Origin of the sequence: Rhizobium laguerreae, from assembly GCF_002008165.1 — a bacterium.
Lineage (GTDB): Bacteria > Pseudomonadota > Alphaproteobacteria > Rhizobiales > Rhizobiaceae > Rhizobium > Rhizobium laguerreae.
The window spans coordinates 497918-611106 of record NZ_MRDM01000002.1 but is presented as its reverse complement, the minus strand read 5'-3'; the positions used below and the strand labels follow the sequence as shown (position 1 = coordinate 611106).

At 60.9% G+C, this 113189-nt stretch carries 107 protein-coding genes, 4 tRNA genes and 1 pseudogene (2 of these 112 running past the window's edge); 46 read left to right on the top strand and 66 right to left on the bottom strand.

The window, feature by feature from the left end; translation table 11 throughout:
- The 12 genes from nuoG to BS630_RS03250 all read right to left on the bottom strand — a co-directional run.
- On the bottom strand, positions 1-1846 hold the 5' portion of the coding sequence (gene nuoG, locus BS630_RS03305) for an NADH-quinone oxidoreductase subunit NuoG (RefSeq protein WP_077976231.1). Its footprint begins 236 nt before the window's first position; 1846 of the gene's 2082 nt are visible here — the first part of the coding sequence; the start codon lies at positions 1844-1846; its stop codon lies beyond the left edge, outside the window.
- Between the two features lie 218 nt (positions 1847-2064).
- Entirely contained in the window at positions 2065-2781 is a 717-nt protein-coding gene (locus tag BS630_RS03300; RefSeq protein ID WP_077976230.1) for an NADH-quinone oxidoreductase subunit E, read from the bottom strand.
- 2 nt (positions 2782-2783) lie between these two features.
- Positions 2784-4088: an NADH-quinone oxidoreductase subunit NuoF gene (gene nuoF / locus BS630_RS03295; RefSeq protein WP_003547378.1), complete on the bottom strand. Its 1305-nt coding sequence runs from the start codon at positions 4086-4088 to the stop codon at positions 2784-2786.
- Positions 4089-4098: 10 nt separating this feature from the next.
- On the bottom strand, positions 4099-5265 hold the full coding sequence (locus tag BS630_RS03290; RefSeq protein ID WP_077976229.1) for an NADH-quinone oxidoreductase subunit E: 1167 nt from the start codon (positions 5263-5265) through the stop codon (positions 4099-4101).
- A 16-nt stretch (positions 5266-5281) separates the two neighbouring features.
- Positions 5282-5554, bottom strand: a complete 273-nt coding sequence (locus BS630_RS03285) for a hypothetical protein (RefSeq protein WP_025394095.1) — start codon at positions 5552-5554, stop codon at positions 5282-5284.
- Positions 5554-6744, bottom strand: coding sequence for an NADH-quinone oxidoreductase subunit D (locus BS630_RS03280; protein ID WP_018484018.1), 1191 nt, complete (start codon positions 6742-6744; stop codon positions 5554-5556). The genes BS630_RS03285 and BS630_RS03280 overlap by 1 nt, the downstream gene beginning before the upstream one ends.
- Positions 6745-6805: 61 nt before the next feature.
- Positions 6806-7189 (bottom strand): four helix bundle protein, encoded by a 384-nt coding sequence (locus BS630_RS03275; protein ID WP_077976228.1) that lies wholly within the window; start codon positions 7187-7189, stop codon positions 6806-6808.
- Positions 7190-7229: 40 nt separating this feature from the next.
- A complete protein-coding gene (locus BS630_RS03270; RefSeq protein ID WP_003558447.1) occupies positions 7230-7832 on the bottom strand; it encodes an NADH-quinone oxidoreductase subunit C in 603 nt (200 codons plus the stop codon).
- Between the two features lie 18 nt (positions 7833-7850).
- A complete protein-coding gene (locus BS630_RS03265) occupies positions 7851-8435 on the bottom strand; it encodes a NuoB/complex I 20 kDa subunit family protein (RefSeq protein WP_003578567.1) in 585 nt (194 codons plus the stop codon).
- Positions 8426-8791, bottom strand: a complete 366-nt coding sequence (locus BS630_RS03260) for an NADH-quinone oxidoreductase subunit A (protein WP_010055493.1) — start codon at positions 8789-8791, stop codon at positions 8426-8428. The genes BS630_RS03265 and BS630_RS03260 overlap by 10 nt, the downstream gene beginning before the upstream one ends.
- A 246-nt stretch (positions 8792-9037) precedes the next feature.
- Positions 9038-9114 (bottom strand) — tRNA-Asp (locus BS630_RS03255).
- Positions 9115-9197: 83 nt separating this feature from the next.
- Positions 9198-9274: transfer RNA gene (locus tag BS630_RS03250), tRNA-Asp, on the bottom strand.
- 403 nt (positions 9275-9677) lie between these two features.
- On the opposite strand from BS630_RS03250, the gene BS630_RS03245 reads away from it, so the two are divergent.
- Positions 9678-9753 (top strand) — tRNA-Val (locus BS630_RS03245).
- A 101-nt stretch (positions 9754-9854) separates the two neighbouring features.
- Positions 9855-10253, top strand: coding sequence for a hypothetical protein (locus BS630_RS03240; RefSeq protein ID WP_025394093.1), 399 nt, complete (start codon positions 9855-9857; stop codon positions 10251-10253).
- 60 nt (positions 10254-10313) lie between these two features.
- Here BS630_RS03240 and BS630_RS03235 read toward each other — a convergent pair whose 3' ends face one another.
- Entirely contained in the window at positions 10314-10862 is a 549-nt protein-coding gene (locus BS630_RS03235; RefSeq protein ID WP_077976227.1) for a glutathione peroxidase, read from the bottom strand.
- Positions 10863-10995: 133 nt separating this feature from the next.
- Entirely contained in the window at positions 10996-11349 is a 354-nt protein-coding gene (locus tag BS630_RS03230) for a hypothetical protein (RefSeq protein ID WP_025394091.1), read from the bottom strand.
- A 164-nt stretch (positions 11350-11513) separates the two neighbouring features.
- On the opposite strand from BS630_RS03230, the gene BS630_RS03225 reads away from it, so the two are divergent.
- On the top strand, positions 11514-12119 hold the full coding sequence (locus tag BS630_RS03225) for a class I SAM-dependent methyltransferase (protein ID WP_077976226.1): 606 nt from the start codon (positions 11514-11516) through the stop codon (positions 12117-12119).
- Here the strand turns inward: BS630_RS03225 and BS630_RS03220 are convergent, their stop codons facing one another.
- The gene (locus BS630_RS03220; RefSeq protein ID WP_025394089.1) at positions 12120-12521 is read right to left on the bottom strand and encodes a (R)-mandelonitrile lyase; all 402 of its coding nucleotides are present in this window, start codon (positions 12519-12521) and stop codon (positions 12120-12122) included.
- A gap of 147 nt (positions 12522-12668) precedes the next feature.
- Between BS630_RS03220 and BS630_RS03215 the strand changes: the two genes are divergently transcribed.
- The gene (locus BS630_RS03215; protein WP_077976225.1) at positions 12669-13655 is read left to right on the top strand and encodes an aldo/keto reductase; all 987 of its coding nucleotides are present in this window, start codon (positions 12669-12671) and stop codon (positions 13653-13655) included.
- An 89-nt stretch (positions 13656-13744) separates the two neighbouring features.
- Here the strand turns inward: BS630_RS03215 and BS630_RS03210 are convergent, their stop codons facing one another.
- The 6 genes and pseudogenes from BS630_RS03210 to clpP form a co-directional block, all read right to left on the bottom strand.
- Complete coding sequence (locus BS630_RS03210) at positions 13745-15946, bottom strand: esterase-like activity of phytase family protein (protein ID WP_183594467.1); 2202 nt, start codon at positions 15944-15946, stop codon at positions 13745-13747.
- A gap of 94 nt (positions 15947-16040) precedes the next feature.
- Positions 16041-16365 (bottom strand): annotated as a pseudogene (locus BS630_RS03205) (EamA family transporter); the annotation flags it as partial.
- An 85-nt stretch (positions 16366-16450) separates the two neighbouring features.
- Entirely contained in the window at positions 16451-16726 is a 276-nt protein-coding gene (hupB, locus tag BS630_RS03200; RefSeq protein WP_003547346.1) for a DNA-binding protein HupB, read from the bottom strand.
- Between the two features lie 206 nt (positions 16727-16932).
- Positions 16933-19350 (bottom strand): endopeptidase La, encoded by a 2418-nt coding sequence (lon, locus tag BS630_RS03195; protein WP_017959927.1) that lies wholly within the window; start codon positions 19348-19350, stop codon positions 16933-16935.
- Between the two features lie 402 nt (positions 19351-19752).
- Positions 19753-21030, bottom strand: a complete 1278-nt coding sequence (gene clpX / locus BS630_RS03190) for an ATP-dependent Clp protease ATP-binding subunit ClpX (RefSeq protein WP_003547337.1) — start codon at positions 21028-21030, stop codon at positions 19753-19755.
- 296 nt (positions 21031-21326) lie between these two features.
- Positions 21327-21962: an ATP-dependent Clp endopeptidase proteolytic subunit ClpP gene (clpP, locus tag BS630_RS03185; protein WP_017959926.1), complete on the bottom strand. Its 636-nt coding sequence runs from the start codon at positions 21960-21962 to the stop codon at positions 21327-21329.
- A gap of 274 nt (positions 21963-22236) precedes the next feature.
- Here clpP and BS630_RS03180 point away from each other — a divergent pair, with 274 nt between their 5' ends.
- Entirely contained in the window at positions 22237-23652 is a 1416-nt protein-coding gene (locus BS630_RS03180; protein WP_183594465.1) for a sensor domain-containing diguanylate cyclase, read from the top strand.
- Positions 23653-23713: 61 nt separating this feature from the next.
- Positions 23714-24958 (top strand): cytochrome P450, encoded by a 1245-nt coding sequence (locus BS630_RS03175; protein ID WP_077976224.1) that lies wholly within the window; start codon positions 23714-23716, stop codon positions 24956-24958.
- Positions 24959-25074: 116 nt separating this feature from the next.
- On the opposite strand, the gene BS630_RS03170 is transcribed toward BS630_RS03175, so the two are convergent.
- From BS630_RS03170 to BS630_RS03155, 4 genes are all read right to left on the bottom strand, one after another.
- Positions 25075-27204, bottom strand: coding sequence for a putative bifunctional diguanylate cyclase/phosphodiesterase (locus BS630_RS03170; RefSeq protein ID WP_077976223.1), 2130 nt, complete (start codon positions 27202-27204; stop codon positions 25075-25077).
- Between the two features lie 261 nt (positions 27205-27465).
- The gene (locus tag BS630_RS03165; protein ID WP_025394081.1) at positions 27466-27810 is read right to left on the bottom strand and encodes a cupin domain-containing protein; all 345 of its coding nucleotides are present in this window, start codon (positions 27808-27810) and stop codon (positions 27466-27468) included.
- 23 nt (positions 27811-27833) lie between these two features.
- The gene (locus BS630_RS03160) at positions 27834-29117 is read right to left on the bottom strand and encodes an O-acetylhomoserine aminocarboxypropyltransferase (RefSeq protein ID WP_077976222.1); all 1284 of its coding nucleotides are present in this window, start codon (positions 29115-29117) and stop codon (positions 27834-27836) included.
- Positions 29118-29234: 117 nt separating this feature from the next.
- Entirely contained in the window at positions 29235-29663 is a 429-nt protein-coding gene (locus tag BS630_RS03155) for a CoA-binding protein (protein WP_077976221.1), read from the bottom strand.
- Positions 29664-29801: 138 nt separating this feature from the next.
- On the opposite strand from BS630_RS03155, the gene BS630_RS03150 reads away from it, so the two are divergent.
- Both BS630_RS03150 and BS630_RS03140 read left to right on the top strand, forming a co-directional pair.
- Complete coding sequence (locus BS630_RS03150) at positions 29802-30125, top strand: hypothetical protein (protein WP_077976220.1); 324 nt, start codon at positions 29802-29804, stop codon at positions 30123-30125.
- Positions 30126-30601: 476 nt separating this feature from the next.
- Complete coding sequence (locus BS630_RS03140) at positions 30602-31438, top strand: EamA family transporter (RefSeq protein ID WP_077976218.1); 837 nt, start codon at positions 30602-30604, stop codon at positions 31436-31438.
- Here BS630_RS03140 and BS630_RS03135 read toward each other — a convergent pair whose 3' ends face one another.
- A complete protein-coding gene (locus tag BS630_RS03135) occupies positions 31439-32269 on the bottom strand; it encodes an enoyl-CoA hydratase (RefSeq protein ID WP_077976217.1) in 831 nt (276 codons plus the stop codon).
- Positions 32270-32364: 95 nt separating this feature from the next.
- The gene (locus BS630_RS03130) at positions 32365-32595 is read right to left on the bottom strand and encodes a DUF1127 domain-containing protein (protein ID WP_018483578.1); all 231 of its coding nucleotides are present in this window, start codon (positions 32593-32595) and stop codon (positions 32365-32367) included.
- 73 nt (positions 32596-32668) lie between these two features.
- On the opposite strand from BS630_RS03130, the gene BS630_RS03125 reads away from it, so the two are divergent.
- The 7 genes from BS630_RS03125 to BS630_RS03090 all read left to right on the top strand — a co-directional run bounded on the left by BS630_RS03125 (position 32669) and on the right by BS630_RS03090 (position 39459).
- On the top strand, positions 32669-33562 hold the full coding sequence (locus BS630_RS03125) for a LysR family transcriptional regulator (RefSeq protein ID WP_183594463.1): 894 nt from the start codon (positions 32669-32671) through the stop codon (positions 33560-33562).
- A gap of 315 nt (positions 33563-33877) precedes the next feature.
- Positions 33878-34342, top strand: a complete 465-nt coding sequence (gene rplM, locus BS630_RS03120) for a 50S ribosomal protein L13 (RefSeq protein WP_003558420.1) — start codon at positions 33878-33880, stop codon at positions 34340-34342.
- A gap of 1 nt (position 34343) precedes the next feature.
- On the top strand, positions 34344-34811 hold the full coding sequence (gene rpsI, locus BS630_RS03115) for a 30S ribosomal protein S9 (RefSeq protein WP_003558419.1): 468 nt from the start codon (positions 34344-34346) through the stop codon (positions 34809-34811).
- 307 nt (positions 34812-35118) lie between these two features.
- Complete coding sequence (gene cml / locus BS630_RS03110) at positions 35119-36306, top strand: CmlA/FloR family chloramphenicol efflux MFS transporter (protein WP_077976216.1); 1188 nt, start codon at positions 35119-35121, stop codon at positions 36304-36306.
- 223 nt (positions 36307-36529) lie between these two features.
- A complete protein-coding gene (gene speB, locus BS630_RS03100; protein ID WP_018494132.1) occupies positions 36530-37492 on the top strand; it encodes an agmatinase in 963 nt (320 codons plus the stop codon).
- A 60-nt stretch (positions 37493-37552) separates the two neighbouring features.
- Complete coding sequence (gene argC, locus BS630_RS03095; RefSeq protein ID WP_072638825.1) at positions 37553-38485, top strand: N-acetyl-gamma-glutamyl-phosphate reductase; 933 nt, start codon at positions 37553-37555, stop codon at positions 38483-38485.
- A 182-nt stretch (positions 38486-38667) separates the two neighbouring features.
- Positions 38668-39459 carry a sulfite exporter TauE/SafE family protein gene (locus BS630_RS03090; RefSeq protein WP_077976293.1) on the top strand — a complete coding sequence of 264 codons (792 nt, stop codon included), beginning with the start codon at positions 38668-38670 and terminating at the stop codon, positions 39457-39459.
- Between the two features lie 25 nt (positions 39460-39484).
- On the opposite strand, the gene BS630_RS03085 is transcribed toward BS630_RS03090, so the two are convergent.
- On the bottom strand, positions 39485-40588 hold the full coding sequence (locus tag BS630_RS03085; RefSeq protein WP_017990999.1) for a COX15/CtaA family protein: 1104 nt from the start codon (positions 40586-40588) through the stop codon (positions 39485-39487).
- 116 nt (positions 40589-40704) lie between these two features.
- On the opposite strand from BS630_RS03085, the gene BS630_RS03080 reads away from it, so the two are divergent.
- Both BS630_RS03080 and BS630_RS03075 read left to right on the top strand, forming a co-directional pair.
- Entirely contained in the window at positions 40705-40914 is a 210-nt protein-coding gene (locus tag BS630_RS03080) for a DUF2842 domain-containing protein (protein ID WP_003547289.1), read from the top strand.
- Between the two features lie 221 nt (positions 40915-41135).
- A complete protein-coding gene (locus BS630_RS03075; protein WP_077976214.1) occupies positions 41136-42377 on the top strand; it encodes a GNAT family N-acetyltransferase in 1242 nt (413 codons plus the stop codon).
- An 11-nt stretch (positions 42378-42388) separates the two neighbouring features.
- Here BS630_RS03075 and BS630_RS03070 read toward each other — a convergent pair whose 3' ends face one another.
- A complete protein-coding gene (locus tag BS630_RS03070) occupies positions 42389-44566 on the bottom strand; it encodes a GumC family protein (RefSeq protein ID WP_077976213.1) in 2178 nt (725 codons plus the stop codon).
- A gap of 189 nt (positions 44567-44755) precedes the next feature.
- Between BS630_RS03070 and BS630_RS03065 the strand changes: the two genes are divergently transcribed.
- From BS630_RS03065 to BS630_RS03050, 4 genes are read left to right on the top strand one after another with little or no spacing between them, the layout of a single operon-like run.
- On the top strand, positions 44756-45331 hold the full coding sequence (locus BS630_RS03065; RefSeq protein ID WP_020049461.1) for a polysaccharide biosynthesis/export family protein: 576 nt from the start codon (positions 44756-44758) through the stop codon (positions 45329-45331).
- A gap of 3 nt (positions 45332-45334) precedes the next feature.
- Entirely contained in the window at positions 45335-46504 is a 1170-nt protein-coding gene (locus tag BS630_RS03060) for a glycosyltransferase (RefSeq protein WP_077976212.1), read from the top strand.
- 55 nt (positions 46505-46559) lie between these two features.
- Complete coding sequence (locus BS630_RS03055) at positions 46560-48122, top strand: undecaprenyl-phosphate glucose phosphotransferase (protein WP_025394065.1); 1563 nt, start codon at positions 46560-46562, stop codon at positions 48120-48122.
- Positions 48119-49363 (top strand): O-antigen ligase family protein, encoded by a 1245-nt coding sequence (locus tag BS630_RS03050; protein ID WP_077976211.1) that lies wholly within the window; start codon positions 48119-48121, stop codon positions 49361-49363. Before BS630_RS03055 ends, BS630_RS03050 begins: the two co-directional genes overlap by 4 nt.
- A gap of 25 nt (positions 49364-49388) precedes the next feature.
- Here BS630_RS03050 and BS630_RS03045 read toward each other — a convergent pair whose 3' ends face one another.
- The 3 genes from BS630_RS03045 to BS630_RS03035 form a co-directional block, all read right to left on the bottom strand.
- Complete coding sequence (locus BS630_RS03045) at positions 49389-50222, bottom strand: carbohydrate ABC transporter permease (protein ID WP_003547275.1); 834 nt, start codon at positions 50220-50222, stop codon at positions 49389-49391.
- Positions 50222-51115, bottom strand: a complete 894-nt coding sequence (locus BS630_RS03040) for a carbohydrate ABC transporter permease (RefSeq protein ID WP_077976210.1) — start codon at positions 51113-51115, stop codon at positions 50222-50224. The genes BS630_RS03045 and BS630_RS03040 overlap by 1 nt, the downstream gene beginning before the upstream one ends.
- 125 nt (positions 51116-51240) lie before the next feature.
- Positions 51241-52578: an extracellular solute-binding protein gene (locus BS630_RS03035; RefSeq protein WP_077976209.1), complete on the bottom strand. Its 1338-nt coding sequence runs from the start codon at positions 52576-52578 to the stop codon at positions 51241-51243.
- Between the two features lie 177 nt (positions 52579-52755).
- Here BS630_RS03035 and BS630_RS03030 point away from each other — a divergent pair, with 177 nt between their 5' ends.
- From BS630_RS03030 to BS630_RS37240, 4 genes are all read left to right on the top strand, one after another.
- Positions 52756-53370 (top strand): GNAT family N-acetyltransferase, encoded by a 615-nt coding sequence (locus tag BS630_RS03030; protein ID WP_077976208.1) that lies wholly within the window; start codon positions 52756-52758, stop codon positions 53368-53370.
- A 552-nt stretch (positions 53371-53922) separates the two neighbouring features.
- Entirely contained in the window at positions 53923-55104 is a 1182-nt protein-coding gene (locus BS630_RS03025) for an ROK family transcriptional regulator (RefSeq protein ID WP_077976207.1), read from the top strand.
- Between the two features lie 73 nt (positions 55105-55177).
- Positions 55178-55471 (top strand): helix-turn-helix domain-containing protein, encoded by a 294-nt coding sequence (locus BS630_RS03020; RefSeq protein WP_003558384.1) that lies wholly within the window; start codon positions 55178-55180, stop codon positions 55469-55471.
- 75 nt (positions 55472-55546) lie between these two features.
- Entirely contained in the window at positions 55547-55696 is a 150-nt protein-coding gene (locus BS630_RS37240; RefSeq protein ID WP_165504243.1) for a hypothetical protein, read from the top strand.
- 3 nt (positions 55697-55699) lie between these two features.
- Here BS630_RS37240 and BS630_RS03015 read toward each other — a convergent pair whose 3' ends face one another.
- Positions 55700-55912: a hypothetical protein gene (locus BS630_RS03015; RefSeq protein WP_029872887.1), complete on the bottom strand. Its 213-nt coding sequence runs from the start codon at positions 55910-55912 to the stop codon at positions 55700-55702.
- 197 nt (positions 55913-56109) lie between these two features.
- On the opposite strand from BS630_RS03015, the gene BS630_RS03010 reads away from it, so the two are divergent.
- Positions 56110-56343 carry a DUF982 domain-containing protein gene (locus BS630_RS03010; RefSeq protein WP_077976206.1) on the top strand — a complete coding sequence of 78 codons (234 nt, stop codon included), beginning with the start codon at positions 56110-56112 and terminating at the stop codon, positions 56341-56343.
- A gap of 5 nt (positions 56344-56348) precedes the next feature.
- On the opposite strand, the gene BS630_RS03005 is transcribed toward BS630_RS03010, so the two are convergent.
- Positions 56349-56570, bottom strand: a complete 222-nt coding sequence (locus BS630_RS03005; RefSeq protein ID WP_077976205.1) for a hypothetical protein — start codon at positions 56568-56570, stop codon at positions 56349-56351.
- A gap of 540 nt (positions 56571-57110) precedes the next feature.
- On the opposite strand from BS630_RS03005, the gene BS630_RS03000 reads away from it, so the two are divergent.
- On the top strand, positions 57111-57743 hold the full coding sequence (locus BS630_RS03000; protein WP_077976204.1) for a class I SAM-dependent methyltransferase: 633 nt from the start codon (positions 57111-57113) through the stop codon (positions 57741-57743).
- A 179-nt stretch (positions 57744-57922) separates the two neighbouring features.
- Here BS630_RS03000 and BS630_RS02995 read toward each other — a convergent pair.
- The 7 genes from BS630_RS02995 to bcsN form a co-directional block, all read right to left on the bottom strand.
- Positions 57923-57999: transfer RNA gene (locus tag BS630_RS02995), tRNA-Pro, on the bottom strand.
- 98 nt (positions 58000-58097) lie between these two features.
- The gene (locus BS630_RS02990; RefSeq protein ID WP_077976203.1) at positions 58098-58766 is read right to left on the bottom strand and encodes an HAD family hydrolase; all 669 of its coding nucleotides are present in this window, start codon (positions 58764-58766) and stop codon (positions 58098-58100) included.
- Between the two features lie 76 nt (positions 58767-58842).
- Positions 58843-61218, bottom strand: a complete 2376-nt coding sequence (locus BS630_RS02985) for a cellulose synthase (protein ID WP_077976202.1) — start codon at positions 61216-61218, stop codon at positions 58843-58845.
- Positions 61215-62261, bottom strand: coding sequence for a family 8 glycosyl hydrolase (locus tag BS630_RS02980; protein WP_077976201.1), 1047 nt, complete (start codon positions 62259-62261; stop codon positions 61215-61217). Before BS630_RS02980 ends, BS630_RS02985 begins: the two co-directional genes overlap by 4 nt.
- Positions 62258-64651 carry a cellulose biosynthesis cyclic di-GMP-binding regulatory protein BcsB gene (locus BS630_RS02975; RefSeq protein WP_077976200.1) on the bottom strand — a complete coding sequence of 798 codons (2394 nt, stop codon included), beginning with the start codon at positions 64649-64651 and terminating at the stop codon, positions 62258-62260. The genes BS630_RS02980 and BS630_RS02975 overlap by 4 nt, the downstream gene beginning before the upstream one ends.
- The gene (gene bcsA, locus BS630_RS02970) at positions 64648-66840 is read right to left on the bottom strand and encodes a UDP-forming cellulose synthase catalytic subunit (RefSeq protein WP_077976292.1); all 2193 of its coding nucleotides are present in this window, start codon (positions 66838-66840) and stop codon (positions 64648-64650) included. Before bcsA ends, BS630_RS02975 begins: the two co-directional genes overlap by 4 nt.
- Positions 66841-66897: 57 nt before the next feature.
- Positions 66898-67875: a cellulose biosynthesis protein BcsN gene (bcsN, locus tag BS630_RS02965; protein ID WP_077976199.1), complete on the bottom strand. Its 978-nt coding sequence runs from the start codon at positions 67873-67875 to the stop codon at positions 66898-66900.
- Positions 67876-68194: 319 nt separating this feature from the next.
- Here bcsN and BS630_RS02960 point away from each other — a divergent pair, with 319 nt between their 5' ends.
- Entirely contained in the window at positions 68195-68509 is a 315-nt protein-coding gene (locus BS630_RS02960; RefSeq protein WP_020049431.1) for a DUF1236 domain-containing protein, read from the top strand.
- Positions 68510-68549: 40 nt separating this feature from the next.
- Here the strand turns inward: BS630_RS02960 and BS630_RS02955 are convergent, their stop codons facing one another.
- On the bottom strand, positions 68550-70196 hold the full coding sequence (locus BS630_RS02955; protein WP_077976198.1) for a response regulator: 1647 nt from the start codon (positions 70194-70196) through the stop codon (positions 68550-68552).
- A gap of 374 nt (positions 70197-70570) precedes the next feature.
- Between BS630_RS02955 and BS630_RS02950 the strand changes: the two genes are divergently transcribed.
- Positions 70571-70918, top strand: coding sequence for a response regulator (locus tag BS630_RS02950; protein ID WP_017959885.1), 348 nt, complete (start codon positions 70571-70573; stop codon positions 70916-70918).
- Positions 70919-70927: 9 nt separating this feature from the next.
- On the opposite strand, the gene BS630_RS02945 is transcribed toward BS630_RS02950, so the two are convergent.
- The 6 genes from BS630_RS02945 to BS630_RS02920 form a co-directional block, all read right to left on the bottom strand.
- Entirely contained in the window at positions 70928-71467 is a 540-nt protein-coding gene (locus BS630_RS02945; protein ID WP_077976197.1) for a MerR family transcriptional regulator, read from the bottom strand.
- A 151-nt stretch (positions 71468-71618) separates the two neighbouring features.
- Positions 71619-71957 (bottom strand): integration host factor subunit alpha, encoded by a 339-nt coding sequence (locus BS630_RS02940; RefSeq protein WP_003547228.1) that lies wholly within the window; start codon positions 71955-71957, stop codon positions 71619-71621.
- Positions 71958-72061: 104 nt separating this feature from the next.
- A complete protein-coding gene (locus BS630_RS02935) occupies positions 72062-73033 on the bottom strand; it encodes a beta-ketoacyl-ACP synthase III (protein WP_077976291.1) in 972 nt (323 codons plus the stop codon).
- A gap of 20 nt (positions 73034-73053) precedes the next feature.
- The gene (gene plsX / locus BS630_RS02930) at positions 73054-74100 is read right to left on the bottom strand and encodes a phosphate acyltransferase PlsX (protein WP_011651316.1); all 1047 of its coding nucleotides are present in this window, start codon (positions 74098-74100) and stop codon (positions 73054-73056) included.
- Between the two features lie 98 nt (positions 74101-74198).
- On the bottom strand, positions 74199-74753 hold the full coding sequence (locus tag BS630_RS02925; protein WP_077976196.1) for a YceD family protein: 555 nt from the start codon (positions 74751-74753) through the stop codon (positions 74199-74201).
- An 11-nt stretch (positions 74754-74764) separates the two neighbouring features.
- Positions 74765-75421: a ubiquinol-cytochrome C chaperone family protein gene (locus tag BS630_RS02920; RefSeq protein ID WP_077976195.1), complete on the bottom strand. Its 657-nt coding sequence runs from the start codon at positions 75419-75421 to the stop codon at positions 74765-74767.
- Between the two features lie 138 nt (positions 75422-75559).
- On the opposite strand from BS630_RS02920, the gene BS630_RS02915 reads away from it, so the two are divergent.
- Positions 75560-76093, top strand: coding sequence for an outer membrane protein assembly factor BamE (locus BS630_RS02915; RefSeq protein WP_012756899.1), 534 nt, complete (start codon positions 75560-75562; stop codon positions 76091-76093).
- Positions 76094-76191: 98 nt separating this feature from the next.
- On the opposite strand, the gene BS630_RS02910 is transcribed toward BS630_RS02915, so the two are convergent.
- The 3 genes from BS630_RS02910 to ribH form a co-directional block, all read right to left on the bottom strand.
- Positions 76192-78330 carry a sodium-translocating pyrophosphatase gene (locus tag BS630_RS02910; protein ID WP_077976194.1) on the bottom strand — a complete coding sequence of 713 codons (2139 nt, stop codon included), beginning with the start codon at positions 78328-78330 and terminating at the stop codon, positions 76192-76194.
- A 198-nt stretch (positions 78331-78528) separates the two neighbouring features.
- Positions 78529-79011 (bottom strand): transcription antitermination factor NusB, encoded by a 483-nt coding sequence (nusB, locus tag BS630_RS02905; RefSeq protein ID WP_020049422.1) that lies wholly within the window; start codon positions 79009-79011, stop codon positions 78529-78531.
- Positions 79012-79014: 3 nt separating this feature from the next.
- The gene (ribH, locus tag BS630_RS02900) at positions 79015-79470 is read right to left on the bottom strand and encodes a 6,7-dimethyl-8-ribityllumazine synthase (protein ID WP_020049421.1); all 456 of its coding nucleotides are present in this window, start codon (positions 79468-79470) and stop codon (positions 79015-79017) included.
- Positions 79471-79817: 347 nt separating this feature from the next.
- Between ribH and BS630_RS02895 the strand changes: the two genes are divergently transcribed.
- From BS630_RS02895 to BS630_RS02885, 3 genes are all read left to right on the top strand, one after another.
- Positions 79818-80177, top strand: a complete 360-nt coding sequence (locus BS630_RS02895; RefSeq protein WP_020049420.1) for a hypothetical protein — start codon at positions 79818-79820, stop codon at positions 80175-80177.
- Between the two features lie 210 nt (positions 80178-80387).
- Positions 80388-80891: a cupin domain-containing protein gene (locus BS630_RS02890; RefSeq protein ID WP_077976193.1), complete on the top strand. Its 504-nt coding sequence runs from the start codon at positions 80388-80390 to the stop codon at positions 80889-80891.
- Between the two features lie 28 nt (positions 80892-80919).
- Positions 80920-81435 (top strand): GNAT family N-acetyltransferase, encoded by a 516-nt coding sequence (locus BS630_RS02885; protein WP_077976192.1) that lies wholly within the window; start codon positions 80920-80922, stop codon positions 81433-81435.
- A gap of 30 nt (positions 81436-81465) precedes the next feature.
- Here the strand turns inward: BS630_RS02885 and BS630_RS02880 are convergent, their stop codons facing one another.
- The 7 genes from BS630_RS02880 to BS630_RS02850 all read right to left on the bottom strand — a co-directional run bounded on the left by BS630_RS02880 (position 81466) and on the right by BS630_RS02850 (position 88254).
- Entirely contained in the window at positions 81466-82077 is a 612-nt protein-coding gene (locus BS630_RS02880; RefSeq protein ID WP_077976191.1) for a riboflavin synthase, read from the bottom strand.
- Positions 82077-83420, bottom strand: coding sequence for a bifunctional diaminohydroxyphosphoribosylaminopyrimidine deaminase/5-amino-6-(5-phosphoribosylamino)uracil reductase RibD (gene ribD / locus BS630_RS02875; RefSeq protein ID WP_077976190.1), 1344 nt, complete (start codon positions 83418-83420; stop codon positions 82077-82079). Before ribD ends, BS630_RS02880 begins: the two co-directional genes overlap by 1 nt.
- Before the next feature lie 3 nt (positions 83421-83423).
- Positions 83424-83900, bottom strand: a complete 477-nt coding sequence (gene nrdR / locus BS630_RS02870; protein ID WP_003547190.1) for a transcriptional regulator NrdR — start codon at positions 83898-83900, stop codon at positions 83424-83426.
- 9 nt (positions 83901-83909) lie between these two features.
- Positions 83910-85208, bottom strand: a complete 1299-nt coding sequence (glyA, locus tag BS630_RS02865) for a serine hydroxymethyltransferase (RefSeq protein WP_077976189.1) — start codon at positions 85206-85208, stop codon at positions 83910-83912.
- A 217-nt stretch (positions 85209-85425) separates the two neighbouring features.
- Positions 85426-86727: a L,D-transpeptidase family protein gene (locus tag BS630_RS02860; RefSeq protein WP_077976188.1), complete on the bottom strand. Its 1302-nt coding sequence runs from the start codon at positions 86725-86727 to the stop codon at positions 85426-85428.
- A 445-nt stretch (positions 86728-87172) separates the two neighbouring features.
- The gene (gene ldtR / locus BS630_RS02855; protein ID WP_003547156.1) at positions 87173-87688 is read right to left on the bottom strand and encodes a transcriptional regulator LdtR; all 516 of its coding nucleotides are present in this window, start codon (positions 87686-87688) and stop codon (positions 87173-87175) included.
- Positions 87689-87816: 128 nt separating this feature from the next.
- Positions 87817-88254, bottom strand: a complete 438-nt coding sequence (locus BS630_RS02850) for a DUF6163 family protein (protein WP_025394019.1) — start codon at positions 88252-88254, stop codon at positions 87817-87819.
- Between the two features lie 233 nt (positions 88255-88487).
- Between BS630_RS02850 and hemB the strand changes: the two genes are divergently transcribed.
- The 6 genes from hemB to BS630_RS02820 all read left to right on the top strand — a co-directional run bounded on the left by hemB (position 88488) and on the right by BS630_RS02820 (position 92623).
- Positions 88488-89501, top strand: coding sequence for a porphobilinogen synthase (gene hemB, locus BS630_RS02845; RefSeq protein WP_077976187.1), 1014 nt, complete (start codon positions 88488-88490; stop codon positions 89499-89501).
- Positions 89502-89626: 125 nt separating this feature from the next.
- Positions 89627-90085 (top strand): RDD family protein, encoded by a 459-nt coding sequence (locus tag BS630_RS02840; protein ID WP_077976186.1) that lies wholly within the window; start codon positions 89627-89629, stop codon positions 90083-90085.
- 199 nt (positions 90086-90284) lie between these two features.
- Entirely contained in the window at positions 90285-91061 is a 777-nt protein-coding gene (locus BS630_RS02835) for an arginyltransferase (protein ID WP_077976185.1), read from the top strand.
- Positions 91062-91949 carry a DMT family transporter gene (locus BS630_RS02830; RefSeq protein WP_077976184.1) on the top strand — a complete coding sequence of 296 codons (888 nt, stop codon included), beginning with the start codon at positions 91062-91064 and terminating at the stop codon, positions 91947-91949. It abuts the gene before it with no gap.
- A 57-nt stretch (positions 91950-92006) separates the two neighbouring features.
- Complete coding sequence (locus tag BS630_RS02825; RefSeq protein ID WP_020049404.1) at positions 92007-92228, top strand: AbrB/MazE/SpoVT family DNA-binding domain-containing protein; 222 nt, start codon at positions 92007-92009, stop codon at positions 92226-92228.
- Positions 92228-92623, top strand: coding sequence for a type II toxin-antitoxin system death-on-curing family toxin (locus BS630_RS02820; protein WP_077976183.1), 396 nt, complete (start codon positions 92228-92230; stop codon positions 92621-92623). The genes BS630_RS02825 and BS630_RS02820 overlap by 1 nt, the downstream gene beginning before the upstream one ends.
- Here the strand turns inward: BS630_RS02820 and BS630_RS02815 are convergent.
- Positions 92607-93065, bottom strand: a complete 459-nt coding sequence (locus BS630_RS02815; protein WP_077976182.1) for an SRPBCC family protein — start codon at positions 93063-93065, stop codon at positions 92607-92609. The two genes, BS630_RS02820 and BS630_RS02815, sit on opposite strands and share 17 nt — an antisense overlap.
- A 158-nt stretch (positions 93066-93223) precedes the next feature.
- A complete protein-coding gene (gene parC / locus BS630_RS02810; RefSeq protein WP_077976181.1) occupies positions 93224-95479 on the bottom strand; it encodes a DNA topoisomerase IV subunit A in 2256 nt (751 codons plus the stop codon).
- A gap of 235 nt (positions 95480-95714) precedes the next feature.
- On the opposite strand from parC, the gene BS630_RS02805 reads away from it, so the two are divergent.
- The gene (locus BS630_RS02805; RefSeq protein ID WP_077976180.1) at positions 95715-96902 is read left to right on the top strand and encodes a hypothetical protein; all 1188 of its coding nucleotides are present in this window, start codon (positions 95715-95717) and stop codon (positions 96900-96902) included.
- 59 nt (positions 96903-96961) lie between these two features.
- Here BS630_RS02805 and BS630_RS02800 read toward each other — a convergent pair whose 3' ends face one another.
- On the bottom strand, positions 96962-97603 hold the full coding sequence (locus BS630_RS02800) for a TetR/AcrR family transcriptional regulator (protein ID WP_077976179.1): 642 nt from the start codon (positions 97601-97603) through the stop codon (positions 96962-96964).
- A 66-nt stretch (positions 97604-97669) separates the two neighbouring features.
- On the opposite strand from BS630_RS02800, the gene BS630_RS02795 reads away from it, so the two are divergent.
- Positions 97670-98836, top strand: a complete 1167-nt coding sequence (locus tag BS630_RS02795) for a serine hydrolase domain-containing protein (protein WP_077976178.1) — start codon at positions 97670-97672, stop codon at positions 98834-98836.
- A 63-nt stretch (positions 98837-98899) separates the two neighbouring features.
- On the opposite strand, the gene aspS is transcribed toward BS630_RS02795, so the two are convergent.
- Positions 98900-100690 carry an aspartate--tRNA ligase gene (gene aspS, locus BS630_RS02790; RefSeq protein ID WP_077976290.1) on the bottom strand — a complete coding sequence of 597 codons (1791 nt, stop codon included), beginning with the start codon at positions 100688-100690 and terminating at the stop codon, positions 98900-98902.
- Between the two features lie 254 nt (positions 100691-100944).
- On the opposite strand from aspS, the gene BS630_RS02780 reads away from it, so the two are divergent.
- From BS630_RS02780 to BS630_RS02765, 4 genes are all read left to right on the top strand, one after another.
- On the top strand, positions 100945-102336 hold the full coding sequence (locus tag BS630_RS02780; protein WP_077976177.1) for a multicopper oxidase family protein: 1392 nt from the start codon (positions 100945-100947) through the stop codon (positions 102334-102336).
- A gap of 152 nt (positions 102337-102488) precedes the next feature.
- Positions 102489-103634 carry a ribonuclease D gene (gene rnd, locus BS630_RS02775; RefSeq protein WP_027665291.1) on the top strand — a complete coding sequence of 382 codons (1146 nt, stop codon included), beginning with the start codon at positions 102489-102491 and terminating at the stop codon, positions 103632-103634.
- Positions 103635-103784: 150 nt separating this feature from the next.
- Positions 103785-104846: an adenylate/guanylate cyclase domain-containing protein gene (locus BS630_RS02770; protein ID WP_077976176.1), complete on the top strand. Its 1062-nt coding sequence runs from the start codon at positions 103785-103787 to the stop codon at positions 104844-104846.
- 106 nt (positions 104847-104952) lie between these two features.
- Entirely contained in the window at positions 104953-106311 is a 1359-nt protein-coding gene (locus BS630_RS02765) for an esterase-like activity of phytase family protein (protein WP_077976175.1), read from the top strand.
- Positions 106312-106583: 272 nt separating this feature from the next.
- Here the strand turns inward: BS630_RS02765 and ppx are convergent, their stop codons facing one another.
- The 4 genes from ppx to BS630_RS02745 all read right to left on the bottom strand — a co-directional run bounded on the left by ppx (position 106584) and on the right by BS630_RS02745 (position 112215).
- Positions 106584-108101 (bottom strand): exopolyphosphatase, encoded by a 1518-nt coding sequence (ppx, locus tag BS630_RS02760; protein ID WP_077976174.1) that lies wholly within the window; start codon positions 108099-108101, stop codon positions 106584-106586.
- A gap of 12 nt (positions 108102-108113) precedes the next feature.
- Complete coding sequence (locus BS630_RS02755) at positions 108114-110318, bottom strand: RNA degradosome polyphosphate kinase (RefSeq protein WP_077976173.1); 2205 nt, start codon at positions 110316-110318, stop codon at positions 108114-108116.
- Between the two features lie 66 nt (positions 110319-110384).
- On the bottom strand, positions 110385-111098 hold the full coding sequence (gene hdaA / locus BS630_RS02750; protein ID WP_077976172.1) for a DnaA regulatory inactivator HdaA: 714 nt from the start codon (positions 111096-111098) through the stop codon (positions 110385-110387).
- Positions 111091-112215, bottom strand: a complete 1125-nt coding sequence (locus tag BS630_RS02745) for an AI-2E family transporter (RefSeq protein WP_017959846.1) — start codon at positions 112213-112215, stop codon at positions 111091-111093. The genes hdaA and BS630_RS02745 overlap by 8 nt, the downstream gene beginning before the upstream one ends.
- Positions 112216-112460: 245 nt before the next feature.
- On the opposite strand from BS630_RS02745, the gene purM reads away from it, so the two are divergent.
- Positions 112461-113189, top strand: the 5' portion of a protein-coding gene (purM, locus tag BS630_RS02740; protein ID WP_077976171.1) for a phosphoribosylformylglycinamidine cyclo-ligase. The gene runs 345 nt beyond the window's last position; 729 of the gene's 1074 nt are visible here — the first part of the coding sequence; the start codon lies at positions 112461-112463; its stop codon lies off the right edge, out of view.

Genomic DNA, 113189 nt, shown 5'->3' with positions numbered 1-113189 from the left:
CGCTGAGCGAATCGAAGGGAAGCTTCTTGCCGAGCACGTCGGAAAGGGCGCGGATGATCGCCCAGTCCTCGCGGGCATCACCCGGCGCAAAACCTGCACGGTTGCCCATCTGGACGCGGCCTTCGGTGTTGACCCAGGTGCCGGACTTTTCGGTATAGGCTGCGGCTGGCAGGATGACGTCGGCATGGTGTGCGCCGTTATCGCCATGCGAGCCGATATAGACGGTGAGCTTGGCCTTCTTGGCGGTGAAGTCGAGTTCGTCTGCACCGAGCAGGAAGAGCACGTCCATCGCCGTCAGCATCTCGGCTGCGTTGACGCCCTTGGCGCCCGGCACGAAGCCGAGGTCGAGGCCGCCGACACGCGCGGCAGCGGTGTGGAGGACGGCAAAGCCGTTCCAGCCTTCGACGACCGCGCCGACGGAACCGGCAAGCTTGGCGGCACTGGCGAGAACGCCGGCGCCGTCGGTGCGCGAGAGCGCCCCCTGGCCGATGATGATCATCGGCTTGGCGGCATTCTTCAGCACGTCCGCGAAGGCGTGGGTGCCGTCGACCAGATCCTTCAGCGTGTCGGGACCGCCGCCGAGGTAATCATAGCTGTAGCGCAGTTCAGCACGCTCGCCGATCACGCCGATCGGGAACTTGCCGCGGCGCCAGCGCTTGCGGATGCGGGCGTTGAGGATGGCAGCCTCGAAGCGCGGATTGGCGCCGATGATCAGCAGCGCGTCGGCCTGGTCGATGCCCGAGATCGTCGGGTTGAAGAGATAGCTTGCACGGCCGAGCGACGGATCGAGTGCCGCCCCATCCTGGCGACAGTCGAGATTGACCGACCCCAGCGACTTCACCAGTTCGGAGAGTGCATACATTTCCTCGACGGAAGCGAGGTCGCCCGATATCGCGCCGATCTTGTCGCCCGAGGTGGCGCCGACGGCGGCCTTGATAGCGCCGAAGGCTTCGGCCCAGGTGGCGGGCTGCAGGCGGCCGTCGCGGCGAACATAGGGCCGGTCGAGGCGCTGGGTCTTCAGTCCATCCCAGATGAAGCGGCTCTTATCGGAAATCCACTCCTCGTTGATCGCCTCATTGACGCGCGGCAGGATGCGCATGACTTCGCGGCCGCGGGTGTCGACGCGGATCGCCGAACCGACGGCATCCATGACGTCGATCGATTCGGTCTTGTTCAGCTCCCACGGGCGCGCGGTGAAGGCGAAGGGCTTCGAGGTGAGCGCGCCGACCGGGCAAAGGTCGACGACATTGCCCTGCAGCTCGGAGGTCATCGCCTGTTCGAGATAGGTGGTGATCTCGGCATCCTCGCCGCGGCCGATCAGGCCGAGTTCGGAAATGCCGGCGACCTCGGTGGTGAAGCGGACGCAGCGCGTGCAGTGGATGCAGCGGTTCATCACCGTCTTAACGAGCGGGCCGATATACTTGTCCTCGACGGCACGCTTGTCTTCCTGATAGCGCGAGGTGTCGATGCCGAAGGCCATCGCCTGGTCCTGCAGATCGCATTCGCCGCCCTGGTCGCAGATCGGGCAATCGAGCGGATGGTTGATCAGCAGGAATTCCATCACACCTTCGCGGGCCTTTTTGACCATCGGGGTGTTGGTGAAGACCTCAGGCAGTTCGCCGTTCGGGCCGCCGCGGATATCGCGCACGCTCATGGCGCAGGAAGCCTGCGGCTTCGGCGGTCCGCCCTTCACCTCGACAAGGCACATGCGGCAGTTGCCGGCAACCGACAGGCGCTCATGGAAGCAGAAGCGCGGAACCTCGGCGCCGGCATCCTCGCACGCCTGCAATAGCGTGTAATGATCCGGAACTTCGATCTCGTTGCCGTCAATCTTCAGTTTTGCCATCGTCGCTCAGTCCTGTTTCCCGTTTGCCTGATGACGGCAAACAAACCTATTTTTGCAGCACTCTCATTGCCAAGCCGGATCTTTCGTCCTGCCGACATCTGATGTCGCCCAAATTCTCTGTCGCGCATTCCAGATCCGGAACCCGCACCGGCATCCTGAGGCCCCCGCCCGTCCGCCGACCTGCCCATCTTTCCGGCCGATCGACACGGCCGGACAGTTCATTTCTTTCTGCGGCCCCGCCCTGCCAGAACTTTCGCTTGGCCGGTCCAGTCGTCACGCAGAATGCGGCCGTTGAAGCCGAGTTCGGTGTCGAACCGGTCGATTTCCTCGTCGGTCCAGCCAGCAATCTCGGCGAAGCTGCGAATGCCCTTGGCGTTCAGCACCTGCTCCAGCTTCGGGCCGATGCCGGCGATCAGCTTGAGATCATCGGTCTTCCCCCGCCCAACCGGTTTTGCCTTCACGGCCACCTTTGGCTCGCTGGCCTTCGTTTGACTGGCTGGCTTCGCTTGGCTGACTGGCTTCGGCCGGCTGGCTGGCGTCGGCTCGCTGACCGGTTTGACGACCGTCAGTCTCGGTCCTGCCTTTTGCTCGGCCGACGGCTTGGTGACCGCCTTCACGACCGGGCGAATATTCTCCGGCCGGATATCGACATCGGGCTTCAGTTCGTCCGGCGGCGTGTCATCGAGGGCGGCCGCGACCTTGCTGGTGGTTTCCAGGGCGCTCTGGAAGGCCCCGAAGAAGGCGCCGGCCATCTGGGTCGAGAAACCGAAGCCGATCGCCGTTGCGGCGGCAAAGGCTGCAGCGGGATGCGCCATCAGCGGATGCACCGGCATCGCCCGTGCGTTTTCCAGCATCTCGGCAGCAAGACGGCCGAACCCGGCCGCGAAATCGGCGGCCTCTTCGTTTTTCCTACCCTTGGATGCATTGTCCGCCATGACTATTCAGCCGCCTCCAGAACCGCGCCGTGATCAAGCGCGCTCGCCGTATACTGGTCGATGCGCTTTTCGATCTCGGGACGGAAGTTACGGATCAGACCCTGCACCGGCCATGCGGCGGCGTCGCCGAGCGCGCAGATGGTGTGGCCTTCGATCTGCTTCGTCACCTGGAACAACATGTCGATTTCGCGCTTCTGGGCATTGCCCTTGGCCATGCGCTCCATCACGCGCCACATCCAGCCCGTGCCTTCGCGGCAGGGCGTGCACTGGCCGCAGCTCTCATGCTTGAAGAAGGCGGAGATACGAGCGATCGCCTTAATGACGTCGGTGGACTTGTCCATGACGATCGCGGCCGCCGTACCGAAAGACGAGCCGACACCGCGCAGGCCGTCGAAATCCATCGGGCAGTCGATGATGTCCTTGGCCGGAACGATCGGGCAGGATGCGCCGCCCGGAATGACGGCAAGCAGGTTGTCCCAGCCGCCGCGGATGCCGCCGGCATGGCGGTCGACCAGTTCGCGGAAGGTGATGCCCATTTCCTCTTCGACCGTGCACGGCTTATTGACGTGGCCGGAGAGCATGAACAGCTTGGTGCCGACATTGTTCGGACGGCCGATGGCCGAGAACCAGCCGGCGCCGCGGCGCAGGATCGTCGGCGCAACAGCGATCGATTCGACGTTATTGACCGTCGTCGGGCAGCCATAGAGCCCCATATTGGCCGGGAACGGCGGCTTCAGGCGCGGCTGGCCCTTCTTGCCTTCGAGGCTTTCGAGCAGCGCGGTTTCCTCGCCGCAGATATAGGCGCCAGCGCCGTGATGGACGAAGATATCCATGTCCCAGCCGAGCTTGTTGTTCTTGCCGAGCAGGCCATAATCATAGCACTCGTCGATCGCCGCCTGCAGCGCCTCGCGCTCGCGGATATATTCGCCGCGCACGTAAATGTAGGCCGCATTGGCGCCCATAGCGAAGCTCGCGATGACACAGCCTTCGATCAGCGTATGCGGATCGTGGCGCATGATGTCGCGGTCTTTGCAGGTGCCGGGCTCGGATTCGTCGGCGTTGACCACGAGGTAGTGCGGGCGGCCGTCGCTTTCCTTCGGCATGAAGGACCATTTGAGGCCTGTCGGGAAGCCGGCGCCGCCACGACCGCGAAGGCCTGACGCCTTCATCTCGTTGATGATCCAGTCGCGGCCCTTTTCGAGGATCTGCTTGGTGCCGTCCCAGTGGCCGCGGCTCATCGCGCCCTTCAGGGACTTGTCCTTGAGGCCGTAGATGTTGGTAAAGATGCGGTCTTTATCTTGTAACATGCTTCACCTCTTACCGCGGCTTCTTGCCGAAGACCTTGATATATTCCGCTTCCCCGCCCTTGGCGAGCGCCTTGGCCTGCTTGACCCAGTCATCGCGCTCGATGCGGCCGCGGAAATTCAAATAGCCATCGACCCATTCGCGTTCGGCCTTCTTCCAGCCTGCGACCTGCGCGAAGGTGAAGATGCCGATTTCGTTCAACGTCGCCTCGATCTTCGGGCCGACACCCGAGATCATCTTCAGATCGTCCGGGGCGGCGGGCTTTTCGATACCGGCTGGACGGTTCTTGTCGGTCAGGGCAGGCTTTGCCGCCGTGGCAGCCTCGGCCTTGACGGCAGCTTTCGGCGTCGGTTCGGCAGCCGCAGTGCCGGAGACCGGCTGCTCCTCGGCTGCCTTTGCGTTTTTCGCAGCCGCCTTGGGCGCCGTTGCCGGCGTCTTCAGGGTAGCATTGGTCTCGGCATCGGTGCTTTTTGGGCGGGCGGCCTCGGAGGGCGGCACCGGCGCGCGGTCGACCGGAGCCGACACGGTTTCGGCATCGGCCTTCTTGGCGCGCGTCCTTGCCTTCGGCTCTTCGGTCGTCAGCGAGGTCAGGCCGCCTTCAGGCGCCGAAAACACCCGGTCGATCTGGGTGCCAGGCTTGATGCTGGCGCCATTGCCGGCGGCAAAGACGTCGATGATTTCTTCGAGACGCTCGGGCGTCAGGTCCTCATAGGTGTCCTTGCCGATCATCACCATCGGCGCATTGACGCAGGCCCCGAGACATTCGACCTCTTCCCAGGACAGCGTGCCTTCGGCATTGCGCTCGAAGGCATGGGCATGGATCTTGCTCTTGCAGACCGACATCAGCGCTTCCGAGCCGCGCAGCATGCAGGGCGTCGTACCGCACACCTGCACATGGGCGCGGGTGCCGACCGGATGCAGCTGGAACTGCGTATAGAAGGTCGCGACCTCGAGCACGCGGATATAGGCCATATCAAGCATGTCGGCGATCTTTTCGATCGCCGCGCGCGTGACCCAGCCGTCCTGCTCCTGCGCCCGCATCAACAGCGGGATGACCGCCGATTGCTGGCGGCCGGCGGGGTATTTCTGGATCGTCTTGTCCGCCCAGACCGCATTCTCATCGCTGAAGGCGAATGCGGCAGGCTGGAATTGATCTTCGGCTAATCGACGAACGGACATTCTTTCTCACGCCTTGTCAGTTTAGGGTTCCACACCGCGAAGCGGTCAAAGACTGCATTTCGCAGGCATAGGCCGACTGGTCTTTTTGCATAAACACTACGAATTTGCTGCCGTTCGGAATGGCAGCCTTGATCTGATAGCCCTTGGACAAAAGCTCGCCCATGGACGATTGCTGCGCCGGCGGCGTCTCTTCCTTGTGGCCCAGCGGCGTGCCGAGGCTATCGGACTCCTGAGCCGAAACCCCGGATGCCGAAAGAAGGATTGCGACGGCCAGCGGCAGAAGCTGCATCAGCGGTCCACCTCGCCGAAGACGATATCGAGAGAGCCGAGGACGGCCGCAACGTCGGCAAGCTGGTGGCCGCGGCACATGAAGTCCATCGCCTGCAGGTGGGCGTAACCCGGCGCACGGATCTTGCAGCGATAGGGCTTGTTGGTGCCGTCGGAGACGAGATAGACGCCGAACTCACCCTTCGGCGCTTCGACGGCGGCATAAACCTCGCCGGCCGGCACATGGTAGCCTTCGGTATAGAGTTTGAAGTGGTGGATCAGCGCTTCCATCGAGCGCTTCATCTCACCGCGCTTCGGTGGCACAACCTTGCCGTCGATCGACGAGAAAGGACCCGTCTTGGCATCCGAGAGCAGGCGATTGACGCATTGCTTCATGATACGGACGGATTCGCGCATCTCGATCATACGGATCAGATAGCGGTCGTAATTGTCGCCGTTCTTGCCGATCGGGATGTCGAATTCGAGATCGGAATAACATTCATAGGGCTGGGCGCGACGCAGATCCCAGGCCGCACCCGAACCACGCACCATGACCCCGGAAAAGCCCCAAGCCCAGCATTCCTCCAGCGAGACGACGCCGATATCGACGTTGCGCTGCTTGAAGATGCGGTTGCCGGTCAACAGGTTGTCGATGTCGTCGAGCGCCTTCAGGAACGGATCGCACCAGGCACCGATATCCTGCACGAGCTGTTCGGGCAGATCCTGATGGACGCCGCCCGGACGGAAATAGGCTGCGTGCATGCGCGAGCCGCTGGCGCGCTCGTAGAACACCATCAGCTTTTCACGCTCTTCGAAGCCCCAGAGCGGCGGCGTCAGCGCGCCGACGTCCATGGCCTGTGTCGTGACGTTCAGGAGGTGCGACAGGATGCGGCCGATTTCCGAATAGAGAACGCGGATCAGCTGACCTCGAATCGGGATCTCGATGCCGAGCAGCTTTTCGACGGCCATCGCATAGGCATGTTCCTGGTTCATTGGCGCGACGTAATCGAGGCGATCGAAATAGGGCACGGCCTGAAGATAGGTCTTGGTCTCGATCAGCTTCTCGGTGCCGCGATGCAAAAGGCCGATATGCGGATCGACCCGCTCCACAATTTCGCCGTCAAGCTCCAGGACAAGACGAAGAACGCCGTGCGCCGCTGGATGCTGCGGTCCGAAGTTGATGTTGAAGTTGCGGACGTTATGTTCGGTCATGGCGATCAACTCGCTTAGAGTGAGTAGTGGCTAGTGAGTAGTGATTAGTTTCGACCGTTCACTATTCATCAGCTTTCCGGTGCTGAACGCTTCGAATAAGCGATCCCAGCATCTTTCCAATTTCGTCGCATCGGTCGAGCAATTCGTCCAAGGCCGAGGCTTGAAGAAAGCCAATTCGTCCGGCGATGATCAAATGCGTCTCCAATTCTTTCAACGAGCCCTGAGCGATCTTGAGAAATTGGGCGAACGAGCCTCGATTTTCTCTTCCATAGCCCTCCGCGATATTCGCGGCCACGGAAGCAGAAGATCGTCTAATCTGGCTGGTCAACCCATAAATCTCTTCCCGCGGGAAAGTTCTCGTCACCTCATAACAAACAACAGACAGCTCGATAGCAAATTTCCAGACTTTCAAGTCACGGTAGGAAGTGATTTTCCCGTTCGTCACCCGGATATCTAGCCGCTACTCACTACCGACTATTCACTACTCACTGTTTCGCCTTTTCATCCCCAGGCAGCACATACTCCGTGCCTTCCCAAGGCGACATAAAGTCGAAGTTGCGGAATTCCTGCTTCAGCTCGACCGGCTCGTAGACGACGCGCTTTGCCGCGTCGTCGTAACGCACTTCGACAAAACCGGTGGTCGGGAAATCCTTGCGCAGCGGATGGCCTTCGAAGCCGTAGTCGGTCAGGATGCGGCGCAGGTCCGGATGGCCGGTAAAGAGCACGCCGTACATGTCCCAGGTCTCGCGCTCGAACCAGTCGGCACCAGGATAGACCGGGCAGGCGGACGGAACCGGCGTATCTTCATCCGTTGCGACCTTGACACGGATGCGCAGGTTCTTCTTGGGCGACAGCAGGTGGTAGACGACATCGAAACGCAGCTCGCGCTGCGGCCAGTCGACCCCGCAAATATCGATCAGGTTGACGAAACCGCATTTGGCGTCGTCGCGCAGGAAAGTCAGAAGCGCAACCAGGTTTTCACCCGTGGTCGTCAGCGTCAGTTCGCCATACTTCATCTGCGATGCGGCGATCAGGTTGCCGCGCGCTTCGCCAAGGTAGGACGCAAGCTCAGTCAGGGCTTCACTCATATGCCTTGTCCTTAACCCTTAGCGTTCGATCGTGCCGGTACGCCGGATCTTCTTCTGCAGCAGAAGCACGCCGTAAAGCAGCGCCTCTGCCGTGGGGGGACAGCCCGGCACGTAGATGTCGATCGGCACGATGCGGTCACAGCCGCGCACCACCGAATAGGAATAGTGATAATAGCCGCCGCCATTGGCGCAGGAGCCCATCGAGATGACATAACGCGGCTCGGGCATCTGGTCGTAAACCTTGCGCAGAGCGGGCGCCATCTTGTTGGTCAGCGTGCCGGCGACGATCATCACGTCGGACTGGCGAGGCGAGGCGCGCGGCGCAAAGCCGAAGCGCTCGACGTCATAACGCGGCATGGACAGTTGCATCATTTCGACAGCGCAGCAGGCAAGACCGAAGGTCATCCACATCAGCGAGCCGGTGCGGGCCCAGTTGATCAGCTCATCGGTCGAGGTGACGAGGAACCCCTTGTCGGCGAGCTCGTTGTTGATCTCGCCGAAGAAGGCGTCGTTGCTGCCGATCGGCTTGCCGGTCGAGGGATCGATAATCCCCTTCGGCTGCTGGGCAACAAGCGGCTGATTGCTCACAGGGGCTACTCCCATTCCAGGGCTCCCTTCTTCCATTCATAGATAAAGCCGATGGTCAGCACGAGAAGGAAGACCATCATGGACCAGAAGCCGAACCAGCCGATGGCGCCGAAAGACACGGCCCAGGGAAAGAGGAAGGCGACTTCGAGGTCGAAGATGATGAAGAGGATCGACACGAGGTAGAAACGGATGTCGAACTTCATGCGGGCGTCGTCGAAAGCGTTGAAGCCGCATTCGTAAGCCGAGAGCTTTTCCGAATCGGGCGCTTTGAAAGCCACGGCGAACGGCGCAATGAGCAGCGCCAGGCCGATAACAAGCGCAATAGCGATGAAGATAGCGATCGGAATATAAGAACTGAGCAGTTCAGTCATCATGTTCATCCCTGCTTGCCGGTGACGCCAGGCGGCGCATTTGGGCAAATGCCCGGCAAGCGAACGTGCGTTGCAACAAGCCGTGGTTAGCGCAGCCGAGGCCCCGGCGCAAGACTTTTACAGAGGCAATTCGACGCGTGTCGCGCGGACATTATCAAGCAGATGCAACGATGTCGCGACAAATCCGTGCAAGCCGTTTGAACCTGCATGCCTGACCATTGGAAACTGCATAGCTTTCGGAAGAAATGGCGCGAGTGACGGGGCTCGAACCCGCGACCTCCGGCGTGACAGGCCGGCACTCTAACCGACTGAGCTACACCCGCGCATTGATCGGCCATTTGCGGCCGCGAGGATAAAGAGAACCGGACAAACGGCAAATCGCATTTGCGTTTTACAAGACTTGAAATGGCGCGAGTGACGGGGCTCGAACCCGCGACCTCCGGCGTGACAGGCCGGCACTCTAACCAACTGAGCTACACCCGCAATTCATTTCAAGCAGTCCGGATGCCTTCGCACCCTCTCCAAAACGGCTGCCCGTTTCGATGAGCGGCTAACTACGGGGTTCGCCTTTTAGTGTCAAGCAGGTTTGGAGACAAAACCATGACAGTCTGCGAATTGTTTCGGCGGGTTGGATGCCAGACGAACAAAAGTCGGCACTTCCGTCTTCCGCAGCGATGCTCAGGCGCCGACGCAGCGCCTTCGAAACGGACATGCCCGCCGCCCTCCCCTCACTTTTCCACAGCCAAGCCGGACCTGAGCGGCATTGCCAGACAGGGGACCACCACCAAAAAAATCAAAAATCTTCACAAACACTCTTGCGGTTTTGCCGCGATCCGCATAGATCACGGCCACCAACGCGGCAGGCCGATCCGGCTTTGTTTGCGATGGGCGATTAGCTCAGTTGGTAGAGCGCCTCGTTTACACCGAGGATGTCGGCGGTTCGAGTCCGTCATCGCCCACCATTTCCAAACTTTCCCGCTGCTTGTTCATCAGATTTAGACTCCCGAATTAGCTCGCTAATCCGCTCAGGATCTGCGCAAGGTGTTTTGTCAGGAGACACCTCATGAAAACCGTTGCCATCATCTCTACGCTGCTTCTCGCAGGCGTGGCTGTGCCGCCGTGCATTGCCAGAGAGCCGGCGCAAGAGGTGTTCCTGTCTGCCGGGGATCAGGCGATGACGACCTCCGGAGAAACCCCGGCGCGTGAAGCCAGGACCTATCTCCTGAGAATGCCGTCAGATCTGCCGATTAATTTTTCGGTCGACGCGGACAATTCAGCCTGCAGCCTGGAAATCAAGAAAACCAGCCAGCGCGGCGTCTTAAGCACAATCAGCCGCTTCCCCGCATCTTTCAAAGACAACGGTCAAAGCGGGGATGAATATACGTTTTCGTTTTTTCAGAACCGCGTTTCGTTTATGAGCGGAGCCCGATGCGCCTTCTCATTTTCTCTGACGCAGATGTAACCATGTGCTTGGGGTGATGGGCATGCCTTGCCGTCTGGAGGATTCCCCATCCCCTACCATTCATGCCTTCGCCAGTTCTTTCTCGACCGCCGAAACGAGCCGCGAATCATCTGCCGTCACATCCGGCGCGAAACGGGCGGCGACCTTGCCGTCGCGGCCGATCAGGAATTTTTCGAAGTTCCAGAGGATGTCGTCCTCATCGCCACCTGTCAGCCCATGGGATTTCAGACGTTCGCGCATCGGGCCGTCGCCCGTCGTCGCGACACCCGACTTGGTCAGCTGTCGGTAAAGCGGGTGCTGGGCCTCGCCCTTGACCGAGATCTTCGAGAAGATCGGGAAGGTGACGTCGTAGGTGCTGGTGCAGAAATCGAGGATCTCGGCGTCGGTGCCAGGCTCCTGGCCCTTGAAGTCGTTGGCGGGAAAGGCGGCGATGACGAAGCCGCGCTCGCGCTTTTCTCCATAGAGCTTTTCCAGCCCGTCATACTGCGGGGTTAGCCCGCATTTCGAGGCGACGTTAACGATCAGAATCACCCTGCCCTTGTATTCGTTGAGCGTCGTTTGACGACCATCCACAGTCTTGACCGGGATATCCAGCACATTGCCCGTCACAGGAACCTCCAATTTCGTAAGGATATGTTTCGCCAAAGCTTAGCGATATCGCCGCCCTTGTCATCAGCGTCGGGATCAACTTGGCTTCCACAGGACGCCGGTGCGACTTCCGGCCGCACCGGGCCTCAGCACCTCAGGCGGGAGACGTTTCCTTCACGTCGTCGAGCAGGAAGTGGACGACGAGATAGTCCGTCTTGTAGTGGCGGCCGCTGTCCGACACGGAGTCGACGCTGCCGCCGTCCTTCGGGTGCCAGGGATGATAGTGGGGGTTGGTGGTGATCAGCGTGATGGCCTTGCCATCTCTTTCGCCAAGCCGGAAGCGCATTTCGGCGAGCGGCCAGATCCGCTCGTAATCCTGCATGGTGATTCGCGCCTTCAGCGCCTTGCGCTGCAGCGGCGCTTCGCCGGCCTCGGCTGGTGTTTCCAACACCACCTCCTCAGCTTCGCTGATGATGGCGTTGAATTCTTCAGGCCACATGCGTCTCATGAAATCGCTCCTCCCGAGGCTTTTTCGTCAGTTCACAGATGGAACTTAGCGGTTTGTTCGAAAGAAGCAAATTCCTGTCATGCGGTTGTCATCGGTGCCGGCTGCTCCTACCTTCCCGTCAAACCGCATCAGGGCCGTCAGTCGCCCGCAATCCCGAGATCAAGATGAAGACACGTGAAGAAAGGCAGGCGCTCCGGGCGAGCATGCCGCGCACCCCCCTCAGCGCCCATCATATGGAAAACGCCCGGCTGCTGCCGGATCGCGGCGAGCTGCTCTACCGGATTCCGAACGGCGGCATCGGCGTCGAGGTCGGAGCAGCCTTCGGCGAATATACGGCGGAGATCCTGGAAAAGAACCGACCGGCGCAGCTCTACCTCATCGATCCCTGGTCGATGGATCGTTACAGCTCCGGGCTCGACTCGATCCACACGAAATTCGCGGCCGAGATCGAGGCCGGCCGGCTGCACCTGATGCAGGGCACATCGCTCGGGAAGCTTGCCGAATTCGACGACGATTTCCTCGACTGGGCCTATATCGATACCGATCATTCCTTCGAGCTCACCTGGCAGGAACTCCTGCTCTGCGAAAAGAAGGTGAAGCGGACGGGGCGCATTGCCGGGCATGATTTCTGCACCGGCAATACGGTCAAGCCGATCGTCTATGGTGTCGTCGAGGCGGTTACCAAATTCTGCAAGGATTACGGCTGGCAATTCGAGTTCCTGACGGTCGAATCGCACGCGCATTTTTCCTATTGCCTGAAGCGGCTCTGATCAGGCCTTGCCGGAATATTGCTCGTCGCTGACCTTTTCCATCCAGTCGACGTGATTGCCGTCCAGCGCCTCATGAATGGCGATGTGCGTCATCGCCGTATCCGGGGCAGCACCGTGCCAATGTTTTTCGCCCGGCGCGAACCAGACGGTATCGCCGGCGCGGATCTCGCGGATGTCCCCACCCCAACTCTGGGCGAGGCCCTTGCCTGATGTCACGATCAGCGTCTGGCCGAGCGGATGCGTATGCCAGGCCGTGCGGGCGCCGGGTTCGAAGGTGACGGAGACCGCCCTCGCCCGTGCCGGCGCAGGCGTTTCCATCAGCGGATCCTGGCGAACGGCGCCGGTGAAATAGTCGGCCGGTGGCTTCGTCGAGGGGCGAGAGCCGACGGGTTTGATCTCCATGATCTTTCCTTTTCCATTGATTGCGGTTGAAGCCTTATATCGCGACGATATTTCATCGAGGCGACCAATCAAAGCTGGATCGGCAATTGCCGCGGACTCACCCGACTGATAATTCCAACACCTTTCATCACCTACGGAGGATTTTTCATGAAACACCATGCTTTTGGCCGCATGCCCTTCACCGTCACCAATGTCGGCTTCGGCGCATGGCAGATCGGCGGCTCCTGGGGTGATATCAGCGAGGCGGACGGACGCGCGGCGCTCAATGCCGCGCTCGATGCCGGCATGACATTCATCGATACGGCGGATGTCTATGGCGACGGCCGCTCGGAAAAGATCATCGCCGACGTGCTGAAGACGCGTGGCGGCGAACGGCCGATGGTTGCCACCAAGGCCGGCCGCCGCCTTAATCCGCATGTCGCCGAAGGTTACACCAAGGCTAATCTCGAAGGCTTTATCGACCGCAGCCTGGCGAATCTTGCCGTCGACAGCCTCGACCTCGTGCAGCTCCACTGCCCGCCGCGCGACGCGCTTTACCAACCTGAGATCTTCGAGAGCCTGAACGCGCTGCAGAAGGCCGGCAAGATCAAGGGTTACGGCGTCAGCGTCGAAAAGGTCGAAGACGGGCTGAAGGCGATCGAATATCCCGGCGTCGTCAGCATCCAGATCATCTACAACATCTTCCGCCAGCGCCCCGACCACCTGTTCGTCCAGGAAGCGCGCCGCAGGAATGTGGCGATCATCGCCCGTGTGCCGCTCGCCAGCGGTCTTCTCTCCGGCAAGATCACCCGGGACACACATTTTGCCAGCGACGACCACCGCAATTTCAACCGCAACGGCGAGGCCTTCGATGTCGGCGAGACCTTTGCCGGCGTTCCCTTCGAGGTCGGCCTGCAGGCGGTGGAAGAGGTGCGCAAGCTGGTGCCCGAGGGCACGACCATGGCTGCCTTCGCGCTCCGCTGGATTCTGATGAGCGACGCTGTCACCGTCGTGATCCCCGGCGCCCGCAATGCCGAGCAGGCCAGGGCCAACGCGGCTGCCGCCGACCTTGCGCCGCTGTCAGCCGATGTCATGGCGGCAACGCGCGAGATCTATGAGCGGTTGATTGCGCCGCATGTGCATCAACGCTGGTAGGCCATCGATATTCCAAAATGCAAATGGCCGAAAGGCAAAATGGCCGGGTTTCCGCCCGGCCATTTTTCTGTCGTGTAACTGTCAGAAGCTCAGTTCGTGGCGGTCAGGTCGACCGGGAAGAACAGGGTCTCGCCGGAGGAGTCGCTGACGCCGTCATTGTCGGTGACCGCGTAGGGCTTGCCCGACGCGTCGAAAGTGAAGCCTTCGAGCTTGTCCAGCACATAGCCGTTGGTCGCAGACTTCAGTTCACCGAGGAAGTCATGGGCTTCGGTCTTCTTGACGACGGGCAACTCGCCGCCGAGCTTGGCGGGCTTCAGCTCCGATATCGCAACCTTGTAAAGCTTCTTCAGCCTGGCGGCATGGCCGACGAGGTTGTCGCGCTCGATGATGTAGACGCTGTCGCCCTGGACGGAGATTTCCGACAAACCGACCCAGCCGCTTTCCGTCTTGTCGAGCGGATAGCGAACGGCACCCCATTCCTTCTTCTTCGGATTGTAGGAGACGAGCTTGACGAAGCCCTTCTCGTCGTCGCTCCACTCGCGCTGGACCGCCATCCAGAGCATGGTGTCGTCGCCGGTGCCGACAATGGCCACGCCTTCGAAGCCGTAGCGGATTTCGTTGGCGACGAGCTCCTTCGGCAGGGCGATCTCGGCCTTGATGTCGCCCTTGGCGTTGACGTTGTAGAGCGCGTGCGGGACGAGACGCTCGCTGTAGCCTTCCGAGGCGAGCCAGAAGGAGCCATCGGCGGCGGCTGCGATGCCTTCGATGTCGAGCTTCTGGGCCGGGGTGCCGTCACGCTTGACGACGAGGGCGTCGGTGATGACGGCCGGCTTCTTGCTGGCATCGATCGTGTAGATCGTCGGCTGTGAGCCCAGAACGCTGTCGCTGACGGCGTAGAGCATGCCCGGTTTGCCCGGAACGGCGGCGAGACCCGAAAGGGCTGCAAAGCCGATCGGATTGCCGTCCTTCTCGGCGGAGACGATCTGCGGATAGGCCTTCTCGCCCTCCGAGCGCTCGTAGATCATCACATGCGAGCGCGTTCCGCCGTCCTTGCCGAGATCGACCTCGTTGGCGGTCGCAAGAAGATTGCGCGCGGGAATGGCGATCGCGCCTTCCGGCGAAATGCCGGATGGCAGCAACTGGACGAGTTCGGGATCGGCGCCGGTATCCTTATAGACGCCGACGACCGAAGCACGTTCGGCGAGCAGGAAGAAATACTTGATGTCGCCGAACATGGCGGCTTCAAGGCCTTCGGGCTCGACACCCTTCGATCCCGAGCGGCTTTCCGGATAGTGGCCGATATGGGCGACGGCGCGTTCGAAGGAGGCGCCCGATTCGTAGAGAAGCTTGCCCGTCTTGTCGAAGATGGTGAAGCCGCGCGAGCCGCCCTGATAGTCGCCTTCATTGGCGACGACGAGGCGGTTGTCGTCCAGCCACTTCACGGCGTCGGGCTCGCGCAGAACGCCTTTGGCTTCGCCTGAGAATTTCAGGGCGCCGTCACGCTTGGTGTCGATACCGGAGAGATCGACGCTGCCGGCGGAGAAATGCGTCTTCACTTCAGCCGTGTTGGCGTCGATGATGACGATCTCGTTGTTTTCCTGCAGCGTCAGGGCAATCTCGTTCAGGCCGTTGAAGGCGACGAATTCCGGCTCCGGATCTTCAGGGGCGACGCCGGTCAGCGCTACGTGTTTGATAGTGCCGCAATCGACGGTGCCGTTTTTGACCTGGAAGACGACGAGGTCGCCGGCCGGCATCTGCGGGATCTTGCCATCATTGACGTCTTCGTCGCGCTCGTTTTCGATTGCGATGGTGCCGAGCGTCTTGTCTTTGTTGAGGGCGATCGAATCCGGCTGACCACCGAGATCGCACGTGCTTTCGATCTTCTTGGTCGCCACGTCGACGATCGCGAGACGGCCCGAGGGCTTCGCCTTGCTTTCGGAGGTGTTGACGGCAACGAGCGCCTTGCCGGCGCTCGAGGTGACTGAAGTCGGCTCGCCGCCCATCATCAGCGCGCCGCCGGCCTTCGGGGCCTTGGCATCGGTAATGTCGATAAAGCCGATCGCGCCGAGCGGGCTGTCGCTATAGATCAGCGTGTTGCCGTCGTCGGTCGCGGTGATGATCTCGGCGGAGCTCACCGAAAGCTTGTCCTTATCGACAGGCAGGTTCGCCGCAACCGGGAACGAGGCGATGCGGTTGAAAACCGGCTCGGCCGCGGCCGGAAAAGCGACGGATGCGAGAAGCACGGCAGCAAGCGCTGCCTTGCGCGATGAAATTGTCATGAAATCCCCCATGTGTCGAACATTCGAAACAGGAGTTTTCTGCGCGCGCGGCATGACAGAGGCATGACAGAAGCATGACAGATGCGGCATTTTGCGTCAGATCATTTCAGGCTGGTTTGCGCTCCCGGCGCATCTCGTTTCGCATGATGAACAGCGAAGCAGACAGGATGAGAGCCGCTCCCAGCCAGAGGTAGCCGGCCGGCGCATAACCGAAGAACAGCCAACCGGCGAACACGTTCAACGGCAGCTTTAGATCGTCGAACGGCTGGACGTAGGCGGCATCGGCCGCGGCGTAGGCAAGCGTGAGGAAATACTGCGCTACGGCAGTCAGCAGCCCCGCCAGCAACGAGCACCAAGACGGTGATCGTCTCCGGCCGTTCGATGCCTGTCAGGCTCTTGGTGATAAGCCCGGGCGACAGCAAGGCTCGCCAAGCAAAAGGGGTCCGGCAAAGCCGAACCCCTCTCAAATCCTGCACAGCCGGTCTCGTTTCCGGCTGACGGATAATCAATCTCAGATCAGCCGTTGACGGCGTCCTTCAGGCCCTTGCCGGGCGTGAATTTCGGAACGTTGCGAGCCGGAATGTCGACTTCAGCGCCCGTCGACGGGTTACGGCCCTTCGATGCGGCACGATGAGAAACGGTGAAGCTGCCGAAACCCGCGAGGCGGATGTCGCCCTTGTTCTTGAGTTCAGCCTGGACAACGTCAAAAACCGCGTCAACAGCGGAAGCCGCGTCAGACTTCGTCAGTCCTGCCTTTTCGGCTACTGCGGACACGAGTTCATTCTTGTTCATGTTTCCACCCCTTTCTAAATGGTATGAAACGACTCAAAAGTAAGCTAGGCGCAGAATAGGTTTCATCAGGCCCGCCGAAAACCCAAAAGCCCTGCAAATCAAGGAAAAGCAAGCGTCTACATGACGTTTTCACAAAAAAGGCTGGCGTTTCCGCCAGCCTTTTTGCGTGTTTAGGGCCAATTGGGCATAAATGTGGCAAAGGCCACTCAATGCGCTATGGTTGCGCCTGTCTCATCGAGGCCTTCGACCGTTGCGATGACCGGCGTTTCCACCGTGCCGTCCCATTCGATCGGCTCCGGCCGCCGGATCAGCGCATGCTTGATCACCTCGCCCATGCGGGATACCGGGATGATTTCCATGTTGTTCTTCACGTTATCAGGAATCTCCGCCAGGTCCTTGGCGTTTTCCTCCGGAATCAGCACCTTCTTGATGCCGCCGCGAAGCGCTGCGAGCAGCTTTTCCTTGAGACCGCCGATCGGCAGCACACGGCCGCGAAGGGTGATTTCACCTGTCATGGCCACATGCCTGTCCACCGGGATCCCGGTCATGATCGAGACGATCGCGGTTGCCATGGCGACGCCGGCCGAGGGGCCATCCTTCGGCGTCGCGCCTTCCGGCACGTGCACGTGGATGTCGCTCTTGTCGAAGCGCGGCGGCTCGATGCCGAAATCGACAGCGCGCGAGCGGACATAGGAGGCCGCTGCCGAGATTGATTCCTTCATGACTTCCTTCAGATTGCCGGTGACCGTCATGCGGCCCTTGCCCGGCATCATCACGCCTTCGATGGTGAGCAGCTCGCCACCGACTTCCGTCCAGGCAAGACCGGTCACGACGCCGACCTGATCCTCGCCCTCTGCTTCGCCATGGCGGAAGCGCGGGACGCCCAGGTAGTCGGAGATGTTGGCAGCCGTCACGTGAACGGCCTTCGTCTTGCCCTTGATGATCTCGGTGACCGCTTTGCGGGCGAGTTTCATCAATTCGCGTTCGAAGTTGCGGACGCCGGCTTCGCGGGTGTACTGCTGGCTGATCGCCATCAGGGCGTCGTCGCTGACCGAGAACTCTTCCGGCTGCAACGCATGTTCCTTGATGGCCTTCGGCAGCAGGTGTCGCTTGGCGATTTCGCGCTTTTCATCCTCAGTGTAGCCGGCGATACGGATGATCTCCATGCGGTCCATCAGGGGTGCTGGAATATTCAGCGTATTCGCCGTCGTGATGAACATCACATCCGACAGGTCGTATTCGACTTCCAGATAGTGGTCCATGAAGGTCATGTTCTGGGCCGGATCGAGCACTTCGAGCAGGGCCGAGGACGGATCGCCGCGATAGTCCTGGCCGAGCTTGTCGATCTCGTCGAGCAGGAAGAGCGGGTTGGACTTCTTCGCCTTCTTCATCGACTGGATGACCTTGCCGGGCATCGAGCCGATATAGGTGCGGCGGTGACCGCGGATTTCGGCTTCGTCGCGAACGCCGCCAAGCGCCATGCGGACATACTCACGGCCGGTCGCCTTGGCGATCGACTGGGCGAGCGAGGTCTTGCCGACACCCGGAGGACCGACGAGGCAGAGGATCGGGCCTTTGATCTTGGTGGCACGGGCCTGCACGGCCAGATATTCGACGATGCGCTCCTTGACCTTGTCGAGACCGAAGTGATCGGCTTCGAGGATCTTCTCGGCATTGTTGAGATCAGCCTTGATCTTCGACTTCTTGCCCCAGGGAATGCCGAGCAGCCAGTCCAGATAATTGCGCACGACCGTGGCTTCCGCCGACATCGGGCTCATCTGGCGCAGCTTCTTCAGCTCCGCATCGGCCTTTTCACGGGCCTCCTTGGACAATTTGGTCTTGGAGATGCGCTCTTCCAGTTCGCTCATCTCGTCGCGGCCTTCCTCGCCGTCGCCGAGTTCCTTCTGGATCGCCTTCATCTGTTCATTGAGGTAGTATTCGCGCTGGGTCTTCTCCATCTGGCGCTTGACGCGCGAGCGGATGCGCTTTTCGACCTGCAGCACCGAGATCTCGCCTTCCATGAAGCCGAGGGCCTTTTCAAGGCGCTGCTTGACGCTGGTGGTCTCCAGCATCTCCTGCTTCTCGGTGATCTTGATGGACAGATGCGAGGCGACCGTATCGGCGAGCTTGGAATAGTCGTCGATCTGGCTGGCGGCGCCGACCACTTCGGGCGAAATCTTCTTGTTGAGCTTCACGTAGCTCTCGAATTCGGAAACGACCGAACGCGACAAGGCTTCCAGTTCGACCGGATCGTCATGCGGCTCCTCGAGCACATGGCCGAGCGCCTCATAGAAATCCTCGCGGCTGGTATAGGTGTCGATCTCGGCGCGGGCGCGGCCTTCGACGAGAACCTTCACGGTGCCGTCGGGCAACTTCAGGAGCTGCAGCACGTTCGCCACGGTGCCGACATTGTGGATCGCGGAAGGATCCGGATCGTCGTCGCTGGCGTTGATCTGCGTCACCAGCATGATCTGCTTGTCGGAACCCATGACCTCTTCGAGCGCACGGATCGACTTTTCCCGTCCGACGAACAGCGGCACGATCATATGCGGGAAAACCACGATGTCGCGCAGGGGCAGAACAGGGTAGGCAGTGCTGCTCGCTACAGACGTTTTCTTCGTCATTTTATGTCCTTTCCATCGTCCCGTTGCCGGGCTCTCTGCACGGCCGCTTGGGACCGGCCGGCACTCACTTGTTGCTACAAGTGGAGGTTCTAACTACGCTTTTCAAGCCACGCTAACGCCCGCGTCCCTCGGATGTAACAGCTTTATTACAACGGAACGCCAACACTATGAAGCGCGTGGCTGGACCGGCGCTTACCACTTCCGACCCGGCTAAAATACAAACGCCAGCAAGAGGCTTACGGAATCATTGCATCATTGCCAAGCACGATCCCTTGCGCAACATCGGCAAAGGCAATTTCGGTTCCCACGGGCAAATACTAACAGGGCCTCGCATGGTTTTTCAAATAGAAAGGGGCCTGCCTATGGCAAGCCCCCAAAATAATCACGCGAAAGCGGTGAAGGTCACGCCGAAGCGTTGGCTTTTTCTTCCTGGCGATCGGCATAGATGTAAAGCGGACGGGCCGAACCGCGCACCACTTCCTCGGAGATGACGACCTCGCGCACACCCTCCAGCGTCGGCAGTTCGAACATTGTGTCGAGCAGGATCTTCTCCATGATCGAGCGAAGGCCGCGGGCGCCGGTCTTGCGCACGATCGCCTTGCGGGCGATTTCGCGAAGAGCGTCCTCATGGAAGTTCAGTTCCACGTCTTCCATCTCGAACAGGCGCTGATACTGCTTGATCAAAGCGTTCTTCGGCTCGGACAGGATCTGGATCAGCGCGTCCTCATCGAGGTCCTCGAGCGTCGCCAGAACCGGCAAGCGGCCGATGAACTCAGGGATCAGGCCGAACTTGACCAGATCTTCAGGCTCCAGTTCGCGCAGAACCTCGCCGACGCGGCGGTCATCCTGCGATTTGACGCTAGCGCCAAAGCCGATCGAGGTCTTCTCGCCACGGGCAGAGATGATCTTGTCGAGGCCGGCAAAAGCGCCGCCGCAGATGAACAGGATGTTCGTCGTGTCGACCTGCAGGAATTCCTGCTGCGGGTGCTTGCGGCCGCCCTGCGGCGGAACGGAAGCGACCGTGCCTTCCATGATCTTCAGCAGCGCCTGCTGCACGCCCTCGCCCGAGACGTCACGGGTAATCGACGGGTTGTCGGACTTGCGCGAAATCTTGTCGACTTCGTCGATGTAGACGATGCCGCGCTGTGCACGCTCGACGTTGTAGTCGGCCGACTGCAGCAGCTTCAGGATGATGTTTTCGACATCCTCGCCGACATAACCGGCCTCGGTCAGCGTCGTCGCGTCAGCCATGGTGAAGGGAACGTCGATGATGCGGGCAAGCGTCTGGGCAAGATAAGTTTTGCCGCAGCCGGTCGGACCGACGAGCATGATGTTCGACTTCGCCAGCTCGACTTCGCCGTTCTTGGAGGCGTGCGCCAGGCGCTTGTAATGGTTGTGAACGGCAACCGACAAGATCTTCTTCGCCTGTCGCTGGCCAATGACATATTCGTCGAGGACCTTGATGATGTCCTGGGGCGTCGGAACGCCGTCGCGGGACTTGACCATCGAGGACTTGTTTTCCTCGCGGATGATGTCCATGCACAATTCGACGCATTCATCGCAGATGAAGACGGTCGGTCCGGCAATCAGTTTCCGGACTTCGTGCTGGCTCTTTCCGCAGAACGAACAATAAAGAGTGTTCTTGGAGTCGCCGCCGTTGCTGCCGCTGACCTTGCTCATATCACTTTCCTTCCAGCACGCCGCATTTCAAGGCGAAATCGCGGTCCACTCTATCAGCTCCTGGCGGCACTCCGTTTCCGGAGCCTTTGCCGAGAAGGGCTTCAGGGGCTACGAACCGGGCCCAACCAATCATGTCCTGGCCCCGGCGGCAACGAATTCCCCTTCGAATGCCGAATGCTATGTCATAAAAATTCAACATAGCATTAATAGTTACTATTAGCGTCTTCGTCGCCGGATGAAAGCCCTTGTTCAATCACAAATGGGATAGAACTGTGGCGAGGAAAACACCATCCCTATTAATTACTAGCCTGCTCGCCTTCCATTTCGAGGCGCGACGTCAGAACCTTGTCGATCACGCCCCAGCTCTGGGCTTCGTCCGCATCCATGAAATGGTCACGATCGAGCGTCTTTTCAACTTCCTCATAGGTCCGGCCCGTGTGCTTGACGTAGACCTCGTTCAGGCGGCGCTTCATCTTGAGGATGTCGCGAGCATGACGCTCGATGTCCGAAGCCTGGCCCTGGAAGCCGCCCGAAGGCTGGTGCACCATGATGCGGGAATTCGGCGTGGCGAAGCGCATGTCCTTGTGGCCGGCCGCCAGCAGCAGCGAGCCCATGGACGCGGCCTGGCCGATGCAGAGCGTCGAAACCGCAGGCTTGATGAACTGCATCGTATCGTAGATCGCCATGCCGGCGGTGACGACGCCACCCGGCGAATTGATGTAGAGGGCGATTTCCTTCTTCGGGTTTTCGGCCTCGAGGAAGAGCAGCTGGGCGCAGACGAGCGTCGCCATATGGTCCTCGACAGCACCTGTCAGGAAGATGATGCGTTCCTTCAACAGGCGGGAATAGATGTCGTAGGAGCGTTCACCGCGGTTGGTCTGTTCCACGACCATCGGAACGAGGGCCATTGCGGTATCGACTGGGTTTCTCATGTGCGTCCTTTGTCAACGTCTCGCCGGCCCGCGCCGGGAATCAAAGAAAAATGTCTTACCCCTACATAGAGTGTCCCGGCCCTCCTCTTCAAGACACGCATGCGGATAACGTTAAGAAGGCGGGGCAAGGCGGCTAAGCTCCTTCTTTTCATGCATGTCGTTATCCCGGAACCGCTGCACACTTCCGGGCGACATGCATTGAGCCTCTTTCCCTCAATCGCCTGTTAACGGCGAGCCCTTGCTACGGTCTCCCCCGGCTTTTCTCCATGACAGGATGAAGGAAGGCTTACTCTATTCGACAATACTCATGCACGTTTACCCAACGGAAAGCCTACCGGCAGATATCGGCCCGAAACAATGCCGCAGCGCAGCGACATTAAGGAAGTGGCGAGCTTCCTCAGCAAGGATGCGAATGGACAGACAAGGGGTTGCTGCCGTGTTCAATATCGCTACAGGTCTCGCCATCTGGTGTTCAGAGGCCATGACGCTCGCTTTGGTGCTGTTCGTCGCCTGGCGCCACAACATCAGGAACGAGGCCTATCTCTATTGGGGCCTGGGCTTCCTTCTGACCGGCATCGGCTTTGCGATGGTCGCGCTGCGCGGCGAAATCCCCAGCCTGCTTTCAGTAGAGGCGGGCAATGCCATCGCCCTGCTCGGCCAGAGCGCCTGGGTGGCCGGTTTTCTCGCACTCGACCGCAAGCGGATCGAGTGGTGGGCGCTACTGCCGCCGGCAATCTGGCTCGCCGGTGTCTTCCTGCCCTGGGTCAACAGCGATTATTCAAATCGGGTGGTTCTCTACAATCTTGCTTCGGCGACGGGTGCGACGGCACTCGCCATGGCGGTCGCCGCCGGCGACATGCGCCGTGAGCCTACCCGCATCAAGCTGATGGGTGTGTTCGTCCTCCAGGGCTGCCTATGCTTCGGCTCGGCCCTGACGATGACGCTGACGATGCCAAGCGATGTCGAGGCGACAAATCTCGGCGGCGCTTCCGCCATGGCCACCGCCTTCCTGCTGACCATCGCTTTCGCGTTCACCTGCCGGCTGATCATGGAGCGCTCCGAACGACACCTGCGTGCGCTCACCCTGACCGACTCGCTGACCGGCGTGCTCAACCGCCGCGGCCTGCTCGGCTATTTCGACGGCATCCAGGAAAGAGCTCATAACGAGCAGCGCCAGGTCGCGGTCATTCTCTTCGATCTCGACCATTTCAAGCGCGTCAACGACCGTTACGGCCACCAGTCCGGCGATGCCGTGCTGACCGCCTTCGCGCGCATGGCCCGCCAGTATATTCCGAACAACATCTTCGGCCGCATGGGCGGCGAGGAATTCGCCGCATTCGCCGCCGTCGCGGACCAGACGGAAGCCGAGGCGATCGCCGAAGCGATCCGCACCGAATTCTGCCGTCTTCCCGTCAGCACCGGCGAAGCGATCGTTCCGGTCACCGTCAGCATCGGCATTGCGCTCGCCTCCTCGATCGAAGCCAATATTGACAAGCTGATCTCGGCCGCCGACCGGGCGCTCTACGCAGCCAAGGCCGCCGGCCGCAACTGCACGGTCACCTTCGGCGAAGCGGAGGCCGCAGCCCCTGCACCAGCCACGCCGAACAGCACTGCCGGCGAACTCGTGCCGACGGTCGACGACCAGGTCGAAGCGCTGCGACGCATGGGTACGCTGTCGCGGGCCGGGTAGCCCCGGGATCCTCACGCCCCACATCTTTCCGAGGTCCGGCAAATCCGATAAGGCTCGGGGCATGATGATCCCATCCTTTCTCTCGATCGACCGCGCCAACCGTCATGTCTCGCTTGATAGCCGCAACCCGGCCTTCTACGGCAACCCGAATGCCGTCTATTGCGCACTTCACGCCCATTGCCCGACCTTCTATTGGAGCGAGCAGAAGCAGTGGTTCTTCACGGGCTACGACCATGTGAACGGACTGCTGCGCGACCGGCGCTTCGGCCGGCAGATCCTGCATATCGCCAGCCGCGAGGAGCTTGGGCTTGCCGAGCCGATGCCGCATCTTGCCAGTTTCGATCTCTCGGAACGTTATTCCCTGCTCGAACTCGAACCGCCGGAGCACACGCGGCTGCGCACGCTCGTCAACCGCGCCTTCGTTTCCCGCCATGTCGAGAAGATGAAGCCGGAACTTGTCGAACTCGCCAACCGGCTGATCGACGGCTTCGCGGAGAAGCGTGAGGTCGAGCTGCTCTCGGCCTTTGCCGATATCATCCCGGTGACGATGATCGCACGAATGATCGGCATTCCCGAGGAGATGGGGCCGCAGCTGCTCGCCTGGTCGCACGCCTATGTCCGCATGTACATGTTCGGCCGTACGCGCGAGCAGGAGGAAGAGGCAGAACGGGCGGCCAAGGAATTTTCCGACTACGTCAAGACGGTCATCACCGAACGCCGTGCCGAACCGCGCGACGACCTGCTGACCCACATGATCCATACCGAGCATAAGGGCCAGTATCTGACCGAGGAGGAGCTCGTCTCGACGACGATCGTGCTGCTCAATGCCGGGCATGAGGCGACCGTGCACCAGATCGGCAACTCCGTGCGCACCATCCTCGACAGCGGCTGCGATCCGGCGGAACTCTTCCGGGACGAGGCAACGACCGGGCGCACCGTCGAGGAAACCCTGCGCATCTGCGCGCCCGTCCACATCTTCCAGCGCTGGGCCCTGGAGCCTGCCGAAATCGACGGCGTCTCCTTCAAGCGCGGCGACAAGGTCAGCCTTATCCTCGCCGCCGCCAATCTCGATCCGGCGAAATTCACCGATCCCCTCACCTTCAAGCCCGACCGCAACGAGGCGGCAAACCTCTCCTTCGGCGCCGGCATCCATTTCTGCATTGGCGCGCCGCTGGCGCGGCTGGAGCTCAACGTCGTGCTTCCGATCCTGTTCGAACGGCTGGTGGGCCTGAGGCTGGCAAAGACACCTATGGTCCAGGACGTCTACCATTTCCACGGGCTGGACCGGCTGGATCTGCAGTGGTGATCCGTCCTCTGAGCCGCTAGAAAAGCAGGCCACAGCCGAAAACTATCCAATGGAAAATACGGTCGCCGCCGGTAACGATCCGTCAATACCGAGCCTATGCCACGATCTTCGCGCCATCACGCGGCTGACTCTTCTTTCAGCCTGCTCGATATGTCATATGCCGACATGGGTTTTCCAATCAGATATCCTTGAAGCTGATCGCAGCCGGCGTCGCGCAAGATCGCCGCCTGGCGGGCAGTCTCGATACCTTCCGCGGTAACGGGAATCCGCAACGCTGTCGCGAGGGAGATGGTTGCTCGAAGAACATCGGCGCCATTTGCGCCTTCGTCGAGAGCCGACACCAGCGAGCGATCGATTTTCATGCGATCAAACCCGAACTGCCGCAATGCGCCAATGCTTGCGTAACCGCAGCCAAAGTCATCAAGCGCGAACTTTATGCCGACATGCTTGAGCTGGTCTATCGACCGTCGCGCCTGATCCGGATTTGTCATCAGAACGCCTTCGGTGATCTCCAGTGTCAGGCGGTTGGGATTGAAATCGAGTTCCTGCAGGACCGAGATCACTTCGGCGGCAAACTCCGGATTGCAAAGCTGGATTGGCGAAACGTTCACCGACAATGCGAGGTCGGGCCAGCCCTTGGCATGCTCGATCGATGTCCTCAGCATATGAACGCCGAGTGCGTCGATGAGGCCGCATCTCTCGGCAAGAGGGATGAAAATCTCCGGGCTGATATTTCCGGTTACAGTTCGCCAGCGCGCCAGTGCTTCAAGACCGGTCACAGCGCCCGTCGAAGCAGAGACGAGAGGTTGGAAAACGGCCTCGATTGCGCCACTGCTGATGGCATTCTTCAACAGGCCTTCTAGTTCGGCGACCCGTTGGCGTTCCCGGTCCAGTTCGGGGTCGTATTCGATCGCCTGGCCTCTGCCATTTGCCTTGGCACCATAAAGGGCCATGTCCGCTCTACGGAGAAGCTCCAAGGGCGGGACGTCGCCGTCGCGAGCAGCAGCTCCTATGCTTGCGCCAACTTCGATTGTTCGTCCGTCGATTTTGAAGGGCTCGGCAAACAGCGCCAAAATCGTCTTTTCCATCTCTCCGCATGTGGCAGAACCGACGTGCACCAGCGCAAATTCGTCGCCCCCGAGCCGCGCCGCGGCAATGATTTCGGGGTGGCAGGCGGTCAGCGCCTTCGCGACCAGCCGGATCAAATCGTCCCCCACCGCATGGCCCCAGGCGTCGTTGACGGCCTTGAAGCCATCAAGGTCGACCAGATAAAGCCGATGTGGCGAAGAGGTCGAATTCTCCAGCTCTTCCAGCAGGTTGAGAAGCCCATGTCTGTTCAAAAGGCCGCTCAGGCTATCGTGGTCGGCTTCGAAAATCGCTGCTTGCGCCAATTGGCGCAGGCGCCGCGCTTCGGAAGCGCCAACCAGCAGAACGCCGATCAGAAACAGCGCGAGGATGACGATAGCGGCTGCGATATAAGGATAGACCTGATGAAACACGGCGCTTCCCGGCGCTTTGCTGGGCCAGACGAGATAGCCGATGACGGTCCCCTCCATGTCGGTGATCGGCGTGTTCAGGAACTCCGGCTTCGGCGTCGTCTCAAGGCGCAAGCCTTCAAGTTCATGTTCGTTCGAGAGCGTATCGATAACCTCCGACGTAAGCTCCTTGTAGAAACTCAGCACACTGAACTTCGGAAGCTTGGGGGCGTCCTCGAAAGGCTGGATCGCCTGCGAGGCGATCAGGGCTATACCGCTTTCGGTCTTGATGAAATTGACCACCGGCGCCCTCGCCGGAGCCGCTGCCGCATTGATCTGCTGATAAAAGACGTCGCCAAAAAAAGTGCCCGGCTGGAAGGGCTTGCCTTTGGCATAGGCCGAGACGATCGAAGACCGGTCAGGGCCGATCACGATCGCGCCGTCATAAAGCGCGTAATCCTCGCTGGTTTTTCCCCAATTCTCATAGGCCCAATCCGCGGCGGCCGAAGATGAGGCAGCACTATAGGCATCGTCCCATATGGCATTGTCCGTCGTTGTCGCGCTCAGGCGACCCACAAACGCACCGATTGCCGCGCGGGCGGCGCGACTGGCCCTGGCATCATCGATCTCGTTCGCCGACCGGGTCATCGTGACGACGACATGTGCCATCAGGCCGGTCAGTACGAGAGCAACGACAAGGAAGAAGACCGTTGTCGCGATGATGGAAGACGTCTGGGTCCGAACGTACCTACCTGCAAGATTCGACGACATGCAAATTCCGCAAAGATTAATTGCAAGGCCATGTCTGTGTGACGGCAGGAGACATCATGTCCGCAATGCGCTGCAGATAAGGTTTAGCATTTGTCGATGTAGGCACGATTAATGGGATTGGTTAAAAGCTTTCAATCCGGGACAAAGGGCCAAAAACACCGTTTGCCGGCTTGCCGTTTCGGATCATCGCTACGGCCGCGACGACAAAAACAAAGCCGAACGGGAAAGGCCCGGGCTTCGTCGCGCCCATTTGCTGGCCGCTCAAACCTTGATCACATAGTCCTTGCGAGTCGTTTCAACGACTTCCCATGTTCCCTTGAAGCCGGGTCTGAGGATCATCCGATCGCCCGCCTTCAGATGAACCGGCTCACCGCCCTCCTCCGTCACGATCGAATGGCCGGCCAGCAGGCTGAAATATTCCCATTCCTCGTAGACGATCCGCCACTTGCCCGGCGTCGCCTCCCAGATGCCCGAATAAAGCCCGCCTTCTCTCTCCTCCAGGTTCCAGGTGCGGAAATGCGGATCGCCGGAGATGATCCGATCGGCTTCGGGGGCGCCGAATTCGGGTTCGACTCCGTCAATATCGAAGGTGATGAAATTTGTCATGGTCGCCCTAGATCCCTCTGATCTCAGATCTTCGAGAGCGCCTGTTCAAGATCGGCGATGATGTCCTTGACGTCCTCGATGCCGACGGAAAGGCGCACCACGTCAGGCCCAGCGCCGGCAGCGATCCTCTGCTCGTCGGTCAACTGCCGGTGTGTCGTCGAGGCCGGATGGATGACGAGCGAACGGGTGTCGCCGATATTGGCAAGATGGGAGAAGAGCTCCAGCCCCTCGACCAGTGTCTTGCCCGCCTCATAGCCGCCCTTGACGCCGAAGGTGAAGACGGAGCCGGCGCCCTTCGGCGAGTAGCGCTGCTGCAGGGCGTGGTTCGGGTCGTCGTCGAGGCCGGCATAATTCACCCAGGCGATCTTGCTGTGCGCCTTCAGCCATTTCGCGACGGCGATCGCATTGTCGCTGTGGCGCTGCATCCTGAGCGGCAGCGTCTCGATGCCGGTCAGGATCAGGAAAGCATTGAAGGGCGAGATCGCCGGCCCGAGATCACGCAGGCCGAGCACGCGGGCAGCGATCGCAAAGGCGAAATTGCCGAAAGTCGCGTGAAGGACCATGCCGTTATATTCCGGCCGCGGGCTCGACAGCATCGGGTAATTGCCGGATTTCGACCAGTCGAAGGTGCCGCCGTCGACGATGAGGCCGCCCATGGAATTGCCGTGGCCGCCGAGAAACTTGGTCAGCGAATGCACCACGATGTCGGCGCCGTGCTCGATCGGACGGATGAAATAGGGTGTTGCCATCGTATTGTCGACGATCAGCGGCAGGCCGTGGCGATGCGCGACGTCGGCAATGGCGGCGATATCGACGAAGGTGCCGCCGGGATTGGCCAGGCTTTCGAGGAAGATGCCGCGCGTCTTGTCGTCGATCTGGCTTTCGAAGCTTGCCGGATCGGCGGCATCGGCCCAACGCACCTGCCAGCCAAAATTCTTGAAGGCATGGCCGAACTGGTTGACCGAGCCGCCATAGAGCTGACGGGCAGCGATGAAATTCTCGCCGGGGCGCATGATGGTGTGGAAGACGATCATCTGCGCCGCATGGCCGGAGGCGACGGCAAGGGCCGCCGTGCCGCCCTCGAGCGCTGCGACGCGCTCCTCGAGCACGGCCTGCGTCGGATTCATGATGCGGGTGTAGATGTTGCCGAAGGCCTGCAGACCGAAGAGGGCGGCGGCATGATCGGAATCATTGAAGACGAAAGCGGTCGTCTGGTAGATCGGCGTTATCCGCGCGCCCGTCGCCGGGTCGGGCTGCGCACCGGCATGGATCGCCAATGTATTGAATCCCGGATCGTTCTTGGCCATGTCGTCCTCCAGTTGTTGCTGACGGGCAGGATCATAGCCGGTCGCTTGCGAAAGTTAATCGCGATCCATTTCAACCCATGGGCGTTCGGTGGAAAATCCGTCTCAGGGGATCGCAACTCAGGCAATAAGACGAGGATACTCGATCGCCGGGCAGCGGTTCATCACCATCTGGATGCCGGCGGCCTCCGCCGTTGCCGCAGCCGCATCGTCGCGCACACCAAGTTGAGACCAGATGATTTTCGGCAGCGGCCTCAGCGCCAGCGCCTCCTCGACGACCCCACCCAGATATTCGGAAGCGCGAAAGACGTCGACCATGTCGATCGGCACGGGAATGTCGGCAAGCCGGGCATAAACGGTGCGGCCCTGGATCAGTTTGCCCGCCTGCCCCGGATTGACAGGAATGACCTCGTAGCCGCGCGACAGCAGATAGCCCATGACGCCGTTGCTCGGCCGGGCCGGATTGGGCGAAGCGCCGGTCAGCGCGATGGTCTTTACCGAATGAAGGATGCCGGCGAGGTAATCATCCGTATAGCCGTCGTGATTCATGTCCGCTTCTCCACTCCCGAAAGCCCTTCGGCACGGCCGGCTTGTTTTTTTGTGTTTCCGTGAAACCGGCTGCGTGTCTTTCTCGTATATATGAACTGGCCCGTATATAGGAACTGGATACTCCTTGAGGATGATTCGATGAAAAAAATCGCTCTTGCCCTCATGCTCGTGCTCGCCGCATCACCGGCGCTGGCGATCTCGCGCTACAATCCGCTCACCATGAGCTGTGCCAGCATGCGCGCCGCCATCCACAATCAGGGCGCCGTCATCTTCCGCTACCAGTCTCCCCGTGGCTTGCCGCTCTACGATCGCTATGTCCGCAACAGCAATTATTGCGACGCGACCGATTATGCGGAATGGACATATATCCCTTCGAAAGACACTCCTCGCTGCCGAGTTCTGAACTGCCAGAACATCGACAACCTTGACGGGATGCTCTTCGTTCCGCATCATCAGCTCTGATGTTTTCGCCGTCATAGGGTCCGCAGGAACTGTACGCCTTTCGCGCTTGCGAAAGGTTTGAGGATCAATCCCGCGCTGCGATTTCGTAGCGATTGCACAATCAGAAGCTTTAATTTTCCCCTATGTCAAAGTTATAGAATAATATCTATATTTCAGCAGCATAGAATAGTCACTTCCCGAATTCCCGCAGATATTTTCTTTTTTTGTTCGCGATAATGCCGCCGTTTGTTCCCGCATCCATTAGAAGCATCTCATAGTTGAAAACGTCGCGTGGATTGAACGCATGTCGCGCGCACGTAAAAATTGCTGCAATGAGCCGCCATTGTTCACATCCTGAAAGGATGCTATTCGTCATATGGGCGCATTAGCGACCGCCGCCATGCAATTTCGTGCAAATCCCAGTTGTCTTTTCAGGAATTTGGAACGCCGAAGGCGAGGCGTATTCCGCTTCGTCTCATCCTATCCGGATTACTCCCTTGCCTCTCGACGTCATCCTGCTCGTTCTCTTCGGCGCACTGCTGCACGCGACATGGAACGCCATCATCAAGGCGGGGAGCGATAAGTCCCTCGATGCGGCGCTGATCTCGGCCGGCGGCGCGGTTTCGGCGCTGCCGTTCCTGCCATTGCTGCCGTTGCCGCACGCCTCGGCATGGCCGTTCATCGGTGCCTCCGCCATCCTGCAATTTGCTTATTTCCAATTGGTCGCCGCCGCCTACCGGGCCGGCGACATCGGCCTCGTCTATCCGCTGATGCGTGGCTGCGCACCGCTGCTGATCGCCGCGACAAGCGGTTTTATTCTTCAGGAAAATCTTTCCGGCGGCGCCCTTGTCGGCACAATGACGATCTCGGCCGGCGTGCTGACCCTCGCCCTGGAGGCGCGGCGCGGCAGCAGCCGCGCCATCATACTCTCGCTTGCCAATGCCTGCGTCATCGCCAGCTACACCTATGTCGACGGAATCGGCGCACGCATCTCCGGCAATGCGGTTTCCTACACTTTGTGGATGTCGCTGCTGCCGCCAGTGCTGCTGTTTTCCTGGGCAGCGTCCCAGCGCGGCGCTTTCGCCGTGGTAAGTCACGTTCGCCGCAATTGGTGGCGCGGCCTCATCGGCGGCGCCGGCTCGATCGCTTCCTACGGGCTGGCGCTCTGGGCGATGACGAAAGCCCCGGTCGCGACCGTCGCAGCCTTGCGCGAAACTGCGATCCTCTTTGCGCTGGTGATCTCGATCACCGTCTTCAAGGAAAAAGCCAGCATCTGGCGCTACGTCGCCGGTGTCGTCATCGCGATCGGCGGGCTGGTTCTGAAACTGGCGTGATCACTCACCTGTCCATTCGGCCTTGCGCTTGCCAAGGAAGGCGCCGATCCCTTCCTGCGCATCCTCAGTCAGCATGTTCTCGACCATCACTTTGGAGGTATAATCATAGGCCGCCTCCACGGGCAGTTCGAGCTGCCGGTGGAAGGCTTCCTTGCCGATCTTCAGCGTCAGCGGCGACTTGCTGGCGATCACTGCCGCATATTTGGAAACCACCTGCGCCAGATACTGCTTCGGCACGATGCGGTTGACGAGGCCGAAATCCTTGGCGGTCGAGGCGTCGATCGTCTCACCGGTCAGCAGCATCTCCATCGCCTGCTTGCGGTGCGCGGCACGGGAAACGGCTACCATCGGCGTCGAACAGAACAGGCCGATGTTGACGCCCGGGGTGCAGAATGTCGAACTGTCCGTGCAGATCGCCAGATCGCAGGAAGCAACGAGCTGGCAGCCCGCAGCCGTTGCAAGCCCGTCGATCTCGGCGATGACAGGCTTCGGCAGATGCGCGATCTTCAGCATCAAATCGGCGCAAAGCCGGAAGGATCTTTCGAAGAAATCGACCCCCTGATCTTCATCGGCGCGATGGGCGGTGAGTTCCTTGAGATCATGCCCGGCGGAAAAGACATTGCCGGTCGAGGCGATGACGACGACGCGCACATCCGGCTCCGCCCCGGCCGTCTCGAGCTCCTCCAGCAACGCTTCGAGAAGCGCGATCGAAAGCACATTGGCCGGTGGGTTGTTGAGCACAAGCCGCAGCACGCCGTCGCGCAGCGAGCGGGTCAGCAAGCCGCCCTCTTCCGCTCCGGCGTCCTTCCGGAAGGATACGATTTCAGCCATGCTGCTCTCCCTGCGCTCGATTCCAGGCAGACGTTTTGCCACAAGGCGCCGGAAATTTCGAGCAGGATCCGCACTCCACGCAGAGACCGCTGCCGTCAGGACCAGAACCACGACTTCGATGTTTCTGCCCTCGCCTGCGCACGGGTCAGACCGACATCGCAAAGCTCGTCGTCGGTGAGTTCCAAAAGCGTGCGGCGGCTGCGGCGCTTTTCGAGGTGATGTTCGATCGTCATCAGCAGCCGCAGGCTCCAGCGCGCCATCCCGTGAAGTCTCGACCGAACGATATCGCGAGGTGTGTCAAGGATCCCGCTTAATTCCAAGGCCATCTCTTCTTCCTTTCTTCAACGGATGAAAGATGCGCTGGAAGATGCCGCGAAAGAAGCTTATGGATATTATGATATGCATAAGGATTTCTTTTGTATGCCTCTCCACCTCGATCAGCTTGCCGCCTTCGTCAACGTCGCCGATCTCGGAAGCTTTACGGCCGCAGCCGACAAGGAAGGCCTGACGCAACCGGCCGTCAGCCTGCAGGTGAAGGGGCTCGAGCAGCGGCTTGGCGTACGCCTGATCGAGCGTGTCGGGCGGCGGGCGCAGCCGACCGCTGCAGGCCTCGACCTGCTCGTGCATGCAAGGCGGCTGCTTCAGGAATCGGCTGCCGCGGAAGAAGCGATGATGCCGTACAGAGATGGCGCCAGCGGCCGTGTGCGCATCGGCAGCGGCGGCACGGCGTCGATCCATCTGCTTCCTCGCGCCATCGCCGTTGCGAGAAAATCCATGCCCGGCCTCGAAATCACCGTGCGCATCGGCGATGCCGACGACATTCTGCGTGATCTGGAAGCCAACAGCCTCGACATCGCCGTCGTCGCCCTGCCGGCATCCGGACGGAACTTCGAGATCGAGCCGTTCTACGAGGAGGAACTGCTGGCCGTCGCTCCTACGGGCAGCCTGATGCCCGAAGGCGGGCCGGACGCCGCCTTCATGCGCGACAGGACGCTGCTGCTTTATGAGGGCGGCAATACCAGGCGGGCGATCGACGCGTGGCTGGCTGCACCGGATACCAGGATCCGGCCTGCGATGGAGTTCGGCAGCATCGAGGCGATCAAGGAGCTGGTGGCCGTGGGGCTCGGCTGGTCGATCCTGCCGGGGCTGGCGCTGAAGCGCGCCGGCCTCGTTGCAACTTCATCGCTGAACCCGCGGCTCACGCGCCGCCTCGGCATGGTTCTGCGCCGGGACAAACATCTGACACGCGGCCTTCGCGAAATGATGAAATGCCTGCGCGCGTTCAAAGGTTAAGAACCGCTTTCGACCATGGGATGCTATTTCAAACCGGCAGAGACGACGTGAAAAACGTCAAGCGCAGCAGTTCGCGACCGCAGAAATATGAGGTATCAGAATACCACATATCTAAGTATTTGTTTTTGCTTCAAAATTTTTCCAAACCTTCGGGACGTCGATATTGACCCGATGTCATGTTCCCTTTATACACCGCGCCAGAACGCAGCCTACCTGAGCTGCTTTCTTTTTGGCATGCCTAAAGCCTGCCAATCCAAGCAACAAGAAACGCCCTTCAAGCCTTCGGGTCAAGGGTCCCAAAAGAGAGTATTCACTATGGCAACCTTCTCCCAGAAGCCTGCAGAGGTGGAGAAGAAGTGGGTGATCATCGACGCCGAAGGGCTGGTCGTTGGCCGTCTCGCTTCCATCATCGCTATGCGCCTGCGCGGCAAGCACAAGGCAACCTTCACGCCTCACGTTGACGATGGCGACAACGTCATCGTCATCAATGCCGAAAAGGTCGTCTTCACCGGCAAGAAGTATTCCGACAAGGTCTACTACTGGCACACCGGTTATGCCGGCGGCATCAAGGAACGGAGCGCACGCCAGATCATCGAAGGCCGTTTCCCGGAGCGCGTCCTCGAAAAGGCCGTCGAACGCATGGTTCCGCGGGGCCCGCTCGGCCGTCGCCAGATGAAGAACCTGCGCGTTTACGCCGGCTCCAACCATCCCCATGAAGCCCAGCAGCCGGTCGCCCTCGACGTCGCCGCGCTCAACAAAAAGAACGTAAGGAGCGCCTGATATGGCTGACCTCTCCTCCCTGAAGGATCTCGGCACGGTTTCCGAAGCTGCTGCTCCGGCCCACGTCCGCAAGGTCGATTCGCTCGGCCGCTCCTACGCGACCGGCAAGCGCAAGAACGCTGTTGCCCGCGTCTGGGTCAAGCCGGGCTCCGGCAAGATCACCGTCAACGGCAAGGAATTCGCGGAATATTTCGCCCGTCCGGTGCTGCAGATGATCCTGCGCCAGCCGATCGTTGCGGCTGCCCGTGACGGCCAGTTCGACATCGTCGCAACCGTTGCCGGCGGCGGCCTCTCCGGCCAGGCCGGTGCCGTTCGCCATGGCGTGTCCAAGGCGCTCACCTACTTCGAACCGGGCTTGCGCGCGGTGCTGAAGAAGGGCGGCTTCCTGACTCGCGACAGCCGCGTCGTCGAACGCAAGAAGTACGGCAAGGCAAAGGCCCGCCGCTCGTTCCAGTTCTCCAAGCGTTAATCGCTTCGGACAGACGGAATTTACGAAGGCCGGGGCAACCCGGCCTTTTTTGTTTTGCGCTGTTTAAACAAATCGGAAGCGTGCCGGCGCGCCATTGTCGCATTCCAGCTCTGCTGGTAGAAGCTTGGCAAAGCGCTTCGGAAATGAGCGAAGCCGCAGTCAGGGTCGCATCATGGGAACAACCAAGTCCGCAGACAAATAGGCCGCAACAACTCTGCCCTGTTGTTGCGGCGTCTGTCCGGTCAATCCCGATACTGATGAAGAGACAGATCGCCGCCGAATGAAGTCATTTGAGCGGGTTCTTCCCATGTCTTATCCCAAAATCCAGCAATGGACCTATTCCCTGCCGGCAGCCTTGCTGCTGATGGCACCCTTCGACATCCTGGCCTCGCTCGCCATGGATATCTATCTGCCGATCGTGCCGGTCATGCCGGAGGCGCTCGGCACTTCGCCGGCGGTCATCCAACTGACCCTCAGCCTCTACATGCTCGTGCTCGGTGTCGGCCAGATCGTCTTCGGCCCAATTTCCGATATTGTCGGACGACGGCCTGTCCTGCTTGGAGGTGCTGCACTCTTTGCGGCTTCATCCTTCCTGCTTGCCGGCTCCTCGTCGGCGCCGATCTTCGTGGTCTTGAGATTGCTGCAGGCAGTCGGCGCGTCGGCTACCCTCGTCGCAACTTTCGCAACAGTGCGTGACGTCTACGCCGGGCGTCCCGAAAGCAGTACGATCTATAGTCTTCTCGGCTCCATCCTCTCCTTCGTACCCGCGCTCGGCCCGATCATCGGAGCCTTGATCGCGGATCGCTTCGGCTGGCGCGCCATCTTCCTCGTCATCGGCCTCCTTTCGGTTGCCGCCCTTTACAACGCCGGCATGCGATGGCACGAAACCCGCCCTGCCGTCACCGCGAAGATCGCTCTCCGCCCGATCCTTACAAGCCCTCCCTTCTGGGTTTATACGGGCGGCTTCAGTACGGCGATGGGCGCCTTCTTCGTCTTCTTCTCGACGGCACCCCGTATCCTGATCGACAAAGCCGGTTTTTCCGGCATCGCCTTCAGCTTCACCTTTGCCACGGTGGCGCTGGTGATGATCGTGACGGCGCGTTTCGCCAAATGTTTCGTCATGCGTTGGGGCATTGCAGGCAGCCTTGCCAGAGGCATGGCAATGCTGCTTCTCGGCGCCGTGCTGCTTGCCTTTGGACAGCTGTTTCTGCAGCCTTCCCTCGTCAGCTTCGTCGTGCCGATGTGGATCATCGCGATCGGCATCGTGGTTGCGACGGCGGTCACCGCCAACGGCGCCCTCGACGCCTTTGGCGACACGGCAGGAACGGCGGTCGCGCTCTATTTCTGCGTCCAGAGCATCATCGTCGGCTTTGCCGGAACCTTCTTCGTGATTCTGCTCGGCGGCGACAGTGCCTGGCCGCTCGTGGGCTATGTCTCAGCGACCGCGCTGACGACGCTGGCTGGATTGTGGTGCCTGCGGGAGCCGGCCAGATAGGCAGCGGACAAATAACGGTCGCTCGACGATAACGAGCGGCCGTCGTCCGAACGATTGCTTGAAATCCGTCCGCACCTCGCCTACGCCTTTCTGCGCGCGGCGGATCGGCCAATTCCTTCGCGAGAGACCCGCCGCCCGACGCTCTGGCGTCGAACGGCGATCCTGCAATGCAGCGTCCGTATCGAACGCGACTATGATTTTGCGACCGAAAAAGGAGCACGATTTGGCGAACAGATCGATTGACCACGCCTTCACGGCGACCAGCCTCACCTCCGCTGCCAGCGATCCGACCTTTGCCGGCGCGCTGTCTTTCATGCGCCGCCGCTTCACCAAGGAGCTCGCTGGCGTCGACGTCGCCGTCTGGGGCATCCCCTTCGATGCCGCGACATCGAACAGGCCGGGCACGCGGTTCGGGCCGCAGGCGATCCGGCGCGCATCGGCGATCTTCGACAATGATGCGCAATATCCTTTCAACCGCGATCTCTTCGCCGAAATGGCCGTGATCGACTACGGCGATTGCCTGCTCGACTATGGCAACCATCAGGACACGCCGGCCGCTATCGAACGCCAGGCGAATGTCATCCTCGACAGCGGCGCCTTCCTGTTGACTCTCGGCGGCGATCATTACGTCACCTGGCCGCTGCTGAAAGCCCATGTGGCAAAACATGGCCCTCTCGCGCTCGTGCAGTTCGACGCGCACCAGGATACCTGGTTCGACGAGGAACGCCGCATCGACCACGGTTCTTTCGTGGCACGCGCCGCTCGCGAGGGCATTATCGATCCCGACCGCTCCATTCAGATCGGCATCCGCACCCATGCGCCGGAGGATTGCGGCGTCAATATTCTCTACGGTCATCAAGTGGAAGAGATGAGTGCCAGCGATATCGCCTCGGCGATCATCTCCCATACGCGCGGCGCGCCGGCCTATCTCACCTTCGATATCGATTGCCTCGATCCGGCCTTTGCGCCGGGCACCGGCACGCCGGTCTCAGGCGGACCATCGAGCGCCAAGATCCTCTCGGTGCTGCAGCGTCTGCACCAGCTCGATATCCGCGGCGCCGACGTCGTCGAGGTATCGCCGCCCTACGATCATGCCGATATCACCGCCATTGCGGGGGCAACGGTGGCGATGTATATGCTGGGGCTTCATGCCGAGCGACGCGCCATCGCCGTGTCACAAGGCTGACCTATCATCCTCAAACTGAATCCGGAAACCTTCAGAACCCATTGAAAGCGCAGGTTTAACATGGCACCGAAAATCTTCATCGACGGCGAACACGGCACGACGGGTCTGCAGATCCGCACGCGCATGGCAGGCCGCCGCGATGTCGAACTTCTGTCCATACCCGAAGCCGAACGGCGCAACGCCGCCATGCGCGAGGACATGCTGAACGGCGCCGACATCGCCATTCTCTGCCTGCCCGACGATGCGTCGAAGGAAGCGGTTCAGATGGTTTCGGCCAACAACAATGTGCGCGTCATCGACACCTCGACCGCCTTCCGCGTCAATCCCGGCTGGGCCTACGGCTTTGCCGAAATGGACAGCGCACAGGCCGACAGGATCAGAGCCGCCCGTTTCGTCGCCAATCCCGGTTGCTATCCCACCGGAGCGATCGGCCTCATCCGGCCGCTGCGCGCCGCCGGCATTCTGCCGGACGGCTATCCGGTAACGGTCAATGCGGTCTCCGGCTATACCGGCGGCGGCAAGCAGATGATCGCGCAGATGGAAAACCCGGATCACCCGGATGCGATCACCGCGCCGCATTTCCTCTACGGCCTGCCGCTCACCCACAAACACGTGCCCGAGATGACCGTGCACGGCCTGCTCGACCGCGCGCCGATCTTCTCGCCGTCCGTCGGCAAGTTCGCGCAGGGCATGATCGTGCAGGTGCCGCTGCATCTCGACCATCTCGCCGAGGGCACGACGATGGAGAGCATCCATGCCGCACTCGTCGCCCATTATGCCGGCCAGGATATCGTCAGTGTCGTGCCGTTGGCCGAAAGCAAGGCCCTGCCCCGCGTCAATGCCATCGAGCTCGAAGGCAAGGACACGATGAAGCTCTTCGTCTTCGGAACGTCAGGCGCTTCGCAGATCAATTTGGTGGCGCTGCTCGACAATCTCGGCAAGGGCGCATCGGGCGCCGCCGTCCAGAACATGGACCTGATGCTCGCCTCGTAAGGCGCAGACGACGGCATCAGCGTCGATGCCGTTTGAGCTTATAGCGATGACTCATCATGATCTTTCCGCGGCCGCTTGCATCGGCGGCCGCAGCATCGCTTTCGCGCTCGATCATCGATGACGATTGGGCTATGAAACCGGATCCTTCCTCCTTGCCCATCCCGAATCACGGAGCCGATGTCATGACGCTGGATGCGCTTATCGCTGGCGTCGGCGCATGGTTTGCCGCAGCCTTGCCCGATCATGGCATCTATGCGCTGATGGCATTTGCCTTCATCGCTGGGCTTGCACGCGGCTTTTCGGGTTTCGGCGCCGCATTGATCTTCATTCCGCTCGGCGGCGCGATCGTCGGGCCGAAGCTGATCTCGCCGATCCTGCTCGTCATCGACGGCATTGCCACACTCGGGATGATCCCACCGGCCTGGCGCGGCGCCAACCGGCGCGAGGTTTTCGTCATGGCGGCGGGTGCCGCGCTCGGCGTGCCGGCCGGCACCGCGATGCTGGCGCTGCTCGATCCGATGCTGCTGCGCTGGAGCATCACGATCATCGCCATCTCCTTGCTCGCGCTTCTCGTATCGGGATGGCGCTACCACGGCGCACCTTCGGCGCCACTCAGCAGCGGCGTCGGTCTAATTGCCGGCCTTTTCAGCGGCGCTGCGCAGCTCGGCGGGCCGCCGGTCGTCGCCTACTGGCTCGGCGGCAAGAGCGACTTCACCCGCGTCAGGGCGAATGTCGTGCTCTATTTCTCGATCTCGTCCGTCTTCAGCGCCATCAGCTATTATATCGGCGGACTGTTCGTGCCTGCCGTCTTTGCGCTCACCGTCGTCATCCTGCCGAGTTATGTGGTCGGGCTCTACGGCGGCTCGAAACTGTTCGGGCTTGCCGAGGAACGGACCTTCCGCATCGCCTGCTATGTCCTGATCGCCGCCGCCGCAATCATCGGCATGCCGCTGCTCGACGGCGTACTGCGCTAGAACCGCCGGCGGAAGGCCGCTCGCTTCAGTCGCGTTCGGCGATCATCGTCCCGTGCGGATATTCGCCGTAAAAGCCGCGCCAGTTGGCGACGGCGAAGCCGAAAACGACAAGCGCGCCGGCCTGATGCAGCAGGCCCCAGTGAAGCGGCACCTGCATCAGCAGCGTCGCTATGCCGATCGCTGCCTGCAGCGTCACAAGCACGAAAAGCAGGATCGCGCGACGTGCATGGGTGGTCCAAGGCGCTGCGCGAAGGGCGATCACCATGTTGATCAGCGTCAATGCGAAGAGCGTATAGGCGCCGATCCGATGAATGAACTGCACCGTCTTCGGGTTCTCGAAGGCATTGATCCAGAAGGGCTGCTGGATCAGCAGATCGGAAGGGATGACGGCGCCGTCCATCAGCGGCCAGGTATTGTAGGAAAAACCGGCGTCGAGCCCTGCCACCAGCGCTCCGAGATAGATCTGGAACAGTGAGAAAATGGCGATCGCGGCGGCAAAACCGCGCGAGCTTCTTGTCGGCGCCGGATCGTCGGAATGCCTGGAGAGACCGCGCATGATCCACATGCAGCCGGCAAAGATCAGGCAGGCCATGACGAGATGCGTCGCCAGCCTGTACTGGCTGACGTCGGTTCGGACGGAAAGGCCCGAGGACACCATCCACCAACCGATAAACCCCTGCAGGCCGCCGAGCGCCAGGATGCCGACGAGCGGCCAGCGCAGACGCTTCTCGATACGCCCCGTCAGCCAGAAATAGATGAGCGGCAGCGCGAAGATCACGCCGATGGCACGCGCGATCAGCCGGTGCGCCCATTCCCACCAGAAGATGCCTTTGAACTCATCGACGGTCATGGAACTGTTCAGCTGCTGAAATTCGGGAATGCGCTGGTAGAGGCGGAATTCCTCCTCCCATTCGGCGGCCGACAGCGGTGGGATGACGCCGTGGATCGGCTTCCACTCTGTGATCGACAGGCCGGAATTGGTCAGCCGCGTGGCGCCGCCGACGAGCACGAGACAGAAGAGCGCCAAAAGCACGAAGCCGAGCCAGAAGCGCAAGGCGCGGCGGTCGCGATTCTGCTTGCGCATTTCGCTCAGGATCGCCTGTTCCGTGGTCGGGTTTGCAACGGCCATGATGTCTCCTTCTATCCGGCAGTTGATTTGCCCCACCGGCTCATGCAAAACAAGCCCCGAACCTTTGCGGCATGCCGTCGCGCCAGGTTCAACCCGTCCATTGCAAGAGATAGCCGATGCCCGTCCGCCTTCGCAAATTCATCGGCACTATCCTCATCATCGTGCTCGTAGTCGTCTATGCGCTGGTGGCGAACACGATCGCGGTGGCAACGCTCGGCAACGCACCCTGGTGGGGACACCTGCTCTATTTCCTGCTCACCGGCTTGCTCTGGGTATTGCCGGCGATGGTGATCATCAAATGGATGGCCGGACCGCCGCAGCGCTAAAGCGCGTCGCGGTCTTTCAGATTCGCTTGTCGCGCTTTAGGTCTTTGTTTTTACGCATGTCGTTGTCGCAAAACCGCGGCACACTTTTGCGCGACATGCTTTAGCCATTAACGGCCGAATAACCGTGATCTGCGGAAAACCTCACCCATCGCCTGCGGTTAAACCAAATATACGGCTGGCATACCTACCTTCCCGTTCAGCATTCTTGACCGGAGAAAACCGTGCAGACGCAACAGCTCGATGTCCATGAACAGCCGTCCGACGACGTGGCGCTGGCCGATACGGCCATTTCGCGCCTGCGCCAGCTGAGCATGAAACTCGCCATGGCCCAACTCGACATCGAAGTCTTTGACGCGATGCAGCCGCTGGAGGATGACTGGCGGGCGCTGGAGCGCGACAACCTCCAGTCCCTGCATCAGAGCTACGACTGGTGCGCCGCCTGGGTGAGCGCCTTCCAGCGGCCGCTTGCGATCCTCAAAGCCACTCATGCGGGTCAGACCGTCTTCATTCTGCCGGTCGAGATCGTCAAGTCCCGCGGGCTCAGGACGGCGAGATTCATTGCCGCCGATCACAGCAATATCAATACCGGCCTATTCGCAGAGAGCTTTGCCGAAGCCGGCAGGACCATCGACCCCCATGAGTTCGCCGGTCGGCTCCGGCATGCGCTGAAGGGCCGCGCCGATCTGCTGCTGCTGCAGAACATTCCGCTGGAATGGCGAGGGCGAGAGAGCCCGCTCGCCGGGCTGCCGATGGTGCAGAACCAGAATCACGCCTATCAGCTGCCGTTCCTTCCCGCTTTCGAGGACACGCTGAAGCAGCTCAACGCCAAGAACCGGCGCAAGAAATTCCGTGTTCAGTCGAAGCGTTTCGAGGCGGCCGGCGGCTTCGAATACGTCATTCCCGAGACATCGGCAGAACAGCACGGCCTGCTCGATATCTTCTTCCGCCTGAAAAGCGCCCGCTTCGCCAGCCTCGGCCTGCCCGACGTCTTTGCCGACAGGGAAACGCAGACCTTCCTGCACGGTCTCATCGACAAGCAGGACGACACCAGGCAGTACTTCGGGCTGCAGATGCATATGCTCCGGCTCAAGGGCGAGCATGAGGGTAAGATCGCCGCGATTTCAGGGATTTCGCGCAAGGGCGACCATATCATCTGCCAGTTCGGCGCGATCGATGAAGAACTCGTGCCGGATACGAGCCCCGGCGAATTCCTCTATTGGCAGACCATCTCGGGATTGCATGGCAAGGGTGTAGCGCTGTTCGATTTCGGCCTCGGCGACCAGACCTACAAGCGTTCCTGGGCGCCGGTCGAGACCGCGCATTACGACGTGGTGCTGCCGGTATCGCCGTTCGGCGTCGTCGCCGGCGCCGCACACCGGCTCGTCACCCGCGGCAAGGCGCACATCAAGGCGCGCCCGAAGCTCTATAAATTCGCCCAGGGCATCCGGGCACGGATCGGCTGATCGTCAAAAAACTAGGCGGCCCGGCCGAGTGCCTGCTCGGCCCCTTCGCCGCCCGACATCAGCACGACGCGCTCATAGCCGGCAGCCTGGAATTCCGTCATCAGAGCAACGAAAATGGTCTCCTCGACCTCAGGCAGCGAGAGGATGATCTCGACGTCCCGGCTGCGCGTCAGCCGCGAGACGCCGGCAACATCGGCCGAACCGCATTCGACCACCACGAGATCGTAGGCGGCGGCGAGCGCATCGAGCAGCAACGACAGCCGATCGACACCGCGCATGGCGCGGCGCACGTCGCTCTGCCCCTGGGGAATGAGATGGGCATCGGAGAGGCGGTCGCCGTGGATCGTGTCGCCGAAGGCGGCCTCGCCGCAAAGCAGATCGGTGACGCCAAGGGCGGCCGGGTCCTCGGCCATCAGTTCCGTGGGGTAGCCGGAGCCGGTCATATCGATCAGGATGACGCGGTGGCCGGCATCGGCGAGCATGCGGGTCAGCGAAACCGTCGCCGCCGAGCCATTCTCACCAGTCGGCGATATGGCGATTGCCAGCGGCGCGCGGCTGCCGGTGAGATAGTCAGCAACTGAAGCGACGGAGAATTCATTGTCATCCTCCGGCTCGTCCTCTGGCACATCCTCGGCAGCCTTCACGTCCTCGATCGTACCCTCCTCGTCCGCGACGACGGCGAGCATGCTCGGCTGAACGGGTTTTCCGGCGGCGGCGATCGGAGCGGCCTGCGGCACATGTTTCTCCTCGACGACTGCTTCTGCCTCAATTGTTTCCGGGGAGGCATCTGTCGGGCGGAGAGCCCGGCCGCTGAAGAGCTCGGCCAGCATGATGACGATGGCGCTCATGATCAGCGTCGCGACGGCAGCGACGACGACGATCGGCACCACCTTCGGGAAATAAGGATCGACCGGCTCGACGGCCCTCGAAACGATCCGGGCATCAGCCGGGCTCGAATTGCTGTCGGCGCGGGAGGCGGCCTCGCGGTAGCGCACCAGGTAGGTTTCGAGCAGTTGGCGCTGGGCGTTCGCCTCGCGCTCTAGCGCATTGAGACCGACCTCGTCCTCACCGGCGCGGGCGCTGTTGGCCTGGACCGTGTCCGACTGGCGCTCGAGCTCGCTCGCCCTCAGATCCGCAACCTTCGACTCGTTCTCGATGCTCGCCAGGATCTTCTGCGTCTCCTGGCGAATCTGGCTGCGGATATCGGAGAGCTGGGCGCGCAGGCTTTTCAGCCGCGGATGATTATTGAGAAGGCTAGTCTGCAGATCGGAGATCTGCGACTGCAGGCCGGATTCCGTCCCCTTCAGCCGCTGTATCGCCTGGGAGGACATGATGTCGGGCAGCGTATCGGAGGCTTCGCCCGAAGACAGTGCATTGCGCACCGCCTGCGCCCTCGCCTCGGCATTGGCCTTGTCGCCCCGCACGCGGGTCAGCTCGGCGGAGATATCGTTCAATTGCTGGGCCGGAAAAGTGGTCGTGCCGTTCGTCTGCAGCAGCCCGTGCGACGTGCGGTATTCGGCGACCTTCCTCTCGGCTTCGCTGACCTTCTGGCGCAGACCTTCGATCTCCGGCTCCAGCCAGCGGGTCGCCTCGGAATTGGAATCGAGCTTGGCGCCGCTCTGGGTCGAAAGATAGACATTCGCCATGGCATTCGGGATGGCGGCGGCGAGCTTCGGATCCTTGGAGGTGAAAGTGATGCCGATGACGCGTGAACCCGGCACCTGATAGACCTGCAGGCGTTCGACGAAGGCGTCGATGACACGCTCTTCCGGCGGATTTTCCAGTGGGTTCTTCTTCAGGTGCAGCTTCACCAGGATACTGCTCATGGCCGAGCCGCTGGCGGCATCGTCGAATTCCGGCAGGTTATAAAGCTTCAGATCGTTGATGACCTTCTTGAGGAGATCGGCCGATTGCAGAAGCTGCACCTGGCTGGCGATGTTCAGTTCATCCATCAGCGGGCCGGCGCTGGCGTCATTGGCCTGCTGCGTGCTGGCGAAAGCCGGCGCACGGGGTTCGATGAGGATGCGTGTTTCGCTGCGATATTGCGGCGACATGATTTTGGCGCCGGCAAAGGCGACGCCCGCCCCCACGAGGGTGATTGCCAAAATCCGCAGACGGCGCGCCCAGACCGCACGGACCAACTGGCCGAGGTCGATGTCCACATCCTGATCACGAGCTACGCCGGACATGCTCTTACTCCACAACAAAGGTGCCGTAAGCGTAAACGACCATGGTAACTCAACGGTTAATGGCGATCTCGCCGAGAAATGAGCGATGATCGATGAAGGATACCGGAAATTGCAAGCGCCCTTTACCGGGCATTAACCCTAACGGATCGATAACGGCTGCACCGAGTTCATTTTTGTGAGCACAAGCGGATGTCTGTCGTCCAGCCCAAGATCCTTTTGGCCCTGAGCCTTGCAGCCATGACGGCAGCACTGAGCGGCTGCACGACGTACAAGCCGGCGCCGAAGGCCTTCAACGAGGCCACCATACAGCCCTATACGCTGGACAGCGGCGATCGGCTGCGCATTACCGTCTTCGACCAGCAGAGCCTGACCAATACCTATACGGTGGATCAGGCAGGTTATGTCGCCTTCCCGCTCATCGGCCAGGTCCCTGCCCGCGGCCGAACCCTGCAGCAACTCTCGGGACAGATCGCCCAGAAACTGCAGCAGGGCTATCTTCGCGATCCCGACGTCACCATCGATGTCGATCGCTACCGCTCGGTCTTCATCATGGGTGAAGTCGGCCAGCCCGGCCAGTATGCCTATGTTCCCGGCATGACGGTGCAGAATGCCATCGCTGTTGCCGGCGGTTTCACCAGCCGCGCCAACCAGCGCATGGTCGATGTCACCCGCAAGATCAACGGACAGGTGCTGACCGGCCGCATCAACATATCGGGGCCGATTATCGCGGGTGACACGATCTACGTTCGCGAACGGCTTTTCTGAACGATGGCAAAACAGCAGCCGCTCCGCATCCTCCATTGCTTCAGGTCGCCGATCGGCGGAATTTTCCGCCATGTCCGCGATCTCGTCGAAGAGCACAGCAAGGCCGGCCATGAAATCGGCATCCTCTGCGACAGCTCGACCGGCGGCGAGTACGAGGACAGCCTGTTCGACGATATCCGTCCCTATCTCTCGCTCGGCCTGACGCGCGTGCCGATCCGGCGCTCAATCAGCCCGTCCGATATTGCGACGATGTGGGATACATACAAGAAAATCAAAAGTTTGCGGCCGGATGTGCTGCACGGACACGGCGCCAAAGGCGGTGTGCTCGCGCGACTTGCCGGCTCAGTGTTGCGGGTGAACAGGTATCGCGTAGCCCGCCTCTATACCGCGCATGGCGGAAGCCTGCATTATTCGCGCTCCTCGCTCAGCGGACAGTTCGTCCTCCGGATGGAGCGCCTGCAGGAATATTTCACCGATGCGCTGGTCTTCATCTGCGAATATGAGCGCGACACCTATGCGCGCAAGGTCGGACGGCCAAGGACGAAGACGAGACTGATCTACAACGGCATCGGCGAGCGCGATTTCGAGCCGATCCCGACTCGCTCGGATGCCGTGCATTTCATCTATGTCGGAATGCTCCGGGACCTCAAGGGTCCCGATCTGTTTGTCGATGCCTTCGCCAAGACCGAACGGCTGCTCGGCAGGCCGCTGTCGGCGCTGATGATTGGCGACGGGCCGGATCGCGACCGCTACCGTGAGATGATGGTCGAACGCGGCCTTGGTAAACGCATCGGCATGCTGCCGGCCATGCGGGTCCACGAAGCCTTCTCCATGGCGCAGAACCTCGTCGTTCCCTCGCGCGCCGAAGCCATGCCCTACATCGTGCTCGAGGGGCTCGGCGCCGGCAAGACGATCATCGCAAGCCGTGTCGGCGGCATTCCCGAGGTGCTCGGCGCCGACAGCGCAGCACTGGTGGAGCCCGGCAATTCCGACGATCTCGCCCGCGTCATGGCGGAAACGCTGAGCACGCCCGACTGGCACGCCAGGACGATGCCGAAGCCCGAGGCGGTGAAGGCGGTGTTTTCTTCGGCCGTCATGGCAGGCGATGTCCTGAAATTGTACCATGAGCTCGTCAATCCCGCTGCCGGCCAAGCAATGCCCGTTGCCTCGTAAATATTTCTTAGGGGCTTTCTGGTATTTCGCTTGGTGACAACGAGCGAAAAGCCCCATGAACAAGCTGGAAAAAGGCGATCAATTCGACGTGGAAGCACTGCGCAAGCAGGTCTCCGACGTCGAGGCGCGCGGCGGCGCGGGTCAGGAGAAGCCTTCCGACCCGACCGAAATCAACCCCTTTGCCCGACAGATCGCCGAGCAGTTCCGCGACGGAACCAATTCGCCTGTGATCATCATCGGCCAATTGCGGCTGCTGGAATTCCTGGCGCTCTTCGCGATCGCCCTGATCTCCCACTATTTCTGGCCCGGTGACGGCAGCGATTCCACCTCGATGCGGGCGGGCATGGCGGCGATCGCTTCGGCCCTGACCGTTATCGGCCTGCAGCTTGCCGACACCTACACCATTCCCGCCCTCCGGGCGAAGCTGCGGCTGATGCCACGCATCCTCGCCTCCTGGACGATCGCGCTTCTCCTGAGCGTCGGCCTGTTCGCGCTCATTCGCGGCACCACATGGGCGATGGTCGATGCCTATATCCCGTGGTTCGCCGCAGGCGCGCTCTTCCTTGCGGCCGAGCGCTTCCTCGTCGCCTACGGCATCCGCAACTGGGCGCGCAACGGCATCATGGAACGGCGCGCCGTCATCGTCGGCGGCGGCGAGCCGGCCAAGGACCTGATCCGCATCCTCGAACAGCAGGCCGACAACGACATCCGTATCTGCGGCATCTTCGACGACCGCGGCGAGAAACGATCGCCGATCATGGTCGCCGGTTATCCGAAGCTCGGCACTGTCGCCGAACTCGTCGAATTCGTGCGACTGACGCGCATCGACATGCTGATCATCGCCCTGCCGCTGTCGGCCGAGGCCCGTATCTACGATCTTTTGAAGAAGCTCTGGGTTCTGCCGGTCGATATCCGCCTTGCCGCGCATGCCAACCGGCTGCGCTTCCGGCCGCGCGCCTATTCGCATGTCGGCTCGGTGCCGATGCTCGATATTTTCAAAAAGCCGATCCGCGACTGGGATTCGGTCGCCAAGCGCGGCTTCGACCTCTTCTTCACTTTGGTCGCGCTGGCACTGCTCTGGCCGCTGATGATCGCCACCGCGATCGCCATCAAGGCGACCTCCGAAGGCCCGGTCTTCTTCATGCAGAAGCGCCACGGCTTCAACAACGAAATCATCAACGTCTTCAAGTTCCGCTCGATGTACACCACCATGGCCGACCCCACCGGCAAGGCCGCGGTGACCAAGGGCGATCCGCGCGTCACCCGCGTCGGCCGCTTCATCCGCAAGACGTCGATCGACGAATTGCCGCAGCTTTTCAACGTTTTGAGGGGCGAGCTCTCGCTGGTCGGCCCACGCCCGCATGCCGTTCTCGCCCAGGCGCGCGATCGCGCCTTCGCCGATGTCGTCGAGGGTTATTTCGCCCGCCACCGCGTCAAGCCCGGCGTCACCGGCTGGGCGCAGATCAACGGCTGGCGCGGCGAAGTGGACAATGACGAGAAGATCAAGTTCCGCACGGCCTACGACCTCTACTACATCGAGAACTGGTCGCTCTGGTTCGATCTCAAGATCCTGTTCCTGACGCCGATCCGACTGCTCAACACGGAAAACGCCTATTGAGCGCGATCGAGGCGACATATCCCCGTGTCGCCCAACCGCAGCGGATGACGCTGCGCCTGATCGGCTCGGCTTTTGTCGCCTTCGGCGTCTTCCTCTCCGGTTTCGTGATCGACGAGCCGGCACCTTATGAACTCTGGATGGCGGGGCTGATCGGCCTCTGGTTCATCCTGGGTCTCAGGATTTCGTGCAGCGTGGCGCCGCTGCTTGCCCTGCTGCTGATCTTCAATATTGGCGGCATGCTGTCGCTGACGCAGATGAAGGACTTGGCAACCGCGCCGATGTATATCGCGGTGTCGACCTTCCTGGCGCTGACGGCGGTCTTCTACGCGGCAATCATCGAGGACAGCCACAAGCGGCTGCCGCTGATCTTCAATGCCTGGACCTTTGCCGCCGTCGCCACCTCCGCGCTCGGCATACTCGGCTATTTCCACGCCTTTCCGGGCGCGGAAATCTTCACGCTCTACGACCGTGCCAAGGGCGCCTTCCAGGATCCGAATGTTTTCGGCCCCTTCCTGGTGCCGCCATCGCTCTATCTCGTCCACGGTATCCTGGTCGGCGACCTGAAGAAATCGCCGCTGAAGGCCGCCGCCCTGCTGGTGCTTGCGCTCGGGATTTTCCTCTCCTTTTCCCGCGCCGCCTGGGGGCTCTTCGCGCTCGGCGTGGTGCTGTTGATCTTCATCATGCTGCTGAAAGAGCGCAGCGGCGCCTTTCGCTTGAGAGTCCTGGTCCTGTCGCTGGCGGCGATCATCATGCTGATCGCGTCGCTGCTGGTGGCGCTGCAGATCCCGAAGGTCGCCGAACTGTTTTCGGCGCGCGCCCAGCTGGTACAGCAATATGACGGCGAACATCTCGGCCGCTTCGAGCGCCACCGGATCGGCTTCACCATGATGATGGAGCGTCCGCTCGGCATCGGCCCGCTGGTGTTCGGCACGATGTTTCCCGAGGACGAGCACAATATCTGGCTGAAGTCGCTCACCTCCTATGGCTGGCTCGGTTTCGTCAGCTACGTCGGCATGCTTCTCTGGACGCTGGCTCTCGGTTTCAGAAACCTGCTGCTCGACCGACCGTGGCAGCCCTTCCTGATGATCGCCTGGATCTCGGTTCTCGGCCATGCGACAATCGGCAACGTCATCGATATCGACCACTGGCGCCATGTCTATCTGCTGCTCGGCACGGTCTGGGGCTGCGCGGCGCTGGAAGTGCGCCACAAGCGTGAACGAAGACGCCACGAGGCGGCGTGAGTTGTTGCCGTCAAGGGGCGGCTGTCTATTTCGTCGCTCCTGCCGTCAAGCCGGCAATAAACCGCCGCTGGAAAATGAGATAAGTCACGATGAGCGGGAAAATGACAATCACCGCGCCGGCGGTCAGAACCGGCGTGTTGACGGTATAGCGCCCTTGGAAAAACAGCATGCCGAGGGGCAGCGTCCGATAGTCGTCGTCGTTGACCAGGATGAACGGAATCAGAAACTCGTTCCAGGTCCATATGAACAGGAACAGCGCCAGTGTCGACATTGCCGGCACCATGAGCGGGATAACGATCTTGCGCAGGATATGGAAGCGTCCGGCGCCATCGAGAACCGCCGCTTCGAGAACTTCTTCCGGCAGTTGCTGCATCGCGCTGGCGAGGAAGATCGTCGAGAACGGTATCGACATCGCGATCTGCGGCAAAATCAGAGCCGCATAGGTATTGATCAATCCCAGATACCGCATTTCGTAATAAAGCGGGATGATGAAGGCTTCCGCCGGCACCATCATGCCGAGCGTCAGGATAGCGAACAGCGTGCGCCGGAATGGAAACGACAGGTAGGCGAAGGCAAAACCAGTCAGCAGGCCCAAAAAGACGCTTGCAGCAACGACGGGTATGACAACGATGATCGAATTCCAGAAGTAAATGTTGAAATGTCCGGCATTCCAAGCATCGACGTAATTTTCGAAATGCGGATATGCCGGCAGCGCGAATGCACCCTGCAGAACGTCGGCCTTGCTCTTTATCGAGGTTAGAAGCAGAAGCAGGAACGGCGTGATCGTTACGAAAGCAAGAAGCCAGAGGACAAGGCGAAGGAATAGCGTACCGGGGGAGATGTTAGACCAACGGCTCATCAAGCCCGTCCTTTGTTCTGCGATCCCACAAATCGGTGAATTGCATAGTTGATGACAAATGTGAGGACCGCGCCGACAATGGCGATGGCCGCTGCGGCGCCGAACCGATTAAGCTCGAAGCCGAGCTGATACATGTAGATGTTCGGCACGAGCGTCGCGTTGGCTGGTCCGCCCCTGGTCATTGTAAAAATCAGGTCGAAGCTTTTGATTGACGCTATGACCGTCAGGAGCAAAACCACCCTTATTTCAGGCAAGAGAAGCGGCAGCGTTATCCAGAAAAAGGTTTTTCGCGCCGAAGCGCCATCGACCTTGGCAGCGTCGAAAAGAGACGGGTCGATGCGCTGAATTCCGGTCAGGAAGATGACCATGCAAAAACCGAAGAAATACCAGGTGGCAACGATCCCGACCGCGGGAAGCACAAAATTGAAATTTCCCAGCCACGGGAGTGCGAAGGCGCCTAACCCCACTGCTCTGAGAAACTGATTGAACGGGCCAAATGCAGGATTGTAGAGCCATGCCCAGATGATGCCCAACACGGCGGTCGGCATGATGTAAGGCAGGAACAAGAAGGTGCGCAGTGCAAGTTGTTCGCGCTGCTTCAGATTCCAGACGCAAGCGGCGAGAGTTATGCCGAGCACGAGCGGCAGGACACAGTAGAAGATCATGAGCTCGGCATTATTACGCAAGGCAATATAAAAACGGCTGTCAGAAAAGAGATCGACGTAATTGCCGAGACCAACCCACTTGGGCATGCTCAGGCCGTCCCAGCTGGTCAGGCTCAAACCCAAAGCCGCGACGATCGGTCCAAAGACAAAAGCCGCGTAGAACAGTAATCCAGGCAATAAATAGATAAAATTGGTCTGTTGCGAGCCATCAAGTGCGGAGCGTTTCATCCATTACTCCATAAAGCTAAAGCTGTGGTCGTCGCGCAGCAAGCCGATCGCAGTGCTCATTTATTGGGATCGACGAGACTGAGGTCACGACCGCAGGGGACGGCCGTGACCAGCGCCCGCAATCTTTATTTCTTATCCTTCAGGTACGCCTGATAATCCTTGTCCATAGCATCGACAAAGGCTTCGGGCGTGATATTGCCGGACAGAAGAAGCGGCGTGTTGTCGTCTATTGTCTTCAGCATCGTCGGGCTCGACCAGTCGGGGTAATGTCCGAGGGCGTCGTTTGCGTTGAGTGTCTTCCACATTTCGATGCCGGAGCTGAGGAGCGGCGTGAGCTTTGGCTTTGCATCAGCCGCGAGCGACGTTGCCGGAAGATAGCCAGCATTGGCCCAGGTTTCAGCAGCCTTTTCCGAGACCATATAATCGATATATGCGCCGGCTACGTCCTGTGTCGGCTTCGTTTTGGCAAGGCTCGTTATCGCCCAGGCAAGATCCACGCCCCCAACACTCATGGGCTTGGCAATACCTTTCGGGGCGGGAATTGCCATGAAGCCGATATCCGGATTGTGTTGCATGTCACCGAAATACCAGGTTCCGGAGATCAGGAACGCGCCCTGCCCGGAAATGAAAAGCTGGACGGCGTCGTCACCCGAGATGCCTTCGAAACCGGGGAAAAAGTAACCGCCCTGTGCCCATTGCTGCACGAGTTTGGCGGATTCGATGTTCCCCTTGGTGTTCCACGAGCCGCCCCGGCCGTAAATCAGATCGTCAAGCTCGGCACGATTGCTCGCGTCGATATGCGCCTGCTCGATGGCGCCGATCATGTGCAGGGCCAGATGCTGCTTTGCCGAGCCCATCATGAAGGGCGCAACGCCCTTTTCCTTCAGCTTATCAAGACCGGCCAACAGCTCCTCGAAGGTTTGCGGCAGCGCTACTCCCGCATCGCCGAGGATCTTTTTATTGTAGTAGAGGCCAACGATCTCGCCGAGGCCTGATATGCCGTAGGTCTTACCGACCCCAAATTTTCCATCTTCCCAGCGGTCTCGAGCAAGCACCGAATCCGACTGGCGCTTATCCCAGCCGTAGTTTTTGATGTAGTCGTCGACCGGCAGGAGCAATCCTTCCTTGACCATCGCTCCCATGTCACCGGCACCCTGATTGACTTTCGTGATGACAGGGCCATCACCTGCCGAAACCGCAAGCTTCAGCGTCAACTTCATGTCATCAAAGGTACGGGCGGTGCGCTTGATCGTGACGCCGGGATGCGCAGCTTCGAACTCCTTGTTGAGCTGCTCTATGACCGCGCTCTGACCTTCATAGGTTTGGTCATCCCACACAGCCAGGTCGTCGGCGCGCGCGGCTGCCGAAAGGCCAAAACTCAAAAGCACCGCGCCAACAAGCGCGACAGCTGCTTTCAATCGGTATGCCGGCAGTATGCGGATCGATTTCACGGTTCTTTTCATCTGCTCCACCTCATCTGGTTTATTTTCCACTCCCCGTTCAGGCCTTGCGCCAAGCAGCGGCCGAACGTTTTCTTCCCCCAGAGCTTTGCCTGGCTGGCGAATCTGAGGTAATCGTCAATGCATCCGCTCCTCTCGCGACCTAAAATGACAAAGCGCCACGCAGGAGGTGGCAAAGTGATGGACACCAGCTGCTTCATCCGCCCCGCGACTGAAGCGGATATCGACGCCCTTTTCGACATCTGCCTGAAAACCGCGAATGGCGGTGAAGATGCCAGCGCGCTTTATAGCGACCCGCATCTGCCCGGCTACATCTGGTCGGTACCCTACCTCAAATTCGCCAAAGACTTTGCCTTTGTTCTCGTTCAGGACGACCGGCCAGTCGGCTACGTTGTAGGGGTGGCGGACACCAGCAGGTTCGACAGAGACTTGCAAACGAACTGGTGGCCGTTCGTCCGCCAGCAGATTGCGGGACTGGCACCCACCCGTCCGCGCGACGCCGACGTGATGGAACGAATTCAAAATCCGCGCAGCGGAACGGCTTGGCTTCAAGACCAGTATCCCGCGCATCTCCATATCAACATCCTTCCCGGACTTCAGGCAAGCGGTTGGGGGCGCAGGATGATCGCCACGGAGCTTCAAGCGCTTCGAAACCACGGGGTCGGAGCCGTGCATCTCGGGGTCGACCCAAACAACGAACGCGCCAGGGGTTTCTACCGTCGCCTCGGCTTTTCCGAATTCGAGCAGGATGGCTCCGTCGCCTTCGCAATGCGGATCGATGAGGGATCGGGTTGAAGCATTTCCTGGTTTCTCCAAGCCGCGAAAAGGCCGTGTCTCCCGGGTATAAGCACCCTTGATTGGAGAAAATCTCACACGCCCGAAACTGCCTGCTCGCCACACGGTGAGGTCAGCGTACCCATCCCGATGAACGGCCGCCTGAAGGCATGATAGCATTATCGGCAGTAAAGCAGGTTGCTTCGCGAAAAGCTGTCCATCAGTCGAGGGCTTCATCATGAGCAAATCCTCGGAAGCCGGGTTCAAGGAGTCCGCGGGACGCAAAAAAAGAAATAGCCAGGCAAGCCCAGGCCAGTTCCTCTTTGGGCGATCTTGGCAGGCGCACGGCTAACCGGACGATACGTATGGCGCATACTTCACATCGACCCTCTTTATTTCATCGCGCATTTTCATCGCACGTTAATTTCAAGCCTACAGCTGACCTCCCATTTGTCAAGGACATAGACAAATTGCCTGCTTCGATGTATTGAATTCCGCTTAGTCGCAATAGTTGTGACTTAATATCGCGTCCATTAAGTATGCGCTCCGAACTAATTGGACTGAGCTAGCCGGATGGCAATGGCATCTTCTGTCGCACAGACCCCGATCGCACGAAAAATTTCAACCAATGCCGTCATCCGAACCGTGTTCGCGAACGGATCGATCTCTCGCGCCGATATTGCCAAGCTAACCGGCTTGTCAAAGCAGACGATTTCCGATGTCGTGCGCGACCTTGAGGATGATGGATGGCTGAAACCAGTCGGGCAGACTGATGGTCGCCCGGGCCGGAATGCGATCACCTATGAAATCAATGCCAGGGCGGGGCTGGCCGTCTCTATCGATCTCGGGAGCACCAAGATTGCTGCGGCCATTTGCGATCTGTTGGGGAACGTGGTCGCTGAAACTAAAGTATCCACCGACCCGCGCGGCGGAATGCATCTCGTCAATCAGTTCAGCGATCTTATCGTAGAACTCGCGTTTGCGGCCGGGACGACTGCCGACAAACTCCGTCTCGTCGTTCTAGGCAGTCCCGGTGTGCTCGATCCAGCCACCGGGCATATCAACGTAGCGCCAAGCATCCCCGGCATCGACGCCATAAATCTGCGGCAAGTCTTCAGCGACAGAATGGCCATACCGGTGATCGTTGAAAATGACGTCAACCTCGCCGCGCAAGGGGAGAGATGGCGGGGACACGGTGTCGAAACCAGCAATTTTGCTTTCGTTGCTCTCGGAACGGGCGTCGGCATGGGCATCATCGCCAACGGAACTCTGTTGCGCGGCGCGCGTGGGGCGGCCGGCGAAATCGCCTATCTTCCGATCGGTGGAGATGCTTTTGATCCTGGCGGATTTACGCTTGGAACCTTTGAGAGCGCGGTCGGCAGCGTCGCGATGTTGCGACGTTACGTCGGTTTCGGCGGGCGTAATGCATCCACCGTGGCCGATCTCTTCGCCGCGTTTAATGCAGGAGAAACAAGCGCTGCGGCTGCCATCGAAGAGACGGCAAGGCTGGTCGCAGTCGCTATCGCTGCAATCGGAGCGGCTCTCGATCCTGAATTGGTGATCACCGGCGGCAGCATCGGCTCAAGGCCGGAACTCGTAAACGCCATCCGCGGTTTCCTGCCGCGTTGTACGCCTTATCCGCCGCGCATCGAGATCAGTCGCTTTGGGAACCGCGCCGCCCTGATGGGAGGAATGGGGATCGCGGTCGAGCGCATGCATGACGATCTATTTGGTGTCAAATTGAGGGAAGTTTGAAGAGCGCATGCCTTAGGGCCAACGTGCGGTTTCGCCACTTGAGAAGCGCTGGGAATGCGCTAGGTTTTCCATCATGATAACAGCAACGCAGATACGCGGCGCGCGCGCCATGATCGGAATGAGCATCGAAGAGCTCGCCGCCGCCAGCGGCCTGCCGGTCGAGACCGTGACGGCGCTGGAAAACGGCGAATTCGCCGGCGAGCCGCATGCGCTGTTCGATGTGCGCAGCACACTCGAGGCGAACGGCATCATCTTCCTGTCGAGCGGCAATCAGGATGAAGGCGGCCCCGGTATCCGGTTGCGCGCCCGCACCTCCAGCGATGACGGCATCCGGCCGGAAAACCTCAACGCCGCCAACGACGACTGACGGAACCAATCCGCCGCCCGACCGTTTCCGCTGTCCCATAACATATCGGGCCTATAACGTATCGGGGGCAGTCTCTTGAACCGCAGCAATGGTCTCTACGTCGTCATCGGCGTTCTTGTCGTCGCCGTCATCGGCCTCGGCGCCTATATCTTCCACGAGGAAAGCAAGCCGCAAGGCATCGAGATGAGCATCGGCAAGAACGGTGTCTCGATCGAGCAGAACTGATCTTTAAAGATAGGTTTTTGCAAGGTCGGCGAGTTTGCCCCCGTCCTTCACGCCTTGCCTGTAGAGCTGAATGATGACCGCACCGATCCGCTCGGCCTCCGGCGTCGTCCTGGCGAGGCCGCGTTCGTCGCAGACCTTGTCGAGCACCTGCGAAAGCAGATCGAGATCTTCCGAAAAGAGCGGTAAATCATGCGGATGAATTGATGATCGTAACATCACGCCGCATTTCCTCCGAGGGCAAACGCATCCACGCTTGCATCGCCGGCCGCCCTCCGCAACCGACCATAAAGTCATTATGCGCGAGGGTCCGAACTTTAGCAACTACGCAAATTTCTGTGGAACAAAATTATGGAACAAAATTTTATCCCGCGCGTTCGGGCCGCGTTTGGTAGCAGGAATCGGTGAGTGCAGACGTGAGTGAAAAACGCTTTCCCTCCCCCGTCCGGGTCGTTTCTTCAAACAGCAGCCTGATCGTTTCGACCGTCTGGGAGGCCGTCGAATATCTGAAGCGGTGGCCGAGCAAGCGTGGGCGCGATTATCGCGTTGCGCGCCAGCACTGCCTGGATGCGCTCGACGGACTGCGCAGCCCGCGCGCAGCACAGGCTTCCTTCATCACGGCAGCGAAAACGGCGGGATTGCTGGTGTAAGATCGTTATCTGTTGCGTCCGCCGCCGGCAGCGATGAGCTGAGGATGGACGGAGCCTTCCATGATCACCTTGGCGGTAACCTCAATCACCCGCTCCTCCGCGAGTTCGGCAAGCGCGAGGGCAACATCGCCTTCCGACCAGCCGCCTTTGATGGCCTCGTCCGACAGAGCCTGGAACGCGCTCGCGAGGCTCTGCCTGCAAGTTAGATTGTGCTTCATATCCGCCATGCTCGACTAGGCTATCCGTGACAGGGACAATGTTAATCTACAACATATTCACGAGAATGCGAAGAGGCTTCAGGCTTTTTTCAATCCAAAATTTGGTTGTTAACTTCCAAACTGGGTATAACCTTAACAAAATGCAACAAATACCACCTCTCCCAACTGAGGCAGTACCAAAAAGAACTAAAGGATTTATTTGCTATGCACCTTCAAATGGTATTTCATCGCGTTATTTAGTTTAAATGGTCGAAACGGGCGGAGCCGGATACAGCGGCCCTTTGAACCGCGAGAATGCGGCAAACCTGAAAGCGGCCCGTTTTCAGCATCTTCAGGGCACCCTGTCAATCAGCTTCGGGATCCGGCATGGCGAGCGTGGGCCGTGCTGGAGGATGTCTCGCGCAGTCTGTACAGCCAATCGGCGGGCGACGCTTAGCCGCCGGGGACGCCTTCGGCGTTAATCACCTTAATACCACAACGGCACCACACTCCCGTCAAAGTCCGCCGTACCATTGGCCGCTCACTTTATCCAGACTTTCAGGAGGTAAAATGTCTATCGAACTGGACGCTACTACCTATGTACACGCCAAGCCGGCGACCGCCCATTCCTATATTCTGCCGGCCGTTGTCGATGTTCTCGAGAACAGTTTCGAGGAGGCAAAAGATACGGCGGTCTTCGACCTCGGTTGCGGCACCGGCGGTGCTGCAGCCGTGCTTGCGGAAAAAGGCTATGACGTCGTCGGCGTCGATCCCTCCCAAGACGGCATCGCGAAAGCAAGAACGGCCCACCCCGATCTTCCGCTGGAAATCGGTTCCGGCTACGAAGATCTGTCCAGCCGGTATGGGACCTTCGATGCCGTGATCAGCCTTGAAGTGGTGGAACATGTCTATGATCCCAAGGCTTTCTCGGCGACCATGTATGATTTGGTGAAACCTGGCGGCATCGCCGTTATGTCGACCCCTTTTCACGGCTATTGGAAAAATCTGGCATTGGCCGTCAGCGGAAAGATGGATGACCATTTCATGCCTCTGAAGGACCATGGCCATATCAAATTCTGGTCTCCTGGAACGCTCAGCACCCTCCTGCTTGAAACAGGCTTCGAAGACGTCGACTTCGAATATGTCGGGAGGATTCCGCTTCTGGCGAAGTCGATGATCGCGATCGCTCAAAAACCACACTGAAGGCGGTCGAAGGCCCGCCATCCCTTTGCAATGGCGGCGCTGTAGCTCGCCTGCAACATGAACATCTTCGTTCGGGACGTTCGGCTCCCGTTTTAGCATTTCTGCCAATGCCTCGTTCCGTTCCGCCGCCAGCGGGACGAAGAAAACTGACATTCTGACTGGGATTTCAAGGGGATAAATGGTCGGGGCGACTGGACTCGAACCAGCGACCCCTTGACCCCCAGTCAAGTGCGCTACCGGGCTGCGCTACGCCCCGACCTGCCGAAACGGCATGCTTCGTTTAGTTTTTCAGCGCGTGCATTGCAAGCGGAAAAACCTTGCCGCCAACAAAAAGGAGGCGGTTTGCGCGAATGGTCAGATCGCTACGAGCCTCAGCCGGCCTTCGGCGGTTTGACGAGGCTGCCATGCCTGGTAGTTGGCGATCGAAAAATGCGGCGTTTCGAAGGGCGTGGCGTGCGTTTCGGTGATGACGGTGACGTCGGCGCCGGCGGCCTCGCCGGCGAGGATGCCGGCGACCGCATCTTCGAAGACCAGGCATTTTTTCGGATCGACACCGAGGCGGCTTGCGCCGAGCAGATATCCTTCGGGGCTGGGCTTGCCTGATTTGACCTCCTTGCCGCTGACGATGACCCTTGGCATCAGGATGCCGGCGGCTTCCATGCGGCGCTTGGCAAGCTCGATCGGCGCCGAGGTGACGATTGCCCATTTGCCATCGGCAATGGCCGAGAGGAAGCGGACTGCGCCTGGGATTTCGACGATGCCGGAGACATCCTCCATTTCCTCGGCGAGCAGCAGATCCGCCTCATGGGCAGGATCGACGCCGGGCAGGCCAAGCCCGCGGATCACATCGGAGGCGCGGATGCCGTGGATCGTCCTCAGGAAGACCTCCGGCTCGAAGCCGTGGCGCCTTGCCCATTCACTCCAGACGCGTTCGACGACGGCGATGGAATTCAGTAGCGTTCCGTCCATGTCGAAAAGGAAGGCGTCATAGGATCTGTCGAGGATGTCATGGAGAGCGGGCACAGGCTTTTCCTTGCAAGCATGAGGCCGGGGCGACCTTTGCGCAGGCGAGTAGCGGAGAGCGGAAGCGGCGTCAACGTCAGTTGTTGGTGTCTGGGTGGGTGACGTTACGGACGTCGGCAAGGCCGCGGGCGGCGTCGCGGCTGCCAGTTGCGGCAGCGGCTTCGAAGATACGGGTCGCATCGCCGTACATTTTGAGATTGAGGTAGCTGTAGGCGCGCAGAACCATCAGGTCGATGCGTTCCTGCTGCAGTTGGGCGCGCTGATCCAGATAGATGAGGGTTTCGCGATAACGTCCCGCGTCGAAGGCTGCAAGCGCACGGTCGGCGAGGATCGCCACCTGAAGCTCGGCGGCGCGCTGGCGGTTCTGCGGCGCCTTGGTGGCTGCGACGGCGGCATTGGTGGAAAGGCCGGCGCGCAAATAGGCAAGGCTCTGGCCGTAGGCTGCGTCTTCGCGGATCTTGCGGACGGGGCTCTGCAATGCCGCCTCGAAAGCGGAGATTGCCTCCATCGGCCGGTTGATATCCATCAGGCACCAGCCGCGCGACAGTGCGTCGGCCGGCTTAAGCTGCCCGGCATCGACAGTCGTCGAGCACCCGCGCGTCTGGCGCGGGCCGCGCGGGGCGGTCATCGTTTCCATCGCCGGTCTCGCGGCGCGAACGACCACTTCCGCACCCGGCTGCAGGGTGATGCGCCGCTCGGCCGGAAGCGGCTCGGTCGGGGGACGCTGCGCCGGTTGAGCCGGTTGCTGTGCGGCAAGCCCTCCCTTCGCCAGCGGCGGCGTGAGGGCATTCGGCGTCAGGGAGGACGTGTCTTCGAGGTTGGTGATCCGGCTCGACCGGCCGGCCCAGGCGCGCTGGAGGTCGAGCACGCCCTTGCGGTCGCTCAGTTGCTCGCGGGTGATGACAAGGCCATAGGCGGACGGTTCGTCATCTGGTTTCCAGGCAAGCGCCGTCTCGAACCAGCGCGCGGCGGTCTGGAACTGGTTGAGGGAGCGGGCATACCAGCCGAATTGCTGCGCCGTCGGCACATATTTCCGGGCGATGACCTCGGTGGCGATGCGGTGCAGCACGTCTTCGGCCAGATCGGCCGGCGGCTGCAACGCCATCAGGTTGGCGGTAGCGGCGAGATAGGTTGATGTCGCATCATCGGAATCGGCGCGCCAGCGAAACATCACGTCCTCGGCTTCCTCAGGCGCCTTGCGGGCGATCAGCGCCAGCGCCAGCCCCTGTGAAGCGGCCGCCGAATCTTGCTTGGCTCGGGCCGCGCGGAACCATTTCTCAGCATCCGCATCGTTGTTGCGGCGAAGCTGGTACCAGCCGAGCAGCAGCGCATCGGAGGCAAGCCCCTCAGTCCCGGCGAGCTTTTCCAGGCGGGCGATATAATCGGGCGCGATGGCGAGATTCGGATCGTCATTGCCTTCGGCCACGAAGCGCCGGGCGAGGTTATCACGGATCGCATCGAATTCCCTGCTGCCGTCGGCAGCGGGCCTCTCCAGCGCGAGCAGCGCCTGCATCGGCTGGTAAGCAAGCAGCGTCGAGGCCTTTTCGACCGTCGCCTGCCGCTCGGCGGGATTGGTACAGTTCTTCAGGACATAGGTATAAGCGTCCTGGCCGCGCTGCGCCCTCTCCGTCTGGATGAAGGCTTCGGCGACGCGCCAGAGAATATCGATCTCGCTGCAGGTGAGCAGGCTCGGTGTTGCGGCAGCGGTATCGACCACCGTCGCATATTGCTTGAGGTCCGAAGCATTGACGAGGCGGGCGCGGGCCTCGGCGACGTCGAGCCGGTCGAGCAGGTCGGTCGGCGGCTGCCATCCGGCATCGGTTGCCTGGCGGTCGGCGACGGCCTTGCGCAGCTCCGCATAGCGGCCATCGGAATAGAGCTGCCACATGGCCTCGAGCTGCTTGTCGCCATTCTGCGGCACGGCGAGCGGATCGGCCGGCGGAACCCAGTTCGGATAGAGCGCCTGAAGGCGGGAGATTTCGGCCTGCAGGCGCACCTTGTCGCCGCGGCTGGCGAAATAACGAAGCGCACTTTCATCGACGGCAGGCTGCGGCGCCGCGGCCGTCTGCTGTGTTGCCGGCGGCTTGGAAACGATGGGGGGTGTGACTGGTGCCGGCTGGGCGACCGTCTGAGCCGGCGGAGCAGCCGTCTGAGGTGCCGCAGGCTGCGGTGCTGCAGGCTGCGATGCAGCGGCATCCGGCTCGGACCTGTCCGGTGTTGGCGGCGGGGAAGTGATCGCCTCTATCTTGTCGGCGACGAGTTGCGCGTTGAACTCGGGATCGCCGGCAGGACCATCCGTCGGTTTGATGCGGCCCATCATCATCAGCTCCGGCGACGGCTTGCCGGCGGCCCCAAGGCCGAACTTTTCCTGCAGAGCGGCACGATCTTTCAGCCCGGTGACGAGGGTCGCCACCACAACTGCCGCTGAAACCGCCACGAGAGAAGACTTCACAGACACTCCGGATGCTTCTCCCCAATATAGGCCAGCCCCAGCAGTTGAAGCGTGGACGGATAATAGAGTGCGGGCGCAAATTGCAGGGCCGAGACCGGCACCTTGGTCCCATCGACCACACAGGCCACAACATCGTTAACAATTCGATAACCGGGATCCGACAACACAGTCTTCGGCCGGCCGGTGGTCAGATCGATGGTGGCGGGAACGCCGTCTTGCGACATTCCTTGTTGCAAGCGGGTCAGCAGCGCCTTGTCGGTGACGCCGCCGCGAGCGAGATAGAGCGGGATGCGGATGGCGTTATAGGCAAACTCGGCGTCGAATCCCTCTGCCGGCTGCGGCTGGCCGCTGAGGCTCACCCATTCGGCGGGAAGCTTGCGCGGGCCAAACTGCATCCTCTTCAACAGCGCCAGGCCATCGTCCGACAGTTTTTGCCAGGCATCCGACGGAGCGAGCGCCGCCATCACTGGGATCGCCTCGTAAATCCAGTAGGACGGGTTGACGACGGGACCGTCCTCACGGTCGGTAGCGGCAAAACCCTCACTCCCCGGCAACAGGAGTGTGTGGCCGGACGAGTGCACAACGGTTTCGGCAAGGAGCGCCTGGGCCATGCGGGAGGCGGCGAGGATATAGTCGTTGCGTTTCCACGTCGTGCCGGCAAGCGCCAGCGCATAGGCGATCAGCATGTCGCCATCCGAGGCGTTGTTGGTGTCGGTGACGTGCGGCTTGCCGTTCGGATCCCATTTCCAGACGGCAAGGCCATCGTCGCGCAGCAGCAGCTCGGTGCGGGTAAAATACCAGATCTGCTCGAAGTCGGCAGGGCTGGCTGCGAGATAGGCGAGCAGCATGCCATAACCCTGCCCTTCGCTGTGGCTGATATTGCCGTTGCCGTTATCGATGATGCGGCCGGTCGCATCGAGAAACTTCGCCTTGTAGGCCGACCATGCGCCGGCATTGATCATTGCCTGCTGCGCAACGGCGGGCGCTCCCCCGGGAGCGAGCGCGACCGATGCCGCAAGCAGGAGTGCGCGCCACCGCCTCATTTCGACCGACCCAGTCTTCTGAGCATGCTTGACGTGGTGACCCCGATCAGCAGCACGAAGACGACCAGCAGGGAGGCATAGGAGAGGATATTCGTCGACAGCCAGTTGGCGGCGATCAGGCGGTAATTGGCAATCGACCAGGGTGTGGACGGCACAAAATCGAAACGGGTGACGGGCACGGTCTCGATCTTGCCTGTCTTGCTCGAATAGGTGGTGATGTGGCCCGATATCTGCGGCCAGTTCAGCTGCGTGGTCAGAACCTCGAGCCCTTCGCGCAAATCCTTCGCCGATGGCGCCGCCACCACGGTCCAGGCGCCGGCTCCCGCGGGGCTGGAGCCCTGTGCAACCAGCAGCGTGTCGGCGTTGGCCGGCGTGAAAATCTGCTCGGCGCCGGGGATGAATTGCAGCGAGCTGCGGGAGATATCGAAATTGCGCGACAGCCATTCGCGGAAGGCCGTGATCCGGTTGCGCAAGACACCGCCGCTGACCTTGGAATTCCACTCCTCGAAGGCCGTACCGGTATCGACGACGCCCGCCTGCGTATCGGCCACGGGACGCCACGAGGCCTGGCTTGCCGCGGCGATATTGGTCTGTGACAGCGCGGTTGCCGGCATCTGCGAGATGGAGCCGATGAAGATCGCGTCACGATCGCCGATCGTATTCGGCGAGGCGACGGTTTCAACGGCGATCGGATGGCCGGCGGTGATCGCCATCTGACCGAGCAGCGTGGCGGCGGCCGAAAGCGTGTCGGCATCGACGCGGTCGATGAAGAGCGGCGTCGGCTCTGTAGCCCGACCATAGGGATAGGCGGTGCCGGCCATTGCGGCCAGGTTCGGACGCTGACCGACGCGGGCAAAATCCGGGATCTGCAGCTCGGAGGTATCGAACAGGGCAAAGCGCGGGGTGGCGCCGGCGGTCGAGCCCGGCGTACAGACGGCATCGTCCTTGGTCATCAGGATCGCCTCGATCGCCACCGAATTGAGGCCGGGTTTGAAGTGCCGCATCGTCACGCGGATCGGCAGATGACGGAGAATGCCGCCTGATGTCGTGGTGATCGGCACTGTGGAAGCGATGTTGTCGTTGACGTAGATATCGATGTGGCTGCCGGGCATCACGTTGTCGGTATAGGCGGCGTCGAGCAGCACCTTCGCTTCGCCATAGGCATTAGCATAAAAATCGGCAGGCACGGCGATATTGAAACTCGTCCGCAGCCGCCGGCCGGAGAATTCGGTGGTCTTCACGCCGAGCTGAGACAAGGCGATGTTCGTATCGGAAAAGACCAGCGGCGCGTTCGGCGCGCTCCAGCGCTCGGTGGTCAACACGTCGCGGCGGACGTCCGAGGATCGGTCCGTCGGCGCGACGATAGTATCGATCGCCGAGGAGACCGCCTGCCAGGAGGGGCCGCTGATCAGAAGCACCGGCAAGCCGCTGCGCGGATCGGTGACGAAAGCGGCGAGTGCCGCACTTTCGGCACCGGGCGGCAGGCCGGGAAAGAGCGGCCGGAGTTCCGCCGCGGTGCCGACGAGCACGCTGAGCTTGCCGGGCCCGCCGGCCGGAAGCGAAGCGGTGCTGAAGGCGAAGATCTGGTTCGGCATGCTGCTCAGCACCGACAGGCCCTGCGCCAGCCGTAGCAGTGGCTTGGTGGTTCCCGGCTGCTCCAGCGCCGGGACAACGATATCGAACTCCGTCTTGCCGGCACCGTCGACGCCGATGGCGCGGATTGCGTCGGCGCTCGATAGCTGGGCGACATCCCTGCCGGTAAAGCTCAGAAAGGTTCCGGCCGGATCGATATTCGACCACAGTTCATAAGTCGATTGGATGCTGCAATCTGTTCGGTGGCGCTGGTTGGCTTCAAAGGTGACAAGATTGGCGCCAGGCTGCAGCAAACCGGACGGAACCTCGAAGGTGACGGCCGACGGGCCATCCGGCGAGCCGACACGCTGCTGGCCGATCGGGCGATTGTTGAGATAGACGGTCAGCGCCGAGGCCTCGGGCGCGACGAAGATCGCATTCTGGTAGGCGAAGGTGAAGCTTGCCTTGGCCGCCGCCTGCTCCGGCGTCAGATAGACCGACCATGACCGGCGATCGTATTCGCCGCCGAGATCAAGTTTCGAAAAGGGCACGACATAGCGACGTACATCGCCGGGGCGGGGCGCGGCGGTATTTGCCGTGGCGGCTGGCTGGGGCGCAGGCGCCGCCGGCTGCGGCGGGGCGACGACCGCCGGAGGAACAGGAGCGGCCGGGGTTGCGGGCGGCGTAGGCGACGTCAATCTCGGGGTAACGGAAGCACCAGGCGGCCGCTCGCCGGACATGTCGAAGGGTGCCGTCTGCGCCTGGGCGAAGGCGGAGGCATTCAGCAGAAGAAGCGAGGCGGCGGCGATCCTTCTCATCCGGCGTTGACCTTTGCCGCCTGCTGCTGGGCTTCTCGCTCCGGCCGCATGCTGCGGAAGAAGTAAACGAGGCCGCGGCTCGTCTGGTAGAACGACATGCCGAGAAACCAGATGGTGCCGCGGATCAGGCCCGGATTGCGACGGCGCGAGGCCTGGAACTCTGTCCACTGATCGGAATTGGCAAATATCAGGTCGGCGATCAGACGATGATCAAGTGCGCTTTTCGGCACGTACTGGCAACCGACATTGCTGATATCGCCCGACGGCTCGATATTGCGGACGATGAGCGGCAGGGTTTCCAGATCCGCGCCACTATAGGGCCGGAAGCGGATTTCGCCGACGGCGCCGACCAGCATCTCGTCGAGATGCTTGTTGAAGATGTGAAGCCTTGCGCCGTGAACCGAGACGTCCTCGATCGAGGCCGTGTACCACCTGCCGTTGGCGCCGAATTCGCAGCGCCGGTTGACGCGGACGCGACGGGACAAAGCGCGCTCGCCGCGCTCTGACACGACACCCAGCGCGCAGCCGGCCATGATCAGGTTGATGAGATTCCATCCGCCGACGACGAGCGTGACGTCGGCCTTATAGGGCTCGGCATAGATTTTGTAGATGGTGATGACGAGCGCGACAATCTGAACCGCAAAGATGACGAAGAACGGACGGCTGATTTCCGACAGTCGGCTGACGGCGATCGATTCGTCCTTGGCGGTGACCTTGAAAGTAGGCTTTCGCGGATTGAGCATGACGGAGACGACTGCCGGCAGCAGATGCACCGTCTGGACATATTCGTAGAGCTCTGAAATCCAGGGCCAGCGGAACGACCCGTAGAGGTAATTCTGCATCATCAGATTCACGAGCATATAGGCAAGCGTGTAGGCGAGGAACTCGCCGCCCGAGGCTGTGAAGATTTCCAGGTCGAAGAACAGGTAGAAGAGCGGCGCAAACAGGAAGATCGTGCGCGGGAACGGGAAGAGCCAGAACAGCGTGGAGGACATATAGCAGAAGCGCTGCGGGATCGTCAGGCCGCGCTTCAGAAGCGGAAAGCGGAAACGCAGGATCTGCATCATGCCCTGAGCCCAGCGGCTGCGCTGGCCGATGAAGCTTGCGAAGGTGGCTGGCTGCAGGCCTGCGATCAGCGGCTTGTCGACATAGATGCTGTTCCAACCGCTGCCGTGGAGCGCCAGCGCCGTCTCGCAATCCTCGGTGATGCTGATGCCGCTGAAACCATTCTGGGATTCGAGCGCCCTGCGGCTCAAAACGGCGGCCGAGCCGCAGAAGAAGGCGGCATTCCACTTATCGAGGCCACGCTGGATGATGCCGTAGAACATCTCGTTCTCGCTCGGCATCTTGTCGAAGGTGCGCAGGTTGCGCTCCAGCGGGTCGGGATTGATGAAAAAGTGCGGAGTCTGGACGAGGAAGAGCTTCGGATCGTCTTCGAAGTAACCGACGGTCTCCAGCAGGAAATCGCGGGCCGGCGCGTGGTCGGCATCGAAGACGGCGATGAGTTCGCCGGTCGAATGTTTCATGCCGTTGTTGAGATTGCCGGCCTTGGCGTGCTCGTTGCGGTCGCGCGTGAGGTAGTGGACATCGAGATCGTCGCAGAGCTGCTTCAGCTCGATATGCCGGGCCGCGGCCGCCTGGGCTTCGAGCAGCTTGCCGGAGTTACGCTTCTGCAAGGTGGCGCCGTCGTCGAGCAGCCAGACATGCAGCTTCTCGGCCGGATAATCCATGGCCTTGGCGGCGGCCAGCGTATTTCCCAAAAGGCCGGCATCCTCGTTATAGGATGGCACGAAGACGTCGACATGAGGGAGGCGCCCGGGATTGGCGGCGCGCGAGGGGCGCGACGGCAACGGTGTGGCAACGATGAACAGGCTGAGTGCCAGCATCGCAACGCTATACATTTCGGCAAGATAGAGCAGCAGGCCGGGAATGAAATTCTCAGGCTGGTTCAAAGGCGGCAGCGTATTGGTGGTGCGCCAATAAACATAGCGCAGCACGATCGACGTGCCGAAGGCGAGCGCCACCAGGCGCCATGTCCCCTCGCCCTTCAGAATTTTGATGACCGCCATCACGGTCACGACCGTGATGGCGGTGATGAGCTGGGTCTGCAGGTTGACCGGCAGCGTGATCAGCACGATCATACAGAGCGAAACCACGGCCCATATAAAGACACTGCGGGCTTTGCGCATCGGCGTTCCTTCGAAATTGCTCAACCGGGGCACCATCCGCCGCCCGCGACATGCTCATTATCTCCGGCAGGCGGCCGTCATGGCCGCGTCGCCTATGCAGTCCGGCGAAGGCACGGTGACGCCGATCGCCCTTACCGATTGTTCGATTGGCGCAACTGCCGCAGCCGGCCTTGCACTTGTCTGCGGCGCCTCGCCCGGCAGCGGCACACGCGGGCCGATGGGTGCCGGCACCGGTGCCACACCTTGAGCCGGTTGCGCGGTCGAGGCGCTGCGAACGACGGCTCGCGGCCGGGTGACACTGGCAGGCGCCGGCTCGTAGCCGATCGGCATCGGGCTGGCGCGAAAACCGCCTTCGTCGGGATAGATCGGCGCGCCGGTGCGCCCGAGCGCCACGTCGGCGGGCGGCGGATTGCCGTAAGGGTTCCAGAGCTCGCCGTCGAAGGTGCCGGTGACGGTGTAGCCATAGACGATGCCAAGCAGCTGGCGTTCGCTCGCTCTCGCATCGCAAAGGCGCAGGCGCAGCTGGATCATGCCGAAATTTCGCGCCAGGGTATTGGCAGCAGTGCTGGAGCGTATCTGCTGCCAGGCATAGAGGCAGGTGTCGCCGGCACGGTTGCGACCGGAGGCGTACCCGAAGGGACCATAGGCGTTCTGCAGGAAGGTCGCCGACGTCGCCATCGGCACGCCGGGGGCCGAACGGGCCACCTCGCGGGCAATGCCGCTCTCATTGATCTTGCTGAAGCCAGCATTGCCGGCGCCGGGATTGGCGCCCGAAGCCCCGAAGAACTCGACCTTCAGGGAATTCTGACCGGGCACGGAGGATGAGGTAAACAGCGATATCGTCTGCTCGACGCCGTTGCCGCGCTTGCGCTCGACCACGCTGACGATCGACGGGCCGCCCGGCGGCGGCAGGACCAGCGCCTTTTCAGGCGCCACGGCTTCCGGCGCGGAAGGCTGGCGCACGCCGCCTGTCGATGTGCAGCCGGCCATCATGCCCGTCACGGCCAACAGCAATATCGTCTCCCGCAAGCGCATGTCTCGAGCCGCCGCAATCGTCTTCCAGATCCATTCGCAAGCCGAAACGCGACGGATCGTCGAATCAACGACCGGTTGGTCGTCCGTTCAGAATAAACGTCCAACATGGTTAGCGAAAAGTAAACAAGCGAGCTCTAACATCACCATCTGGACTCTTTTCGAACGCTGTTCAGACGGCTCAACCGTATGATGTAAAAATTAATTTAGTAACAACTCAATTGCTCTCCTTGCGTCTGTTACCGCCGCCGCGAAAGCCCGCGGGGAACTATGCCGCATGGCCAGCGTTGCCTTGATGTCTTAGGTAGAAAGGAGAAATCCCATGCGCAAGACCATGCTGGCTGCGGCCGCCATGCTGACCATCAGCTCCGCCGCCTTCGCGCAGAGCAGCGTCATTGTCACCGATCCCGCACCGACCGGCTCCGTCGTATTGCCCGGCGAGGTGCGCACCTATGTGATGGAGCAGAACACGCCATCCGTCGTCTATGACGGCGATATCGCGGTCGGCGCGACGCTGCCCGATACCGTCGAAGTGCATACCGTGCCAAATATCGACGGCTACGGCTATACGGTCGTCAACGAGCGGCGCGTGATCGTCGAACCGAAGACGCATCGCATCATCCAGGTCTTGGAATAACGCTGACACAGAATTGCGGACGTGCGGCCGTATTCCGGCTTCACGTCCGCTCGTCTCCCACCCTCACCGCGACATTCAGAAGCTCGCGTATCTTATGAGCGAGCTGCTCCAGGCTGAAGGGCTTGGCAAGCAGGGAAACGCCGTGATCAAGCACGCCATTGTGGACGATGGCATTGCGGGTGTAACCCGTCGTGTAGAGGATCCGGATCGTCGGCCATTTTTCCTGGACGATATCGGCAAGCTGGCGTCCGCTCATCTGCGGCATGACGATATCGGTGAAGATCAGGTCGACTGCCGCATTCTGCTCCAGAAGCATAAGCGCCTCCATGCCGCTAGCGGCCTGCAACACGGTGTAACCGAGTTCATGCAGGCTTTCGGCAGTCATGGTGCGGACGTTCTCATCGTCCTCCACCACCAGGATCGTATCTTTGACGCTGCCCTGAGGAAGCGGCTGGGCGCCGGCGACGTTCAACCGGGCACCCGCCGTGCCGACATGACGGGGGAGATAGATCTTCAACGTCGTACCCCTGTCGATCTCCGAATAGATCTTGATGTGGCCGCCGCTCTGCTTGATGTAGCCGTAGACCTGGCTGAGGCCGAGACCTGTGCCTTTGCCGGGTCCCTTGGTCGTGTAGAACGGATCGAAGGCTCGCTCGATCACGTCAGGCGACATGCCGGTGCCGGTGTCAGTCATGCTGATCATCACATATTGACCTGCTTCGACCTCCGAATGCATGCGCGAATATCGCTCGTCGAGTTCGGTATTGGCGGTCTCGATCGTCAGATTTCCGCCGCCCGGCATGGCGTCGCGGGCGTTGACGGCAAGGTTCAGGATGGCGTTCTCGAGCTGGCTCAGATCGGCGAAGCTCGGCCAAAGGCCGCCGGCAAGCACGGTCTCGATCCGGATGTGCTCGCCGAGCGTACGCCGCAGCAGCTCCGACATGCCGCCGACCAGCTTGTTGAGGTCGATCACCTCCGGGGCGAGCGGCTGCTGGCGCGAAAAGGCGAGAAGACGCGCGGTCAGCACTGCCGCTCTCTGCGCACCGTCCCTGGCATTCTGGATGGAGTATAGCAGGCGGGGATCTTCGCTTCCGGTCAGGCGCCGCTGGGCGAGATCGAGGTTGCCGATGATAATTGCCAGCATGTTGTTGAAATCATGGGCGACACCGCCGGTCAGTTGGCCGATCGTTTCCATCTTCTGCAACTGGCGGACCTGCGCTTGAGCGGCGGCATTCTCCTCCATCTCGTGCCTGAGCTCGGCAGTGCGCTGGGCCACTGTCTGTTCGAGGCGCGTGTTGAAGCTGTTGAGCTCGCTGCGGAGGCGGCTCTGCCTGCCGTGGGCAATGATGATCATCTCCATCAATCCAACGGTGATCACCGCATTGATGAGATAGGTGGAAAGGCCGACCCATTGGCCGGCGGTGACCGGCCAGAAAACACCATACGGCTCGACGAAAAACTGCTGGACAATAAAACCGGCAACCAAGGTCGCGACAACGCCCGGCCCGGCGCCGCCTATGAAACTCGCGAGCAATATCGCCGGAAGGAAGCTCAGGAAGGGAAACTCGGAGAGGGTGTCGCTGGCGGCAAGCCTCAGAAGAAACGTCAGGCCAACGAAGGCAATGGCCAGCGGATATGTAAAACCTGGCCTGTGACGCAGCCAATCCGTGGCACTCAGCAAATCCATTCGACACCCCTTCTTACAGCGCCGCGCGTCTTTTCGAGAGCCGCAAAAGACGCTGCAACGCTTTGAATTGCTGCATAATTTATTCATAAATCGATTCCGATTAAGGAAATTATGCAGGAGCCGTTGCGGAGACGGCACTCCAGCTTTTGCATATCGAATTTCAACCGGCAATATGCTGTTTCTCGCACTGCCGGCCACCACGTCTTGACGAGCCGTGCAAGCAGCCACATAAACCTCATGCCTAAAGCGTGTCGCAATCTTTCAGATTCGCTCCTTGCGCTTTAGATCTTTGTTTTTGCGCATGTCGTTATCGCAAAACCGCAGCACACTTTTGCGCGACATGCTTTAGCAAGGGGCAATGGGTGAACGGGATCATGAAAGACATATTCATCGTCGAAGACGACGCGCTGATTGCCATGCTGCTTGAGGACATGCTTGCCGATCTCGGCTACCGGGTCTGCGCCAGCGCGCCCGACCTGGAACGAGCGCTGACAGCCGCCAGGGATACGGAGTTCGACGCTGCAATTCTCGACGTCTCGCTTGCCGGGCAGAGTTCGTTGCCGGTCGCAAAGCTGCTCGACGAACGCGGAAAACCCTATCTCTATGCGACGGGATACGGCACACCGCCTGATGGCAGCAGCCCAAGCACGCTGCCCGTGTTGCAAAAACCCTTCCAGCTCAGCGAACTCGAACAGGCGATGAAGCGGCTTACCGAAGCCTGACTTTCCTGTTCAGCGCACCTGATCGAGCAGACGCTTGCATTCCAGGAGGTCGTAGAGTGCCTCCTGCAGCAGCGCCCTGTCTTCCTTGCCAACGCTCGATTTGCCGATCGAGACTTCCTGCTCGTCGTCTCCGGCGACGAAATTGAAGAACCGGCGGGTGATCGGCGGCTTGGCGCGGCCGACGATCTGGTCTTCATCGGCCATGCCGACGCGCGGTTCCCCTGCACCCATGTCCTGCACGCCCGACGCGAGCGCCTCGACGCTGGCGAGATCGCCATGGCCGACCGATACGACGAACTTATTGCCATTGGTCTTCAGAAGCTTCTGCACACCCTTGATCGTATAGCCATGATCATAGAGCAAATGCCGGATGCCCTTGAGGAGGTCCACGTCCTCCGGCCGATAGTAGCGACGGCCGCCGCCGCGCTTCATCGGCTTTATCTGGGGAAACCGCGTCTCCCAGAAGCGCAGCACATGCTGCGGCAGATCAAGATCGTCTGCGACTTCGCTGATGGTGCGAAAGGCATCGGGGCTCTTGTCCAACGTCATGCTGCTACGCGACCTCGCGGCTCGATCCTACGGCGACTCATCATATTTCAACGGTTTGGCGCCGACAATTCAAGTCATGTCTTGACGTTGCGCACAAGGATCGAGAGTGCGAGAGAGAAAAAAAGCCGCTTCCGAAATGGGAAGCCGATTATCAGGGAGCCGGATTCAGCGGCTTCAACTTGATCTTGCGAGCGACATGCGATTTGAGGATGCGTGTCTTCAACACGTTCGACGCCTTGAAGGTCATGACCCGGCGGGGGGAAATCGGAACCTCTTCGCCTGTCTTCGGGTTGCGGCCGATCCGCTCGTTCTTGTCGCGCACCTGGAAGGTGGCGAAGGAGGAAAGCTTGACGGTTTCGCCACGCACGATGGCGTTGCAGATCTCGTCGATGACGGTTTCCACAAGTTCGGCAGATTCGGTCCGGGAAAGCCCGACCTTTCGGAAAACGGATTCCGCCAGGTCTGCTCGCGTCACTGTTTTTCCGGTCATGGTTTCCCCGCCCATACAAATATTTTGTGAAATCGCACGAAGAGTATTTGTCTTGCGCCTTACGGTCAAGCTCTTGTTCGCCGCCAGTTTTTTAGGTTTCTTGCCTACCAGCGCAGCAGAACCGCACCCCAGGTAAAGCCGCCGCCCATCGCTTCGAGCATCACCAGGTCACCCTTCTTGATGCGGCCGTCGCCGGCAGCGGTCGCAAGTGCCAACGGGATCGAGGCAGCCGACGTATTGCCGTGCAGGTCGACGGTGATGACGACCTTCGCGGCATCGATGTTCAGCTTCTTCGCCGAACCGTCGATGATGCGGCGATTGGCCTGGTGCGGTACCAGCCAGTCGAGGTCATCGGCTGTGGTGCCGGTCGAATCGAAAGCCGCCTGGATGACATCGGTGATCATGCCGACGGCGTATTTGAAGACCTCGCGGCCTTCCATGCGCAGCTTACCGACAGTGCCCGTCGTCGACGGGCCGCCATCGACATAGAGCTTTTCTTTGTGCGAGCCGTCGGAACGCAGATGTGCGGTCAGCACGCCGCGATCGGCAACGGTGCCCTCGCCTTCGGTCGCTTCGAGCACGATCGCGCCGGCGCCGTCGCCGAAAAGCACGCAGGTGGTGCGGTCGTTCCAGTCAAGAATGCGCGAAAAAGTTTCGGCGCCGATGACGAGAACGCGCTTGGCAAGCCCGCCGCGGATATAGGCATCCGCGGTCGTCACCGCATAGACGAAACCGGTGCAGACAGCCTGGACGTCGAACGCGAAGCCGTGGTTCATGCCGAGGCGGTTCTGGATGTTGACCGACGTCGCCGGAAACGTGTTATCCGGCGTCGAGGTGGCACAGATGACAAGATCGATATCGGCAGGCGTCAGGCCGCCATTGGCAAGGGCTGCGCGCGCAGCCGCCTCGCCCAGCGACGCCGTCGTTTCGTCATCACCGGCGACATAACGCTGGCGGATGCCGGTACGCTGGACGATCCATTCGTCCGATGTATCGACGATGGCCTCCATGTCACGATTGGTCATTACGCGCTTCGGAAGTGCGGCTCCGAACCCGCGAACCACTGAACGGATCATCTTTGATTGAACCCCATCGCTCATGCCGCTTCCGGGCCCATCGGGGGCAGCCGCTTGGCATGATATTTCTTAAGATCGTTTTCTATTTTCTGATTGAGGCCGTTCTTGGCCATGTCGTAGCCGACTTCGATGGCGGCTGCGATGCCTTCGGCATTCGCCCCGCCATGGCTCTTGATGACGATGCCGTTCAAGCCGAGAAACACGCCGCCATTGACCTTGCTCGGATCGAGCTTCTCGCGAAGCATGTCGAAGGCGCTTTTGGCAAAGAGGTAGCCGATACGGGCCAGCAGCGTGCGCGACATGGCGGCACGCAGATATTCGCCGATCTGCTTGGCTGTGCCTTCGGCGGTTTTCAGGGCGATATTGCCGGAAAAGCCTTCGGTGACGACAACGTCGACCGTGCCCTTGCCAAGGTCGTTGCCCTCGACGAAGCCGGAATATTCGAGCGAATCGATGTTCGCCTCGCGCAACAGCCGGCCGGCCTCCTTGACCTCCTCCTGGCCCTTCATCTCCTCGACGCCGACGTTCAGAAGACCGACCGTCGGACGTTCGACCTCGAAAAGCGCGCGCGCCATCGCGCCGCCCATCAGGGCAAAATCCATCAGCTGCTGCGCATCGGCGCCGATCGTCGCCCCAACATCGAGCACGATGCTCTCACCCTTCAGCGTCGGCCAGATCGCGGCGATCGCGGGACGCTCGATATTGGCCATGGTGCGCAGACAGAACTTCGCCATCGCCATCAGCGCGCCGGTATTGCCGGCCGAGACCGCGACATCAGCGTCACCGGTCTTCACCGCCGCGATCGAGCGCCACATGGTGGAGATGTAGCGGCCACGGCGCAGCGCCTGGCTCGGCTTCTCATCCATGGCGACGGCAAGCTCGCAGTCGTGAAAGATCGATTTTTCCCTCAGCTTCGGAAACTTGGCGAGAACCGGATCGCACTGTTCCTTGAGACCATAGAGAACGAAGGAAATATCCGGATGCCGATCCAACGCCTTGGCGGCGCCGGGGATGACAACCTGGGGACCAAAGTCGCCACCCATGAGGTCGAGAGATATTCTGATCACGCGTCCCTGATCCTTCTTTTCGCCGAGGGCGAAATTTCGGCCAAAATACCGGTTTTGGCGTCGCTTACAACTGAATTGTGTCAAATGCCAGAGGGGCTTCAGTCCTTTTTCCAGTCCTTGAGAGCCGCGAAAGCGGAGGGCTTTTTGTCGTCCTCGCCGCTGTCTTCGACATGGCCGGCGAATTCGATACCCGGCTTGCGCGGATAGGGATCGATCGCCAGAGCGGCGAATTCGGCAACCACCTCGCCGGCGTCGATCGTATCGCCGACAAAGTTCTCGGGCAGATCAGGACCGTCGGGATCGAGCAGCATCTCGCCGGCGTCGTTGCCGGCCTGACGGGCAAGCTTGGAGCCCTCCGGCACGAAGATCTGCTCGAAGCTCTCGTCGATGGCGGATTCGACCGGTTCCAGCGTCACGACGCAGGACTGGACGATCTTCGCCTGCACGCGGCCCTTGATGCGCACGCCGTCGCGCTTCCAGCGGGCAATCTGCAGATCGGCGCTGAAATCGTCGACGGAGACGACGTTCCAGGTCCGGGCCAACGCCTTCAGTTCGCTGGCGTCGGCCTCGACATGAACCTCGACGGGGTTGGCCGAGATGTGGCCGACCTTGACTTGATAGGAGAAGGGAACATCGTCCCGATCATTCTGCATCGTTTCCTCCTTCAGGTGATCGGCGGGCAGGCGACCGGTGGGAGCGTTGCCGAACCGGTGGCAATTACCTCTTCGGCAACGGCGGACAGATGCGATTCTGCGGCCATCATCCATCCGGCGAGACCGGACATATCGGTCGGCGTCGCGATTTCGGGGTAAATATTGCGCTGAAGGGCAAGAACGAGGGCTTCGGCATCGCCGGTGTCCATCGCCTTCGAATAGGCTTCGAGCCGGCCGTAAAACATACCGGCGAGCTTTTTCATGCGCTTGGGCACGCTGTTGTCGCCGATGCCGAGTTCGCGGATCGAATAGTCGATATCCTGGAAGAACGCGTCGACGATCTCCTGGGCGATCTCCTGGCCGCTGGTGGCGGAAGCACGGGTGCGGCGAAAAAACAGAATCATGACTATCGACAGCATCTCGAAACGGCCCATGACCGTATCCGGCACATTGAGCCGCTCGTAGAGTTCCGGCATGCGCGCGGCCGCCGCCAACGCCGCATATTGCCTGTCGACGATCGCCTGATTGTTGTTTTTCTTGCGGAAGAGCCCGAGGATCATTGTTTTTTCCGGAAATGCCTCATTCTTCATGCCGGCTGGCGTCTGGCCTTGTTGCATGATTTCGAAAGCTGGTTTACCGAAGCAGGCGCGAATTGCAATGCCGATCATGGCCAGTTTCTGGACGACGCCTTCGACGCGTCAGCGAAGCGAATTCGGGAAATTCGACCCGGAATGGCCACAATGGTTTTGCAGGAGGTAAAGCGTGCAAGGCCCAGAATGGCTGCTATCGACACTCACAGGGAGTAGATGTCGTTGAAGAAACGGTATTTCAAGTCTGACATGAAATTCTTCAGCAATGCGGCCATTGCCCTCATAATTGCCTCCACTACCGCTCTCTCCGGTTGCCAGACCAGCACCGTTCTCAACGGCGGCTACGTCGCCGACCAGCAGTCGCTGAACTTGGTTCCGGAAGGTTCCAGCCGCGAGCAGGTGCTGCTTTCGCTCGGCACCCCGTCGACGACGGCGACCTTCGACGGCGAAGTCTTCTATTACATCTCGCAGCGGCGCACGCGTGCGGTCGCCTTCCAGAAACTGAAGGTCGTCGATCAGAGCGTTCTGGCAATCTATTTCGACAAGGACGGCGTCGTCAGCCGCCGCGCCAACTATGCGCTGCAGGACGGCAAGGTGTTCGACACGATCGGACGCGTCACGCCGACCGGCGGCAAGGAACTCACCTTCCTGCAACAGATGCTTTCCGGCGGCAGCGCTGCGAGTGCTGCCCGCAGCCTGTTCGGCGGTGGCGCCGGCGGCACGCCGCAGAACCCAAGCAGCCTGCGCTGATCTGACACGCCTTATACGAAAACCCCGCCGGATCGCTCCGGCGGGGTTTTTTGATGGTCGCTGCGTCAGCTTGAAGTGTGCCAAGCCGGCGCCGTTGTTTATCCGGCGAGAACGGCCAGCAGCAGCAGCGCGACGATGTTGGTGATCTTGATCGCCGGGTTGACGGCGGGGCCGGCGGTATCCTTGTAGGGATCGCCGACGGTATCGCCGGTGACGGAGGCCTTGTGCGCATCCGAGCCCTTCATGTGACGCACGCCGTCCTTGTCAACGAAACCATCTTCGAAGCTCTTCTTGGCATTGTCCCAGGCGCCACCGCCCGATGTCATCGAGATGGCGACGAAGAGGCCGTTGATGATGACGCCGAGTAGCGATGCGCCGAGGGCAGCAAAGGCGGAGGCCTTGGAGCCGGAGATGAGAAGCACGCCGAAATAGACCACGATCGGCGCCAGCACCGGCAGCAGCGACGGCACGATCATCTCGCGGATGGCGGCCTTGGTCAGAAGGTCGACCGCCCTGCCGTAATCCGGCTTTTCCGTACCCTGCATGATGCCGGGTTTTTCCTTGAACTGACGACGCACTTCCTCGACGATCGCGCCGGCCGCACGGCCGACGGCGGTCATGGCGATGCCGCCGAAGAGGTAAGGAATGAGACCTCCGAAGATCAATCCAGCCACCACGTAAGGGTTGGAAAGATCGAAGGAAATTTCGCCGATGCCGGCAAAATAAGGGAACTTGTCGCCATTCGCCACAAAATATTTGAGGTCATAGGAGTAGGCTGCGAAGAGCACCAGGGCGCCGAGACCGGCAGAACCGATGGCGTAGCCCTTGGTCACGGCCTTGGTCGTATTGCCGACGGCATCGAGCGCATCCGTGGATTTGCGCACCTCCGGCGGCAGATGCGACATTTCGGCGATACCGCCGGCATTGTCCGTCACCGGTCCGAACGCGTCGAGCGCGACGATCATTCCGGCGATGCCGAGCATGGCCGTGACCGCAATGCCGGTGCCGAACAGGCCGCCGAGCTGGTAAGTGGCGAGAATGCCGCCAACGATGACGATCGCCGGCAGTGCCGTCGATTCCAGTGAAACCGCCAGGCCCTGGATGACGTTAGTGCCGTGACCGGTGACCGAGGCCTGGGCGATCGAGACGACCGGGCGCTTACCCGTGCCGGTATAATATTCAGTGATCACGACGATCAGCGCGGTGACGACGAGGCCGATGACGCCGCAGAAGAAGAGGTTCGCGCCTGATATGTCGGCGCCTCCGACGGAGCCGATCGATCCCCAGCCGATGGTGAGTGAGGTTGCAGCGCCAAGACCGACGATCGACAGCAGGCCGGTGACAATGAGGCCCTTGTAGAGCGCGCCCATGATCGAGCCGTTCGAGCCGAGCTTGACGAAGAAGGTGCCGATGATCGAGGTGATGATGCAGGCGCCGCAGATTGCCAGCGGATAGACCATCGCAGATTGGAGGATCGGCGCGCCGGCAAAGAAGATCGCCGCGAGAACCATGGTGGCGACGACCGAGACCGCATAGGTTTCGAAAAGGTCGGCCGCCATGCCGGCGCAGTCGCCGACATTGTCGCCGACGTTATCGGCGATCGTTGCCGGGTTGCGCGGATCGTCTTCGGGAATGCCGGCTTCCACCTTGCCGACCAGATCGCCGCCGACATCGGCGCCCTTGGTGAAGATGCCGCCGCCGAGACGGGCGAAGATCGAGATCAGCGAAGCGCCGAAGCCGAGCGCCACCAGCGCATCGATGACTTCGCGCGAGCCGCTCTCATGGCCGAGCCCGATGGTCAAGACCGTATAGTAGATGGAGACGCCAAGCAGCGCCAAGCCAGCCACCAGCATGCCGGTGATCGCACCCGACTTGAAGGCGATGTCGAGGCCGGCGGAAAGGCTGACGGAAGCCGCTTGGGCGGTGCGCACATTGGCGCGGACGGAGACATGCATGCCGATGAAACCGGCAGCACCGGAAAGCACGGCGCCGATCAGGAAGCCGATCGCGGCCTCGGCGGAAAGAAGCAGCCAGGCTAAAATGAAAACAACAACGCCGACAATGGCAATGGTTCTGTACTGGCGCGTCAGATAGGCTTGAGCGCCTTCGCGGATATAGCCCGCGATCTCCTGCATGCGGCTATTGCCCTGATCGGCGGCAAGCACCGACCGGGTTGCCCAGGCGGCATAAACCACCGAGAGCAGACCGCATGCGATTACGCATAAAAGAATCGTCATTTCGCTCTTTCCTCCCATAGGCCGGAGCTCACTCCTTCTCCGGCAGATACGCCGCCGAATCGCCTTCCTCTCCACAGAAATGCCACAGCTAAGCGGTGCGGAGATTGCGTGGTCGATCACGTGGCGTCAAGACCGCAACGGGCGAAAACCATTGCGGTACAAAGAAAGGCGTAGGGGGATTGTTTGGCGGCTAAAGACTTATTTCTTCGCCTCGCCGCGGACCTGCTTTGCGATGCGGTCGAGCACGGCATTGACGAGCTTCGGCTCATCGTCATCGAAGAAGGCCTGGGCGATCTCGACATATTCGGTGACGATGACCGCCACGGGGACGTCCTTGCGGTCGGTGATCTCGAAAACGCCGGCGCGCAGGATGGCGCGCACGGTGCTGTCGAGGCGCGACAACGCCCAATCATCCTGCAGGGCTGCGGCAATCAGCGGATCGAGGCGGACCTGATCGCGCACGACACCGGAGACGATGGAACGGAACCAGGCGGCATCGGCTTTCAGATAAGTCGCGCCATCGATTTCCTGACCAAGACGGTACGCCTCGTATTCAGCCACGATTTCCAGAACGCCCGTGCCGCCGACATCCATCTGATACAGGGCCTGAACGGCAGCAAGGCGGGCAGCGCCCCGCTGGTTCGCAGTCTTGACCGGCCGTTCCGTCTTGTCGTCGTTCATTCGTTATGCACCCAGTTTCTGCTTCAGCTCGATCATGGTCAGAGCTGCACGAGCGGCAAATCCGCCCTTGTCCTTGTCCGAGCGGCGCACGCGCGCCCAAGCCTGTTCGTCGTTTTCGACGGTCAGGATGCCATTGCCGATGGCAAGGGACTCGCTGACCGCAAGATCCATCAAGGCGCGCGAGGATTCGTTCGACACGATATCGAAGTGATAGGTCTCGCCGCGAATGACCATGCCGAGGGCGACATAGCCGTCATAATGCGTTCCGCCATTGTCGTCTCCATCGAGCGACATGGCAATCGCCGCCGGAATTTCCAGTGCGCCGGGAACGGTGACGACCTCGAAGGTAGCGCCGGCCTCTGTCAATGCGAAGGTCGCGCCTTCGAGCAGGGCGTCGGCCATGTCGTCGTAGAAGCGGGCCTCAACGATCAAAATATGGGGAGCGGTCTCTCTCGGCATGGTTCACCTTCAGTTGGCGGGACATTTACCCACTCGGCAGGCCGCGGTCAAAACATGCCTTCGTCCGAATGGCAAGCAATTTCGCCCGATGCCGCAATGGGAAAGAGGAAATATCTGCAAGGGGATAGCCGCGCCCTTTATGCACAGCTGGGCACGCCTCTGAAATCAGCTTTCCCGGACGCCTGGAAAGCGGCGATTCGAAGGCAGTTTTCGTGAACAATTCTTAATGGATTTTCAGTGGTTTAAGCCATTGAATCGCGAATGGGAGAACGCCAATTCCATGTCGTGACGCAGACGATCCCCTGCAACGACAGCCGACCGTCTAAGCAGATGAAAGGATACAAATCATGCACCGCGTTCTCACCATCACCCTCGCTACCGCCCTCTCCTCCATCGCGTTTGCCGGCGTCAGCCGGGCCGCAAGCCTTGGGATGAACACCCCTCAAGGCATCGAGCAGACGCTCAGGAGCTACCAGGGCAATGATTTCAATGTCCAGGAGGTTTACAATTGGCGCAACTTCGACGACGAGACGAGCGGCCCACACTCCGCACCGCAGCGCTCCGGCCAGGCTATCCGCGGCATCCAGGCCTCGATCGACGCCAACAGGTCGCTTGCCCACCGCCTCAACAATGAGGGTGTCAATATTCGCAATGTCGTCAATGCCGAGCAGGCGGCCGATGGAAGTCTGACCTTCTACGTCCGCTGATGGCTCCAGCGCATAGCCCGAAGATCGGATCGGTTTTTGGGTTATGCGTGGGATTGAAAGTGATAGAGCGTCCTCAGCGTGTTCTGTTGGACGCATGGCGCTCCAAGCATGGGCGGCGGTCTCCTCACCGGCCATGCTGGGGATTTCCGAGATAAAGCATTGAATTTTCCGACGCGATGATGGTTTCTCTTCCTGCAACAGGAGGACACCATGGCGACGGAACCGAAAGCGGTGATCAATACCGCCGATCTCAAGCTCGACAACTGGAAACAAGGCGAATTCTACGAAAGCGCCGACACCTCGTTTGGCGCGCTTCTTGGCCTTGCCGGCCTCGGTATCAGCTACAACGAGGTGCCATCAGGCAAATCGAGCTGTCCGTTCCACAATCACCATGTCGAAGACGAGCTTTTCTACGTGATCGCCGGTACCGGCGAATACCGCTTCGGCGATGCGCGCCATGCGATCAAGGCGGGCGACGTGCTCGGCGCGCCGGCCGGCGGGCCTGAAACGGCGCACCAGATCATCAATACCGGCACGGCCACACTCGTCTATCTCGGCATTTCGACGACGGCGAAGACCGAGATCGTCGAATATCCCGATTCCGGAAAGTTCCTTGCCAAGACCAACAGGGACGGTGCAGAAACTAAGCGCTTCCGCCATATCGGACGGCCGGAAGGCAATCTCGACTATTGGGACGGCGAGCCCGGCGCCTGAGGACGTGTTTTTTTCATAAGGACCCGATGTGACCGACATTCCGACCCTCGAAACGGCACGTCTGACGCTTCGCCCGCACCGCCTCGACGATTTCGACGCCCATGCAGCACTATGGGCGGACGAGTATGTCGTGCGCTTCATCACCGGCGTGCCGTCAACGCGCGAGCAGAGCTGGAGCCGCATGCTGCGCGTTGCCGGCATGTGGCACCACATGGGCTTCGGCTTTCTGGCGATCGTCGAAAAGGAGAGCGGCCGGTTCGTCGGTGAAGCGGGCTTCCTCGAAGCCCGCCGCGAGATGGAACCCTCGATCGAGGGGACGATGGAGGTCGGCTGGGCGCTGATGCCTTCGGCGCACGGCCGCGGTTATGCCACCGAGGCGCTGACCGTCCTAATCGGCTGGGCGGAAACGCATTTTCCCGGAAAACCGATGAGCTGCATCATCAGCCCCGAGAACCGGGCCTCGCTGCGGGTTGCAGCCAAGCTCGGCTTCCGCGAGACGGCGCGCACGCACTATAACGGCGAGATCATTCAGTTTGCGCGGTAGGCGCCGCGCGTCCAACAGGACGGTTTTCACTTATGCGCTCGGGAATTCCGCCAGCCGGGCGGCGTAACGCGCCATGGTGTCGACTTCGAAATTGACGAAATCGCCGGCCTTGCGATCGCCCCAGGTGGTGACCTCGAGCGTGTGGCGGATGAGCAGCACGTCGAAATCCGTGCCGTCGACCGCATTGACCGTCAGCGAGGTGCCGTCGAGTGCGATCGAACCCTTGGGGGCGACGAATTTCGCCAGATGTTCGGGCGCGCGCAGGCGGTAGCGTGTGGCGTCGCCTTCTGCTGTCACCGAGAGGATTTCCGCCTTGCCGTCGACATGGCCGGAAACGATGTGGCCGCCGAGTTCATCACCGATCTTCAGCGACCGTTCGAGATTGATGCGGCTGCCCTCCTCCCAGGCGCCGATCGTCGTCAGCCGCAACGCCTCTTCCCAGGCCTCGACCTCGAACCAGCGACCATTGCTGCCTTCCTGCGGCAGGCCAGTGACGGTGAGGCAGATGCCGGAGTGAGAGATGGATGCGCCCATATCGATGGTCGCCGGGTCGTAACTCGTCGCAACGCGGAGCTTGATACCCTCCTTCAGCGGCGAAACGGATTCGATCGTACCGATATCGGTGACTATTCCGGTGAACATCAAAGCCCTCTTTCGTATTCGTCCAGGCGATCTTCGCCGAACATCAGCGTGCCCGTATGGACAAAACCCGATGGTATGTCGGTTGTCAGCAGCGGAGATTCAATACCGCGCTCGCCGATGACACCGGGCGCCTGATAAAGCTGGATGCGGTCGACGAGGCCAGCTTCGAGGAAAAGCCGCGCCGTCTTTGCACCGCCCTCGACCAGAAGCGAGGAAATACCGCGCGTCGCGAGCGCCGGCAACAGGACTTCCGGATGATAGGGATTGCAGTAGAGCACCTCGACGCCGGCGGCTTCGAGGGCTGCGCGGCGGGAGTCCATGTCAGCGGGTGAGGCACCCCCCTCTGCCCTACCGGGCATCTCCCCCACAAGGGGGGAGATCGGATCGGGGTTAGCCCCTTGCCCTACGTCTTGCCTCAAGGCGAAACCATCACCATCGGAAACTGGGGAATTCGGATGTCGCCTCTCGCCGATCTCCCCACCTGCGGGGGGTCCGAAGGACGGGTCGAGACCCGTGGCTCGACCCCGGTAGCCCGGCAGGGCAGAGGGGGGTAAACCCTCCGCATCAGCCGACAACGGCCATACTTCCTCGCTCGCCACCACGATGACCGGCACCTCGCGCGCCGTCGCGACGAGCTTGCTCGTCAGCGGCAAAGCCAGCGAGGGATCAAGCACGATGCGGATCGGCGATTGCGATTCAAGACCTGGCGTCCGTACCGTCAGCAGCGGATCATCCGCAATCGCGGTACCGATGCCAACGAGGATCGCATCGGTTTCGGCGCGCAGCGCCTGCACCTGGGCGCGGGCCTCCGGGCCTGTTATCGCTACCTGCCCTTCCCCTGCGCGGCCGATCATGCCGTCGGCGGAAACGGCAAGCTTGAGAGTCACATACGGGCGATTCTTCGTCTGGCGGGTGAGATAGGCGGCAAGCGAGTGCCGGCCCTCGGCCGCCAGCACGCCGGTATCCACCTCTATGCCGGCTTCGCGCAGCATAGCGATGCCGCGGCCGGAGACACGCCGGTCGGGATCGGCGACGCTGATCACGACGCGGGCAACGCCATAGGCGATCAGCGCCTCGGAACAGGGCGGCGTTTTGCCGTGATGCGAGCAGGGTTCGAGTGTCACATAGGCAGTGGCGCCGCGGGCGAGCGCGCCGGCTTCAGCGAGTGCTTGCGTCTCGGCATGCGGGCGGCCACCGAGCGCCGTCACCGCCCGGCCGACGATGACGCCGTCCCTGACGATCAGGCAGCCGACGGAGGGGTTTGTGGCGGTGCGGCCGAGATGCCAGCGCGACAGGCGGATCGCCGCCGCCATGAAACGTTCGTCATGCGGCGTGATGCTCATGGCTCACCTGTCCAGCGGGTCGCGGGCGATCTTGGCGTTGATTTCGGAAATGACCTTCTCGAAATCCTCGGCAAGCGAGAAATCCCGATAGACCGAGGCGTAGCGCACGAAGCCGACATCGTCGAGGCTCTTCATCGCTTCCAGCACCTGCAGGCCGATCTGTTCGGAGGAGATCTCGGTCTCGCCGGAGCTTTCAAGCCGCCGGACGATGCCGGAGACGGCGCGCTCGATGCGGTCCCGCTCGACCGGGCGTTTGCGCAGCGCCACTTCGAAAGATCGCACCAGCTTGTCCCGGTCGAAGGGCACTTTGCGGCCGGTCTTCTTGATGACCATCAGTTCGCGCAGCTGCACGCGCTCGAACGTGGTGAAGCGGCCGCCGCAATCCGGGCAGATGCGCCGCCGGCGGATGGACGTGTTGTCCTCCGCCGGGCGCGAATCCTTGACCTGAGTATCTTCCGAACCGCAATAGGGGCAGCGCATCCCTACTCCTTATCCCATGTAGCCGTACATGGGGAAGCGGTCGGTGAGGCTGACCACCTTGCCGCGCACAGCGGCTTCGACAGCGGCGTTGCCTTCATCGGAATTGGCGACCTTCAGACCGTCGAGGACCTCGACGATGAGATTGCCGATTTCGCGGAATTCGGCTTCCTTGAAGCCGCGGGTGGTGCCGGCCGGCGCGCCGAGCCGCACACCCGACGTGACGAAGGGCTTTTCCGGATCGAAGGGAATGCCGTTCTTGTTGCAGGTGACGTAGGCGCGGCCAAGCGCTGCCTCGGCGCGCTTGCCGGTGGCATTCTTCTTGCGCAGGTCGACCAGCATCAGGTGGTTGTCGGTGCCGCCGGAGACGACGTCGAGGCCGCCTGCCATCAGCGTCTCGGCAAGCGCCTTGGCGTTCTTGACGACCTGGGCGGCATAATCCTTGAATTCCGGCTGCAGCGCCTCGCCGAAGGCCACAGCCTTGGCGGCGATGATGTGCATCAGCGGGCCGCCCTGCAGACCCGGGAAGACAGCCGAATTGAACTTCTTCGCCAGATCCTCGTCATTGGTGAGGATGACGCCGCCGCGCGGGCCGCGCAGCGACTTGTGGGTGGTCGTCGTCGCGACATGGCAATGCGGGAACGGCGACGGATGAACGCCACCGGCGACAAGGCCGGCGATATGGGCCATATCGACCATCAGATAGGCGCCGACCGAGTCGGCGATCTCGCGGAAGCGCTTCCAGTCCCAGATGCGGGAATAGGCAGTGCCGCCGGCGATGATGAGCTTCGGCTTGGTTTCCTCGGCCTTGCGGGCGACTTCATCCATGTCGAGCAGGTTGTCGCCTTCGCGCACGCCGTAGGAGACGACGTTGAACCACTTGCCGGACATGTTGACCGGCGAACCATGCGTGAGGTGGCCGCCGGAGTTCAGGTCGAGCCCCATGAAGGTATCGCCGGGCTGCAGCAGTGCCAGGAACACAGCCTGGTTCATCTGCGAACCGGAATTCGGCTGGACGTTGGCGAAATTGACGCCGAACAGCTTCTTGGCGCGCTCGATCGCTAGTTCCTCGGCGATATCGACGAACTGGCAGCCGCCGTAATAACGCTTGCCGGGATAACCCTCGGCATATTTGTTGGTCATGATGGAGCCCTGGGCTTCCAGCACGGCGCGGGAGACGATGTTCTCAGAAGCGATCAGTTCGATCTCGTGCCGTTGGCGACCGAGTTCCTTTCCGATCGCGCCGAAAATGTCCGGATCGACGTCCGCAAGCGAGCGATTGAAGAAGGATTCGGTGGAAGCATTGGTCATGGGCGGGCTCCTCAACTGGAATGCGCTGAGGTATTAGCCTTCCGCCGTGGCGAGAGCAATACGAAGAACGACATTTGCTGAGCAAAGCGCGCGCTCACGCTCTTTTGCGGTCGCTCCGTGCCGATCTTTGGCGGCCATCTCAAGAACCGCTTCTCCGACATAAAAAAACCGCGCCCGAAAAAGCGCGGTTTTCAAATTGCGATGCAGAGGTCGCCGCTTACTGGACCGGCTGTTCCATGCCAGCTGTGGTGTCGAGCGCCAGCTCGGCATTGCCGTCCATCTGATAGATGTCGTCGCGGAACTGGACGATGCCGTCGGGCATGCCCCAGGCAGAGATATAGACGAAATAGACCGGAACTTCCGCGGCGAGTTTGATCGGTGTGTTGACGCCGGTTGCGATCACTTGCTCCATCTGCTGGCGGTTCCATCCGGGCGTTTCGCGCAGCAGCCAGTTCGTCAGGTCGCGCACGTTCTGAACGCGGACGCAGCCCGACGACTCGAAGCGCATCAGCTTGTTGAACAGGCCCTGCTGCGGCGTGTCGTGCATGTACTCGCCGTTCTTGTTGTAGAAGTTGATCTTCGTCGACGCCATGGCGTTGGTCTTGCCGGGGTCCTGACGGAACATCAGGTTGGGCGCCTCGCCGTTCCAGTCGATGGTCTCGGGGGCGACTTCATTGCCCTTGCCGTCGAGCAGACGGATGGCGTTCTTTTCGAGATAGGTCGGATCCTTGCGCATCAGCGGCATGATGTCTTTCTCGACGATCGAGCGCGGCGCAGTCCAATAAGGATTGAGGATGACCTCGTAAATCTTCGAATTGACGAGATGCGTCGGGCGGCTGAGACGGCCGACGACCGCGGTGTGGCGCGTCGCGACACTGCCGTCTTCAACAGCCTCCACATAGGCGGCCGGGATGTTGACCATCAGATGACGGCGGCCCAAGTCTTCAGGGAAGGTCTGCAGACGGACGACATTGGTGTTCAGCTGCTGCAGGCGGACATCGGCGGGGATGTTCATCGCCTTCAGCGTGAATTCGCCGAGAACGCCATCGGCCGGCAGGCCGTGACGCGCCTGGAAGCGCTTGACGGCGCCGTCGACATAGGAATCGAAGGCGTTGGACAGGCCGGCCTCGCGTGGCAGATCGCCGGTGATCGCAAGGCGCTGGCGCAGCGCCTGGACGGCGGGAGAGCTGACGCCGAGCTGGAGGCGCTGGTCACCGGGGTTGACCTCAGGCCAGCCGCCGGCTGCGGCGATCTGCTGATACTGCATAATTGCCTGCTGCGCGCTCGCGACCGATTGCGGTCCGAGGATCGGCGTGTTGGAAACCATGGCGGTCGCTGTGCGCGAAGCCGCCTTGGCGTCAAACTGGTCGTCCCAGTTGCCGCGGCGCGGCGCATTGATCAGCGTATCGAGCGCCGATTGCGCGAATGCCGGCGCGGCAAGCGCACCGGCGCCAACCGTCGCCGCGGACGCAAGGAAGGCGCGGCGCGAGAGAGCTTCAATTCCGTTTTTCTTCGACATAGTCCCAACCACTGAATGCCGCTATAAAAAGAATCTGCGGCCTTTTGCGATATCACTGCGCGTAAACGCAGATCCCAGTCCACTCGTTGTTCCGGCGCACCGAAAAATTCCGCTTGCCCCATCACAAGATTGCGATGCGGCAGCCTGAACATTCCTGATCGGTCCATTGAAAGCGCCGGTTGTTAAGCCTTCCGCTGCCACACCAATATGGCCAATTCGTGTTGCCAGTGGGAAGCCGGACTTGCCGACTGCCGGAAACAGGACGCAACGAACCATATGACGGGGTAAAGCGTGCCGGTTAATAACGGCTAAAAAACGGCTTGAATACAAGCGAGAACGCTTGGCCTGCCCTGCGTTGCAAAGATGCCACGCAAGAGCAAACGGCAAAACCGGACACGCAGGGACGCATCCGGTTTTGGTCAACCCTGGAAGGAGGTCAGGGGTCTTAAAGGCGGTACAAAATCTGATCGTTCCAGAAACGGTCCAGACGTTGGAGCAGTTTGTTCATCTGCGTGAACTCGTCGGTGCCGATGCCGCCGACCTTGTCGATCGAGGCGATGTGGCGTTCGTAGAGCTTGGCCACCGTTTCGGCGATGTCCTGGCCGGTTTCGGTCAGGCTGATGCGGACCGAGCGGCGGTCGATGCGCGAGCGCTGGTGGTTGATGAAACCGAGATCGACCAGCTTCTTGACGTTGTAGGAGACGTTGGAGCCGAGATAGTAGCCACGCGAGCGCAGCTCGCCGGCGGTCAGCTCGGAATTACCGATGTTGAAAAGGAGCAGCGCCTGGATGGCGTTGACGTCGCTGCGACCCTGGCGGTCGAATTCGTCCTTGATGACGTCGAGAAGACGACGGTGCAGACGTTCAACGAGATGAAGGGATTCCATGTAAAGATCACGGATGTCGTGGTCCTGCTGGTCACGGAAGGTCGATACCGCCTGTGGCTTGATTTTCGTGTTCATATTGACTGCCTCACTGTTTGTTTGGCGGTGTGTTTTCTTCCCGCCTTGAGTGAGACCCTATCGAATACATATAAAATTCGACTTAAACCGCAGGCTTAACAGAGCCTTACCGGTAACTCCACGTTGTCTCAGGGTAAATCAACACTTACCTGACGGCGATGCCGGCGCTTTTCCAGCCAGAGCAGCAGGCGGAAAATCAAGTAGACCACGGCGACGATGACATGCAGCAGGATGATCAGCTGGTTGGGGCCGAAAATATCGGGCAGCAGGCCATACATGAGGATTTGTCCGCCGGCGGCCAGCACCCAGATGACCGGCCCCCAGGAGACGGTGAGCCAGAGGCCGAGGGAGGCGACGGGGAAGAGGACGGCGAGGCTGGTGCTCGCCACCTTCCACGGCAGGCTCAAAAGATCGAAGCGGCCGGCGCCGACCAGCGAATAGCCGACGAGCATCGCCCAATATTGCAGGCCGAACCAGAAGCAGGATAAGGCAACCAGTCTCAGGAAGAGAATGAAGAGGATATCCGCCAGTGTGCGTTTTGGTATCGTCGGGGATTCGGTTTCCATAGCGCAGACATCGGTTTGGGGTTGCATCTTCATAAAGAACACCGCGTGTCTGACAAGACGCGCTGGAGAACGCTTTATCACTTTGAGTTTGCGCATACCCCCGAAAAATCGATTCCGATTATCGGCATCATGCGCCAGAGGTTCTTCCGCCGCGGCCAATCGTCCGATTTGGATTTTCCAGGCGCCATGATAATGAGCGCTCCGATAAATGGAATGGGCCAGGGACAGATATCATGCAGGACAGGACTCATCTCGTCGACGACATCACCGGCCATCGCCGCATGCGGCGCAACCGCAAGGCGGATTGGACACGCCGGCTGGTGCAGGAGAACCGGCTTACCGTCGACGACCTGATCTGGCCGATCTTCATCGTGCCGGGTTCCGGCATCGTCGATCCGATCGCTGCCATGCCCGGCGTCAACCGGATGAGCATCGACAAGGCCGTCGAAGCCGCGCGGGAGGCGGCCGGCCTCGGCATACCCGCACTCGCTACCTTTCCGAATATCGAGATGGAACTGCGCGACGAGACCGGCTCGAACAGCCTCGAAGCCAACAACCTGATCAATCAGGCGACGGCGGCGATCAAGAAGGCGGTGCCCAATATCGGCATCATCACCGACGTCGCGCTCGATCCCTTCACCAGCCACGGCCATGACGGCATTCTCAGAGGCGGCGAGATCGTCAACGACGAAACCGTCGACCAGGTCGCGCGCGCCGCCGTGATGCAGGCAGATGCCGGCGCCGACATCATCGCCCCGTCGGAGATGATGGACGGGCGCATCGGCGCGATCCGCATCGCGCTCGATGCGGCCGGCCACCAGAGCGTCGGCATCATGAGCTATGCGACGAAATTCGCCTCCGCCTTCTACGGCCCCTATCGCGAGGCGATCTCGACGGGCGGGCTGCTGAAAGGCGACAAGAAGACCTATTATCTCGACCCCGCCAACGGCACTGAGGCAATCCGCGACGCGGCCCTCGATGTCGAGGAAGGCGCCGACATGCTGATGGTCAAGCCCGGCCTGCCCTATCTCGATATCTGCTGGCGGATGAAGGAGGCCTTCGGCCTGCCGACCTTCGCCTATCAGGTTTCCGGCGAATATACGCAGATCAAGGCCGCGGCGGCGAATGGCTGGATCGACGGCGAGCGGGCGATGCTCGAAACGCTGCTGTCGTTCAAGCGGGCGGGCTGCGACGGTGTCCTCACCTATTTCGCGGTCGAAGTGGCGAGAATTCTTGCAAAGCGGTGATTTGGAGCTTGATGCCGAAAAGTGCGCGCGGTTTTCGGACGACATCATGCTCGTTGATTTAGAATTATTGCATTTTGCCCTGCCGATACCATATCAGCGGCATCGCTTTTCCTGAGGAGATTGAGATGAGCTACAACCCCAATCCGCTTTATGCCGCACCGGAGGACTGGCGCGCCTATAGCGGCGTGTTGAGCCGCCGGGTCCTCGCCTTCATCCTCGACTACGTCATCGTGGCGCTGCTCTGCATTCCCGCGGCGATCGTGCTGTTCTTCCTGTCGATCGTTACGCTGGGGCTCGGCTTCTTTCTCTACCCTGCCCTCTTCGTCATCGTCGCCGGTATCTACTTCGGCCTGACGGTGGGCGGGCCGAGCCAGGCCTCGCTCGGCATGCGCGCCATGGGGATCGCGATCGTACGCGTCGATGGACGGCCGATGGATTTCATGACAGCGATCGTGCATCTGGCACTGTTCTGGATCCTCAACTCGATACTGACGCCGCTCATCCTGCTTGCCGGCCTGTTCATCGAACGCAGCCGTCTCGTTCACGACCTGCTGGTCGGCACGGCGACGGTGCGCACGGCCTGAGACTTTAGCTGAGAAACCCTGACGTGGCGGAGACCAAATAAAGTCTCCGCCCTCCCTTTGCCGGTGGGCGCAAGCGCTCCATATCTGAAATTAGAAGACTGATATGAAGGGCGAAAAGTGCCCGGCTGTTGACGTTTTTTATTCTTAGGTCATGCTGTCAGGAAACGGCACGGTCTCGACAAGGAAATTTCCGCGACAAATGAATACGCAGACAACGCCATCCCCGCAGTTTTATCTGACGGCTCCGGCTGCGTGTCCGTACCTGCCGCATGAGATGGAGCGCAAGGTGTTCACCCATCTGGTCGGCCCGCGCGCCGCCGAGATGAACGACATCCTGACGCAGGGCGGTTTTCGCCGCTCGCAGAACATCGCTTATCGCCCGGCCTGCGAATCCTGTCGCGCCTGTGTTTCCGTGCGAATTCTCGCTCAGGAATTCGAACCGACGAAATCGATGAAGCGGGTGCTTGCCGCTAATTCCGACGTCATCGCCACCGAATTCGCAGCCCAGCCTTCCAGCGAGCAATATTCGCTCTTCCGACGCTATCTCGATTTTCGCCACCAGCAGGGCGGCATGTCCGACATGACCGTGCTCGACTATGCAATCATGGTGGAAGACACGCATGTGAATACGAGAATCATCGAATATCGCCTGCGTGAGGAAGGCTCGGGACTGGAGCAGCGCCCGAAGGGCGAGCTGCTTGGCGCTGCGCTGACCGACACGATGAGCGACGGGTTGTCGATGGTCTATTCCTATTTTAATCCGGCGCTTGAGCGGCGTTCGCTCGGCACCTTCATGATTCTCGATCATGTCAGGCGCACGAAAGTGCTGGGACTGCCGCATGTCTACCTCGGTTACTGGGTTCAAGGGTCGCGGAAAATGGACTACAAGACCCGCTTCCAGCCGCAGGAGCATCTGACCCCGCGCGGCTGGGAACGCTTCGATCCCTCATCCATGCCCGAGAGCACCCACGACTGAATGTTCCCCACCGCTCTTTCCGACCATCGGAAGGGCCTGCTGCTGACGTCGATCGGCGGGCTGGCGCTTTCCGTGGATATCCCGCTGATGAGGCTCGCCGACGGCGAGCTGTGGTCGATCCTGGCCGCGAGAAGTATCGCGACCCTTGGCGTGACGCTTCTGGTCGCCGCAGTGCTCAGGATCGCCAATGGGCGCTGGCCTCTGCTGGTGCCGGGCTGGCCGGGCCTCGTCACCGGTTTGCTCTACGGCCTGACGACGGTGGTCTTCCTTCTCGCCGTTTTCAACACCTCGACGGCCAATGTCGTTTTCATCGTCGCCTTCAATCCGATGTTCGCCGCGCTTCTTTCCTGGATTTTCCTTAAGGAGCGGCCGGCGCTGGCAACGCTGATCGCCATGGCGGCGATGATCTTCGGCGTCGGCCTGATCGTGCGGGACGGGCTTTCGGGCGGCCATCTCTTCGGCGATATCATGGCGCTGCTTACCGCCTTCATCATTGCCGCCGCCATCACCATCAGCCGCGCATCCCGCCGGGAGATGGGCTTTGTCTCGCTGCTTTCGACGGTGCTGCCGGCGGCGGTCGGCCTGATCTTAATCATGCCGGCAGGCAGTTTTTCGATCGAGCATCCGGCCTGGATCCTCTTTAACGGCGCGGTCATGATGCCGCTTGCCCTCTGGTGTCTGGCGACCGGGCCGCGTTACCTCTCCGCGCCGGAGGTGGGCATGTTCTACCTGCTCGAAACCGTGCTCGCACCGATCTGGGTCTGGCTGATCTTTGCGGAAACGCCGGCGCCGATGACGCTGATCGGTGGCGGCATCCTGGTGATGGCGATCGCAGCGCATTCCGTCTGGATGGTGCAAAGAAGAAGCATCAGGCAAATGGCGCGTTAATACATTGTCGTCTGCTCGACCTCATGTTATAACTCCGTTACCACAGAGGACAAAGCGATGAACGTCACAATCCGCAAGATCGGAAATTCCGAGGGTGTTATCATCCCTAAGGAAACCCTCGACCGCCTTGGGTTGAAGGCCGGCGATTCATTGGAATTGCAGATGGAAAACGGCGGCATCACTTTGAAGCCGGCCGATGAGGATTTGTCTCGTCAACTCGAGGCGGCGCGATATTTCATGGACAAGTATAAGGTCGCCTTGAAAAAGCTGGCCGAATAATGGCCTTCAAATTCCTAACGAGACCATTGGTGGAGAGCCTGCAGAAAATGCAGATCGAGCGGTTCGGCGGTCTCGCAGGACTGCGTAACGAAGGCGCGCTGGAATCGGCTCTCGGCCGGCCGATGCACAAGGCAAATTACGGCTGCGACGACGTCATCGAACTCGCCGCCGCCTATCTTTTCGGCCTTGCCCGCAACCACGCATTCGTCGACGGTAACAAGCGGATCGCGATCGTAACCGCCGGTGTGTTCCTTCTCGAAAACGGCTACGAGATCGAAACGACCGATGCCAATCTCTACGCTTTCGTTCTTGCCGTCGCCGCCGGCGAGATCGACGAAGAAGGTGCGACCCGCTTCCTGCGGGATTTCTCCATACCGCTCAACCCGTCGCCTTGAACTGCTGCGGCTCCAGTTCCCTGCCAAGCCCCTCGACCACATGAGCCCAGCCCTTCCTGGTCTTTTCCTCCTGTTCGGCCCATTCGGCGCACATTTCATGGGTCAGCGTCAGACGACTGCCGCCGTCGAGAGGCTCGATGTCGATCTCGACGCGGTCGCAATTGTGATCATGCTCCTCGACGGAAAAGCTGAAGACCATGCGCTGCGGGCGCTTCAATTCCAGGAAAACGCCCTGATGAAAAGCGTCGCCGGTCGGGCGGCGGTCGACGACGAAGAAACGGCCGCCGACACGCGGATCGATATCGGCGCGAATGACATGACCGTCATCGGTCGCAAACAAGAAGCGGCGGGCGATTTCGGGGTTGAGCCAGGCGTCGTAGACGACAGCGGGCGGCGCTTTGTAGGTGTGGCTGACATGCAATTTGATGGTGTTGGCGGGCATCGATTTTCCTCCGTTAATGGCGCGCGCACTTTCCCCAAGCGCACGGGCCACGGCCATTCCGTCCGCCTTCGGAGCCGGCCTGTTCATATTTTTGGTAACAGGAGTGAAATAGAGGAATTGTCGCGCCCGCCAAGAGTCGGGCGCGGAATTTTTAGGCCTCAGCCGGCGAATTTGCCGCTGCGCGGGAAGCCCTTGGGCACGGTGCGACCGGCAGTGGCGCGGTCGGCCAACCATTCGGCAAGTTCGTCCTTGTTCTTCGTGAACGTGCGGCCGGCGCTGTCTTCCCAGACGAGGCCGTCTGATATCGCGAAGCAGCGGACATCGGAAATGCCGCCATCCTTGTAGCGCTGCAGACGCACGCCCTTGCCGCGCGACATTTCCGGCACTTGCGCTAAGGGGAAGACCAGCAGCTTGCGATTTTCGCCGACAACGGCGACATGGTCGCCGCTGACGGGCACGAGCAACTGCGTTTCCTCGGGCAGCGCGACGTTCATGATCTGCTTGCCCTTGCGGGTATTGGCGACCAGCTCGGCCTCCGGAACGACGAAGCCGTTGCCGGCGGTCGAGACAATCAGCTGCTTGCGCGAGGGATCATGGACGAAAGCGGTCAGCACCGCCTGGTCGTTATCCATATCGACGATGATGCGCAGCGGCTCGCCGTGACCGCGGCCGCCCGGCAGCTTGTCGCCACCGAGCGTGAAGGCCTTGCCGCCGGTGGTGACGATCAGGATCTTGTCCGTCGTCTGCGCCGGGAAGGCGATCCTCAAGCCGTCGCCTTCCTTGAAGGTCAGCGCCGCCGTATCGGCGATATGGCCCTTCAACGCGCGGATCCAGCCCTTTTCGGAAATGACGACGGTGATCGGTTCCTTCTCGATCATCGCCTGCTGAATTGCTTCCTCATCGGTCTCGGGCGCGTCGGCAAACTGGGTGCGGCGGCGGCCGACCTCGGTCGCCTTGGCGAATTTCTTCTTCACTTCGCCGATTTCCCAGGCGACCGTCTGCCACTGCTTGTCGTCGGAGGAAAGCAACGCCTCGATCTCGCCCTTCTCCTTGGTGAGTTCGCCGAATTCCTTGCGGATCTCGAACTCTTCCAGCTTGCGCAAGGCGCGCAACCGCATATTGAGGATCGCCTCGACCTGATTGTCGGTGAGATCCCAGCGCGCCATCATCACCGGCTTCGGCTCGTCCTCCTCGCGGATGATGCGGATGACCTCATCGATGTTGAGGTAGGCGACCAGCAGGCCGCTGAGGATTTCGAGGCGTCTGTCGATCGCCGCCAGACGGAAGCGCGAACGGCGCTGCAGGACTTCGCGGCGGTGATCCAGCCACTCCTTCAGCACCTCGTTCAGCGCCATGACCCGCGGGATGCGGCCCATGGAGAGCACGTTCATGTTGAGCGGGAAGCGGCTTTCGAGCTCCGTCAGCTTGAACATCGATTCCATCAGGATCGTCGGATCGACGCTGCGGGTCTTCGGCACCAGCACGACACGAATGTCTTCGGCCGATTCGTCGCGGATATCTTCCAGCAGCGGCAGCTTGCGGGCGATCAGCAGCTCGGCGATCTTCTCGATCAGCCGCGATTTCTGCACCTGGAAGGGAATTTCGGTGATGACGATCTGGTAGCCGCCGCGGCCGAGATCTTCCGTCTGCCATTTCGCCCGTACGCGGAAACCGCCGCGGCCGGTGCGGTAGCTCTCGATAATGCTTTCGCGGTTGTCGATGATGATGCCGCCGGTGGGGAAATCCGGGCCGGGAATGAATTCGACGAGCTTTTCGACGGTCGCATCGGGATGTTTGATCAGATGCAGGGCGGCATCGCAAAGCTCGTGGGCATTGTGCGACGGGATCGAGGTCGCCATGCCGACGGCGATGCCGGAGGAGCCGTTGGCGAGCAGGTTCGGGAAGGCGCCGGGAAGGACGACCGGCTCGGAATTCGATTCGTCGTAAGTGTCGCGGAAATCGACGGCATCCTGATCGATGCCTTCGAGCAGCAGTTCGGAAACCGCCGTCATCTTCGATTCGGTGTAACGCATAGCGGCGGGGCTATCGCCGTCGATATTGCCGAAATTGCCCTGGCCGTTGACCAGCGTGTAGCGCTGCGAGAAATCCTGGGCGAGACGGGCAAGCGCATCGTAAATCGACTGGTCGCCGTGCGGATGGTAGTTACCCATCACCTCGCCGACGATCTTGGCGCATTTCCTGAAGGCCGAGTTCGGCCTCAGCCCCATCTCGTTCATCGCATAAACGATGCGGCGATGGACAGGCTTCAGCCCGTCGCGCACGTCAGGCAAGGCGCGGTGCATGATGGTCGACAACGCATAGGCAAGGTAACGCTGCTCGAGCGCCGCCTTGAGGTCGACCGGCTGGATGTGATCGTCGTCTCCGCCTGAAGGCGGCAAAATCTCTTGTCCCATAGGTTCTGACTAGCTCAGAAGAGGCCGGCGGGCAAGGAATCGGGGCCATTGCAGCTGTGGATGAAGTCTTCGGACCGTCATCAAAGGATGAGACAAACGCGCCGCCGCAATTTGGACTTCGTTTGCCGTTCCTCTCAACAAAAATTTAGAGGTCGGCAAATATAAAGCAGGTCCAATCCGTAGTAGCGTCACTGCAGATTTCCAACCGCCACCACGCCACCAGAGGAACCACCCCATGAACTTTTACCGGACAACGCGGCTGATGCTGTCGAGCGCAGCCTTTTTATCGCTTGCCGGCTCGGCTTTCGCTCTCGACGGTGCCGATCTGCTGAAGAAGCTCAATGCCGCCTATGCCGCACAAGGTGGAACCATTTCGGCTGACAGCGTCGATATCGACGGCACGACCGCGACGCTGAAGAATGTCAGCGTCAAATCGGCCGGTGGCGAAAGCCTGGCCGTTGGCGAAGTCACTCTTTCCGGCGTCGAAGAAGACGAGGATGGCGGCTATTACATCGAAGAGGCCGCCTTCCCCGATATCAACACCACGAAAGACGGCGTCACGGTCACGGCGCAGGAGCTGACGCTCGGCGGCATCTCGATCCCGGCAACGCCGGGCGGCGACACGCTCGATACCATGATGCTCTACGAAACTGCCCATACCGGCCCGCTGAAGGTGGTCAAGGATGGGGCGGAATTGTTCTCGGTGCTCGAAAGCGACGTCAACCTGACGCTGCGCGAAGACGAATCCGGCTTCGACTTCGACGGCGCCTTCAAAAGCATGAAAGCCGATCTCAGCAAAGCCGAGGATCCGCAGAGCAAGGACGCAATCGAGAAGCTGGCCCTGCAGCACATCCAGGGCGACATCACCATGAAGGGTGCCTGGGAACTTGCCCCCGGCACGATCGACATTTCGGAATTCGCCTTCGACTTCACCAACATCGGCAAGCTGAACCTTGGCTTCAAGATCTCGGGCTACACGATGGCCTTCGTGAAGTCGCTGCAGGATGCGATGAAGCAATCCGAAGCCAACCCGAACAAGGAAGAGTCGCAACAAGCGCTTGGCCTTGCCATGCTCGGCCTGATGCAGCAGTTGTCCTTCGAGGCCGCGCAGGTGCGTTTCGAAGACGCCTCGATCACCAAGCGCGCGCTCGATTATGCCGGTTCACAGCAGAACATATCCGGCAAGCAGATGGCGGATTCGTTGAAGGCGATGACGCCGATCATGCTGGCGCAGCTCAATATCCCGGAACTGCAAAACGCCATTTCGGCTGCGGTCAACACCTTCCTCGACGATCCGAAGAGCCTGACCGTCAAGGCCGCTCCTGAAAAGCCGGTGCCGTTCCCGACGATCGTGGGCGCCGCCATGGGCGCTCCGAACACGCTGCCGCAGGTGCTTGGCGTCAAGGTTACCGCCAACGACTGATCGCTTCGATCTCGCGGCGAAAAGGCCCGGCAGTTCGGTGCTGCCGGGCCTTTTCGTTTTCATGCGCGATGACGGGCGACCTCGGCGATGGCGAGGACTGCGATATCAAGCAACTCCCCTAGCGATGCGCCATCCCTCGCCTGCACCGACATGCCCTGGATGATGGCACCGAGGAACCGTGCCAGCGCGGGGGGGGTCGTCTCTGGCTTCATGTCGCCCTCGTGGATGCCACGCTCGATCCTCGCCGTGAAAGCGTCCAGCGACCGACGGCGCAGCGCCGCAACATGGTCGGCGATCACCTCGTTCTCGCTGGCGCAGTTCAGCACGGCCGTCGAGATCATGCAGCCTTTCGGATGCTCCGGCGCCGAGAAAATCTCAGCCGAGCCCCGCAATATGCGCTCGAAGGCGGAGACGGTGTCGATCGGCTCGCCGAGCACGGAAAAAGTGTCGGCGCCCAGCCCTCGGTATTGCTCCAGCGCAGCGCGGTAGAGATCGGCCTTCGAGTTGAAGGCGGCATAGAGGCTTTGCGGCGTGATACCCATGGCGGCGGTGAGATCGGCGATCGAGGCGCCCTCATATCCATGCGCCCAGAAAGTCTCGCGCGCCGCCGAGAGAACGGTGTCGCGGTCGAAGGCCGGCGGACGGCCGCGGCGGCGGGCGGTAGAATTTTCCACGTCTCGGCTATTTTTCACAATGATCACTCTAGAAATTCGAGGCAGCTTTCTGTATTCAGGAACGGTCATTGTGATTATAGAAGGTTTAATCTGATGAGTCTTCCCCTCGAAATGGCAGACGCCGACAGGAATTCATCGCTTGCAGCTGCAGTCGATGCGGCCATCACAAGTGCTCTCGACGACAAACGGCTTGTGGGAACGGTGGTGCTTATCGCCCGCGACGGAGAGATCGTCCATCGCCGCGCCGCCGGCCTTGCCGACCGCGAAAGCGGTCTGGCGATGCGCGAGGACACCGTCTTCAGGCTTGCCTCCATCACCAAGCCGATCGTCACCATCGCCGCAATGCGGCTCGTCGAGCAGGGAAGAATCGGGCTCGACGACCCGGTGACGAGATGGCTGCCGGACTTCCGGCCGAGGCTGCCTGACGGCAGTGAAGCAACCATTCGCATCCGCCACCTGCTGACCCATACGTCGGGCCTCAGCTACAGCTTCTTCGAAGAGGACGATTCTTATACCCGCGCCGGCGTTTCCGACGGCCTCGACAAACCCGGGCTGCCGCTGGCCGAAAACCTGCGGCGGATCGCCAGCACGCCACTGCGCTTCGCGCCGGGCAGCGACTGGCAATATTCCGTCGCCATGGATGTTCTGGGCGGCGTCATCGAGGCGGAAACCGGCGTGCCGCTGGGCGCGGCCGTCGCCGAACTGGTGACGAAACCGCTTGGACTTTCCGATACCGCGTTTTCGGTTCGCGACCACAGCCGGCTGGCAGCGGCCTATATGGACGCTTCACCCGAACCGGCGCTGATGGGCGAGACTGCGCTGGTGACGTCGCTGATGGGTCCCATCCGCTTCGCGCCGAACCGCATCTTCGACCCCGCCTCTTATCATTCGGGCGGCGCCGGCATGGCGGGAACGGCGGGTGATATCCTGACCATACTCGACACCATCCGCAGGGGTGGCGCACCGCTGCTCTCGACCGAAACTGTAGGGATGATGACGACGGACCAGGCTGACGGCCAGCGCCAGCGGCACGAACCCGGCTCCGGCTTTGGCTTCGGCTGGTCGGTCATCACCAATCCGGCCGAGGCAGGCGTCCCCTTCCCCAAGGGCACGCTGAAATGGGGCGGCGTCTACGGCCATAGCTGGTTCATCGACCCGGTCAATGGGCTGACCGTCGTTGCGCTGACCAACACGACGCTTGAAGGCATGTGGGGAAAATTCACGGTCGATCTTCGCGAGGCGATCTACGCGGCATTGTGACCGACCGAACCAAGCAGAAAAGCCCGGCGATTGCCGGGCTTTTGCATTCGGGATCAGGCGATCTCAATCTTTCTTGACGGGCGGGATCGGCCGGATCGACAGCTCGCGCAGCTGCGTCGGCGCTGCCGGGCTCGGCGCGCCCATCAGCAGGTCCTGGGCCTGCTGGTTCATCGGGAACAGCGAGATTTCGCGCAGGTTCTTCGCGCCGACGAGCAGCATGACGATACGGTCGATACCGAAGGCGGCGCCACCATGCGGGGGGGCGCCATACTGGAAGGCGCGGTAGAGGCCGCCGAAACGATCCTCGACATCCTGCTGGCTGAGGCCGACCTTCTCGAAGGCGGCGACCATGGTTTCCGGTGACTGGTTACGGATCGAGCCCGAGGCGATTTCGAAGCCGTTGCAGACGGCGTCGTACTGGAACGCCTTGATGGTCAGCGGATCCTGGTTCTGAAGCGCGTCGAGGCCGCCCTGCGGCATCGAGAATGGATTGTGGGCGAAATCGACCTTCTTTTCTTCCTCGCTCCATTCGAAGAACGGGAAGTCGACGATCCAGCAGAGTTCGAAACGGTCGCGATCGACAAGGTTCAGCTCTTCGCCGGCCTTGGTGCGGGCTTCACCGGCAAACTTGTAGAACTTCGCCGGATCGCCTGCAACGAAGAAGCAGGCGTCACCGTCATCGAGGCCGAGCTGGGTCCGGATCGCGTCGGTGCGCTCCTCGCCGATGTTCTTTGCCAGCGGGCCGGCGCCCTCGAGCTTGTCACCTTCCTTGCGCCAGAAGATGTAACCGAGGCCAGGCTGACCCGTCGACTGCGCCCAGGCATTCATGCGATCGCAGAACGCTCTGGAACCACCGGTCTTGGCCGGAATCGCCCAGATCTCGACCTTCGGGTTGGAGGCGATCATGCCTGCGAAAACCTTGAAGCCGGAGCCGGCGAAATGTTCGGTGACCGCTTCCATGACGATCGGGTTGCGCAGATCGGGCTTGTCGGAGCCATATTTGCGGATCGCCTCGTCATAGGGGATGCGCGGCCATTCCTTGGTGACCGGCTTGCCTTCGGCGAATTCCTCGAAGATCGAGGTCATCAGCGGACCCATCGTGTCCCAGACGTCTTCCTGGGTGACGAAGCTCATTTCCAGGTCGAGCTGGTAGAATTCGCCCGGCAGGCGATCAGCACGCGGGTCTTCGTCGCGGAAGCAGGGCGCGATCTGGAAGTAGCGGTCGAAGCCGGCAACCATCAGCAGCTGCTTGTACAGCTGCGGCGCCTGCGGCAAGGCATAGAAAGTGCCGGGATGGATGCGCGACGGCACGAGGAAGTCGCGCGCGCCTTCCGGCGAGGAGGCCGTCAGGATCGGGGTCGTATATTCGGTAAAGCCGACATTGCCCATTTCGCGGCGCATGGCCGAGATGACCTGGGTGCGCTTGACGATGTTCTTGTGCAGCGTTTCGCGGCGAAGATCGAGGAAACGATACTTCAGGCGGACGTCTTCGGGATAGTCCGGCTCGCCGAAGACCGGCAGCGGCAATTCCTTGGCGGCGGAGAGGGCTTCGATCTCCTGTGCGTAAAGCTCGATCTCGCCGGTCGCCATGGTCTTGTTGACGGTGTCTTCGGTGCGGGCCTTGACGAGGCCATCAATGCGGATGACCCATTCGCCACGCACGGTTTCCGCCATCTTGAAGGCCGGGCTATCGGGATCGGCAACGACCTGGGTGATGCCGTAATGGTCGCGAAGATCGATGAAGAGAACGCCGCCATGGTCGCGAACGCGGTGAACCCAGCCGGAGATACGGACGGTCGAGCCGACATCCGACTTGCGGAGGGCGGCGCATGTGTGGCTGCGATAGCGATGCATGATCTCAAATCCTGGCATGTGGCTTAAGACGGCAGCAAGGGTTCCAAGACCCTCAAGCGCCGACAAGAAAATCGGGCGGAAAAGCGCATGGACGCTCCGATTTGTCAAGGCTTGGCGCGCGCGGCCGAGCGTTTGACACGCGTTTATGGCGAGGCTGCGACCGGTATGCTGCGGCAGTTTGGCCGCGCTTCCCGTATTGCTGAAGCCGCCGGTCAACTTTAAAAGGATCGGCATTCTCACCGTGGAGCATCCGCATGCCTCTCCTTAGCCGACGCAACCTTTTGAAGGCATCCGCCGTTGCGGGCGCTTATGGCGTCGGCATCGGCATTGCCGGCAAATTCGGGTTTGCCGAGGCGGCTCCCGAGCCGCAGCAGCTGACGGCGGTGAAGACCGAAGCCATGCTGACTGCGGCAGGACCGACCAGGGATATCATGAGCTGGGGCCATGACGGCATGCCGCCGATTCTCAGGATGAGGAAGGGGCAGCCTTATGCGGCGCGTCTGAAAAACGGGCTCGACGAACCGACGACGATCCACTGGCACGGGCTTCGCATCGACAACCGCATGGACGGCGTGCCGTTCATGACGCAGCCTTACGTCTATACCGGCGACAGCTTCGACTATGCCTTCACGCCGCCCGATGCCGGCACCTTCTGGTACCATCCGCATTGCAACACGCTGACGCAGATGGGGCATGGGATGACAGGCGTCATCGTCGTCGAAGATCCGGCCGATCCGCAATTCGATACCGAGGTGGTGCTGAACCTGCGCGACTGGCGGCTCGGCGGCAAGGGACAATTCATCGCCCCCTTCCGGCCGCGCGACGCTGCCAAGACCGGCACCTACGGCACGGTGCGCACCGCCAACTGGCACCAGGAGCCGCGATATGACGCGCCGGCCGGCGGGCTGGTGCGGCTGCGCATTGCCGTCACCGACGTGACGCGGATCTTCTCGCTGAAGATGGAAGGCGCCGACGCCACCGTGATTGCGATCGACGGCAATCCGGTGCCGAAGCGTTTTTCCCTCGACCTCCTGCAGATCGGACCGGGTCAAAGGCTCGATCTTGCCGTGCGCATGCCTGATGGTGAAGGCGCAGTCGCGACGCTGGAGGATATCCGCGGCACGGCGCCGAAGACGATCGCCAGCCTGCGCGCGATCGGATCGTCGTTGAAGCGCGCCATCGGCGATCTTGGGCCGCTTGTCGACAACCCCGTCCCGAAGGCCGATCTAACCGCTGCCGAGCAGATCCCACTGGTGCTGAGCGCCACTGCCGAGAATGCTAGAGCCGAAAGCATCTGCGGCACGCTCGGCTACAGTTTCTGGGCCATCAACAAGATGCCGTGGCCGGGCGACACGCCTGATCCGACGGCGCCGCTTGCGGAATTGAAGCTCGGCAAGAGCTATGTCTTCAATCTGGAGAATACCACGCCGCATGCCCATCCGATCCATCTGCATGGGATGAGCTTCACGGTGATCTCCTCCTCGACGCGGAAGGTGATGCCGCTCACCTCTGATACCTATCTCATTCAGCCGGACGAGAAAGTGCAGCTTGCCTTCGTCGCCGACAATCCCGGCGACTGGCTGCTGCATTGCCATATCATCGAGCACCAGAAGACGGGAATGACGAGCTATCTCAGGGTAAGCTGAGAAAGCCTGCACTTTCACCGCGATTGCCGCCGTGCCTCAGTTTGGACGTGATTCTTAGCCAGCAATGCTCGAAGCGTATGCTGTTGTATTGACATATCGAACCGAAAGGAGAAGGAAGGTTTAACCGACCTTTTCCTTGCGAATGAAATGATATGATCGAAACCACCGCCGATTTGGCGGCCGCCTGCAAAGAGCTGGCCAAGTCCGACTTCATCACCATCGACACCGAATTCCTGCGCGAAACGACTTTCTGGCCGGAGCTCTGCCTGATCCAAATGGCAAGCCCGACGACGGAAGTCCTCGTCGACCCGCTGGCCAAGGGCATCGATCTCGCCCCCTTCTTCGAGCTGATGGCCGATACGAAGGTGCTGAAGGTCTTTCATGCAGCCCGCCAGGACATCGAAATCATCTTCAATCGCGGCAATCTCATTCCGCATCCGATCTTCGACACGCAGGTCGCCGCAATGGTCTGCGGCTTCGGCGACAGCGTCTCCTATGACCAGTTGGTCAGCCGCATCAAGAACGTCCATATCGACAAGTCGTCGCGCTTCACTGACTGGAGCCGCCGGCCGCTCTCGGACAAACAGCTGGATTATGCGCTGGCCGACGTCACCCACCTGCGCGACGTCTACCTGTCGCTGAAGGCGGAACTCGAACGCGAAGGCCGCACCTCTTGGCTCTCCGAGGAAATGGACGTTCTCGAGTCGCGCGAAACCTACGACATGCATCCAGACGATGCCTGGCAGCGCCTGAAGATGCGTCTGCGCAAGCCGCAGGAGCTGGCGATCCTGAAATATGTCGCCGCATGGCGCGAACGCGAGGCGCGGGCCCGCAACGTGCCGCGTTCGCGGGTGCTGAAGGATGATGCGATCTACGAGATCGCCCAGCAACAGCCCAAGGATACCGAGGCGCTCGGCCGTCTGCGCACCATTCCGAAGGGTTGGGAGCGCTCGACTTCCGGCGCCGCGGTTATCGAGGCCGTCAACACCGCTCTTGCTCTTCCGAAGGCCGATATGCCGCATGTGCCACGCCAGGCGCAGGCGCCCGAAGGGGCCGCTGCTGCCGTTGAATTGTTGAAGGTTCTGCTGAAGCTGATTTCGGAAAAACACGGCGTGGCGCCGAAGGTGATCGCCAATAGCGAAGATCTCGACAGGATCGCCGCCGAGGGCGAGAAGGCCGAAGTCGCTGCCCTGCACGGCTGGCGGCGCGATCTTTTCGGCGAGCCGGCACTGCAATTGATCCAAGGCGCGATCGCTCTGCGCTTCGTCGACCGGAAGGTCGAAACCGTCAGCCTCTGAGGCGACTGCATCACGCCTTAAATCGGCATCGATTTAAGGCGTGATGCAGTCATTCAAAGTGCTACAGCGGCGCTGTAATTTCGAATTCGCTTGACGGTTTTTTCCGGCCTGAAACAATGGCGGGAAGAAACATCACGGCGCAGAGGCGGCATGCGGGAAATATCTCCGACACAGAATTGGATCCTGATCACGATCGTCCTTGCGGCCAGCGGCGTCATCTATGATCTGATGTTCTATTCCAATCAGACGCCGATCGTCGGGGCGATCTTCGCGCTCTTCATCGGCATGCCGATCCTCGCTTTCGAGCGCAAGGTGCTGTTTCGAGCACTCTACAGGCGCATCCAGAAGCTGCCGACTTTCGCCTTCATCGTCACCGAGCTGCTGATCTACGAAATCCTGATGAGCATCGGCTTTGCCTGCGCCGGCCTGCTGCTTTGGTGGCTCGGCATGGTGAAGCCGGTGTCGCTCCTCGACCTCGTCATCATGCCGTTCGAGGTCTTCCTCTATGCGCTTGCGGTCTGCACGATGTTGATCTTCGTCTTGCGCGTGCGGGAACTGCTTGGTCGTGAAGTTTTCCTCAGCATGCTCATCAGCCGCTACCGCAATCCGGTCAGGGAGGAGCGCGTCTTCCTGTTCATCGACCTCGTCGATTCGACGGCTTTTGCCGAAAAGCACGGCGACCTCAGGGCGCAACAACTGCTGAGCTCGCTGTTTGCGACCTTCGCCGAGCCCGTCAGGCGTCACAAGGGCATGATCAACGACTATGTCGGCGATGCTGCGATCATCACCTGGCCACTTGCCCGCGGCGTCAAGGATGCGCGTTGCGTGCGCTGCATCTTCGATATCCTCGCCGATATCGACGCCAATGCCGCTGGCTGGCGAAAGAATTACGGGCAGGTGCCGAAGCTCCGCGCCGCCCTCCATGGCGGCGAGATCATCACTGCCGAAATCGGCGTCGACCATCACAAGATCAGCTATTTCGGCGATACGGTGAACACCACCGCCCGGCTGGAGACGCTCTGCCGCAGTCTGAACCGATCGGTGCTGATCTCCAGCGAGCTTGCCCGGCGCATGGATTTTCCCGACGACATCACTTGCGAGGATCTCGGCACCCATGCCGTCAAGGGGCGCGGCCAGGCACTCGGCGTCATGGCGCTTTCCTCGCGCGCGGTCACCGTGCTGAACACGCCGGCGGTCATTCTGCACGGCTGAGCACGGTCTTGACCTCACGTCACCAAAGCTTCACCCAACCGTCAATTCGCTGACACGGAAGCCCTGCTAAGCGGAAGGCCTTTGCAATCCGCTCCACGGGGATATTATGAAGAACGTCCTTATTGCTTCCGTATCGCTTTTGATCCTGGTCGCGGGCTCCGCTTCGGCCGACCAGCAGCAGTTCCCGGCCAAGCTCGCCGGCCAGGCGATCCTGCCCGCCAATACCATGGTTCCGGCGCCGGCCGATGCCCCCGAATTCCTCAAGCATTCCGGCAAGTTTACGACGCCGGACCGCAAGCGCACTGAAGCGCTCGGCACCGTCCCCGGTAAGGACGGCGCCCGCGTCACCGATCTGAAGCTTCCCTTCGACGGCCAGCCGATCCAGGGTTTCTCCGGCGTCAAGACGATGGCCGACGGCACTTTCTGGACGCTCTCCGACAACGGTTTCGGCTCGAAGTCCAATTCGTCGGACTCCATGCTCTTCCTGCACCAGATGAAGTTCGACTGGGCCGGCAACAAGGCTGAAGTCGTCAAGAACCTCTTTCTCTCCGATCCGAACAAGATTGCTCCGTTCCCGATCGTTCTCGAAGGCACCGGCACGCGTTATCTCACCGGCGCCGACTTCGACATCGAATCGATCCAGCCGGTTGCCGACGGCTTTTGGCTCGGCGACGAATTCGGTCCCTACATCCTGAAGTTCGACATGTCAGGCCGCCTCACCGACGTCATCCCGACGACGCTCGACGGCAAGCCGGTGCTTTCGCCCGACAATCCGCTTCTCTCGGTTCCGGCCAACCCGGCCGCCAAGATGCCGGTCTTTAATCTGAAGCGCTCCGGCGGCTTCGAGGGCCTTGCCATGTCCAAGGACGGCGCCAAGCTCTACGGCCTGCTCGAAGGCGCCATCTACAAGGATGACGGCACGGTGGAAACCATCGACGGCCACACCGCCATTCGCGTCATCGAATTCGACGTCGCGTCGAAGAAGTGGACCGGCCGCAGCTGGTTCTATCCGTTCGAAGACAAGGGTGTGTCGATCGGCGACTTCAACATGCTCGACGACACGACCGCTCTCGTCATCGAGCGCGATAACGGCGCCGGCACGGCAGACAAGGCCTGCGCCGATCCGAAGCAGCCGAAGCCGGATTGCTTCGAAGCTCCGGCCGTGCTGAAGCGCGTCTACAAGATCGAGTTCAACGATGCCAATGTCGGCAAGTCCGTCCGCAAGATCGGCTATATCGACCTCCTCAACATCCACGACCCCGACAACAAGAAGAGGGCCGGCAGCAAGGACGGCGCCTACGACATGCCGTTCGTGACGATCGAAAACGTCGACCGCGTCGACGCCACACACATCATCATCGGCAACGACAACAACCTGCCCTTTTCGGCCGGCCGCGCCGCCGACAAGGCCGACAATAACGAGTTCAGCCTGATCGAGGTTGGCGAGTTCCTGAACGCGATGTAATTCGAGCGTGATGTGAGATAGAGAGGGCGGTGCGCAGGCGCCGCCTTTTTCGTTGACGCTGTGCCGTGTGTGCCCCCCTCTGCCCTGCCGGGCATCTCCCCCACAGGTGGGGAGATTGGCTGGGCGCAAGGGCTTCCCCAAACAATCAGCGATTCAACTCGGCTTGACGTTCAAGATGCGGGAAGGTCATGCCACTTGTGATCTCCCCACCTGGGGGGAGATGGCCGGCAGGCCAGAGGGGGCCTGCTCGGCACAACGGCCGCAAATCAGACCTACTCGAACCGAAACGCCAACCGCTTGTTCGTCAGCCTCGACAGCTGCTGTAGGCGGCCGTCCAGGCGTTCGCCGGCGAAGTCGCGATATTCGGGAGGCACGCCGAATTCGAGGTCGAGGTCCGGGCTCGAGGATTTGCGGAAGGTCAGGTTCTTGACGATGCCGGGCATCGAGGCCGAGAACAGGTAGACGACGCGCAGCATGCCGCCGAGCAGCTTCGCGCGCTCGATGAGCTGCGGCGCGGCGATCTGCGCCAGCGGGCCGGTGGCGCCGTCGTCATGCAGGCCTTCGAAACGGTAATAGTTGGAAAGCGCAATGAAAGCGCGGCCGGGATGACTGATGCCGACGAAGGAAGAGTGGGCGATGACGTTCAGCGCCTGCAGGCCGCGATAGTCAGGATGGGCGCGCCAGCTGATATCGGCCAGCAGACAGGCGGCCTGACGGTAGCGGCTTTCCTCGTCGGTTTCCTGGATGCCGAAAAGGGGCATCATGCGGCCGGTCCATTCCGCGAGCTCGCGGGCATGCTCCGGCGAACGCGCACGCAGGATCGCCAGTTCGCCGGCCGCGGCAAGCAGCGGATCCAGGCGGCGTTCGGACTCCGACAACAGCGAATAAAGATATCCCTCGCGCACACCCTGCGCCGAGAAGGAAATCACCGACGGCTTCATCGCGCTCAGGACTTCCTTCATGGCGATAGCGCCGAAGGGCAGCAGCGAACGACGGTGCTTGGAAACAACCTGCAGCGCCGGCTCCCGGGAATCGCGCGCGGTCAGCTGTTCGAGGAACAGCATCATCGCTTCGAAAGACACCTCATAACCCTGCATCATATGCAGCGGATAATGGGTGATTTCCATGTGCAGCTTGGCAATGTTTCGCCAGGTGCCACCGACGGCGTAGAAGGTGCGGCCCTCGCCTTTCGACAACAGCTTTGCCGTCTTCAGTTGCTTGCGGGCAAAGGTCTGGGCCTTGGAGAGCGAACCGCCGGCATATTCCGACAGGCGCAGGCCGCCGAGCGGCAGCGTGATGCCCTTGCCGAACTCCTTGCCCTTGATATCGATCAGTTCCAGTGAGCCGCCGCCGAGATCGCCGGCAATGCCGTCAGGGTTATAGAAACCGCTGATGATGCCGAGCGAAGCGAATTTCGCCTCCTCCTCACCCGAGAGCACGCGGACCTTGCGGTTCAGGATGGTTTCTGCCTGATGGATGAAATCGGGACCGTTGCTTGCCTCGCGCGCGGCCGCCGTTGCCAGCACATACATGGTGGCGGCGCGCGCCTGGTCGGATAGAGCCTTGAAACGGTGCAGCGCCGCCAGAGCCCGCGCGACGCTGTCTTCATCCATCTTGCCGGTAAGGGCGACACCCTTGCCGAGGCCGCAGAGGACCTTTTCATTGAAGAGGACGGTGGGCGAACGGGACATGCCTTCGTAGACGACAAGACGGATCGAATTCGATCCAATATCGACAACGGAGACCGGGGCGATCCCCGGAAGGCGCCCCTGGGCTTCAGATTCAACCATTTAGGTCCAGTATTACTTGTTGTTGCGGCCTTCGAGCAGGCCGGCGATCAGCTTCGGCGCACTGGACTTCAGAGCTTCACCACGGCCTGACAGGCTCGGATTGGTCATGAAATACTGCTGCGCATTGAACGGTTCTTCGCCCCTGCGCACTTCCATGCGACGCGACGTACCGTCGGGCAATATCTCGTAGCTTTGTTGATTGTCAATCACGTTGCCGAGCATAATCTGTGACAAGACCTGCTCGTGAACGGTCGGATTTGTCAACGGAACCATGGTTTCGACACGGCGATCGAGGTTTCTCGGCATCATGTCGGCCGAGCCGATATAAACCAGCGCCTTGTCGGACGGCAGACCGTGGCCGTTGCCGAAGCAGAAGATGCGGCTGTGTTCGAGGAAGCGGCCGACGATCGACTTGACGCGGATCTTTTCCGAAAGGCCGGGCACCTGGGGACGCAGGCAGCAGATGCCGCGCACGACAAGATCGATCTCGACGCCGGCATGGCTGGCGCGATAGAGCGCGTCGATGATGTCGGGATCGACAAGCGAATTCATCTTCATCCAGATCGCCGCCGGCGCACCGTTCCTGGCGTGCTGGACCTCTTCCTCAATGTGACGCAGGATGCGCGAGCGCATCGTATAGGGCGAGATCGCGAGCTGCATGCCCTGTTCCGGCTCGCCGTAGCCGGTGATGAAGTTGAAGATGTTCGCCATGTCGTGGGCGATGACGGGATTGCAGGTGAAGTAGGAGAGATCAGTATAGATCTTCGCGGTGATCGGGTGATAGTTGCCGGTGCCGAGATGGCAATAGGTGCGCAGTTTGCCATCCTCGCGACGGACGACCAGCGACATCTTGGCGTGGGTCTTGAGCTCGATGAAGCCGAAGACGACCTGGACGCCGGCGCGTTCGAGGTCGCGCGCCCAACGGATGTTTGCCTCTTCGTCAAAGCGGGCCTTGAGCTCGACCAGCGCCGTCACCGACTTGCCGGCCTCGGCGGCGTCGATCAGCGCGCGGACAATCGGGCTGTCGTTGGAGGTGCGGTAAAGCGTCTGCTTTATCGCCAGGACGTCAGGATCGCGCGCAGCCTGGAGAAGAAACTGGACCACCACGTCGAAAGATTCGTAGGGGTGATGGACGACCATGTCCTTTTCGCGGATGGCGGCGAAGCAATCGCCGGCGTGCTCGCGGACGCGCTCGGGAAATCGCGCATTGTAGGGGGCAAAACGCAGATCGTCGCGCGGCGCCTTGGTGATCTCCGACAGCGTGTTCAGCGCCAGAAGACCCGGCAGAACGGCGACGCGGTTGTCTGGGATGCTCAGCGCCTGGACAACGAACTGGCGCAGCGACGCCGGCATTTCCGAATCGGTCTCGATGCGGATGACCTTGCCGCGGCGGCGGCGTTTCAGCGCCGTTTCGAAGAAGCGGACGAGATCCTCGGCCTCTTCCTCGACTTCGATATCACTGTCGCGGATGACGCGGAACGTACCGGAGCCCTGCACCTCGTAACCCGGATAGAGCCGATGGATGAAAATGTTGGCGACGTCTTCCAGCGTGATGTAGCGGATTGTGTTTCCATCATCCGGCAAGCGGACGAAGCGGTCGAGCGCCACCGGCAGGCGCAGCAGCGCCGTCATCGGCTCGCGGCCGTTCTTGCTGACGAGCTGCAGACCGATCGAAAAGCCGAGATTCGGAATGAAGGGGAACGGATGGGCGGGATCGATCGACAGCGGCGTCAGCACCGGGAAGATCGCCTGTTCGAATTCGGCGGCCAGCCACTGGCGGTCGCCCTCGCTCAGGGCGCCGGGGCGCACGATCAGGATGTCTTCCTTGGCGAGATATTGTTGCAGCACGGCGAGCGAGGCCTGCTGCTCCATCTGCAGATGGTCGATCTCCTGCAGGATCGAGTCGAGCTGCTCGGCCGGCGTCTTGCCGTCCGGGCTGCGGATGGCGATATTCTGGCGTACCTGGCCCTCGAGGCCGGCGACACGCACCATGAAGAATTCATCGAGGTTGGCGGCCGAGATCGACAGGAAGCGGACACGCTCGAGCAGCGGATGCTCGGTATTCAGCGTTTCTTCGAGGACACGGCGGTTGAACTGCAGCCAGGAGAATTCTCTGTTGATGAAGCGCTCGGGGCTCTTGAGCAGCTCTTCCAGCGGAGGGGTGTTGTCGTTGATTTCCGGAGTGAGTTCCTGATGTTCTGCGACTGCACTATCCATGGTCCGCTTACCCCGTTTTCAATCGCCAAAGGCAATTATATCAGTTTGACGACGGAACTGTGACAGTCAATCGGCCGGTTCCGAATTTCCCAATTCATTCAATACTTCGGCAGCAAGAGACCGGGTAATTTTCGTGCCCCGCGACAGGGCCAGCCGGTCAAGCCTTTCGACGATTGTCTGGGCCGCGTTCAGCGACCGCTCCATCCGGTTCACGATATAAAGCACGAGTTTGTCATCTATATAAAGCTGCCGGTCGGCGAAGAGCTTGACGATCACCTGCGACAACAGCGCCTCATCGGGTTCGCCGATCTCGACGACGGTTGCCGCTTTCAGGCGCGAGCGCAGATCGGGCAACGAAACCGGCCACGACATCGGCCAGAGACGGCTGGTGATCAACAGGCTGGTGCCGTTTTCGCGCACGCTGTTGATGACGTGAAAGAGCGCATTGTCGTCGAAGCCGAGGCGGTCGGCGTCCTCGAACAGCACCGGGCCGGCGGCAGCGGCAACCGCCGCATCCGAGCCACGCTCGGGGTGGATGTCGACGGCGCCGCTCAATTCCCGCCAGATCCGGGCGAGATGCGATTTTCCCGAGCCGACGGGGCCGGCGAGCACGACCACCGGCGATGGCCATGCCGGCCAGGCATCGACGATCGAAACGGCGGCGGCGAGCCGCTCCGAGATCAGGAGGTCGTCGCGCCCGCTTGCGGCATCGTGCGAAAAGACCAGCGGCAGCTGCTCTCCGGCCTTGCGCTTCGGATCAGCGTTTTTCGCGTCACTCATTGGGAACTGATTTCGTCTTCCGGGCACTGCCACTCGGCGACCCGCCAAAATAAAGATCACTCTGAAGGTAGCGTGAAAGTGCGAAACGAACAAGGACGCCGACCGCCGCCGCCGCCGGCACGGCGACCAGAAGCCCGACGAAACCGAAGAGCGCGCCGAAGGCAAAGAGCGCGAACATCAGCCAGACCGGATGCAAGCCAACGCTGGAGCCGACGAGCTTCGGCTGCAGAATGTTACCTTCGAGGAACTGACCGCTGAAGAAGACGACGAGCACCAGGCCGATCCACGGATAATCCGGCCAGAACTGCACAAGCGCGACGCCGACCGCCAGCACGAGACCAACCATCGAGCCGACATAGGGAATGAAGCTGATCATGCCAGCGAAGAGGCCGATCAGCAGCCCGAAATTCAGCCCCACGAGAGAGAGGCCGACGGCATAATAAATGCCGAGGATGAGGCAGAGCGAGCCCTGGCCGCGGATGAAACCGGCGATTGCCTGGTCGATCTCCTTGGCGATCTGGCGGACATCGCTGACATAATCGCGCGGGATCCACTGATCGACCTTGGCGACCATGCGGTCCCAATCGAGCAGGATGTAGAAGGCGACGACGGGGGTGACCACGAGCAGCGATATGACGTCGACGATCGCCTTTCCGGAATTCCAGATCTGCGCAAAGAGCCCGGTGAGGAAGCCCATGCCCTCCGACAGGATGCCCGAGAGATTGTCCTTGATCGTGCCCACTTGGTTCTCAACCCAGTCCGGCAGCAGCGAATTCTGCGCCTGCGCGATGAACTGCTGTAATTGGCTGATATAACCCGGCAGACGTTGAGCGAAATCGTTGAATTGGCTGATCAGCACCGGAATGAGGATCATCAGCGCCAGCGCGAAGACGATCACGAAAGCGACGAGAATGCCGATGGTCGCCATCATGCGGCTCAGTCCCAGCCGCTGCAACCTGTCTGCCACCGGATCGAGGAAGTAGGCGATCGCCATGCCGGCGACGAAGGGCAGCAGGATCGAGCTGAAGACGTAGAGAAAGACGATGAAGAAGACGAGCACCACCAGCCAGAAGAAAATCTGACGTTTGAGACTATTGCCGCTGACTTGCTGTGGCATTGCTTCCCCGCTGATCGCTCGCCGCCGTCTGACGCCGCATCCGATCCGAAGCGGCCATTGAGCACATAGGATGCAGGCGCAAAGATGGTCAACCCTGTCGCGCCAAATCCCGGAAAGGCCGGAAGAAGACGCGGGAAATTGGGGGCTTTCGCCATGCAGCGCTTGCATAAAAGCCCCTGTCATGCAATTGCGACCGGCAGATGACGCGGCACGTTTGCCGCCTGAAATAGCCATCGGAGACCAGCATGAGCCAGTCTGGGAAAAACGGCCTGACATATAGCGATGCGGGCGTCGACATCGATGCCGGCAACCTGCTCGTCGAAAAGATCAAGCCGGCGGTGCGCTCGACCCGCCGTCCCGGCGCCGACGGCGAGATCGGCGGCTTCGGCGGGCTTTTCGATCTCAAAGCGGCAGGCTTTACCGACCCGGTTCTCGTCGCCGCCAATGACGGCGTCGGCACCAAGCTGAAGATCGCGATCGATGCCGACTATCACGACACCGTCGGCATCGACCTCGTCGCCATGTGCGTCAACGACCTCGTGGTGCAGGGCGCCGAGCCGCTGTTCTTCCTCGATTATTTCGCGACCGGCAAGCTCGACCCTGACCAAGGCGCGGCCATCGTCGGCGGCATTGCCGCCGGCTGCCGTGAGGCCGGCTGCGCGCTGATCGGCGGCGAGACGGCCGAAATGCCCGGCATGTATTCCTCCGGCGATTACGATCTCGCGGGCTTTGCCGTCGGTGCTGCCGAACGCGGCAAGCTGCTGCCATCAGGCGATATTGCCGAGGGTGACGTGATCCTCGGCCTCGCCTCCTCCGGCGTCCATTCCAACGGTTTCTCGCTGGTGCGCAAGATCGTCGAACTGTCCGGCCTCGATTGGGATGCACCGGCGCCGTTCACCGAAGACAAGAAGCTTGGCGAAGCCCTGCTCGAGCCGACCCGTATCTATGTGAAGCCGCTTCTGAAGGCGATCCGC

What these genes read in the sequence shown, in the direction of transcription:
- BS630_RS03300 (WP_077976230.1), bottom strand. Translation starts at nt 2,781, where the DNA reads ATGGCGGACAATGCATCCAAGGGTAGGAAAAACGAAGAGGCCGCCGAT.
- nuoF (WP_003547378.1), bottom strand. Translation starts at nt 4,088, where the DNA reads ATGTTACAAGATAAAGACCGCATCTTTACCAACATCTACGGCCTCAAG.
- BS630_RS03290 (WP_077976229.1), bottom strand. Translation starts at nt 5,265, where the DNA reads ATGTCCGTTCGTCGATTAGCCGAAGATCAATTCCAGCCTGCCGCATTC.
- BS630_RS03285 (WP_025394095.1), bottom strand. Translation starts at nt 5,554, where the DNA reads ATGCAGCTTCTGCCGCTGGCCGTCGCAATCCTTCTTTCGGCATCCGGG.
- BS630_RS03280 (WP_018484018.1), bottom strand. Translation starts at nt 6,744, where the DNA reads ATGACCGAACATAACGTCCGCAACTTCAACATCAACTTCGGACCGCAG.
- BS630_RS03270 (WP_003558447.1), bottom strand. Translation starts at nt 7,832, where the DNA reads ATGAGTGAAGCCCTGACTGAGCTTGCGTCCTACCTTGGCGAAGCGCGC.
- BS630_RS03265 (WP_003578567.1), bottom strand. Translation starts at nt 8,435, where the DNA reads ATGGGAGTAGCCCCTGTGAGCAATCAGCCGCTTGTTGCCCAGCAGCCG.
- BS630_RS03260 (WP_010055493.1), bottom strand. Translation starts at nt 8,791, where the DNA reads ATGACTGAACTGCTCAGTTCTTATATTCCGATCGCTATCTTCATCGCT.
- BS630_RS03240 (WP_025394093.1), top strand. Translation starts at nt 9,855, where the DNA reads ATGAAAACCGTTGCCATCATCTCTACGCTGCTTCTCGCAGGCGTGGCT.
- BS630_RS03230 (WP_025394091.1), bottom strand. Translation starts at nt 11,349, where the DNA reads ATGAGACGCATGTGGCCTGAAGAATTCAACGCCATCATCAGCGAAGCT.
- BS630_RS03225 (WP_077976226.1), top strand. Translation starts at nt 11,514, where the DNA reads ATGAAGACACGTGAAGAAAGGCAGGCGCTCCGGGCGAGCATGCCGCGC.
- BS630_RS03220 (WP_025394089.1), bottom strand. Translation starts at nt 12,521, where the DNA reads ATGGAGATCAAACCCGTCGGCTCTCGCCCCTCGACGAAGCCACCGGCC.
- BS630_RS03215 (WP_077976225.1), top strand. Translation starts at nt 12,669, where the DNA reads ATGAAACACCATGCTTTTGGCCGCATGCCCTTCACCGTCACCAATGTC.
- BS630_RS03210 (WP_183594467.1), bottom strand. Translation starts at nt 15,946, where the DNA reads ATGGGGGATTTCATGACAATTTCATCGCGCAAGGCAGCGCTTGCTGCC.
- hupB (WP_003547346.1), bottom strand. Translation starts at nt 16,726, where the DNA reads ATGAACAAGAATGAACTCGTGTCCGCAGTAGCCGAAAAGGCAGGACTG.
- lon (WP_017959927.1), bottom strand. Translation starts at nt 19,350, where the DNA reads ATGACGAAGAAAACGTCTGTAGCGAGCAGCACTGCCTACCCTGTTCTG.
- clpX (WP_003547337.1), bottom strand. Translation starts at nt 21,030, where the DNA reads ATGAGCAAGGTCAGCGGCAGCAACGGCGGCGACTCCAAGAACACTCTT.
- clpP (WP_017959926.1), bottom strand. Translation starts at nt 21,962, where the DNA reads ATGAGAAACCCAGTCGATACCGCAATGGCCCTCGTTCCGATGGTCGTG.
- BS630_RS03180 (WP_183594465.1), top strand. Translation starts at nt 22,237, where the DNA reads ATGAAGGAAGGCTTACTCTATTCGACAATACTCATGCACGTTTACCCA.
- BS630_RS03175 (WP_077976224.1), top strand. Translation starts at nt 23,714, where the DNA reads ATGATGATCCCATCCTTTCTCTCGATCGACCGCGCCAACCGTCATGTC.
- BS630_RS03170 (WP_077976223.1), bottom strand. Translation starts at nt 27,204, where the DNA reads ATGTCGTCGAATCTTGCAGGTAGGTACGTTCGGACCCAGACGTCTTCC.
- BS630_RS03165 (WP_025394081.1), bottom strand. Translation starts at nt 27,810, where the DNA reads ATGACAAATTTCATCACCTTCGATATTGACGGAGTCGAACCCGAATTC.
- BS630_RS03160 (WP_077976222.1), bottom strand. Translation starts at nt 29,117, where the DNA reads ATGGCCAAGAACGATCCGGGATTCAATACATTGGCGATCCATGCCGGT.
- BS630_RS03155 (WP_077976221.1), bottom strand. Translation starts at nt 29,663, where the DNA reads ATGAATCACGACGGCTATACGGATGATTACCTCGCCGGCATCCTTCAT.
- BS630_RS03150 (WP_077976220.1), top strand. Translation starts at nt 29,802, where the DNA reads ATGAAAAAAATCGCTCTTGCCCTCATGCTCGTGCTCGCCGCATCACCG.
- BS630_RS03135 (WP_077976217.1), bottom strand. Translation starts at nt 32,269, where the DNA reads ATGGCTGAAATCGTATCCTTCCGGAAGGACGCCGGAGCGGAAGAGGGC.
- BS630_RS03130 (WP_018483578.1), bottom strand. Translation starts at nt 32,595, where the DNA reads ATGGCCTTGGAATTAAGCGGGATCCTTGACACACCTCGCGATATCGTT.
- BS630_RS03125 (WP_183594463.1), top strand. Translation starts at nt 32,669, where the DNA reads ATGCATAAGGATTTCTTTTGTATGCCTCTCCACCTCGATCAGCTTGCC.
- rplM (WP_003558420.1), top strand. Translation starts at nt 33,878, where the DNA reads ATGGCAACCTTCTCCCAGAAGCCTGCAGAGGTGGAGAAGAAGTGGGTG.
- rpsI (WP_003558419.1), top strand. Translation starts at nt 34,344, where the DNA reads ATGGCTGACCTCTCCTCCCTGAAGGATCTCGGCACGGTTTCCGAAGCT.
- cml (WP_077976216.1), top strand. Translation starts at nt 35,119, where the DNA reads ATGTCTTATCCCAAAATCCAGCAATGGACCTATTCCCTGCCGGCAGCC.
- argC (WP_072638825.1), top strand. Translation starts at nt 37,553, where the DNA reads ATGGCACCGAAAATCTTCATCGACGGCGAACACGGCACGACGGGTCTG.
- BS630_RS03090 (WP_077976293.1), top strand. Translation starts at nt 38,668, where the DNA reads ATGACGCTGGATGCGCTTATCGCTGGCGTCGGCGCATGGTTTGCCGCA.
- BS630_RS03085 (WP_017990999.1), bottom strand. Translation starts at nt 40,588, where the DNA reads ATGGCCGTTGCAAACCCGACCACGGAACAGGCGATCCTGAGCGAAATG.
- BS630_RS03080 (WP_003547289.1), top strand. Translation starts at nt 40,705, where the DNA reads ATGCCCGTCCGCCTTCGCAAATTCATCGGCACTATCCTCATCATCGTG.
- BS630_RS03070 (WP_077976213.1), bottom strand. Translation starts at nt 44,566, where the DNA reads ATGTCCGGCGTAGCTCGTGATCAGGATGTGGACATCGACCTCGGCCAG.
- BS630_RS03065 (WP_020049461.1), top strand. Translation starts at nt 44,756, where the DNA reads ATGTCTGTCGTCCAGCCCAAGATCCTTTTGGCCCTGAGCCTTGCAGCC.
- BS630_RS03060 (WP_077976212.1), top strand. Translation starts at nt 45,335, where the DNA reads ATGGCAAAACAGCAGCCGCTCCGCATCCTCCATTGCTTCAGGTCGCCG.
- BS630_RS03055 (WP_025394065.1), top strand. Translation starts at nt 46,560, where the DNA reads ATGAACAAGCTGGAAAAAGGCGATCAATTCGACGTGGAAGCACTGCGC.
- BS630_RS03045 (WP_003547275.1), bottom strand. Translation starts at nt 50,222, where the DNA reads ATGAGCCGTTGGTCTAACATCTCCCCCGGTACGCTATTCCTTCGCCTT.
- BS630_RS03040 (WP_077976210.1), bottom strand. Translation starts at nt 51,115, where the DNA reads ATGAAACGCTCCGCACTTGATGGCTCGCAACAGACCAATTTTATCTAT.
- BS630_RS03035 (WP_077976209.1), bottom strand. Translation starts at nt 52,578, where the DNA reads ATGAAAAGAACCGTGAAATCGATCCGCATACTGCCGGCATACCGATTG.
- BS630_RS03030 (WP_077976208.1), top strand. Translation starts at nt 52,756, where the DNA reads ATGGACACCAGCTGCTTCATCCGCCCCGCGACTGAAGCGGATATCGAC.
- BS630_RS03025 (WP_077976207.1), top strand. Translation starts at nt 53,923, where the DNA reads ATGGCAATGGCATCTTCTGTCGCACAGACCCCGATCGCACGAAAAATT.
- BS630_RS03020 (WP_003558384.1), top strand. Translation starts at nt 55,178, where the DNA reads ATGATAACAGCAACGCAGATACGCGGCGCGCGCGCCATGATCGGAATG.
- BS630_RS03015 (WP_029872887.1), bottom strand. Translation starts at nt 55,912, where the DNA reads ATGTTACGATCATCAATTCATCCGCATGATTTACCGCTCTTTTCGGAA.
- BS630_RS03005 (WP_077976205.1), bottom strand. Translation starts at nt 56,570, where the DNA reads ATGGCGGATATGAAGCACAATCTAACTTGCAGGCAGAGCCTCGCGAGC.
- BS630_RS03000 (WP_077976204.1), top strand. Translation starts at nt 57,111, where the DNA reads ATGTCTATCGAACTGGACGCTACTACCTATGTACACGCCAAGCCGGCG.
- BS630_RS02980 (WP_077976201.1), bottom strand. Translation starts at nt 62,261, where the DNA reads ATGAGGCGGTGGCGCGCACTCCTGCTTGCGGCATCGGTCGCGCTCGCT.
- BS630_RS02975 (WP_077976200.1), bottom strand. Translation starts at nt 64,651, where the DNA reads ATGAGAAGGATCGCCGCCGCCTCGCTTCTTCTGCTGAATGCCTCCGCC.
- bcsA (WP_077976292.1), bottom strand. Translation starts at nt 66,840, where the DNA reads ATGCGCAAAGCCCGCAGTGTCTTTATATGGGCCGTGGTTTCGCTCTGT.
- bcsN (WP_077976199.1), bottom strand. Translation starts at nt 67,875, where the DNA reads ATGCGCTTGCGGGAGACGATATTGCTGTTGGCCGTGACGGGCATGATG.
- BS630_RS02960 (WP_020049431.1), top strand. Translation starts at nt 68,195, where the DNA reads ATGCGCAAGACCATGCTGGCTGCGGCCGCCATGCTGACCATCAGCTCC.
- BS630_RS02955 (WP_077976198.1), bottom strand. Translation starts at nt 70,196, where the DNA reads ATGGATTTGCTGAGTGCCACGGATTGGCTGCGTCACAGGCCAGGTTTT.
- BS630_RS02950 (WP_017959885.1), top strand. Translation starts at nt 70,571, where the DNA reads ATGAAAGACATATTCATCGTCGAAGACGACGCGCTGATTGCCATGCTG.
- BS630_RS02945 (WP_077976197.1), bottom strand. Translation starts at nt 71,467, where the DNA reads ATGACGTTGGACAAGAGCCCCGATGCCTTTCGCACCATCAGCGAAGTC.
- BS630_RS02940 (WP_003547228.1), bottom strand. Translation starts at nt 71,957, where the DNA reads ATGACCGGAAAAACAGTGACGCGAGCAGACCTGGCGGAATCCGTTTTC.
- BS630_RS02935 (WP_077976291.1), bottom strand. Translation starts at nt 73,033, where the DNA reads ATGATCCGTTCAGTGGTTCGCGGGTTCGGAGCCGCACTTCCGAAGCGC.
- BS630_RS02925 (WP_077976196.1), bottom strand. Translation starts at nt 74,753, where the DNA reads ATGCAGAATGATCGGGACGATGTTCCCTTCTCCTATCAAGTCAAGGTC.
- BS630_RS02920 (WP_077976195.1), bottom strand. Translation starts at nt 75,421, where the DNA reads ATGATCGGCATTGCAATTCGCGCCTGCTTCGGTAAACCAGCTTTCGAA.
- BS630_RS02915 (WP_012756899.1), top strand. Translation starts at nt 75,560, where the DNA reads ATGTCGTTGAAGAAACGGTATTTCAAGTCTGACATGAAATTCTTCAGC.
- BS630_RS02910 (WP_077976194.1), bottom strand. Translation starts at nt 78,330, where the DNA reads ATGACGATTCTTTTATGCGTAATCGCATGCGGTCTGCTCTCGGTGGTT.
- nusB (WP_020049422.1), bottom strand. Translation starts at nt 79,011, where the DNA reads ATGAACGACGACAAGACGGAACGGCCGGTCAAGACTGCGAACCAGCGG.
- ribH (WP_020049421.1), bottom strand. Translation starts at nt 79,470, where the DNA reads ATGCCGAGAGAGACCGCTCCCCATATTTTGATCGTTGAGGCCCGCTTC.
- BS630_RS02895 (WP_020049420.1), top strand. Translation starts at nt 79,818, where the DNA reads ATGCACCGCGTTCTCACCATCACCCTCGCTACCGCCCTCTCCTCCATC.
- BS630_RS02890 (WP_077976193.1), top strand. Translation starts at nt 80,388, where the DNA reads ATGGCGACGGAACCGAAAGCGGTGATCAATACCGCCGATCTCAAGCTC.
- BS630_RS02880 (WP_077976191.1), bottom strand. Translation starts at nt 82,077, where the DNA reads ATGTTCACCGGAATAGTCACCGATATCGGTACGATCGAATCCGTTTCG.
- ribD (WP_077976190.1), bottom strand. Translation starts at nt 83,420, where the DNA reads ATGAGCATCACGCCGCATGACGAACGTTTCATGGCGGCGGCGATCCGC.
- nrdR (WP_003547190.1), bottom strand. Translation starts at nt 83,900, where the DNA reads ATGCGCTGCCCCTATTGCGGTTCGGAAGATACTCAGGTCAAGGATTCG.
- glyA (WP_077976189.1), bottom strand. Translation starts at nt 85,208, where the DNA reads ATGACCAATGCTTCCACCGAATCCTTCTTCAATCGCTCGCTTGCGGAC.
- BS630_RS02860 (WP_077976188.1), bottom strand. Translation starts at nt 86,727, where the DNA reads ATGTCGAAGAAAAACGGAATTGAAGCTCTCTCGCGCCGCGCCTTCCTT.
- ldtR (WP_003547156.1), bottom strand. Translation starts at nt 87,688, where the DNA reads ATGAACACGAAAATCAAGCCACAGGCGGTATCGACCTTCCGTGACCAG.
- BS630_RS02850 (WP_025394019.1), bottom strand. Translation starts at nt 88,254, where the DNA reads ATGGAAACCGAATCCCCGACGATACCAAAACGCACACTGGCGGATATC.
- hemB (WP_077976187.1), top strand. Translation starts at nt 88,488, where the DNA reads ATGCAGGACAGGACTCATCTCGTCGACGACATCACCGGCCATCGCCGC.
- BS630_RS02840 (WP_077976186.1), top strand. Translation starts at nt 89,627, where the DNA reads ATGAGCTACAACCCCAATCCGCTTTATGCCGCACCGGAGGACTGGCGC.
- BS630_RS02835 (WP_077976185.1), top strand. Translation starts at nt 90,285, where the DNA reads ATGAATACGCAGACAACGCCATCCCCGCAGTTTTATCTGACGGCTCCG.
- BS630_RS02830 (WP_077976184.1), top strand. Translation starts at nt 91,062, where the DNA reads ATGTTCCCCACCGCTCTTTCCGACCATCGGAAGGGCCTGCTGCTGACG.
- BS630_RS02825 (WP_020049404.1), top strand. Translation starts at nt 92,007, where the DNA reads ATGAACGTCACAATCCGCAAGATCGGAAATTCCGAGGGTGTTATCATC.
- BS630_RS02820 (WP_077976183.1), top strand. Translation starts at nt 92,228, where the DNA reads ATGGCCTTCAAATTCCTAACGAGACCATTGGTGGAGAGCCTGCAGAAA.
- BS630_RS02815 (WP_077976182.1), bottom strand. Translation starts at nt 93,065, where the DNA reads ATGCCCGCCAACACCATCAAATTGCATGTCAGCCACACCTACAAAGCG.
- parC (WP_077976181.1), bottom strand. Translation starts at nt 95,479, where the DNA reads ATGGGACAAGAGATTTTGCCGCCTTCAGGCGGAGACGACGATCACATC.
- BS630_RS02805 (WP_077976180.1), top strand. Translation starts at nt 95,715, where the DNA reads ATGAACTTTTACCGGACAACGCGGCTGATGCTGTCGAGCGCAGCCTTT.
- BS630_RS02795 (WP_077976178.1), top strand. Translation starts at nt 97,670, where the DNA reads ATGAGTCTTCCCCTCGAAATGGCAGACGCCGACAGGAATTCATCGCTT.
- aspS (WP_077976290.1), bottom strand. Translation starts at nt 100,690, where the DNA reads ATGCATCGCTATCGCAGCCACACATGCGCCGCCCTCCGCAAGTCGGAT.
- BS630_RS02780 (WP_077976177.1), top strand. Translation starts at nt 100,945, where the DNA reads ATGCCTCTCCTTAGCCGACGCAACCTTTTGAAGGCATCCGCCGTTGCG.
- rnd (WP_027665291.1), top strand. Translation starts at nt 102,489, where the DNA reads ATGATCGAAACCACCGCCGATTTGGCGGCCGCCTGCAAAGAGCTGGCC.
- BS630_RS02770 (WP_077976176.1), top strand. Translation starts at nt 103,785, where the DNA reads ATGCGGGAAATATCTCCGACACAGAATTGGATCCTGATCACGATCGTC.
- BS630_RS02765 (WP_077976175.1), top strand. Translation starts at nt 104,953, where the DNA reads ATGAAGAACGTCCTTATTGCTTCCGTATCGCTTTTGATCCTGGTCGCG.
- ppx (WP_077976174.1), bottom strand. Translation starts at nt 108,101, where the DNA reads ATGGTTGAATCTGAAGCCCAGGGGCGCCTTCCGGGGATCGCCCCGGTC.
- BS630_RS02755 (WP_077976173.1), bottom strand. Translation starts at nt 110,318, where the DNA reads ATGGATAGTGCAGTCGCAGAACATCAGGAACTCACTCCGGAAATCAAC.
- hdaA (WP_077976172.1), bottom strand. Translation starts at nt 111,098, where the DNA reads ATGAGTGACGCGAAAAACGCTGATCCGAAGCGCAAGGCCGGAGAGCAG.
- BS630_RS02745 (WP_017959846.1), bottom strand. Translation starts at nt 112,215, where the DNA reads ATGCCACAGCAAGTCAGCGGCAATAGTCTCAAACGTCAGATTTTCTTC.